General features: G+C 64.6%; 103 protein-coding genes, 1 tRNA gene and 2 pseudogenes (2 of these 106 running past the window's edge). 57 read left to right on the forward strand and 49 right to left on the reverse strand.

What is annotated here, in order from left to right:
- The 4 genes in view from AC1RDJ_RS01045 to AC1RDJ_RS01060 are tightly spaced (each overlapping or abutting the next) and all read right to left on the reverse strand, a layout consistent with a single transcriptional unit that may run on beyond the window.
- Positions 1-2,035: the 5' portion of a sodium:solute symporter family protein gene (locus AC1RDJ_RS01045; protein ID WP_071321832.1), read on the reverse strand. It extends 14 nt beyond the left edge of the window; only the first 2,035 of its 2,049 coding nucleotides appear in the window; its start codon is at positions 2,033-2,035; its stop codon lies off the left edge, out of view.
- A complete protein-coding gene (locus tag AC1RDJ_RS01050) occupies positions 2,032-2,346 on the reverse strand; it encodes a DUF4212 domain-containing protein (protein WP_071321833.1) in 315 nt (104 codons plus the stop codon). Before AC1RDJ_RS01050 ends, AC1RDJ_RS01045 begins: the two co-directional genes overlap by 4 nt.
- Positions 2,339-3,877, reverse strand: a complete 1,539-nt coding sequence (locus AC1RDJ_RS01055; protein WP_493026271.1) for a sensor histidine kinase — start codon at positions 3,875-3,877, stop codon at positions 2,339-2,341. The genes AC1RDJ_RS01050 and AC1RDJ_RS01055 overlap by 8 nt, the downstream gene beginning before the upstream one ends.
- On the reverse strand, positions 3,874-4,608 hold the full coding sequence (locus AC1RDJ_RS01060) for a response regulator (RefSeq protein WP_071321835.1): 735 nt from the start codon (positions 4,606-4,608) through the stop codon (positions 3,874-3,876). Before AC1RDJ_RS01060 ends, AC1RDJ_RS01055 begins: the two co-directional genes overlap by 4 nt.
- Before the next feature lie 202 nt (positions 4,609-4,810).
- Here AC1RDJ_RS01060 and recA point away from each other — a divergent pair, with 202 nt between their 5' ends.
- The 6 genes from recA to AC1RDJ_RS01090 all read left to right on the forward strand — a co-directional run bounded on the left by recA (position 4,811) and on the right by AC1RDJ_RS01090 (position 10,563).
- Positions 4,811-5,917 carry a recombinase RecA gene (recA, locus tag AC1RDJ_RS01065; RefSeq protein WP_071321836.1) on the forward strand — a complete coding sequence of 369 codons (1,107 nt, stop codon included), beginning with the start codon at positions 4,811-4,813 and terminating at the stop codon, positions 5,915-5,917.
- A gap of 254 nt (positions 5,918-6,171) precedes the next feature.
- A complete protein-coding gene (gene recX / locus AC1RDJ_RS01070) occupies positions 6,172-6,627 on the forward strand; it encodes a recombination regulator RecX (protein WP_071321837.1) in 456 nt (151 codons plus the stop codon).
- A 404-nt stretch (positions 6,628-7,031) separates the two neighbouring features.
- Positions 7,032-7,742 (forward strand): DUF2889 domain-containing protein, encoded by a 711-nt coding sequence (locus AC1RDJ_RS01075; protein ID WP_335589257.1) that lies wholly within the window; start codon positions 7,032-7,034, stop codon positions 7,740-7,742.
- Positions 7,743-7,820: 78 nt separating this feature from the next.
- Positions 7,821-8,990 (forward strand): ADP-forming succinate--CoA ligase subunit beta, encoded by a 1,170-nt coding sequence (gene sucC, locus AC1RDJ_RS01080; RefSeq protein WP_071321838.1) that lies wholly within the window; start codon positions 7,821-7,823, stop codon positions 8,988-8,990.
- Positions 8,991-9,003: 13 nt separating this feature from the next.
- Positions 9,004-9,885 carry a succinate--CoA ligase subunit alpha gene (gene sucD / locus AC1RDJ_RS01085; RefSeq protein ID WP_034746085.1) on the forward strand — a complete coding sequence of 294 codons (882 nt, stop codon included), beginning with the start codon at positions 9,004-9,006 and terminating at the stop codon, positions 9,883-9,885.
- 213 nt (positions 9,886-10,098) lie between these two features.
- Positions 10,099-10,563, forward strand: a complete 465-nt coding sequence (locus tag AC1RDJ_RS01090; protein ID WP_083411585.1) for a pilin — start codon at positions 10,099-10,101, stop codon at positions 10,561-10,563.
- Between the two features lie 21 nt (positions 10,564-10,584).
- On the opposite strand, the gene AC1RDJ_RS01095 is transcribed toward AC1RDJ_RS01090, so the two are convergent.
- Positions 10,585-11,307, reverse strand: coding sequence for a flagellar brake protein (locus tag AC1RDJ_RS01095; RefSeq protein WP_071321840.1), 723 nt, complete (start codon positions 11,305-11,307; stop codon positions 10,585-10,587).
- Between the two features lie 162 nt (positions 11,308-11,469).
- On the opposite strand from AC1RDJ_RS01095, the gene AC1RDJ_RS01100 reads away from it, so the two are divergent.
- The gene (locus AC1RDJ_RS01100) at positions 11,470-11,847 is read left to right on the forward strand and encodes a DUF6713 family protein (protein ID WP_071321841.1); all 378 of its coding nucleotides are present in this window, start codon (positions 11,470-11,472) and stop codon (positions 11,845-11,847) included.
- A 17-nt stretch (positions 11,848-11,864) separates the two neighbouring features.
- On the opposite strand, the gene moaC is transcribed toward AC1RDJ_RS01100, so the two are convergent.
- Positions 11,865-12,371, reverse strand: coding sequence for a cyclic pyranopterin monophosphate synthase MoaC (moaC, locus tag AC1RDJ_RS01105; protein WP_493026272.1), 507 nt, complete (start codon positions 12,369-12,371; stop codon positions 11,865-11,867).
- Positions 12,372-12,562: 191 nt separating this feature from the next.
- On the opposite strand from moaC, the gene AC1RDJ_RS01110 reads away from it, so the two are divergent.
- Positions 12,563-14,149 carry a M48 family metallopeptidase gene (locus AC1RDJ_RS01110; RefSeq protein WP_493026555.1) on the forward strand — a complete coding sequence of 529 codons (1,587 nt, stop codon included), beginning with the start codon at positions 12,563-12,565 and terminating at the stop codon, positions 14,147-14,149.
- Between the two features lie 3 nt (positions 14,150-14,152).
- Here the strand turns inward: AC1RDJ_RS01110 and AC1RDJ_RS01115 are convergent, their stop codons facing one another.
- The 4 genes from AC1RDJ_RS01115 to AC1RDJ_RS01130 form a co-directional block, all read right to left on the reverse strand.
- Complete coding sequence (locus AC1RDJ_RS01115) at positions 14,153-14,743, reverse strand: DUF2946 family protein (protein ID WP_493026273.1); 591 nt, start codon at positions 14,741-14,743, stop codon at positions 14,153-14,155.
- A complete protein-coding gene (locus AC1RDJ_RS01120) occupies positions 14,736-15,749 on the reverse strand; it encodes a YheT family hydrolase (protein WP_493026274.1) in 1,014 nt (337 codons plus the stop codon). The genes AC1RDJ_RS01115 and AC1RDJ_RS01120 overlap by 8 nt, the downstream gene beginning before the upstream one ends.
- Positions 15,750-15,759: 10 nt before the next feature.
- A complete protein-coding gene (locus AC1RDJ_RS01125) occupies positions 15,760-16,185 on the reverse strand; it encodes a YybH family protein (protein WP_071321845.1) in 426 nt (141 codons plus the stop codon).
- A gap of 70 nt (positions 16,186-16,255) precedes the next feature.
- Positions 16,256-16,450, reverse strand: a complete 195-nt coding sequence (locus tag AC1RDJ_RS01130; RefSeq protein ID WP_071326184.1) for a zinc-finger domain-containing protein — start codon at positions 16,448-16,450, stop codon at positions 16,256-16,258.
- A gap of 258 nt (positions 16,451-16,708) precedes the next feature.
- Here AC1RDJ_RS01130 and AC1RDJ_RS01135 point away from each other — a divergent pair, with 258 nt between their 5' ends.
- The 11 genes from AC1RDJ_RS01135 (at position 16,709) to AC1RDJ_RS01185 (ending at position 27,967) form a co-directional block, all read left to right on the forward strand.
- A complete protein-coding gene (locus AC1RDJ_RS01135) occupies positions 16,709-17,443 on the forward strand; it encodes an AzlC family ABC transporter permease (RefSeq protein ID WP_493026275.1) in 735 nt (244 codons plus the stop codon).
- Positions 17,436-17,786, forward strand: a complete 351-nt coding sequence (locus AC1RDJ_RS01140; protein ID WP_071321847.1) for an AzlD domain-containing protein — start codon at positions 17,436-17,438, stop codon at positions 17,784-17,786. Before AC1RDJ_RS01135 ends, AC1RDJ_RS01140 begins: the two co-directional genes overlap by 8 nt.
- Before the next feature lie 77 nt (positions 17,787-17,863).
- Positions 17,864-19,075 carry a phosphoglycerate kinase gene (locus AC1RDJ_RS01145; RefSeq protein WP_493026276.1) on the forward strand — a complete coding sequence of 404 codons (1,212 nt, stop codon included), beginning with the start codon at positions 17,864-17,866 and terminating at the stop codon, positions 19,073-19,075.
- Positions 19,076-19,188: 113 nt separating this feature from the next.
- A complete protein-coding gene (pyk, locus tag AC1RDJ_RS01150) occupies positions 19,189-20,643 on the forward strand; it encodes a pyruvate kinase (RefSeq protein ID WP_071321849.1) in 1,455 nt (484 codons plus the stop codon).
- Between the two features lie 72 nt (positions 20,644-20,715).
- Entirely contained in the window at positions 20,716-21,780 is a 1,065-nt protein-coding gene (gene fba, locus AC1RDJ_RS01155) for a class II fructose-bisphosphate aldolase (protein ID WP_010401625.1), read from the forward strand.
- Positions 21,781-21,898: 118 nt separating this feature from the next.
- Positions 21,899-22,792, forward strand: a complete 894-nt coding sequence (locus AC1RDJ_RS01160) for a phosphoribosylaminoimidazolesuccinocarboxamide synthase (RefSeq protein WP_493026277.1) — start codon at positions 21,899-21,901, stop codon at positions 22,790-22,792.
- 1 nt (position 22,793) lies between these two features.
- On the forward strand, positions 22,794-23,294 hold the full coding sequence (purE, locus tag AC1RDJ_RS01165) for a 5-(carboxyamino)imidazole ribonucleotide mutase (protein ID WP_289884651.1): 501 nt from the start codon (positions 22,794-22,796) through the stop codon (positions 23,292-23,294).
- Between the two features lie 15 nt (positions 23,295-23,309).
- Positions 23,310-24,518, forward strand: coding sequence for a 5-(carboxyamino)imidazole ribonucleotide synthase (locus AC1RDJ_RS01170; RefSeq protein WP_493026278.1), 1,209 nt, complete (start codon positions 23,310-23,312; stop codon positions 24,516-24,518).
- Complete coding sequence (locus tag AC1RDJ_RS01175; RefSeq protein ID WP_493026279.1) at positions 24,515-25,549, forward strand: L-threonylcarbamoyladenylate synthase; 1,035 nt, start codon at positions 24,515-24,517, stop codon at positions 25,547-25,549. The genes AC1RDJ_RS01170 and AC1RDJ_RS01175 overlap by 4 nt, the downstream gene beginning before the upstream one ends.
- Positions 25,550-25,789: 240 nt before the next feature.
- A complete protein-coding gene (locus tag AC1RDJ_RS01180) occupies positions 25,790-27,181 on the forward strand; it encodes an SGNH/GDSL hydrolase family protein (protein WP_071321853.1) in 1,392 nt (463 codons plus the stop codon).
- Positions 27,182-27,280: 99 nt separating this feature from the next.
- On the forward strand, positions 27,281-27,967 hold the full coding sequence (locus tag AC1RDJ_RS01185; RefSeq protein ID WP_071321854.1) for an OmpW/AlkL family protein: 687 nt from the start codon (positions 27,281-27,283) through the stop codon (positions 27,965-27,967).
- A gap of 39 nt (positions 27,968-28,006) precedes the next feature.
- Here the strand turns inward: AC1RDJ_RS01185 and AC1RDJ_RS01190 are convergent, their stop codons facing one another.
- Positions 28,007-28,513: a flavin reductase family protein gene (locus AC1RDJ_RS01190; protein ID WP_071321855.1), complete on the reverse strand. Its 507-nt coding sequence runs from the start codon at positions 28,511-28,513 to the stop codon at positions 28,007-28,009.
- A gap of 211 nt (positions 28,514-28,724) precedes the next feature.
- Between AC1RDJ_RS01190 and msrA the strand changes: the two genes are divergently transcribed.
- Complete coding sequence (msrA, locus tag AC1RDJ_RS01195) at positions 28,725-29,258, forward strand: peptide-methionine (S)-S-oxide reductase MsrA (protein WP_071321856.1); 534 nt, start codon at positions 28,725-28,727, stop codon at positions 29,256-29,258.
- A gap of 40 nt (positions 29,259-29,298) precedes the next feature.
- Here the strand turns inward: msrA and AC1RDJ_RS01200 are convergent, their stop codons facing one another.
- Both AC1RDJ_RS01200 and pdxH read right to left on the reverse strand, forming a co-directional pair.
- Complete coding sequence (locus AC1RDJ_RS01200) at positions 29,299-30,540, reverse strand: SAM-dependent methyltransferase (RefSeq protein ID WP_071326186.1); 1,242 nt, start codon at positions 30,538-30,540, stop codon at positions 29,299-29,301.
- A 111-nt stretch (positions 30,541-30,651) separates the two neighbouring features.
- The gene (gene pdxH / locus AC1RDJ_RS01205) at positions 30,652-31,866 is read right to left on the reverse strand and encodes a pyridoxamine 5'-phosphate oxidase (protein WP_493026280.1); all 1,215 of its coding nucleotides are present in this window, start codon (positions 31,864-31,866) and stop codon (positions 30,652-30,654) included.
- Positions 31,867-31,978: 112 nt separating this feature from the next.
- On the opposite strand from pdxH, the gene tcdA reads away from it, so the two are divergent.
- Entirely contained in the window at positions 31,979-32,821 is an 843-nt protein-coding gene (tcdA, locus tag AC1RDJ_RS01210; RefSeq protein ID WP_071321858.1) for a tRNA cyclic N6-threonylcarbamoyladenosine(37) synthase TcdA, read from the forward strand.
- Here tcdA and thpR read toward each other — a convergent pair.
- Positions 32,818-33,336 carry an RNA 2',3'-cyclic phosphodiesterase gene (gene thpR / locus AC1RDJ_RS01215; RefSeq protein WP_493026281.1) on the reverse strand — a complete coding sequence of 173 codons (519 nt, stop codon included), beginning with the start codon at positions 33,334-33,336 and terminating at the stop codon, positions 32,818-32,820. The genes tcdA and thpR overlap by 4 nt on opposite strands.
- Before the next feature lie 94 nt (positions 33,337-33,430).
- Between thpR and AC1RDJ_RS01220 the strand changes: the two genes are divergently transcribed.
- Together AC1RDJ_RS01220 and cysK are read left to right on the forward strand one after the other, a co-directional pair.
- Positions 33,431-33,895, forward strand: a complete 465-nt coding sequence (locus AC1RDJ_RS01220; protein ID WP_071321860.1) for an FKBP-type peptidyl-prolyl cis-trans isomerase — start codon at positions 33,431-33,433, stop codon at positions 33,893-33,895.
- 84 nt (positions 33,896-33,979) lie between these two features.
- Positions 33,980-34,912, forward strand: coding sequence for a cysteine synthase A (gene cysK, locus AC1RDJ_RS01225; RefSeq protein ID WP_071321861.1), 933 nt, complete (start codon positions 33,980-33,982; stop codon positions 34,910-34,912).
- Here the strand turns inward: cysK and AC1RDJ_RS01230 are convergent.
- Complete coding sequence (locus AC1RDJ_RS01230; protein WP_493026282.1) at positions 34,873-36,189, reverse strand: SGNH/GDSL hydrolase family protein; 1,317 nt, start codon at positions 36,187-36,189, stop codon at positions 34,873-34,875. The two genes, cysK and AC1RDJ_RS01230, sit on opposite strands and share 40 nt — an antisense overlap.
- 97 nt (positions 36,190-36,286) lie before the next feature.
- On the opposite strand from AC1RDJ_RS01230, the gene AC1RDJ_RS01235 reads away from it, so the two are divergent.
- Positions 36,287-37,198 (forward strand): LysR family transcriptional regulator, encoded by a 912-nt coding sequence (locus AC1RDJ_RS01235; protein WP_493026283.1) that lies wholly within the window; start codon positions 36,287-36,289, stop codon positions 37,196-37,198.
- Between the two features lie 116 nt (positions 37,199-37,314).
- Positions 37,315-37,716, forward strand: coding sequence for a ribosomal maturation YjgA family protein (locus AC1RDJ_RS01240; protein WP_071321864.1), 402 nt, complete (start codon positions 37,315-37,317; stop codon positions 37,714-37,716).
- 6 nt (positions 37,717-37,722) lie between these two features.
- Here the strand turns inward: AC1RDJ_RS01240 and AC1RDJ_RS01245 are convergent, their stop codons facing one another.
- The 3 genes from AC1RDJ_RS01245 to AC1RDJ_RS01255 form a co-directional block, all read right to left on the reverse strand.
- Entirely contained in the window at positions 37,723-40,536 is a 2,814-nt protein-coding gene (locus AC1RDJ_RS01245; RefSeq protein WP_493026284.1) for a M16 family metallopeptidase, read from the reverse strand.
- 86 nt (positions 40,537-40,622) lie between these two features.
- Positions 40,623-40,979, reverse strand: a complete 357-nt coding sequence (locus tag AC1RDJ_RS01250) for a conjugal transfer transcriptional regulator TraM (protein WP_071321866.1) — start codon at positions 40,977-40,979, stop codon at positions 40,623-40,625.
- Complete coding sequence (locus AC1RDJ_RS01255; RefSeq protein WP_071321867.1) at positions 40,979-41,707, reverse strand: P-loop NTPase family protein; 729 nt, start codon at positions 41,705-41,707, stop codon at positions 40,979-40,981. Before AC1RDJ_RS01255 ends, AC1RDJ_RS01250 begins: the two co-directional genes overlap by 1 nt.
- 212 nt (positions 41,708-41,919) lie before the next feature.
- Here AC1RDJ_RS01255 and AC1RDJ_RS01260 point away from each other — a divergent pair, with 212 nt between their 5' ends.
- A complete protein-coding gene (locus AC1RDJ_RS01260; protein WP_289884670.1) occupies positions 41,920-43,689 on the forward strand; it encodes a GGDEF domain-containing protein in 1,770 nt (589 codons plus the stop codon).
- A 22-nt stretch (positions 43,690-43,711) separates the two neighbouring features.
- On the opposite strand, the gene AC1RDJ_RS01265 is transcribed toward AC1RDJ_RS01260, so the two are convergent.
- Positions 43,712-44,194, reverse strand: a complete 483-nt coding sequence (locus AC1RDJ_RS01265) for a CinA family protein (RefSeq protein ID WP_493026285.1) — start codon at positions 44,192-44,194, stop codon at positions 43,712-43,714.
- Positions 44,195-44,506: 312 nt separating this feature from the next.
- Between AC1RDJ_RS01265 and AC1RDJ_RS01270 the strand changes: the two genes are divergently transcribed.
- Genes AC1RDJ_RS01270 through AC1RDJ_RS01280 form a run of 3 tightly spaced genes read left to right on the forward strand, consistent with a single transcriptional unit; the run spans position 44,507 to position 49,676 of the window.
- On the forward strand, positions 44,507-45,070 hold the full coding sequence (locus AC1RDJ_RS01270; protein ID WP_198043856.1) for a TOL_0243 family YfiR-like periplasmic protein: 564 nt from the start codon (positions 44,507-44,509) through the stop codon (positions 45,068-45,070).
- Positions 45,071-45,072: 2 nt separating this feature from the next.
- Positions 45,073-47,103 carry a sensor histidine kinase, YfiR-like protein-associated gene (locus AC1RDJ_RS01275; protein WP_071321870.1) on the forward strand — a complete coding sequence of 677 codons (2,031 nt, stop codon included), beginning with the start codon at positions 45,073-45,075 and terminating at the stop codon, positions 47,101-47,103.
- On the forward strand, positions 47,100-49,676 hold the full coding sequence (locus AC1RDJ_RS01280) for an EAL domain-containing protein (RefSeq protein WP_071321871.1): 2,577 nt from the start codon (positions 47,100-47,102) through the stop codon (positions 49,674-49,676). The genes AC1RDJ_RS01275 and AC1RDJ_RS01280 overlap by 4 nt, the downstream gene beginning before the upstream one ends.
- Positions 49,677-49,682: 6 nt before the next feature.
- On the opposite strand, the gene thiL is transcribed toward AC1RDJ_RS01280, so the two are convergent.
- On the reverse strand, positions 49,683-50,663 hold the full coding sequence (thiL, locus tag AC1RDJ_RS01285) for a thiamine-phosphate kinase (RefSeq protein WP_493026286.1): 981 nt from the start codon (positions 50,661-50,663) through the stop codon (positions 49,683-49,685).
- Between the two features lie 113 nt (positions 50,664-50,776).
- On the opposite strand from thiL, the gene AC1RDJ_RS01290 reads away from it, so the two are divergent.
- The gene (locus tag AC1RDJ_RS01290) at positions 50,777-51,346 is read left to right on the forward strand and encodes a hypothetical protein (RefSeq protein ID WP_156894659.1); all 570 of its coding nucleotides are present in this window, start codon (positions 50,777-50,779) and stop codon (positions 51,344-51,346) included.
- Here the strand turns inward: AC1RDJ_RS01290 and AC1RDJ_RS01295 are convergent.
- On the reverse strand, positions 51,343-51,864 hold the full coding sequence (locus tag AC1RDJ_RS01295) for a MarR family winged helix-turn-helix transcriptional regulator (protein ID WP_071326188.1): 522 nt from the start codon (positions 51,862-51,864) through the stop codon (positions 51,343-51,345). The genes AC1RDJ_RS01290 and AC1RDJ_RS01295 overlap by 4 nt on opposite strands.
- A gap of 123 nt (positions 51,865-51,987) precedes the next feature.
- On the opposite strand from AC1RDJ_RS01295, the gene AC1RDJ_RS01300 reads away from it, so the two are divergent.
- The 3 genes from AC1RDJ_RS01300 (at position 51,988) to AC1RDJ_RS01310 (ending at position 56,091) form a co-directional block, all read left to right on the forward strand.
- The gene (locus tag AC1RDJ_RS01300) at positions 51,988-53,181 is read left to right on the forward strand and encodes an MFS transporter (protein ID WP_071321874.1); all 1,194 of its coding nucleotides are present in this window, start codon (positions 51,988-51,990) and stop codon (positions 53,179-53,181) included.
- Positions 53,182-53,216: 35 nt separating this feature from the next.
- Positions 53,217-53,579, forward strand: coding sequence for a hypothetical protein (locus AC1RDJ_RS01305; RefSeq protein ID WP_198043857.1), 363 nt, complete (start codon positions 53,217-53,219; stop codon positions 53,577-53,579).
- 193 nt (positions 53,580-53,772) lie between these two features.
- Positions 53,773-56,091, forward strand: a complete 2,319-nt coding sequence (locus tag AC1RDJ_RS01310) for an NADP-dependent malic enzyme (protein ID WP_071321875.1) — start codon at positions 53,773-53,775, stop codon at positions 56,089-56,091.
- Between the two features lie 342 nt (positions 56,092-56,433).
- On the opposite strand, the gene AC1RDJ_RS01315 is transcribed toward AC1RDJ_RS01310, so the two are convergent.
- Complete coding sequence (locus AC1RDJ_RS01315; protein ID WP_071321876.1) at positions 56,434-57,453, reverse strand: HD-GYP domain-containing protein; 1,020 nt, start codon at positions 57,451-57,453, stop codon at positions 56,434-56,436.
- The gene (locus AC1RDJ_RS01320; RefSeq protein ID WP_493026287.1) at positions 57,450-60,803 is read right to left on the reverse strand and encodes an MHYT domain-containing protein; all 3,354 of its coding nucleotides are present in this window, start codon (positions 60,801-60,803) and stop codon (positions 57,450-57,452) included. The genes AC1RDJ_RS01315 and AC1RDJ_RS01320 overlap by 4 nt, the downstream gene beginning before the upstream one ends.
- Before the next feature lie 321 nt (positions 60,804-61,124).
- Between AC1RDJ_RS01320 and AC1RDJ_RS01325 the strand changes: the two genes are divergently transcribed.
- The gene (locus AC1RDJ_RS01325) at positions 61,125-61,925 is read left to right on the forward strand and encodes a class I SAM-dependent methyltransferase (protein WP_493026288.1); all 801 of its coding nucleotides are present in this window, start codon (positions 61,125-61,127) and stop codon (positions 61,923-61,925) included.
- Between the two features lie 3 nt (positions 61,926-61,928).
- Here AC1RDJ_RS01325 and AC1RDJ_RS01330 read toward each other — a convergent pair whose 3' ends face one another.
- The 3 genes from AC1RDJ_RS01330 to AC1RDJ_RS01340 form a co-directional block, all read right to left on the reverse strand.
- Positions 61,929-62,429, reverse strand: a complete 501-nt coding sequence (locus AC1RDJ_RS01330) for a hypothetical protein (RefSeq protein ID WP_071321878.1) — start codon at positions 62,427-62,429, stop codon at positions 61,929-61,931.
- 64 nt (positions 62,430-62,493) lie between these two features.
- Positions 62,494-63,240, reverse strand: a complete 747-nt coding sequence (locus AC1RDJ_RS01335; RefSeq protein ID WP_493026289.1) for a M56 family metallopeptidase — start codon at positions 63,238-63,240, stop codon at positions 62,494-62,496.
- Between the two features lie 6 nt (positions 63,241-63,246).
- On the reverse strand, positions 63,247-63,663 hold the full coding sequence (locus AC1RDJ_RS01340) for a GNAT family N-acetyltransferase (RefSeq protein ID WP_493026290.1): 417 nt from the start codon (positions 63,661-63,663) through the stop codon (positions 63,247-63,249).
- Positions 63,664-63,808: 145 nt separating this feature from the next.
- Between AC1RDJ_RS01340 and AC1RDJ_RS01345 the strand changes: the two genes are divergently transcribed.
- From AC1RDJ_RS01345 to AC1RDJ_RS01355, 3 genes are all read left to right on the forward strand, one after another.
- Positions 63,809-64,201 carry an Imm10 family immunity protein gene (locus tag AC1RDJ_RS01345; protein ID WP_071321881.1) on the forward strand — a complete coding sequence of 131 codons (393 nt, stop codon included), beginning with the start codon at positions 63,809-63,811 and terminating at the stop codon, positions 64,199-64,201.
- Positions 64,202-64,270: 69 nt separating this feature from the next.
- On the forward strand, positions 64,271-64,852 hold the full coding sequence (locus AC1RDJ_RS01350) for an NnrU family protein (RefSeq protein WP_493026291.1): 582 nt from the start codon (positions 64,271-64,273) through the stop codon (positions 64,850-64,852).
- A gap of 14 nt (positions 64,853-64,866) precedes the next feature.
- Positions 64,867-65,454 (forward strand): GNAT family N-acetyltransferase, encoded by a 588-nt coding sequence (locus tag AC1RDJ_RS01355; protein ID WP_493026292.1) that lies wholly within the window; start codon positions 64,867-64,869, stop codon positions 65,452-65,454.
- A gap of 150 nt (positions 65,455-65,604) precedes the next feature.
- Here AC1RDJ_RS01355 and AC1RDJ_RS01360 read toward each other — a convergent pair.
- Positions 65,605-65,691 (reverse strand) — tRNA-Leu (locus AC1RDJ_RS01360).
- Between the two features lie 147 nt (positions 65,692-65,838).
- Here AC1RDJ_RS01360 and AC1RDJ_RS01365 point away from each other — a divergent pair.
- Complete coding sequence (locus AC1RDJ_RS01365; RefSeq protein WP_493026293.1) at positions 65,839-67,809, forward strand: APC family permease; 1,971 nt, start codon at positions 65,839-65,841, stop codon at positions 67,807-67,809.
- A gap of 67 nt (positions 67,810-67,876) precedes the next feature.
- Here the strand turns inward: AC1RDJ_RS01365 and AC1RDJ_RS01370 are convergent, their stop codons facing one another.
- The gene (locus AC1RDJ_RS01370; protein ID WP_071321885.1) at positions 67,877-69,193 is read right to left on the reverse strand and encodes an enoyl ACP reductase FabMG family protein; all 1,317 of its coding nucleotides are present in this window, start codon (positions 69,191-69,193) and stop codon (positions 67,877-67,879) included.
- Positions 69,194-69,468: 275 nt separating this feature from the next.
- Positions 69,469-71,829 carry a DNA polymerase II gene (locus tag AC1RDJ_RS01375; RefSeq protein WP_493026294.1) on the reverse strand — a complete coding sequence of 787 codons (2,361 nt, stop codon included), beginning with the start codon at positions 71,827-71,829 and terminating at the stop codon, positions 69,469-69,471.
- Between the two features lie 154 nt (positions 71,830-71,983).
- Here AC1RDJ_RS01375 and AC1RDJ_RS01380 point away from each other — a divergent pair, with 154 nt between their 5' ends.
- Entirely contained in the window at positions 71,984-73,663 is a 1,680-nt protein-coding gene (locus AC1RDJ_RS01380; protein ID WP_289884702.1) for an AMP-binding protein, read from the forward strand.
- A 99-nt stretch (positions 73,664-73,762) separates the two neighbouring features.
- On the opposite strand, the pseudogene AC1RDJ_RS01385 reads toward AC1RDJ_RS01380, so the two are convergent.
- The 9 genes and pseudogenes from AC1RDJ_RS01385 to hutC form a co-directional block, all read right to left on the reverse strand.
- A pseudogene (locus AC1RDJ_RS01385) lies at positions 73,763-73,876 on the reverse strand (PEP-CTERM sorting domain-containing protein); the annotation flags it as partial.
- A gap of 45 nt (positions 73,877-73,921) precedes the next feature.
- Positions 73,922-74,746: pseudogene (locus AC1RDJ_RS01390) on the reverse strand (choice-of-anchor A family protein); the annotation flags it as partial.
- Between the two features lie 217 nt (positions 74,747-74,963).
- The gene (locus tag AC1RDJ_RS01395; RefSeq protein ID WP_493026295.1) at positions 74,964-76,688 is read right to left on the reverse strand and encodes an ArnT family glycosyltransferase; all 1,725 of its coding nucleotides are present in this window, start codon (positions 76,686-76,688) and stop codon (positions 74,964-74,966) included.
- Positions 76,689-76,867: 179 nt separating this feature from the next.
- On the reverse strand, positions 76,868-77,137 hold the full coding sequence (locus tag AC1RDJ_RS01400; RefSeq protein WP_010401544.1) for a type B 50S ribosomal protein L31: 270 nt from the start codon (positions 77,135-77,137) through the stop codon (positions 76,868-76,870).
- Between the two features lie 282 nt (positions 77,138-77,419).
- Positions 77,420-78,682 carry a transcription termination factor Rho gene (gene rho / locus AC1RDJ_RS01405; RefSeq protein ID WP_010401543.1) on the reverse strand — a complete coding sequence of 421 codons (1,263 nt, stop codon included), beginning with the start codon at positions 78,680-78,682 and terminating at the stop codon, positions 77,420-77,422.
- A gap of 155 nt (positions 78,683-78,837) precedes the next feature.
- Positions 78,838-79,164: a thioredoxin TrxA gene (trxA, locus tag AC1RDJ_RS01410; RefSeq protein WP_071321891.1), complete on the reverse strand. Its 327-nt coding sequence runs from the start codon at positions 79,162-79,164 to the stop codon at positions 78,838-78,840.
- Between the two features lie 291 nt (positions 79,165-79,455).
- Positions 79,456-79,917, reverse strand: coding sequence for a response regulator (locus tag AC1RDJ_RS01415; RefSeq protein ID WP_071321892.1), 462 nt, complete (start codon positions 79,915-79,917; stop codon positions 79,456-79,458).
- A 72-nt stretch (positions 79,918-79,989) separates the two neighbouring features.
- Positions 79,990-83,334 carry a PAS domain-containing hybrid sensor histidine kinase/response regulator gene (locus tag AC1RDJ_RS01420; protein ID WP_232251028.1) on the reverse strand — a complete coding sequence of 1,115 codons (3,345 nt, stop codon included), beginning with the start codon at positions 83,332-83,334 and terminating at the stop codon, positions 79,990-79,992.
- 316 nt (positions 83,335-83,650) lie between these two features.
- Positions 83,651-84,370, reverse strand: coding sequence for a histidine utilization transcriptional repressor HutC (gene hutC, locus AC1RDJ_RS01425; protein ID WP_493026296.1), 720 nt, complete (start codon positions 84,368-84,370; stop codon positions 83,651-83,653).
- A 181-nt stretch (positions 84,371-84,551) separates the two neighbouring features.
- Here hutC and ada point away from each other — a divergent pair, with 181 nt between their 5' ends.
- The 12 genes from ada (at position 84,552) to AC1RDJ_RS01485 (ending at position 99,488) form a co-directional block, all read left to right on the forward strand.
- On the forward strand, positions 84,552-85,607 hold the full coding sequence (gene ada / locus AC1RDJ_RS01430) for a bifunctional DNA-binding transcriptional regulator/O6-methylguanine-DNA methyltransferase Ada (protein ID WP_071321894.1): 1,056 nt from the start codon (positions 84,552-84,554) through the stop codon (positions 85,605-85,607).
- On the forward strand, positions 85,604-86,293 hold the full coding sequence (locus AC1RDJ_RS01435; RefSeq protein ID WP_493026297.1) for a 2OG-Fe(II) oxygenase: 690 nt from the start codon (positions 85,604-85,606) through the stop codon (positions 86,291-86,293). Before ada ends, AC1RDJ_RS01435 begins: the two co-directional genes overlap by 4 nt.
- A gap of 74 nt (positions 86,294-86,367) precedes the next feature.
- Positions 86,368-88,026, forward strand: a complete 1,659-nt coding sequence (locus AC1RDJ_RS01440) for a mechanosensitive ion channel family protein (protein WP_071321896.1) — start codon at positions 86,368-86,370, stop codon at positions 88,024-88,026.
- Positions 88,027-88,172: 146 nt separating this feature from the next.
- Positions 88,173-88,799 (forward strand): GNAT family N-acetyltransferase, encoded by a 627-nt coding sequence (locus AC1RDJ_RS01445; protein WP_493026298.1) that lies wholly within the window; start codon positions 88,173-88,175, stop codon positions 88,797-88,799.
- Between the two features lie 66 nt (positions 88,800-88,865).
- Positions 88,866-90,539: an amidohydrolase gene (locus tag AC1RDJ_RS01450; protein WP_493026299.1), complete on the forward strand. Its 1,674-nt coding sequence runs from the start codon at positions 88,866-88,868 to the stop codon at positions 90,537-90,539.
- Positions 90,540-90,645: 106 nt separating this feature from the next.
- Positions 90,646-92,349: a urocanate hydratase gene (gene hutU, locus AC1RDJ_RS01455; protein WP_289884719.1), complete on the forward strand. Its 1,704-nt coding sequence runs from the start codon at positions 90,646-90,648 to the stop codon at positions 92,347-92,349.
- Between the two features lie 19 nt (positions 92,350-92,368).
- On the forward strand, positions 92,369-93,928 hold the full coding sequence (gene hutH, locus AC1RDJ_RS01460) for a histidine ammonia-lyase (protein ID WP_071321900.1): 1,560 nt from the start codon (positions 92,369-92,371) through the stop codon (positions 93,926-93,928).
- Positions 93,929-93,984: 56 nt separating this feature from the next.
- Positions 93,985-94,773: an N-formylglutamate deformylase gene (gene hutG / locus AC1RDJ_RS01465; protein ID WP_493026300.1), complete on the forward strand. Its 789-nt coding sequence runs from the start codon at positions 93,985-93,987 to the stop codon at positions 94,771-94,773.
- Complete coding sequence (locus AC1RDJ_RS01470; RefSeq protein WP_493026301.1) at positions 94,758-96,146, forward strand: formimidoylglutamate deiminase; 1,389 nt, start codon at positions 94,758-94,760, stop codon at positions 96,144-96,146. Before hutG ends, AC1RDJ_RS01470 begins: the two co-directional genes overlap by 16 nt.
- On the forward strand, positions 96,146-96,721 hold the full coding sequence (locus tag AC1RDJ_RS01475; protein WP_071321903.1) for a HutD/Ves family protein: 576 nt from the start codon (positions 96,146-96,148) through the stop codon (positions 96,719-96,721). Before AC1RDJ_RS01470 ends, AC1RDJ_RS01475 begins: the two co-directional genes overlap by 1 nt.
- Positions 96,722-96,735: 14 nt before the next feature.
- Complete coding sequence (hutI, locus tag AC1RDJ_RS01480; RefSeq protein ID WP_493026302.1) at positions 96,736-97,962, forward strand: imidazolonepropionase; 1,227 nt, start codon at positions 96,736-96,738, stop codon at positions 97,960-97,962.
- 44 nt (positions 97,963-98,006) lie between these two features.
- Positions 98,007-99,488, forward strand: a complete 1,482-nt coding sequence (locus tag AC1RDJ_RS01485) for a glycine betaine ABC transporter substrate-binding protein (protein WP_493026556.1) — start codon at positions 98,007-98,009, stop codon at positions 99,486-99,488.
- Positions 99,489-99,499: 11 nt separating this feature from the next.
- Here the strand turns inward: AC1RDJ_RS01485 and AC1RDJ_RS01490 are convergent, their stop codons facing one another.
- From AC1RDJ_RS01490 to AC1RDJ_RS01505, 4 genes are all read right to left on the reverse strand, one after another.
- Positions 99,500-99,679, reverse strand: a complete 180-nt coding sequence (locus AC1RDJ_RS01490) for a hypothetical protein (protein ID WP_034746290.1) — start codon at positions 99,677-99,679, stop codon at positions 99,500-99,502.
- Between the two features lie 64 nt (positions 99,680-99,743).
- Positions 99,744-100,019: a hypothetical protein gene (locus tag AC1RDJ_RS01495; protein ID WP_493026303.1), complete on the reverse strand. Its 276-nt coding sequence runs from the start codon at positions 100,017-100,019 to the stop codon at positions 99,744-99,746.
- A 236-nt stretch (positions 100,020-100,255) separates the two neighbouring features.
- Complete coding sequence (locus tag AC1RDJ_RS01500; RefSeq protein ID WP_071321905.1) at positions 100,256-100,765, reverse strand: GNAT family N-acetyltransferase; 510 nt, start codon at positions 100,763-100,765, stop codon at positions 100,256-100,258.
- A complete protein-coding gene (locus AC1RDJ_RS01505) occupies positions 100,762-101,706 on the reverse strand; it encodes a DMT family transporter (protein ID WP_289884726.1) in 945 nt (314 codons plus the stop codon). The genes AC1RDJ_RS01500 and AC1RDJ_RS01505 overlap by 4 nt, the downstream gene beginning before the upstream one ends.
- 181 nt (positions 101,707-101,887) lie before the next feature.
- On the opposite strand from AC1RDJ_RS01505, the gene AC1RDJ_RS01510 reads away from it, so the two are divergent.
- On the forward strand, positions 101,888-102,019 hold the full coding sequence (locus AC1RDJ_RS01510; protein ID WP_257786873.1) for a hypothetical protein: 132 nt from the start codon (positions 101,888-101,890) through the stop codon (positions 102,017-102,019).
- A gap of 21 nt (positions 102,020-102,040) precedes the next feature.
- Here AC1RDJ_RS01510 and AC1RDJ_RS01515 read toward each other — a convergent pair whose 3' ends face one another.
- Entirely contained in the window at positions 102,041-102,490 is a 450-nt protein-coding gene (locus AC1RDJ_RS01515) for an outer membrane lipoprotein (protein WP_071321907.1), read from the reverse strand.
- A 154-nt stretch (positions 102,491-102,644) separates the two neighbouring features.
- Positions 102,645-103,073 (reverse strand): Mpo1 family 2-hydroxy fatty acid dioxygenase, encoded by a 429-nt coding sequence (locus tag AC1RDJ_RS01520; protein ID WP_493026304.1) that lies wholly within the window; start codon positions 103,071-103,073, stop codon positions 102,645-102,647.
- Between the two features lie 150 nt (positions 103,074-103,223).
- On the opposite strand from AC1RDJ_RS01520, the gene AC1RDJ_RS01525 reads away from it, so the two are divergent.
- Together AC1RDJ_RS01525 and AC1RDJ_RS01530 are read left to right on the forward strand one after the other, a co-directional pair.
- Positions 103,224-104,102, forward strand: a complete 879-nt coding sequence (locus AC1RDJ_RS01525) for a hypothetical protein (protein WP_493026305.1) — start codon at positions 103,224-103,226, stop codon at positions 104,100-104,102.
- Positions 104,103-104,135: 33 nt separating this feature from the next.
- Positions 104,136-104,669, forward strand: a complete 534-nt coding sequence (locus AC1RDJ_RS01530) for a DNA-deoxyinosine glycosylase (RefSeq protein ID WP_493026306.1) — start codon at positions 104,136-104,138, stop codon at positions 104,667-104,669.
- A 14-nt stretch (positions 104,670-104,683) separates the two neighbouring features.
- Here the strand turns inward: AC1RDJ_RS01530 and AC1RDJ_RS01535 are convergent, their stop codons facing one another.
- The 3 genes from AC1RDJ_RS01535 to AC1RDJ_RS01545 form a co-directional block, all read right to left on the reverse strand.
- Entirely contained in the window at positions 104,684-105,340 is a 657-nt protein-coding gene (locus AC1RDJ_RS01535) for a DUF2306 domain-containing protein (protein ID WP_493026307.1), read from the reverse strand.
- A gap of 104 nt (positions 105,341-105,444) precedes the next feature.
- Complete coding sequence (locus AC1RDJ_RS01540; protein WP_071326193.1) at positions 105,445-106,653, reverse strand: hypothetical protein; 1,209 nt, start codon at positions 106,651-106,653, stop codon at positions 105,445-105,447.
- Positions 106,654-106,763: 110 nt separating this feature from the next.
- Positions 106,764-107,630: an HDOD domain-containing protein gene (locus AC1RDJ_RS01545; RefSeq protein ID WP_071326194.1), complete on the reverse strand. Its 867-nt coding sequence runs from the start codon at positions 107,628-107,630 to the stop codon at positions 106,764-106,766.
- 274 nt (positions 107,631-107,904) lie between these two features.
- Here AC1RDJ_RS01545 and AC1RDJ_RS01550 point away from each other — a divergent pair, with 274 nt between their 5' ends.
- Positions 107,905-108,483, forward strand: coding sequence for a DNA-3-methyladenine glycosylase (locus AC1RDJ_RS01550; RefSeq protein WP_493026308.1), 579 nt, complete (start codon positions 107,905-107,907; stop codon positions 108,481-108,483).
- A gap of 15 nt (positions 108,484-108,498) precedes the next feature.
- On the opposite strand, the gene AC1RDJ_RS01555 is transcribed toward AC1RDJ_RS01550, so the two are convergent.
- Both AC1RDJ_RS01555 and AC1RDJ_RS01560 read right to left on the reverse strand, forming a co-directional pair.
- Positions 108,499-110,202: a methyl-accepting chemotaxis protein gene (locus tag AC1RDJ_RS01555; protein WP_493026309.1), complete on the reverse strand. Its 1,704-nt coding sequence runs from the start codon at positions 110,200-110,202 to the stop codon at positions 108,499-108,501.
- Between the two features lie 75 nt (positions 110,203-110,277).
- The gene (locus AC1RDJ_RS01560; protein WP_071321914.1) at positions 110,278-110,736 is read right to left on the reverse strand and encodes a cache domain-containing protein; all 459 of its coding nucleotides are present in this window, start codon (positions 110,734-110,736) and stop codon (positions 110,278-110,280) included.
- Positions 110,737-111,017: 281 nt separating this feature from the next.
- Between AC1RDJ_RS01560 and AC1RDJ_RS01565 the strand changes: the two genes are divergently transcribed.
- Positions 111,018-112,394 carry a KamA family radical SAM protein gene (locus AC1RDJ_RS01565; protein ID WP_083411591.1) on the forward strand — a complete coding sequence of 459 codons (1,377 nt, stop codon included), beginning with the start codon at positions 111,018-111,020 and terminating at the stop codon, positions 112,392-112,394.
- A gap of 2 nt (positions 112,395-112,396) precedes the next feature.
- Positions 112,397-112,602, forward strand: partial view of an MFS transporter gene (locus AC1RDJ_RS01570; protein WP_493026310.1) — the 5' end (the start) only. Its footprint extends 1,129 nt past the window's final position; 206 of the gene's 1,335 nt are visible here — the first part of the coding sequence; its start codon is at positions 112,397-112,399; the stop codon falls past the right edge of the window.

Here is a 112,602-nt window from a genome sequence, read left to right on the forward strand (position 1 = left end):
GGATATGCTCGACCAGTCCCGTGCTGCGGCGTCCCGGCGCCGGCGTCAGCCAGCTGACGAGGATGGCGGCGGCCAGGCCGGCCGGCACGCCGAAGATGCCGGCGGAAATCGGCGCGATATGCAGCCATTGCCCGGCTGCACTGCCGCCCAGCATGGCGCTCGTGTGCAGCATGTAATACAGGCACACGCCGAAGCCTGCCAGCATGCCGGCCAGCGCGCCCTGGTAAGTGGTGCGTTTCCAGAACACGCCCAGCACGAGGGGCGGGAACAGGGTCGAGGCGGCCAGCGAGAAGGCCACGCCCACCAGCGACAGGATGTCGGCCGGTTTTTGCGAGGCCGCGTAGGCGGCGATGAAGGCCACGGCCAGCAGCAGCAGTTTCGAGATCGTCACGCGCTTCTGCGTCGATGCGGTGGGATCGACCACCTTGTAATAGATGTCGTGCGACAGGGCGTTGGAGATGGCCAGCAGCAAGCCGTCCGCCGTCGACAGGGCGGCGGCCAGGCCGCCCGCCGCCACCAGGCCGGATATCACGTAGGGCAGGCCGGCGATCTCGGGCGTGGCCAGCACCAGCACGTCGGCGTCGATGGAAATTTCCGCCAGTTGCACGATGCCGTCGCGGTTGACGTCGACGATGCTGATCAGGGGGCTGAGCTTGTCCACGTTGGCCCAGTACGATACCCATGTGGGCAGGTTCGCGTATTGCGTGCCCACTAGCGCCGAGTAAATGTCGTACTTGACCAGCACGGCCAGCGCAGGAATCGTGAGATAGATCAACAAGATGAAGAACAGGGTCCAGAACACGGAGACGCGCGTTTCGTGCACGGAGGGCGTGGTGTACGATCGCATCAGGATATGGGGCAGGGCGGCCGTGCCCAGCATCATGCAAAACACGAGGGCGAGGAAATTGTTGCGCTTGATGTCGGATTGCGCGCGGTCCGGCGCGGGAAACGGCAGCGCGTGCGGCGTGATCGGCTCGGCGCGCTTCTGGTTGTGCGCTTGCGCCGTTTGCCACAGCGCGCGCGCTTCATCGGGACTTTTCGGATAGGCGATCAGGCTGCGTTCCGCGTTGCGGATATCGAACAGTGAGGCATTGCGCTGGCGCAAATTGTCGAGCTGGCGCTGGGCGGCCAGGTGGCCTTGTTCCCAGGAACCGGGCAAGCCGTCGATGCGCGCCTGGTAGCTGATGGCGCGCTGGCGGAAGATGGCGCGCACCTCGTTTTCCTTCGGATCGGCCTCCAGCACGTGCTCGCGCGCGCTCAGTTGTGGCAGCACCTTGCCATACGCGATCTGCGGCACGGGATTGTCCGCATGCTTGACGGACAGCCACATGGCGGGGATCAGGAAGGCGACGAGGATGATGATGTATTGCGCCACCTGCGTCCAGGTGATGGCGCGCATGCCGCCGAGAAAGGAGCACACGAGGATGCTGGCCAGGCCCAGAAAGATGCCGACGGAAAAATCCACGCCCGTGAAGCGCGAGGCGATCAGGCCGACGGCGTAGATTTGCGCCACCACATACGTAAACGACACGATGATGGTGGCGGCCACGGCCACCACGCGCACGGCGGCGCCACGCCCGTCCGCGCCGCTGCCGTAGCGGGCAGCGAGGAAATCGGGGATCGTGTACTGGCCGAACTTGCGCAGGTAGGGCGCGATCAGCAGCGCTACCAGGCAATAGCCGCCCGTCCAGCCCATGATGAAGGCCAGGCCATCGAAGCCGTTCAGGTACAGGCCGCCCGCCAGGCTGATGAAGCTGGCGGCCGAGATCCAGTCGGCGGCCGTCGCCATGCCGTTGAACATGGCCGGCACCCTGCGCCCCGCCACATAGTATTCCGTGACGTTCGAGGTGCGGCTGATGACGCCGATGGTGGCATACAGGCTGATGGTGGCGAACATGAACAGGTAGCCGATCCAGACGCGCGGCATGCCTTCCTGCTCCAGCACCGTCAGGGCCAGCAGGAAGGCGGCGAAGCCGCCGGCAAACAGCAGGTAGTAGCGGCACAGCCGGCCAAAGAAGGTGCGCTGGCCGCTCATGCTTGCTCGCTGGCATGGAAGGCCCGGTCCAGGCGGCGCATGCGCCAGGCATACACGGCGATGATGGCCAGGTACACGAGCGAGGCGCCCTGGGCCGCCATATAGAAGGGCAGCGGCCAGCCGAACAGATTCAGATGCAGCAGTTCGCGCGCATAAAACACGGTCAGAAAGCCTGTCAGCAGCCAGATGAGCAGCAAGACGGCCGTCAGGCGCCGCGTCCTGAGCCAGTGCGCATCGAGGCGCTGCTGCAACTCGGGACTGGGCGCGCGCGACGGCCGCGCCGGCGCGGCAGGGGGAACCGGCTTATCCATATGTGATGTCATCCTCTTCGGGCGCGTCCGGCAGCAGCAGGGCTATGCATAGGCGCAACAGCGTGCCCGGCAGCTTGGGCGACTGCGCACGCGGATTATTGAAAATGTCGACTTCGGCGCCGTGCTGCTGGGCGATTTCGCGCACGATGGCCAGGCCCAGGCCACTGCCGTCGGCATTGCTGCCGAGAATGCGATAAAAGCGTTCGAACACGTGCGCCCGCTCGGCTGGCGGAATGCCGGGGCCCGTATCCTCCACTTCCAGGATGGCCAGCTCGAGGGTGCTGCGCACGCGCACCGTGACGCTGCCGCCGGCAGGCGTGTAGCGCAGGGCGTTGTCGATCAGGTTGCTCAGCAGTTCGCGCAGCATGATGGCATTGCCGGAAATTATGATCGGGTACGCTGCCTGCTCGAAGCCCAGGTCGATATGCTGGGCAAACGAGGCTTGCACCCAGTCCTGCACCACGCCGCGCGCCAGTTCGCTCAGTTCGATCGGTTCAAAGGCCGTGCCCGCCTGCGGCTGGTTTTCCGCGCGCGCCAGGGCCAGCAGCTGGTTCACCAGCCGCGTGGCCGCCTCCGAACTCTTGGCCAGCTGCAACAGCGAGCGGTGGATCTCGTCGTGGTCGGTCTGGCGCAAGGCCAGTTCGGATTGCATGCGCATGCCGGCCAGCGGTGTCTTCATCTGGTGCGCCGCGTCGGCGATGAAGCGCTTCTGCATGTCGATCGACAGCGACAGACGCGCCAGCATGTCGTTGAGCGAACCGACCAGTGGCGTGATTTCCTCGGGCACCTGGCCCGATTCGATCGGCGATAAATCGTCCGGCGGCCGCGCGCGTATGCGTTCCTGCAACTGCGCCAGCGGCGACAGGCCGCGCGCCAGGGCAAACCAGACCAGGGCCAGGATCACGGGCAGGATGATGAACTGCGGCAAGATCACGCCCTTGATGATTTCGTTTGCCAGCTGCGCGCGCTTTTCCAGGGTTTCGCCCACTTGCACCAGGGCGCGGCGCGGCTCGTCGTCGGTGCTGGCCGGCATGTCGAGATAGGTAAAGGCCACGCGCACGGGCGTGCCATGGATGGTGTCATTGCGAAACAGCACGGTGCCGCTGCGGTATTTGTCGGGGTCCTGCGGCGGCGGCAAGTCGCGGTCGCCGTCGAGGTATTCGCCGCGCTCGCCCAGCACCAGGTAATACAGGGTGTCGACATCGTCGCCGCGCAGGAAGTCGCGGCCCGTGTTGCTGGCGTTCTTGTCCGGCTGGCGGCGCAGCATGGCGCCATCGGCCTGCTTGACCTGCTGCGTCAGCACGGTGACGCTGTCTTCCAGCGCATGGTCGAACGGTTGATTCGCGATGCTCTTGGCCACCAGGTAGGTGATGGCGATGCTCATCGGCCACAGCAGCAGCAAGGGCGCCAGCATCCAGTCGAGAATTTCGCCGAACAGCGAATGCTCGATGGTGTCATCCTGTTCCGTGGTGGGCGGCTCGAACCAGTCGTCGTCCGCCGCCTCGTCCGCGGGCGCCTCGCGCGCCTTCACTTGGTGGCGGGACCGCTGGCAGGGGCGGCCGCCTCGCCCGCTTCGGCTTGCAGGCGCGCCGCTTCCGAATATTTTTCCAGGCAATAGCCGAGGCCGCGCACGGTGGCGATGCGCACGCCGCCCACTTCGATCTTCTTGCGCAGCCGGTGCACATACACTTCGATGGCGTTGTTCGACACCTCTTCTCCCCATTCGCACAGGTGGTCGACCAGCTGCTCTTTGGAAACGAGACGGCCCGTACGGCCCAGCAGGATTTCCAGCAAGCCCAGTTCGCGCGCCGACAGGTCGAGCATCTGGTCGTTGATGTAGGCGCTGCGTCCCACCTGGTCATAGCTGAGCGGACCGTGCTTGATGATGGTGGCGCCGCCGCCCGCGCCGCGCCGGGTCAGGGCGCGCACTCTTGCCTCCAGTTCCGACAGGGCGAACGGCTTGGCCATATAATCGTCGGCGCCCAGGTCGAGGCCATTCACACGTTGCTCGATGGAATCGGCGGCCGTCAGGATCAGCACGGGCAGCAGCGAAGCGCGCGCGCGCAGGCGGCGCAGCACTTCCAGTCCCGACATCTTCGGCAAGCCGAGGTCGAGGATCAGCAAGTCGAATTCCTGGGTGGACAGGGCCGTATCGGCTTCCTGTCCGTTCTTCACGTAATCGATGGCATAGCCGGACTGGCGCAGCGAACGGGTCAGCCCGTCAGCCAGCACGCTGTCATCTTCGGCAAGTAAAATACGCATGGTCAGGCTTCCTCGGCTTGCGACGGTAGAAGCTTGTATTGTGTTTCATTTTCCGCAAGGTGGCGAGTTTTTGTGAAAAACAAGGCTTGTATTGATCTGTTTCAAAACAAATCCACGTTCCGCTTGCATTGATCACTGTTTTTTTATACAGTAGTGTCTGTAACGAATTTAACCCACGCGCTCACCCAGGCTGAAAGAACATATGGACGATAAAAAAGCTGTAGTACCCGCATCGGAAAAAGCCAAGGCGCTCGCCGCCGCACTGGCGCAGATCGAGAAGCAGTTTGGCAAAGGTTCGGTCATGCGCATGGATGCCAGCGCACCGATCGAAGAAGTGCAAGTCGTGTCGACCGGTTCGCTCGGGCTGGATATCGCGCTGGGCGTCGGTGGCTTGCCGCGCGGCCGCGTGGTGGAAATCTACGGTCCGGAATCGTCGGGTAAAACCACCTTGACCCTGCAAACCATTGCAGAAATGCAAAAATTGGGCGGCACCTGCGCCTTTATCGATGCCGAGCACGCGCTCGACGTCGGCTATGCGCAAAAACTGGGTGTAAACCTGCATGAATTGCTGATCTCGCAACCGGATACGGGCGAGCAGGCGCTGGAAATCTGCGACGCCCTCGTGCGTTCGGGCAGCGTCGACCTGGTGGTCATCGACTCCGTGGCCGCACTGACGCCACGCGCCGAGATCGAAGGCGACATGGGCGATTCCCTGCCGGGCCTGCAAGCGCGTCTGATGTCGCAAGCGCTGCGTAAATTGACCGGTTCCATCAACCGCACGAACACCCTGGTCATCTTCATCAACCAGATCCGCATGAAGATCGGCGTGATGTTCGGCAGCCCGGAAACGACCACCGGCGGCAATGCGCTGAAATTCTACGCTTCCGTGCGCCTGGACATCCGCCGTACCGGCTCGATCAAGTCCGGCGATGAAGTGATCGGCAACGAAACCAAGGTCAAGGTCGTCAAGAACAAGATCGCGCCGCCATTCAAGGAAGCGCACTTCGACATCCTGTACGGCGCCGGCACCTCGCGCGAAGGCGAAATCCTCGACCTGGGTTCGGATGCCAAGATCGTGGAAAAATCCGGTTCGTGGTACAGCTATAACGGCGAACGCATCGGCCAGGGCAAGGACAACGCCCGCGCCTTCCTGCAAGAGCGTCCGGCACTGGCACGCGAGATCGAAAACAAGGTCCGCGCATCGCTGGGCGTACGTGAACTGCCGCCGCTGGCCGCTGAAAAGCCGGAAAAAGCGGATAAAGCCGCCGACAAGGCGGCCAAGGCTGCGGAAGCGAAAGCGGCCGAGTAAACAGGCAACTCAGCAGGCAATTTAGCCGGCAACTCAGCAGGAAAATTGGCCTGCAGGCCAGTTGCCGCGGCAGGGTCCGCTTTCGGGCTGGTCCTGCCGCAGCAGGATGGCGGCCCCTTGCGCCGCAAGCTTGCCGGGCAAAAGATCTACAATGAATGCCGCCTCGCGCCCGTGCGCCAGGCGGCATTTGTATTTTGGCGGTATGTTTGACGCTATATCTGTGGTGTTGATGTGATGGACGATAGGGTGGAATGATGGCAGCGGTACAGTTGAGCCTGAAGGGCAGGGCGCTACGCTTCCTGTCGATGCGTGAACACAGCCGCATGGAATTGCGGCGCAAGCTGCAGCGCCATGCGCAGGAAGGCGACGATGTGGAAGCCTTGCTCGACAGCCTGGAGCAGGCCAACTGGCTGTCGCAGGAACGTTTTTCCGAGTCGCTGATCCATCGCCGCTCGGCGCGCTTTGGCAACAGCCGCATCATGGCCGAGCTGCAAAGCCATGGCATCGGCGGCGAGGCGCTGCAAGAGCTCAAGGCCGGGCTGGCCGAAGGCGAGGTGGCGCGTGCCTGCGAGGTGTGGCGCCGCAAGTTTGGTGTAGTGGCGCAGGATGCCGAGCAGCGCAGCAAGCAGATGCGCTTCCTGATGCAGCGCGGTTTTTCCCAGCGCGCCGTGCAGGTGGCCTTGAAAGGCCTGGAGCCCGAGGACGACTAGCCGAACCGACGTGGTTCGCACGGCGCGCGCATCGCACCTTGCGGCGTCGCCCCCCGCTCCGGTCCGCCGCTCGCATGCTGACCGGCGGGCCGGTCTCCGCTGTGTTCCATCTGCAACAGTCACGGTCCTGTCTGTGCCGGCGCTGGCGGGCCGGTGCCGCCGCGTATCATTATCTTCCTGCCAATGCCGTTTGCCTTGCCCATCCGCTGGTCGGATGGCGGCGTATTGTTGCACTGCGCATCGTTCGTCGGGCCAGCCCAGCCGCCTGCCGGGGCGACGGGCCTGTTTGGCGCGGCGCATGGCGAGATCGGGCCATATCTATCATCACCATACGTGATAACAGCGTCAATTTCCATGTGAATTCTTTATGCTTTGAAATGTTTTTATCAAAGCAATGAAAAATTATGTTGCGGCGCAACCGGCGTCCAGTGTGCTACACTTTTAGGGTTTTTGCGGCGCCGCAGGTGCGGTTGCTGTTCGTAGAAGCTGCGAACGGCGTGCTTTATGCACATGGCTGCTTACTAAATTATGGCCGCGCAAGCGGCATCGGTCTTATGCCCCTGTCAACTCCCGTATCCCGGCGCGCCCTACGGCACTCCCGCGTTATCGACGTCCAAGCGTATCTGCGCGACGACGGCCTGTGGGATATTGACGCCCGTATCACCGATATCAAAAGCTATGACGCGACCCTGGCCTCCGGCCCCCGTCCCGCCGGCGCCCCCCTGCATGACCTCCATTTACGCATTACCGTCGATCGCGAACTGACCATTGTCGAGGCCGAAGCTGCCTCCGATGCCGTGCCGTATCCCGGTTTTTGCGATACCATCGGCCCCGCCTACAGGGCGCTGATCGGTCTGAATCTATTGAAGAATTTCCGCCGCGACTTGAAACAGCGCCTGGCGGGAATCGCCGGCTGTACCCATTTGACCGAACTGGCGCAAGTCTTGCCGACTGCAACGGTTCAGGCATTTGCCGGCGATGTCTGGTCGACCCGTGACGGTGCGAATGCTGACTTGTCGCATGAAAAGCCGTTTCAACTCGACAAATGCCACGCCCTGCGCACCGATGGCGGGGCAGTTGCACAGTATTACCCGCGCTGGGTAGCCAAGGCGTGACCCCGGCGCTCTGTTTTTCCTGTTTTTTTTGCACCACTAACCGTATTTTTACAAATCAGTATCAGAAGGGAAGCCAGCATGAAAATCCATGAGTATCAAGCCAAAGAAATCCTCCGGCAGCACGGAGTGACGGTACCACGCGGTATTCCGTGCATGTCCGTCGACGAAGCCGTCAAGGCTGCGGAAACCCTGGGCGGTCCGGTATGGGTCGTCAAGGCGCAGATCCACGCAGGTGGCCGCGGCAAGGGCGGCGGCGTGAAAGTGGCAAAATCGATCGAACAGGTCAAGGAATACGCCGACCAGATCATGGGCATGCAGCTGATCACGCACCAGACCAGCGCCGAAGGCCAGAAAGTCAACCGCCTGCTGGTGGAAGAAGGCGCCGACATCAAACAGGAACTGTACGTTTCGCTGGTCACCGACCGCGTCACCCAGAAAATCGTCCTGATGGCTTCGTCCGAAGGCGGCATGGACATCGAAGAAGTGGCCGAGAGCCACCCTGAGAAGATCCACCACGTCACCATCGATCCGGGCGTAGGCCTGACCGATGCCCAGGCAGACGACATCGCCGCCAAGATCGGCGTGCCTGCCGGTTCCATCGCCGACGCCCGCGTCAACCTGCAAGGCCTGTACAAAGCGTACTGGGAAACCGATTGCTCGCTGGCCGAAATCAACCCGCTGATCGTCACCGGCAGCGGCAAAGTCATCGCCCTGGACGCCAAGTTCAACTTTGACCCGAACGCCCTGTTCCGTCATCCGGAAATCGTCGCCCTGCGCGATCTGGACGAAGAAGATCCAGCTGAAATCGAAGCGTCGAAATTCGACCTGGCCTACATCTCGCTCGACGGCAACATCGGTTGCCTGGTGAACGGCGCCGGCCTGGCCATGGCCACCATGGACACCATCAAGCTGTTCGGCGGCGAGCCAGCCAACTTCCTGGACGTCGGCGGCGGCGCCACGGCAGAAAAAGTGACCGAAGCGTTCAAGATCATGCTGAAAAACCCAGGCCTGAAAGCTATCCTGGTGAACATTTTCGGCGGCATCATGCGTTGCGACGTGATCGCCGAAGGCGTCATCGCCGCGGTGAAAGCCGTTTCGCTGAACGTACCGCTGGTCGTGCGCATGAAGGGCACCAACGAAGACCTGGGCAAGAAGATGCTGGCCGATTCCGGTCTGCCTATCATCGCAGCCGACACCATGGAAGATGCAGCCAAGAGCGTCGTTGCCGCTGCTGCCGGTCAAGCTTAATTAAGGAATCAACATGTCCATTCTGATCAATAAAGATACCAAAGTCGTTACCCAAGGGATCACCGGCAAGACCGGCCAGTTCCACACCCGCGGTTGCCGCGACTACGCGAACGGCAAAGCTGCCTTCGTGGCAGGCGTGAACCCGAAGAAAGCCGGCGAAGACTTCGAAGGCATTCCTATTTTCGCTAACGTCACCGAAGCGAAAAAAGAAACTGGCGCCAACGTTTCCGTGATCTACGTACCGCCAGCAGGCGCGGCAGCGGCGATCTGGGAAGCTGTCGAAGCTGAAATGGATCTGGCCATTTGCATCACCGAAGGCATTCCTGTCCGTGACATGATGGCCCTGAAAGACCGCATGGCTAAAGCCAACAGCAAAACCTTGCTGCTGGGCCCTAACTGCCCAGGCTTGATCACGCCAGACGAAATCAAGATCGGCATCATGCCAGGCCACATCCACAAGAAGGGCCGTATCGGCGTGGTGTCGCGTTCGGGCACCCTGACCTATGAAGCAGTGGGTCAGCTGACCGCACTGGGCCTGGGCCAATCGTCGGCAGTCGGCATCGGCGGCGACCCGATCAACGGTCTGAAGCACATCGACATCATGAAGATGTTCAATGACGATCCAGATACCGACGCGGTCATCATGATCGGCGAAATCGGCGGTCCGGATGAAGCCAACGCGGCTTATTGGATCAAAGACAACATGAAAAAACCGGTCGTTGGCTTCATCGCTGGCGTGACCGCTCCTCCAGGCAAGCGCATGGGCCACGCCGGCGCGCTGATCTCGGGCGGTGCCGATACGGCACAAGCCAAGCTGGAAATCATGGAAGCTTGCGGCATCACCGTGACCAAGAACCCGTCGGAAATGGCGCGTCTGCTGAAAGCCATGCTGTAATTCCAGCCTGGTCGCCGCAGTACAAAAAAGGAGCTTCGGCTCCTTTTTTTTGTCTGTGCGCTACGGCGGATCGTGGCGCCGGGGGACGAAAAGCGCCCGATGGCGCCCAAATGCGTCGTTTTTCTTGCTTTCCTATCCCCTCCGCCCCATGCGCGCCGCTGGCATGGCGCTTGCACCGTGCAGGACATGAGCATCTGCACAAGGGAGGAAACGATGCGCGCGCAAAGCGGATTTACCCTGATAGAACTGATGATCGTCGTGGCCATCGCCGGCATCCTGGCGGCCGTGGCCATTCCCCAGTATGGCGACTACACGATGCGGGCCAAGGTCAGCAACGTGCTGGCCGCTGCCGCTCCGTTGAAGACGGCCGTGGCCCTGTGCGTGCAGGAAAATGGCGGCGCGGCAGCCATCTGCAGCACGCCCGCCGCCAACGTGCCCGGCGTCATCCCGCTATTCACGCCGACGCGCGAAGTGGCCAGCGCCAAGGTCACGACGGGCGATATCGAGCTGACCCTGGCTGGCGATCTGGGCAATGGCGTGGGTGGCAAGATCGTGAAAATGACCTTGACGCCGGGCAGCAGCAGCCTGACGTGGATGAACAGCACCACGGTGACGAATGGGGCGGCGATCGAGGCCATCCTGAAGAACAATCCGCCGCCACCGGCGGCAACGCTGTGAGCGCCGACTGCCTGGCCGCCATCAGACGATTTTTTGCCGGTCCGCGATCAGCGCTTCGTAGGTGAGGTTTTGCAGCAGCGTGTAATGGGTCGGTTCCAGGTCGATGAATTGCACGCCATACGTATAGATTTCGGGCGCGTCGGCCGCCTGGCCATGCGACGGCTTGCCGACGCTGACGTTCTGGATGCGGGCGCGCGTGTTGACGCGCATCTGGTGCTTGTTCGGCTGCACCAGCAGGGTAAAGCTCAGGGCCACGCCGTCGTCGTCGGGCGTGAGCATGCTGGGCGCCTCGATCAGCGCCCCGGAAACGCTGAGGTTGACGATGAACACGGGCACGGCCGCCACATCACGGTAGCTGAGCTGCGCGGGTATCTCCACCTTGACGCGCATCGCCGTGCGCAGGCTCGTGCCCTGTATGGTGTCGGGAAAGCTCAGGTGGACATAATTGAGGGGGCGGCCAAAGATGCGCAGCACGCTGCAGGAAAACGAACACACGGTAACGCCGGAAAACACGCGGATGGTCAGCTTGTCGCCCTCGTTGAGCATGATGGCGGCGCCGTTTTCCTGCGGAATCTTGACGATCAGATACTCATCCTTCACATAGCCGATCACGGTCGAGAAATGCTGGATGGGCTTGATGGTGCGGTGCGTGATGAACTGGATGCGCCCGCCCACCTGCAGATTCATGGCTTCGAATTCGAAGTCCTGGAGCTTGCTTTCCGCGGCGGGCTTGTTGCTTGTCATGCGCTACTCGTCTCAATGTGGTCGAATAGCAGTATGCATGATTTCTTAATGAAAAAGCATTTACATCAATAAAATCGGCATTGGCAACAAAAAATGCCGGGTGCCGTACCGCTACGCGCCGCAAGCTTTACAATTGCGTCAATATTGACGAATGTAAATCTTATGGCGCGCAGCTATTTCTGGACGATGTTGTTGCTGATCCTGCATCAGGTTGATGCGGCGTATTGGCGTGAATGGGAAATGTTTCATGTGCCGGGCGGCATACAGGGTTTCCTGGTATTCAACCTGGCGGCGATTGCTCTGGTGCTGGCCGGTTACCGCCACGTGTTGCTGGGCACCATGCAGGCACGGCGCTATGCGGCGGTGTGCGCCGCGCTGGGCGTGGGCACATTCCTGATCCACGCCGGCTTTGCGCTGGCGGGGCTGGAGCAATTCCACCTGCCGCTGTCGATCGCCATCCTCGTGCTGTGCCTGGGCAGCGCCGTGTGGCTGCTGTGCGACTTGCGCCGCCTCAAGGCGGCGCCGCCAGTGCCCGCCTGAAGCGGTGGCGCTGCGCCCTAGACCTTGGCGTGCCAGTCGCCCGACTTGCCGCCATGCTTTTCCAGCACGCGCACATTGGTCATGACCATGCCGCGGTCGACGGCCTTGCACATGTCGTAAATCGTCAGCAAGCCGATCTGCACGGAGGTCAGCGCTTCCATTTCCACGCCCGTCTTGCCCGTCGTGTCGACCTGGGCGCGGCAGTGCACGCTGTTGGCGGCGGCGTCGATGTCAAAGTCGACCGTCACGCGCGTGAGCGCCAGCGGGTGGCACAGGGGAATCAGGTCGCTGGTGCGCTTGGCGCCCATGATGGCGGCGATGCGGGCGATGCCCAGCACGTCGCCCTTCTTGGCGTTGCCGGAGATGATCAATGCCAGCGTCGCCGGCTGCATGCGGATGGTGCCGGCCGCCACGGCGCTGCGGCGCGTGTCTTCCTTGCTGCCCACGTCGACCATATGGGCCTGGCCCGTGGCGTCGAAATGGGTCAGTTCCCCGGCGGGGGCTTGCTTGTCTGCTGTTGTCATGGCGTCAAAAGTGGGTCAGGAAATGGGGGCGCGGCATGCCGTAAGGGAAAGCCGTGCCACAAGCATATCGCATGCCTGTCGCGCGGAAACGGCGTCGCGAACAAGGTATGATATCACCCGTGAATTCAAAAACTACCCTCCAGTCCGTACTTGAAAACGCCGGCGCGGCATTGCGGCGCCAGCCATGGCGCATGTCCGTGCTGGCCGCGTTATGGCTGGCTGCGCCCTGTGCGCTGGCGCAAACCTATACCTCGGCGCCAGCCGCCAGCACGGCTGCCAAGCCGGCCAGCGGCTGGACGCCGTCGGCCGTGCCGCCCGCGCCGAACCTGCCGAACCTGGGCGATACCTCGCGCGAAGACCTGTCGCCGGCGATGGAGCGCAAGATTGGCGAGGAAATCATGCGCGGCGTTCGCGGCGACCGCGATTACCTCGACGACGCCCCGCTGCTGGAATACCTGAACACCTTCGGCAACGCCCTCGTGGCGGCGCGGCCCAGCGTGCGCGGCGAAACGAATTACGATTATTTCTTCTTTGCCGTGCGCGATCCGCAATTGAACGCGTTCGCCTTGCCCGGCGGTTTCATCGGCGTGCACTCGGCCCTGCTGCTGGCCGCGCAAACGGAAGCGGAACTGGCGTCCGTGCTGTCGCACGAGATCGGCCACGTGGCGCAGCGCCATATCGCGCGCATGCTGGGGCAGCAGCGCCAGGATGCCCTGATGCCGCTGGCGGCCATGCTGCTGGCGGCGCTGGCGTCGCGCGCGGGCGGCGACGTGGCCATGGGCGTGTTTGCCGCCGGCCAGGGCCTGGCCATCCAGCGCCAGCTCAATTTCGGCCGCGACGCCGAACGCGAGGCGGACCGCATCGGTTTCCAGATCATGGGCGAGGCCGGTTTCGACACCACCGGCATGGTGGCCTTCTTCGGCCGCATGCAGGCGGCCAGCCGCTCGTACAGCGACCTGATGCCCGCCTACCTGCAGACGCATCCCCTGACCACCGAGCGCATCGCCGACATCCAGGCGCGCATCCGCGAGCAGCCGTACAAGCAGCGTCCGGACAGCCTGAATTTCCACCTGGCGCGCGCCCGTGCCCGCGTGCTGCAGGATGAAAGCGTGCAAGGCCTGTTGAATGCCAGGGCCGTCTTCAAGACGCAGCTGGAGCAGCAAAGCCGCTTCCAGGTAACGGCCGCCCACTATGGCTTGTCTTATGTGGCCGTCAAGCAAGGTAATCCGGTCGAGGCGCAGAAGGAGCTCGACGCGGCCAATGCGGCCCTGCACCAGCCGGTCGGGCCGAATGTGTTTACCTCGGGCGGCACGCAGGGTCCCAATTCGCTGCTGGCGGCGATGGGGCTGGAAGTGCTGCTGATGCCGGCGCAGAAGAAGGAGGTGGCGCAACAGGCTCTGAAGGCGGCGGACGCGGCGCGCCAGCAGTTTCCCCTCTCGCGCGGCATCGCGCGCCAGTATGCGGAAGCGCTGATGGCCGCCGGCAAGCTGGAACAGGCGACCCTGTACCTGCGCGACCAGGTGCAGCTCTACAAGGAAGAGCCGGAACTGTACGATTTGCTGGCGAAAGTGTATGCGGACCAGGGCAAGATGACCTTGCAGCACATGGCGCTGGCCGAATCCTATGTGCTGCAGGGCGCCACCATGGCCGCGCTGGACCAGCTGACGATTGCCCGCAAGTCCACCGACGCGACCTTTTATGACCAGGCCGTGATCGATGCGCGCGAGCGGGAATTGCAGGAAAAGCGCCGCGAACAGCTGAAGGAGCAGAAGGGCTAGCCCCTATGCGGCTTGCGGCGCGCGCTGGAAGCCGAAGCTCTGCGGCACGGCGGCATGGCCCAGCGGCTGCACGGCAATCTCCTTGCCGTCATGTAACAAGGTCAGCTTGCCTTGTCCCCCTTCCAGCCAGGCCAGCAGGGCGTCGTCGCCGAGCGCCTGGCCATCGAGGCGCAGCGCGGGCAGCACCTGCGCCATGTCGCGGTCATCCACCTGCGCCACGATGGCGCCATGGCGCAGGATCAGGGCGCCGTTGTCGCACAGCCAGGCTGCATCGATGGCCGCCAGCGGCGCGCCCGTCTGCAAGACAAAACCATGTTGCGGATCGCTGCGGGCGATGTAGGGCGTCGCTTCCAGGTTCAGGTAGACGCGCTGCGGACCGTTCTGGAAAAACCAGCAGCCGCGCTCGTCATGGTCGTAATTGCGGTTGATAAACCCCAGCAGCGCCGCGTGGGCGATCTTGTCGCCCGGTAGTTGCTGTTGCTGCGCATGCTGGTCGCGCATGCGCCAGTTGCCGCGCGCGTCCAGCCCCAGCCAGCCGTAGCAGTGGGGCACGTTCGGCCATTTGGCCAGGGCCTGCTTGACGAGATCATCCATGTAAGGCGTTTTCTGTTGAAGTGCGCAAGCCGTCAGCGTGACAGTTTTGCGGCGAAGACGGCGCCCCGCTGCCGCCTTCAAAAAAGGACAGCAGGCGCTGCGGCAGCCAGTCTATGCTGCCAGGCAATTTCCCGACGGCAAAGCCCACGTGGCCGCCATGGCGCGGATAGTCGAGCGTGACCTTGGGCGCGGCGCTGGCAGGCAGGAAGCGCCCGGGCAGGAAGGGGTCGTTCTGCGCGTTGAGCACGAGGGTCGGCACGGTGATGTCCTGCAAGACGTGTTTCGCGCTGGCGCGATGCCAGTAATCGTCGGCGTCGCGGTAGCCGTGCAGCGGCGCCGTGACGACATTGTCGAACGCGTGCAGGTCGCGCGCGGCCAGCATGGCGTCGCGTGGGAACAGGCCGGGAAACTGCTCGAGCTTGGCCAGGCATTTGGGTTTCAGGGTGTTCAGGAACATGCGCGTGTAGAGCCGGTTGAGACCCGCGGACAGGGCCTTGCCGCCCTGCGCCAGATCCAGCGGGGCGGACACGGCCGCGGCCGCGTCGACGAAGTCCGCCTGGTGCTGCGACTGGCCCAGCCAGCACAGCAGGGCGTTGCCGCCCAGCGAGACGCCGGCCGCGTAAAACTTGCCGCTGGCGCGCGGTCGCAGTGCGCGCAAGACCCAGTCCACTTCCTGCGCGTCGCCGGAATGGTAAAAACGCGGCGCCAGGTTCGCTTCGCCCGAGCAGCCGCGAAAATGCGGCACGGCGCCCGACCAGCCGCGCGCGGCCACTTCGGCCATCATGGCGCGCGCGTAATGGCTGCCGGAGGAGCCTTCCAGGCCATGGAACAGCACGACGAAGGGCTGGCCCGGCTGGCCATCGACCAGGTCGACGTCGACGAAATCGCCATCGGGCGCCTGCCAGCGTTCGCGGCGGAAGGGCACGGCAGGCTTGCTGATGCACAGGGCCGGATAAATCGTTTGCAAGTGGCCGCTGGGCAACCAGAATGGGGCGGTGTAAGTCATCGTTCAGAGATTAGTGCAGGATCTGCGCTCCCGCATGGTCCGCCGGTGCGCCGCCCGGCGCGATGGAGGCATGGTGCAGCACGATGCGCCAGCCGCGCGGCGTTTTCACATAGACATTGGTGGCCAGCAGGTGCGCCGGCCCGCCTTCCTCGGCGGTGACGCCTTCGATGACCGTGTGTACCGAGCTCATCAGATTGTGCGTTTCATGCAGCTGGGCCGGCACGATGTGCAGGCCGCCGCCGGCCAGGATGGCTTCCCAGGAAGCGCGGATGGCCGCATGGCCGATCAGGCGTGCGCCGCCCGGGTGGATGCAGACGATTTCTTCGTCGTCGGCCCATAGCGCCATCAGCGCTTCGAGGTCGGCGCGGTGCAAGGCATCGTAGAACGCCGCTTCGATTTCCGCGGCGCTGCCATTGAGTTCCTTCAGACGTTTCATGACGACTCCGGACTGATCGGTGCAGCTGTGCAAATGAAAACGGCGCGCTGGTGGCGCGCCGCTGGGCAGTTTAATGATGGCCGGCGCTGGCGCCTTCCTTCAGCGTGTAGGCGGTGCCGCAGTACGGGCACTTGGCGATGCCGCTCTTGTTGAATTCCAGGAACACGCGCGGATGCGACGACCACAGCGGCATGGCCGGGTTAGGGCAGTGGGCTGGCAGGTCTTTACTGTCGAGTTCGACCGCTGGCTGGGTGGTATTTGTCATCTTGTCATGCTCCGTGAGGCTGTATGGATGGAAGTCGGCTGCTGCCAAAAGCACGATTTTAACGGATTCAGGCAGACAGCAAAAATCATGGCTAAAATGGCGGCTCGACCCTCTTCGGCTGCGGCGCGGTTTTTTGCGGAAATATGGCGCCTGCAGCGCCACCATGACTGGATTTGCCTTGCCGGTATCGCCGTTGTCGCCCTTGTCGCTACGCACCATTGTTGTGCAGTTACCACACTCAGCCTGCCGGAGCGCCGCGTGAACGCGATCGCGGCCGCCCGCGATGACGCTCTGCTGAAAGACGCCTGGCATGCCGGCCTGAAACTGGGCGCGCCCAGCCTGCTGGGCATCGCGGCCTGGGGCATGGTGGTGGGCGTGGCCATGGTGAAGAGCGGCCTGACGGTGGCGCAGGCGGGCGCCATGACCCTGTTCGTCTTTGCCGGTTCGGCCCAGCTCGCGTCCTTGCCCCTGCTGGCCGCGCAGGCGCCCGTGTGGGTGATCTTTGCCACGGCCCTCGTCGTCAATTTGCGTTTTGTTATCTTTTCCGTGCTGCTGGCGCCCCATTTCGCCCATCTGCCGTGGCGCCAGCGTTTTGCGCTCGGCTATGTTTCCGGCGATATCACGGTGGGGCTGTTCCTGCAGCGCTACCGCGACGAGGCGCCGGCCCCGGCCAAGCTGCCCTTCCTCAAGGGCCTGATCTATCCCAACTGGCTGGCCTGGCAGATCGGTTCCTTCATCGGCATCGTGCTGGGTGCCGTTGTGCCGGCCGAATGGGGGCTGGGCTTTGCAGGGACGCTGGCGATCCTGTGCGTCACCGTGCCGCTGATCCAGAACCGCGCCGCCCTGTGCGGCGTGCTGGTGGCGGGCACGGTGGCCGTGCTTGCCTTCAGCCTGCCGTATAAGCTGGGCTTGCTGGTGGCCGTGCTGGTGGGCATGGTCAGCGCCATGGCCGTGGAAGAATTGACGGAAAAGTGGACAAAACGCCATGTTTGACAATATCGACTGGGGCAGCTTTGACGTGTGGCTGGCCATCGCCGTGCTGACGGTGGCCACGGCCGCCACGCGCAGCACCTTCTGGCTGGTCGGCCACCACATCACCATCCCGCGCCGCGTGGGCGAGATGCTGCGCTATGCGCCGGCCTGCGCGCTGGCGGCCATCATCGCGCCCGACATGCTGATGGAGGGGCAGCAGGTGCATCTGGAATTGTCCAATTTGAAACTCTTGTCGGGTATTGCCGCCACGATCTTTTTTGTGATTCGGCGCAATATGTTGCAAACCATCGTGTTTGGCATGCTGGTTTTCACGGGCTTGCGACTGTTGCACGTTTTTCAGTAAAGCAGGACAAATCGGCGATTTGGTCTGGTCATTGCGGTAAAATAGCGCACTTCCTTCCACTCGTCATCTGGATCGCCATGTCAGCTGTTCTCAACTTCATCCGTCTGCAAGATTTGATCGACCAAAATGCACTGCAAGGCAAGCGCGTGTTTATCCGCGCCGACCTGAACGTCCCGCAAGATGACAGTGGCAAGATCACCGAAGATACGCGCATCCGCGCCTCGGTGCCGGCCATCCGCGCCGCGCTGGACGCTGGCGCCGCCGTGATGGTGACGTCGCACCTGGGCCGTCCGACGGAAGGCGAGTTCAAGCCGGCCGACAGCCTGGCGCCCGTGGCCGCCCGCCTGTCCGAGTTGCTGGGCCAAGAAGTTGCATTGAAGCAAAATTGGATCGATGGCGCCGGCCTGGAGTCCTTGGCTGCCGGGCAAGTGGGCTTGCTGGAAAACGTGCGCGTGAACAAGGGCGAAAAGAAAAACAGCGATGAGCTGGCGCAAAAAATGGCCAAGCTGTGCGATATCTACGTCAATGACGCGTTCGGCACGGCCCACCGCGCGGAAGCGTCCACGCACGGCATCGCCAAGTTCGCGCCTGTCGCCTGCGCCGGCCCGCTGCTGGCGGCCGAACTCGATGCGCTGGGGAAAGCGTTGCACGCGCCGGCCCGGCCCTTGCTGGCGATTGTTGCTGGTTCGAAAGTATCGAGCAAGCTGACCATCCTGAAAGCCCTGTCCGACAAGGTCGATAACCTGATCGTCGGCGGCGGCATCGCCAACACCTTCATGAAGGCCGTTGGCTTGAATGTCGGCAAGTCGCTGGTGGAAGCGGAACTCGTCGAGGAAGCCCGTGCCATCATCGACATCATGGCCAAGCGCGGCGCGCAAGTGCCGATTCCCGTCGATGTCGTGTGCGCCAAGGAGTTCTCGCCAACGGCCGCCGCCACCGTCAAGGACGTGGCCGATGTGGCCGACGACGACATGATCCTCGATATCGGCCCGAAAACGGCTGCCCTGCTGGCGCAGCAGATCGCCGCTGCCGGCACCATCGTGTGGAACGGCCCCGTCGGCGTGTTCGAATTCGACCAGTTCGGCAACGGCACCAAGACCCTGGCGCTGGCCATTGCCGAATCGAAAGCATTCTCGATCGCCGGCGGTGGCGACACCTTGGCGGCGATTGCCAAATACGACATTACCGATCAAATCAGCTATATCTCGACGGGCGGCGGCGCCTTCCTGGAATTCCTGGAAGGTAAGACTTTGCCCGCCGTGGAAATTCTGATGCAGCGCGCTGCGTAAGGCGCAGCAGTTAGCCGTTCAGTACCAAGCGCAGCCTGACCGCTGCGCTTTTACCTTGCCGGATGTAACATCAAACCGGCCTTGATCACCTTCGCTCGCGCACAAGGAATCCTATGCCACGTGGTACAAAAATCGTAGCAACAATCGGCCCCGCCTCTACCGACTTCGACATCCTGGTGAAGATGATACGGGCGGGCGTCGACGTGGTGCGTTTGAATTTTTCCCACGGCAAGGCGCAGGACCATATCGACCGCGCGGCGCTGGTGCGGCTGGCGGCGGCCGAGTGCGGCCGCGAAGTGGCCATCATGGCCGACATGCAAGGGCCGAAGATTCGTGTCGGCAAGTTTGAAAACACGCGCATCGCGCTCGAGCCGGGTGAGCGCTTCATCCTCGACGCCAAGTGGGGCGAGAATGGCGAGCTGGGCAACCAGGAACGCGTGGGCCTCGATTACAAGGCCCTGCCGCGCGACCTGCACAAGGGCGACGTGCTGCTGCTGAACGACGGCCTCATCGTGCTGATCGTCGAGCGCATCCACGGCAGCGAAATCCACACCACCGTCAAGATTGGCGGCGAGCTGTCGAACAACAAGGGCATCAACCGCCAGGGCGGCGGCTTGTCCGCGCCGGCCCTGACGGCGAAGGATATGGAAGATATCAAGACGGCCATGAGTTTCCAGGCCGACTATCTGGCCATTTCCTTCCCGAAATGCGCGACCGATATGGAAATGGCGCGCCAGCTGGCCAATATCGCGGGCGAACCGTACCACCACAAGCCGATGATGATCGCCAAGATCGAGCGCGCGGAAGCCATTCCTGCGCTGCAGGAAATCCTCGACGCGTCCGACGGCATCATGGTGGCGCGCGGCGACCTGGCGGTCGAGGTGGGCAACGCGGCCGTGCCGGCCCTGCAAAAGCGCATGATCAAGATGGCGCGCGCCTCGAACAAGCTGGCGATCACGGCCACGCAGATGATGGAATCGATGATCGTCAACGCCGTGCCGACGCGCGCCGAAGTGTCGGACGTGGCCAATGCCGTGCTCGACGGCACGGATGCCGTGATGACGTCGGCCGAGACGGCCTCGGGCAAGTACCCGATCGAGACGGTGGAAATGATGGCCGCCATCTGCATCGAGGCGGAACAGTCCGAATACAACAAGCTCGATGCCGATTTCCTCAACGTCACGTTTACCCGCATCGACCAGTCGATCGCGTATGGCGCCCTGTTTACGGCCCACCATTTGCGCGTGAAAGCCATCGTGGCCCTGACGGAATCCGGTTCCACGGCCTTGTGGATGAGCCGCCACAGCATCGACACGCCGATCTACGCGCTCACGCCCAGCGTCACGACTTTGCGCAAAGCGGCGCTGTACCGCAATGTACGGGCGTATCATCTGATGCAGAACGCCCCCAGCGCGCAGGTGCTGAAGCAGGCGGAAGAGCTGTTGGTGGCGCAGGGCATCGTGCGCAAGGGCGACATGATCGTCGTGACCTGGGGCGAGCCCATGGGGCAGGTGGGCGGTACCAACGCGCTTAAAATCGTCAAGGTCGGCGAGTTTGACCTGACGTAAGCATTCAGGCGCCGGCGCGGTGATCGACCGCGAAGCGCCGCAACGGTTTCTATTGTTATCTGGAGTATTACCATGTCTCTCGTATCCATGCGTCAACTGCTGGACCATGCCGCCGAAAACGGCTATGGCATTCCTGCTTTCAACGTCAATAACCTGGAGCAAGTGCAAGCCATCATGGCCGCCGCCGATGCCCTGAACTCGCCGGTGATCATGCAGGCGTCCGCCGGCGCCCGCAAATACGCGGGCGAAGCCTTCCTGCGCCACCTGATCGACGCGGCCGTCGAAGCGTACCCGCACATTCCCGTCGTCATGCACCAGGATCACGGCCAGTCGCCGGCCGTCTGCATGGCCGCCATCCGCTCGGGCTTCACGTCCGTGATGATGGACGGTTCGCTGGAAGCGGACGGCAAGTCGGTGGCTTCCTACGAATACAACGTGGAAGTGTCGCGCGAAGTAGTGAAGTTCTCGCACGCCATCGGCGTGACGGTGGAAGCGGAACTGGGCGTGCTCGGTTCGCTGGAAACCATGAAGGGTGACAAGGAAGACGGCCACGGCGCCGACGGCACCATGACCCGCGAGCAACTGCTGACGGACGTGGCGCAAGCTGCCGACTTCGTGCAGCGTACCCAGTGCGACGCCCTGGCCATCGCCATCGGCACCTCGCACGGCGCCTACAAGTTTACGCGCAAGCCGACGGGCGACATCCTGGCCATCGACCGCATCAAGGAAATCCACGCGCGCATCCCGAACACCCACCTGGTGATGCACGGCTCGTCGTCGGTGCCGCAGGAATTGCTGGCCATCATCCGCGAATTCGGCGGTGACATGAAGGAAACCTACGGCGTGCCGGTGGAAGAAATCCAGGAAGGCATCCGTCACGGCGTGCGCAAGATCAACATCGACACCGACATCCGCCTGGCGATGACGGCCGCGATCCGCAAATACCTGTTTGAAAATCCATCGAAATTCGACCCGCGCGACTTCCTGAAGCCGGCCCGCACCGCTGCCGAGCAGATCGTGCGCGCCCGCATGCAGGCGTTCGGCTGCGAAGGCCAGGCGTCGAAAATCAAGGTCATCACGATGGAAAAAATGGCCGAGCGCTACAAGGCCGGCGAGCTGTCGCAAATTGTGAAGTAAAATTCTGTCTGGAACGGGCAGCAGGCATACGCAGATAGCGTATCCTGGTGCCCGATTTTCTCGACCGGCGGGCGTCCCCTGCCTGCCGGTTTCGTTTCATCACATCATTCCCTCCGCTATGAACAGCCTCTATCAGACTTCCATCCAATCCCTGCCACTGCTGGGCCACGGCAAGGTCCGCGACAACTATGCCGTCGGCGACGACAAGATCCTGATCGTCACCACCGACCGCCTGTCGGCCTTCGATGTCGTCATGAACGAACCGATTCCCGGCAAGGGCAAGGTCCTCAACCAGATGAGCGACTTCTGGTTCGAGAAACTGGGCCGCATCGTGCCGAATCACTTGACCGGCGTGGCGCCGGAGTCCGTGGTGGCGCCCGAGGAAGTGGAGCAGGTGCGGGGCCGCGCCGTCGTCGCCAAGCGTTTGAAGCCCATCATGGTCGAGGCGGTCGTGCGCGGCTACATCATCGGTTCGGGCTGGAAGGATTACCAGGATACGGGCAGCATCTGCGGCATCGAATTGCCAGCCGGCCTGCAACAGGCGCAAAAGCTGCCGGAACCGATCTTCACGCCGGCCGCCAAGGCCGAGCTGGGCGAGCATGATGAAAACATCAGCTTTGCGGACATGGAACAGCGCATCGGCGCGGAACTGGCCGCCAAGATGCGCGACGTGGCCATTGCCCTGTACAAGGCCGCCGCCGACTACGCCGCCACGCGCGGCATCATCATCGCCGACACCAAGTTCGAATTCGGCCTGGACGACAATGGCGTCATGCATCTGATGGATGAAGTGCTGACGGCCGATTCGTCGCGCTTCTGGCCGGCGGATTCGTACCAGCCTGGCATCTCGCCACCGTCGTTCGACAAGCAATTCGTGCGCGACTACCTGGAAACATTGACGTGGGGCAAAACCGCACCGGCGCCTGCGCTGCCGGCCGACGTCATCGAAAAAACCCAGGCCAAGTATTTCGAAGCCATCGAACGCCTGACGGGCGAGAAGCTGAAGGCCTGAGATGACTGAGCAGAATAAGCCGCTGGTCGGCGTCATCATGGGCTCGTCCTCGGATTGGGACGTGATGCAGAATGCAGTTTCCATCCTGAAACAGTTTGGCGTGCCATTCGAGGCGCAAGTCATTTCCGCGCACCGCATGCCCGACGAAATGTTTGCCTACGCGAAAAGCGCGCGCGCGCGCGGCTTGCGCGCCATCATCGCCGGCGCCGGCGGCGCGGCCCACCTGCCTGGCATGGTGGCCGCGATGACCATCGTGCCGGTGCTGGGCGTGCCCGTGCCGTCGAAATACCTGCGCGGCGAAGATTCCATGCTGTCGATCCTGCAAATGCCCAAGGGCGTGCCGGTGTCGACCTTCGCCATCGGCGAAGCGGGCGCGGCGAATGCGGCGCTGACGGCGGTGGCGATGCTTGCCGCCACCGACGACGCCCTGGCCGACCAGCTCGAGGCGTTCCGCGTCACGCAAACGGCCGCCGCCAAGGCCATGGTATTGCCGCTAGACTAATGTGCTTGAAAAATAATGAATAGTAAATTGACTTCCCCATTGTTGCCCTCCGCCAATCCACCGGCGTGGCTGGGCGTGATGGGCGGCGGCCAGCTCGGCCGCATGTTTGCCCAGGCCGCCCAGAGCATGGGCTATCAGGTTGCAGTTCTTGAACCTGTGCTGGAGCCGGCCGCCAGCTGCCCTGCGGGGCAGGTGGCGCAGCGCCTGATCAACGCCGGCTACGACGACCTTGACGGCCTCGACGCCTTGGCCGCCCAGTGCCTGGCCGTCACCACGGAATTCGAAAACGTGCCGGCCGACAGCCTGTCGCGCCTGGCCGGCCACGTGTTCGTGGCGCCCAATGCGCATGGCGTGTCGGTAGCGCAAGACCGCATCGCCGAAAAGCGTTTCTTTGTCGACTGCGCGCAGACATCGGGCGTGCTGCCGGCGCCGCACATGGTCATCGCCACGCAGCTTGACATCGACGGCATAGTCGACGACTTGCTGCCGGGCATACTGAAAACCGTGCGCATGGGCTATGACGGCAAGGGCCAGTACCGCGTGCGCACGCGCGACGAGGTGCGTGCCGCTTTCGAGGAAATGGGCCAGGTGACTTGCCTGTTGGAAAAAATGTTGCCGCTGGCCTACGAAGTGTCGGTGCTGACGGCGCGCGGCGCGGATGGCCAGTCGGTCGTGTATCCGATCGCCGAAAACGTGCACCGCGACGGCGTGCTGTTTACCACCACCGTGCCGGGCCCGAACGTGTCCGCCGACAGCGCCGCCAGGGCGCAGCGGGCGGCGCAAGCCATGGTCGCCGAGCTCGGCTATGTTGGCGTGCTGTGCATCGAATTTTTTGTCTTGACCGACGGCAGCCTGGTGGTCAATGAAATGGCGCCGCGTCCGCATAACAGCGGCCACTACACGATGGATGCCTGCGTCACCAGCCAGTTCGCGCAACAGGTGCGGGCCATGGCGCGCTTGCCGCTGGGCGACGTGCGCCAGCATTCGCCGGCCGTGATGCTCAACATCCTCGGCGATGCCTGGTTTGCCGACGGCAGCGATGTCGCCTGCGAGCCGGCCTGGGAGCGCATCCTGGCCCTGCCGGGCGCCTGCCTGCACCTGTACGGCAAGGACGATCCGCGCCGTGGACGCAAGATGGGCCATCTGACCCTGGTGGCTGCCAGCCTGCCGGAAGCGCAGCAGCGCCTGCGCGACGCTTGCCTGATCCTGGGAATCGCGCCGTGAGCGTGCCCGAACAGAATCTGGACCAGGCCGCCATCGCGGCGGCGGCCGCCGTGCTGGAAGCGGGCGGTCTCGTCGCGTTCCCGACAGAAACCGTGTACGGCCTGGGCGCCGACGCGGAAAATCCGGCCGCCGTGGCGCGCATCTATGAAGCCAAGGGCCGGCCTTCCGACCACCCGGTGATCGTGCACGTGGCGCCGGACGCCGATCTGGCGCACTGGTCCGATGATATCCCGCAAGAAGCGCAGCAACTGGTGGCCGCCTTCTGGCCCGGTCCGCTGACCCTGATCCTCAAGCGCGCCGCGCACATTCCCGACGCCGTCTCCGGCGGCCAGGATACGGTGGGCTTGCGCTGTCCGTCGCACCCGGTGGCTATCGCATTGCTAGGCACGTTCAAGGGCGGCAAGGGGGGCCTGGCGGCGCCGTCGGCGAACAAGTTCGGCAATGTCAGCCCGACCACGGCACAGCACGTGCGCGACGAATTCGATGCGGAACTGGACAGCGGCTTGCTGGGCGCGGTGCTCGATGGCGGGCAGAGCGACGTCGGCATCGAGTCGACCATCGTCGACCTGTCGCGCCTGGCCACGCATGGCCCCGTGTTGTTGCGTCCTGGCCATATCAGCAGCGAGCAGATCGCCGCCGTCATTGGCCGCGCGCCGGCCATGGCCGATGCGGCCGCGCCGCGCGCATCGGGCACGCTGGAATCGCATTACGCGCCACACACGCCTGTTGCGATGCAGCACAGCGATGAACTGGGCGAGACGCTGAACCGCTTGCTCAACGACGAGCGCCGCGTAGCCCTGATCCATTATTCGGACATGCCGCCGGCCAGCGCCAGCGTGCGCCTGGAAGCGGACCCGCACAGCTATGCGCATGCGCTGTACGCCTCGCTGCGCACGATGGACCAGGTCGGTGCCGAGCTGATCCTGGTGGAAGCGCCGCCGACCGGCCCCGAGTGGCTGGGCATCAATGACCGTTTGCGGCGTGCCGCGTTCGGCTCAAGTGGTATCTTGCAGCAATTTCTATCAGCCTGACAAAAGCCCCGCAAGGGGCTTTTTCTTGATGCAGCGCAATAGAGATGCTTGCCACGAAACATCTTAAATCCTCCATAATCCAGACATCCGTTCCACTGCGGCCGGGTGTCGCGCTGTTGTTATTTCGTTGATTTTTAAAACATATTTTCTATACAAGCCTGAGGAACGATGGCATATTAGTTGGGTAGCGAATAGCACGCCCGTTCGTTTAGAAACCAGAAAAAAGACCGAGGAGACAAAATGCATCAAACCAAATTCGCGCTGGCCGTGCTGGCAGCGGCTGTCCTGGCAGGTTGCGGCGGCGCCAGTGGCGGTGATCAAGCCTTGAAAGTCAAATATACGGCGCAGGTGTCATTCGGCGACAGCCTGTCCGACGTGGGGTCGTACGCCGTCGGCACCGTGGCCAAGCTCGGTGGCGGCAAGTTCACCATCAATGGCGACAATACCAAGATCAATCCTGAACTGACGGGCAAGAACTGGACCGAGCACCTGGCCGCCCAATTTGGCCTGGCCGCGCCATGCGCCGCCGAAACGGGACTGGAAGGCGATGCCGCGCAAGGCCTGGCTGTCGCCCGCGTCAAGCATGCGGGCTGCTTTGGCTACGCCATGGGCGGCTCGCGCGTGACCAATCCGGTCGGCCCGAACAACAAGCTGACGGGCAGCGCGCTGGGCGCGCTGACGGTGCCGGTGGTGACGCAGATCGCCAATCACCTGGCCGTTTCCGGCGGCAAGTTCAGCGGCACGGAAGCCGTCTTCGTAATGGCTGGCGGCAATGACGTGCTGTACCAGCTCGGTGCACTGCAGGCCGGCGCGACGGCGGCTGGCACGAAGGCTGGCGCGGATGCGGGCGCCAAGGCATTCGCCACCAATCTGACCCTGGCCCTGGCCGCCGGCGCCACCAACCCCGCCACGGCGGCGGCGTCGATCGGTGCTGCCGTCCAGACCGCCAGCACGGCGCCGGGCGCCACGCCGACAACGATCGTGGCCGCTGCCGTGCAGGCTGCTGTGATTGCCGGCAATACGGCGGTAGCTGCGCCAGCCGTCTATGGCCCGCTGGTCGCCAAGGCGCAAGCCGATGCGACGGTGACGGGCAATGCCGCCGGCGCCAAGGCCGGTGCCGACTACGCTGCGGCCCAAGGCCCGGCGCTGGTTGCTTCCATGGCGCTGGCAGGCAAGGAGCTGGTGGCGCTGGTCAAGGACCAGGTCATCGCCAAGGGCGCCAACTATGTGGTGGTCAACAATCTGCCGGACGTGGCCGGCACGCCATCGGGCTTGAGCAAGGATGCCAATACCAAGGCACTCATCAACGCCATGGTCAGCGCCTATAACAGCGAACTGAGCACTGGCTTGAATGGCAATGCGAAAGTCTTGCTGGTCGACGTGTTTGCCGTCAGCCATGACCAGGGCGTCAATCCCGGCCCGTATGGCTTGACCAACGTCAGCGAGACGGCGTGCGACCTGACGCCGGCGAAGAACGTACTGGGCAGCTCGCTGGTATGCAATGGCACGAACCTGAAATCGGGTGACGTCAGCCACTATGCGTATGCCGACGATGTGCATCCTACGCCGTTCAACAACCTGTTGCTGGCCCGCTTCGTGGCCAAGGAAATGGTCGTGCGCGGTTGGCTGTAAGGGAAGGCCGCGCCGGCCATGCCTTCGGGGCAGGGCCGGCGCCGGCAGCGACAAGACTCGATAGCGGAACACTCCGCACATAATGAATCAGGAGACAAGATGAAGAATCGTTTGAATACCGCTGTACGCGTGCTGGCCGCCGCTGCCGCGATGGTCGTGGCGACGGGCGCTTCGGCGCAAAGCGCAGGCACCTGGATGGCCAAGGTTGGCCTCAACAAGATCACGCCGCATGTGGACAGTGGCGACGTGTCAGCGCCAGCCTTGCCGGGCACCAAGGCCGACGTCAAGTCGGATACCAAGCCCATCCTGACGTTTGCCTACATGATCACAGACAATATTTCCGCTGAAATGATCCTCGGCGTGCCATACAAGCATGAACTGGTCGGTGACGGCGCCATCAAGGGCACGGGCAAGCTGGGGACGGCGGAAGCCTTGCCGCCAACGGCGTTCGTCCAGTACCGTTTCTTCCAGCCCAATGCGATGATCCGCCCTTACGTGGGCGCGGGCCTGACGTATGCCTATTTTCAGAAGGAAAAAGGTTCGGGACAGCTGACGGCCTTGCTGGATCCGGGTGGCAAGCCAGTCACCTACCGCATGGATAACAAGCTGGCCGGCAGCCTGGTGGTCGGCAGCACGCTGGCCCTTAACGAGCGCTGGTTTGCCGACGTGGCCGTGGTCAAGACCTTCCTGAAAACCAAGGCGAAATTCTCGACGGGGCAGACGCAGGACATCAAGCTCGACCCGCTCGCCGTGAGCGTCAGCATCGGGTATAACTTTACCCTGTAATGCAAAAAATCCGCTTCGGCGGATTTTTTTTTGTCCCGCTCAGGCTGGCGGCGTATTGAACTTTCCATTGTGGAAGATCAAGGGCGCCTGCGCGGCAAACGCGCATTGTTCCACTTCGCCCACGAAAATGACGTGGTCGCCTTCCGGATAGCGGCTGCGGTTGTGGCACTCGAACCAGGCCGACGCCCCTTTCAGGATGGGCTGGCCCGTGCGCGACAGTTCGTACTCGACGTCGTCGAACGGGTTTGGCGTGCGGCGTGAAAAGCGCTGCGCCAGTTCCGCCTGGTCGGCGCCCAGCACATTGATGACGTAATGCGAATTGCCGCTGAAGATGGGCATGCTGTTCGCCACGGAACCGAGGCTCCACAGCACCAGCGGCGGTGACAGCGAGACGGAATTGAAGGAGCTGGCCGTCAATCCACGGAAGCTGCCATCGGCCAGGCGCGTGGTGATCACCGTCACGCCCGTCGCAAACTGCGAAAGTGCTTGGCGGAAATGGGTCGTATCGAATTCTTGCGCTGGCGCGCGGGGAGAGCGTGTGTTCATGGGAAACCTGTCTATTTGCTGACATTATGCCAAAAATCGGCCATGCCAGCGCAATCCTGGCCGGCATGCCCCTATGTGCGGTGGGCCACGCGCCGTTTCAAGCGGCGCTGCAAGCCATGGCGCTTTGCGTTACAGTGGTGGAAGAGACAAGTATTTCCTGTCTTTCAAGGGCCGGCACCGGTCCGGGATCGCATCGACGGGGGAGAGCATCATGGATGGACAGACGGAAGTCGCGGTACTCGGCGGCGGCTGCTTTTGGTGCCTGGCCGCCGTGTACCTGGAAGCGCGCGGCGTGACGCGCGTCGAGTCCGGCTACACGGGCGGCAGCGTGCCGGCGCCCACGTACGAGCAGATTTGCACGGGCCAGACGGGACACGCGGAGGTGGTGCGGCTGGAATTCGATCCGGCCATCATCAGCTACCATGACTTGCTGGAAATATTCTTTACGCTGCACGACCCCACCACCCTGAATCGCCAGGGCAATGATGTCGGGACGCAATATCGCTCCGTCATCTATTACCAGTCGGCCGGGCAGGAAAAGGTGGCGCGCAAGGTCATCGCCGAGATGGCCGGCGTGTGGGATGCGCCCATCGTCACGGAACTGGCGCCCGCACAGGCGTATTACCCGGCCGAGGATTATCACCAGAATTACTTCGAGCAACATCCCCTGCAGGGGTATTGCGCTTTCGTGGTGGCGCCCAAGGTGGCGAAATTTCGCGCCATGTATGCGAACCGCCTGAAGTGAGGCGTGCGCGGGACGCCGGCCCGGGCAGCCGGCTGGCTGCTCAGCCCGCCAGCACGGGCGCTGGCGCCGGCAGGTGCGCCGCCTCATACATGTAATTGCGCGACCACGGCAGGGTCGAGGAACGCCGGCCCGCCTTCACGCAGACGATCTGGTACAGGCTGATCAGGTCTTGCTCGAAGGCATATGCGCAGCCGGCCAGGTAGACGTGCCAGATGCGGAAGCGCCGCTCGCCCGCCAGGGGACGGATCTGCTCGGCGTGGGCTTCGAAATTTTCCGTCCACAGGGCGCAGGTGCGCGCATAGTGGCGGCGCAGGTTTTCCACGTCCAGCACTTCCAGCCCCCCCTGCTGCATGGTCTTGAGCACATTGCCGATGTGCGCCAGTTCGCCGTGCGGAAACACATATTTCTCGATGAATTCGCCGCCGCCGTACGGCGTTTCGCCATTGTCCGGGTCGGTCGAGGTGATGCCGTGGTTCATCGCCATGCCGTCGGGCGCCAGCAGTTTGTTGATGATGGAAAAATAGTCGGGCAAGTGTTTCAGGCCCACGTGCTCGAACATGCCCACGCTGGTGATGCGGTCGAACTGGCCCGTCACATCGCGGTAGTCTTGCAGGCGGATCTCGACCAGGTGCGCCAGGCCGGCCGCCGCCACGCGCTCGCGCGCCAGCGCATACTGGTTTTCCGACAGGGTCACGCCGACGCAACGGGCGCCGTATTGCTGTGCTGCACGGATGACCAGCGCTCCCCAGCCGCAGCCGATGTCGAGCAGGGTCTGGCCCGGCTGCAGCTGGATTTTCTTCAGGATATGGTCGATCTTCTTCACCTGCGCCTGGGCCAGGGTTTCATCGCCGTTTTCAAAGTAGGCGCAGGAATACACGAGGGCGGGGTCGAGAAACTGTTCGTAGAACGCATTCGACACGTCGTAGTGATAGCGGATGGCCTCGGCATCCTTGCTCTTGTCATGCGTAAAGCTGCGCACGATGCGGGCCAGCTTGCCTTCGGGCTTGAGCGTGTTGCGCGCCAGCGCGTTGCAGATGGCGATCATGTCCATGGCCGTGCCCTTGACCTCGATATTGCCTTCCACATAGGCCGAACCGAGGTTGGCCAGCGATGGATTGAGCAGATAGCGGGCCGAGGCGGCTGTCGGCAGGCGGATGGTGACTCTGGGCGCTTCGCTCGACAGGTCGACATGCTGGCCGTTCCACAGTTCTATGCGCAGGGGCAAGGCGGTCTTGCTGCGGATACCGGCAATCCAGGACTTGAGTTGGTTTTGTACAAACAAAATGGCCTCCAATGAAGCGGCCGCTGGCGGCCGCAAATTGAGCAACAATGTTATTTAACCTCTATCCCTCATAGCCTACACCTATATTGTCGAGCTTGCTTTGCGGCGCGCTCAGGGTTGTAATCGTTGCAAGCTCCATTGCCCGTCGGCGCCGCGCGTAAACACGATGCGGTCGTGGAAGCGCGAGCGGCGGCCTTGCCAGAACTCGATGCGTTCCGGCTGCAAGCGGTAGCCGCCCCAGTGGGCCGGACGTGGCGGCTGCGCCTCGCCGATGGCGGCGGCCACGGCTTCGTAATTCGCTTCCAGCGCGGCGCGGTCGGCGATCGGTGCGCTCTGTTGCGAGGCGATGGCCGACAAGCGGCTTTGCAGTGGGCGCACATTGAAATACTCGTCGCTTTCGGCGGCCGAGGTTTTCACCACCGTGCCTTCGATGCGCACCTGGCGCTCCAGCTCGCGCCAGAAGAACAGCAGGGCCGCATGCGGGTTGTGCTCGAGCTGCTGGCCCTTGTCGCTGGCGTAATTCGTGTACCAGGTAAAGCCGCGCTCGTCGAACTGCTTGATCAGCACGATGCGCGAACTGGGCTTGCCGTCAGCATTGACGGTGGCCAAGTCCATGGCGTTCGGCTCGATCACCTGGGCCTGGACAGCTTCGTCAAACCATTTCCGGAATTGCGCGATGGGGTCGGCCAGCACGTCCGTCTCGCTCAGGCTGGACTGGACATAATCGGTGCGCATGGCGGTCAGGGCGGCGCTTGGCCCGGGCCGTGCCGGCGCCGCCGCTGCGGGGGCATCGGGCGCGATGCCGCGGCGGCGCTGCATGGCCGTGCCCAGCTGTTCCATCTGCTGCGCGCTGAACAGGCGCTTGGCCATGGGCGCCAGCTGGCCCTCTTCCTTGCTCATGTGCGCCTGGTAGGCGGCCGCGTAATCGTGCACGCCGGCGGCGGACAGCTGCGTGCCCGTGCCGGCCGCGATGGCGTCGAGCGCCGGGCGCAAGGTCAGCCAGGCCTGGTCCATGCGCTGGTGGTCGGCCAGGATGTCCGGCACCAGGGTGGCCAGCAGCGCGGCGTCGTCGCCCGTGGCGGTCGCTTGCAGCATCGGCATCAGGTCTTGCTCTTCATCGTCATGGTGCAGATGGGCGGCTTTATTGAAGTATTGCAACACGGCCCTGGCCGCCTGCTGCGCCTCCGCCGTATTGCCATGCTGTGCCAGGTGGCCCGGCAGGTTTTGCAGGGTGCTCAGTTGCTTGCGGATCTTGTCGTGGCAATGCTTGAGTACGGCGATGGGCTGGTCAAAGCCGGGAACGGAGTCGAACAGGGGAGAGGTCATGGCGAGTTCTCGTGGTGGCGGTGTGGGGGCGCGGCGACAATCGGGCCTTGTCGCTGTGTCAATTCGGCTATTTTAGAATATCCGCCAGCGCAGTGTCCGTTAAAATGGCGGCATGCATACCTCCACCAATGAACTAATTTCCATGGACTTGACCGAGATCGATTTCGAGCGCCGTTTCGGCGGCATCGCCCGCCTGTATGGCGCCCCCGCACTGGCGCGCTTTCGCGCCGCCCATGTGTGTGTGATCGGCGTGGGCGGCGTCGGTTCCTGGATCGTCGAAGCGCTGGCGCGCAGCGCCATCGGCCGCCTGACCCTGATCGACCTCGACAATGTTGCCGAATCGAACATCAACCGCCAGATCCAGGCCATGAGCGACACCATCGGCAAGGCCAAGATCACGGCCCTGGCCGAGCGCATCGAGTTGATCAACCCGTGTTGCCAGGTCACGCAGATCGAGGATTTCATTGCGCCCGATAACCTCGAGCAATTGCTGGGCGGGCGCGACTTCGATTACCTGATCGACGCCATCGACAATGCCAAGGCGAAGGCGGCCGTGATCGCGTATTGCCGCGCGCGCAACATTCCCATGCTGACCATCGGCAGCGCCGGCGGTCAGACGGACCCGACCCTGATCGCCGTGCGCGACCTGTCGAAAACGGAACAGGAGCCGCTGCTCAAGCGCGTGCGCAAGCTGTTGCGCACCGAATATGGTTTCCCCCGTGGCGTGAAAAACAAGTTCAATGTCGACGCCGTGTTTTCCATGGAACCGTTGACGACGCCCGAAAGTGCGGAAGCGTGCGCCATCGACGGCACGGCCGCCGGCGTGACGGGCCTGAACTGCGCCGGCTTCGGTTCCAGCGTGGTGGTGACGGCCAGCTTCGGCATGGTGGCGGCCGCCCATGCGCTGAAAACCTTGCGCCAGGACACACTGGCCGCCGTGCCAGAGGCCGCTTAACTTAATTCCCGGCGTCCCACGATGCGGTAGTCGCCGCTGCTTTTCAGCGATTCCACCAGCACCAGTTCGCTTGCCTGCCAGGCGATGGGTGCCAGCGCGTATGCGGCCGGCGGCGGCGCCTGGCGCGCCAGGGTCACGTGCGGCGTAAAGCGGTCGTGCTCGAAGCGGGGCGCCAGTCCCTGTTCCGCCAGGCTGTGCATGCAGGCCGCGCGCAGGGCCAGCAAGGCAGGCGACGGCTGCGCCAGGGCGGCCCAGGCGAGGGCCAGGCGGGGAAAGTGGCTGACGTGATCGAATCCCAGCGGCATGGGGCGCGCCGGCAATTGCGCCAGGATGGTTTGCAGGGCCGGCAGCTCGCCGGCGGGGCGCTGTCCCAGGAAGGCCAGGGTCAGGTGCAATTTGTCGGCACGCACGGGCTTGCCTCCCAGCGGCGCCTGCCAGGCGGCCAGCGCCGCGCGCGTGGCGGCATCGGGCCACAGCGCGTAAAACAGGCGGGGAAACTGTGAATCGGGCGACAAGTTTTTCATATCGTTGCGGCGGTTTGCTATCATTGGCGTTCCCTGTCCGCAGCTGGTGCAGGGATCTCACCGAAACTCAATGAAAGAATACATCATGACGCGTAGCTCCGTTTTGTTTGCCCTGATCTGCTCCGTCGCCGCGTCGCTGGCGCAGGCACAGGCGCCAGCACCTGTTCCCGCCTCCGCCGTATCGCTGAGCCCCGGCCCTGCCGCCGACAAGCTGATCATCATCGACAACAAAGTCGGCACGGGCAAGGAAGCGATTGCCGGCAATACCGTATCCGTGCACTACACGGGCTGGCTGTACCGTCCGCTGGCGAAAGATTCGCGCGGCAAGAAATTCGACAGCTCCGTGGGCCGTGGCCCGTTTGACTTCCCGCTGGGCAAGGGCATGGTCATCAAGGGCTGGGACCAGGGCGTGGCCGGCATGAAAGTGGGCGGCAAGCGCACCCTGGTCATTCCTGGCGAACTGGCCTATGGCCCGCGCGGCGCCGGCAATGGCGAGATCCCGCCGAACTCGGCACTGATCTTCGACGTGGAATTGCTGGACGTTAAGTAATTGTTCACTTTGGCGGCGGCGCATGCTCGCGCCGCCGCCAAAAGCGGTAGACTGGGGTTTCTTGAAATAGCGGAGATTCCTTCCATGAACATCGCCAACGACGTCACTGAACTGATCGGCAACACCCCCCTGGTGCGCATCAACCGCATCGCCGCCGGCTGCCATGCCAGCATCCTGGCCAAACTCGAATTCTACAATCCCGCCCACAGCGTCAAGGACCGCATCGGCCTGTCCATGATCGTGGCGGCGGAAGCAGCGGGCAAGATCCATGCCGATACCGTCATCGTCGAGCCCACCAGCGGCAACACGGGCATCGCGCTGGCCATGGTCTGCGCCGCGCGCGGCTACCGCTGCACCCTCGTCATGCCCGACACCATGAGCCGCGAGCGGCGCATCCTGCTGCGCGCCTACGGTGCCGAGCTGGTGCTCACGCCCGGCAGCGAAGGCATGCTGGGCGCCATCCGCAAGGCCGAAGAGCTGGTGGCGGCCGACCCCCGCTATCTGATGTTGCAACAATTCAATAATCCGGCCAATCCCGCCATTCACCGCGCCACGACGGCCGAGGAAATCTGGCGCGACACGGATGGCCAGGTGGACATCGTCGTGGCCGGCGTGGGCACGGGCGGCACCATCACCGGCATCGGCGAAGTGCTGAAGGAGCGCAAGCCTGGCCTGCACGTGATCGCCGTGGAACCGGAAGCGTCGCCGATGCTGTCGAAAGGCACGAAAGGCCCGCACCCGATCCAGGGCATCGGCGCCGGTTTCGTGCCGCAGATCCTGAACACGGCCATCTACGATGAAATCATTTGCGTGAAAAACGACGATGCGTTCGCCACGGCGCGCCTGGCCGCCAGCGACGAAGGCTTGCTCGTCGGTATCTCGTCGGGCGCCGCCCTGTGGGCCGCGCTGCAAGTGGCGCGCCGTCCGGAAAATGCGGGCAAGACCATCGTCACCATCATCCCCTCGTTCGGCGAGCGCTACCTGAGCACGGCCCTGTACGCGGGATTGGGCGACTGATCTTTAAACAGCAGCGGCAGGGCTATTCCTTCCGCCAGCGTCCGGTTGCCCGCGTCGCCCGGGTGCAGGTGGTCGCCCGAGTCGTAGGCGGGCAGCAGGCGCTGCGGGTGGGCCGGATCGCGCAGCCATGCGTCGAAGTCCAGTACGGCATCGAAACTGCCGCTGTCGCGTATCCAGGCGTTCAGTTGCTGGCGCAGCGCGTCTTTTTCCGGCTGGTAATAATCGCTGAGCGGCGTGCCGGGCAGGGCGCCCTCGAACGGTGTCAGGGTGGCGCCGATCACGCGCACGCCGCGGCTGCGCGCCTGCGCCAGCAGCTGGGCATAGCCGGCCGTTAATGCTTCCAGCGTGGGACGCCGCTCCTGCCGCGCGAACGCCGTGCCGGGCCAGCTGATGTCATTGATGCCGATCAGGACGATGACCGTGCGCACGCCCGGCTGCGCCAGCACGTCGCGCTCGACTCGGGCCAGCGCATTCTCGCCCATGCCGTCGGACAACAATCTCCCACCGGAAATACCCGCATTGAGCACGGCCACGCCCTGCGGCGCCAGGCGTTCGGCCAGCACGTCGGGCCAGCGCGCATCGCCGCCCAGGCTGGCGCTGGCGCCATCGGTGATCGAATCGCCGAGGATGGCCACGGCTTGCGCGCCTGGCGCCGCTTCCACCTCGATGGCACTGAGCAGCAGGCGCGCCGTCGTGCTTTGCCCGCCGGCCTGGGCGATGTCGATGTGGGCCGCGCGCGTCTGGTCATGCGGCGCGAGCCACGCCGTCTCGCGGCCATCCCAGTGAAAGGTCGACATGGGGCTGGTCTGCGGCAGGTGGATGCTCACCGTCAGCCGCGCCAGGTCCGGCACGGCCAGATCGACGGGATCGCTGACGAGGGGGGCGCCGGGCGCGATGGTGGCTGCAGACCGGCCGGCAAAGGTGAGCGTGCGCAGGCTGTCCGGACGGATGGCCGGGCCGCTGGCCGCCAGCGCCAGCGTGGCCGCGCCGATGCGCAGCGGCGCCTTGCCATACGCATTCGACAGCACGAGGCGCACGCGCCGGCCGCCCACGCTCACGCGCGCCACCTGGCGCACGGTGTGGCCGTGCAGCACGGCGGGCACGTTGCTGGGGAAGAGGAAGTCCGGTCCCCACACGGCTTGCGGACTGGCCGTCCAGCTGGCCAGCCAGCCGGCGTCGGGACGGGGACCGGCGTGGGCGTCGGCCGCGTGGGCGGCGACGGTGTTCAGGGCCAGGGCCAGCAGGGCGGTGGCGGGGAGGGCATGCAATGGTTTCATGGTGTCGTGCTCCATCAAGGGGATGCGCCATGATGCCGCTCCCGCCATTTATGCACTAGACTGTGTTAACGAAGAACATTTATGAGCTGAATTCACAATGGGCAGAAGCGACGTCAATCGCTCCGGCGAGCTGGAAGTATTTGTGCGGGTCATCGAACTGGGCGGCTTTTCGGCCGCCGCGCGCGCCTGCGGCATGACGCCGTCGGCCGTCAGCAAGCTGGTGTCGCGGCTGGAGCAGCGCCTCGGCGCCCGCCTGCTGAACCGTTCCACGCGCCAGCTGCAGCTGACGGCCGAAGGCTGCGGCCTGTATGAGCGGGGCGTGCGCGTGCTGGCGGCCCTCGACGAGGCCGAGCGCTGCGCCGGCATCCAGAGCACGCCGCGCGGCAAGGTGCGCGTCAACGCGAATGTGCCGTTCGGCCAGCATTTCCTGCTGCCGCTGGCGCCTTTGTTCCTCGAACGCTATCCGCAACTGACGCTCGACATCGTGCTCACCGATGCCGTCGTCGATATCCTCGAACAGCGCACGGACGTGGCCGTGCGGGCCGGCCCCCTGAAAAGCTCGAACTTGATGGCGCGCAAGCTGGGCCAGACGCGCATGCGGATCGTGGCGGCACCAGCGTACCTGGCGCGGCGCGGCACGCCGCGGGCACCGGCCGACCTGGCGGCGCACAACTTGCTGGACGCCAACTATGCGCGGGCGAAGTCCGGCTGGCCGCTGCGCCAGGCCGGCGGCGACATCGTCGTGCCCGCCACCGGCAATGCGCAGGCCAGCGATGGCGAAGCCTTGCGGCAACTGGCGCTGGCGGGACTGGGGCTGGCGCGCCTGGCCGCCTTCCAGGTGCGCGACGATATCGCGGCCGGCCGTTTGCAGGCCGTGCTGGAAGAGTTCAATCCGGGCGACAGCGAGGAAGTGCATGCCGTGTATGTGGGGCAGGGCGGCCACCTGCCGCTGCGCGTGCGTGCCTTGCTCGATTTCCTGGCGGAGCAGGTGCGGCTGGATGGAGCGTGACCAGGCTGAACTTGCCCTGACGAAATAGACGCCAGGCGGGCAGGGCAGGCGCAGTACAATACCGGACACAACGGGGCCGCAATGGTTCGGCCCGTATTGTGTCTTTGAATGGAAATATGTTCCTGGTAAAACCTGAACGCCGCCGCCTGCTGCAGGTGGGCGCAACCGTGGCTGTCATCGCGCTGGGCCTGGCCTCGCGCGCCTTTCCCCAATTCGTTCCTGAGGCCCTGGGCAAGTACCCGGGCGACGCCTTGTGGGCCATGATGGTGGTCTTCGCGCTGGGCGCCTTCGCCACGCGGATGCGCACGTGGCAGCTGGCGCTGGTATCGCTGCTGATCTGCTTTGCCGTCGAATGCGGCCAGCTGTACCAGGCGCCGTGGATCAGCGACATCCGCGCCCATCCGCTGGGGCACCTGGTGCTCGGTTCCCACTTCGGCTGGGTCGACCTGGTCGCCTACACGGCGGGCGTGGCGCTGGCGGCGCTGGTGGACAAGGCTGTCCTGTTCCGGCGCCGCTAAGCCCGCTTACTTGACGTTGCCCTCCGCGTCGCGCACTTCCACGGGCGCCAGTTTCAGCTTGGACAATTGCGGCGCGATCTTCGCCTTGTCGCCCACGCCGATGACGATCAGCTTTTCCGGCTGCAGGTATTTCTGCGCCACCTGCTGCACCTGCTTGTCCGTCACGCTGGCAAAGCGCTGCGGCAAGGTCGCGTAATAGTCGATGCCCAGGTCGTAGATGTAGGTGTTGGCCATGCTGGCGCTGATGCTGGCATTCGTCTCGAACTGGCCCGGCAGCGACAGCACCTGCGAATTGCGCGCATTCGACAATTCCTTGGCCGTCAGCGGCCTGGCGATCATGGCGCGGATTTCCTTGACGGTTTCCGACACGGCCGGACCCGTCACGTCGGTGCGCACGCCGGCGGCGATCGAGAACGGTCCCGGCTGGCGGCGGTACTGGAATTGCGAACGCACGCCATACGTATAGCCCTTCTCTTCGCGCAGGTTATTGCTTAGCCGGCTCGTAAACAAGCCGCCCAGCGCCGCGTTCATCACTTGCAGCGGCGCATAATCGGGCGTCGCGCGGGCCACGGCGATGGTCGACAGGCGCACGGCCGTTTGCGGCGCGCCCGGCTTGTCGACGAGGATCAGCCTGGCCTTCGCCGTTTGCGGCGCCGCCGCCACGGACGGTGCCACCGTGCCCGCCTTCCAGCTGCCGAACTTGGCTTCGGCCAGCGCCTTCAATTCCGCTTCGCCGATGTCGCCCGAGACGATCAGGGCCGCATTGTTGGGCAGGTAATGCTGCTGCCAGTAGCCTTGCAGGTCGGCGCGGCTGGCCGCCTTCAGCGCCGCTTCCGTGCCCAGCTGGATGTAGCCGTATGGATGTTTCGGGCCGTACAGGGCCGCCGCCTCCACGCGGGCCGCGACGGCGCCCGCGTTTTCGCGCTGCTGCGCCAGTTCGCCGATGCGGCTGGCGCGCTGGCGTTCCACTTCCACCTGCGGGAATTGCGGGTGCTGCACCACGTCGGCCAGCACGTCGAGCGCTTGCGGGAACGTGGCTTTCAGGGAAGTCAGCTGGGCGAACGAGGCGTCGGCGCCGGAACCGGTGCCGAGGAAAGCGCCCAGCTGCGCCACGTCATCGGCGATTTGCGGCGCGCTGCGCGTGGCCGTGCCTTCCTGCAGCATTTGCGCCGTAAAGCTCGACAAGCCCGGCTGCGCCAGCGGATTGGCGCCCGAACCGCTTTTCACCACCAGCTGGCTCGATACCAGCGGCACGGCCGGATTGTAGTTGTGGATCACGGTCAGGCCGTTTGCCAGGGTGAAGGACTTGGCTTGCGGCAGCACAATCTTGGGCGCGGGGCCGGCAGCCGGCACCTTGTTGCGCCACGGCTCGTCCGCATTGATGGCCGTGCCTGGCGCAGGCTTGACCTTGCCCGGCGCCGGCGTCGGCACTTCCGCGCCCAGGTCCGGCGTGCCCGGCACGCCATACACGACCACGCGGGCCTGGTTCTTCAGGTAGGTGTCGACGGCGCGTTGCACGTCGGCCACCGTCACCTTGCGGTAGCGTTCGATATCCTTGCCCAGGTAGCCGGGGTCGCCCAGGTACTGGTTGTACTGGTTCATCAGGTTGGCATTGCCGCCGACCTTTTCCACCTGGCTCAGCATGCCCGTCTCGATGCTGTTGCGGGCCCGCTCCAGTTCCTTCTCGGTGGGACCGCTGGCGCGCAATTGTTCCAGTTCGGCATTCAGCGCCTGCTCGATTTCCTCGGGCTGGTGGCCGGGGCGCGCCGTCACGTCCACGCTGAAGATCGAGGTGAGGGCGTTCGAACTCTGGCTGGCGCCCACGTCCTGCGCGATCTGCTTGTCGTACACGAGCGATTTGTACAGGCGGCTGGACTTGCCGCCGGCGAGGATTTGCGCGGCCATCGTCAGTTCCGCGTCATCCTTGGCGTAGGCGGACGGCGTCAGCCAGGCCATGAAGACGCGCGGCAGCTCGACCCGGTCCTGCACCACCAGGCGGCGCTCCTGCGTGATGGGCGGCGTCACGACAGCGGGTTTCGGCACGGCCGGGCCGCTCTTGAAACTGCCGAAGTACTTGTTGACCAGTTCCTTGGTCTTCGCCTTGTCGATATCGCCCACGATCACCAGGCTGGCGTTGTTGGGGCCATAGTAGTTGGTGAAGAATTCCTTGATGTCGGCCAGCTTGGCGTTCTGGATATCCGCGTGCGAGCCGATGACGCTGGCGTAATACGGATGGTTCTTGGGGAACAGCTGGTGGTACAGCGCTTCCTGCACGATGCCGTACGGCGCGTTTTCCACGCTCTGGCGGCGTTCGTTGCGCACCACGTCCTGCTGGTTCGTCAGGGCCGTCTGGTCGAGCACGTCCAGCAGGTAGCCCATGCGGTCGGAATGGGCCCACAGGGCCAGTTCCAGCTGGTTCGACGGCACCGTGTCGAAATAATTGGTGCGGTCGAAATCCGTGCTGCCGTTCGAATCGGTGGCGCCCGCCCCTTCCAGCAACTGGTCGGCCATGCCGCGCGGCACGTGCTTGGTGGCGGCAAACATCATGTGTTCGAACAAGTGCGCAAAGCCCGTCAAGCCCGGCGCTTCATTCGCCGGACCCACGTGGTACCAGATATTGACGGCCGTGACGGGCAATTTATGGTCTTCCACGAGAATCACGTCTAGGCCGTTCGGCAAGGTGTATTTTTCGTAGGCGATATGCGGCACGGCCGTCGCGCCCGTGGTGGCGGCCGCATCGGCGGCGTGGGCGAGGCCCAGGGGAGCGCCGTACAGCGACAGCATCAGGGCGGGAATGGCCAGCAGTTTGATCGGTTTCATGCGTGCTTCCAGAAGAGGGTGGGAAGGATGCTGCGATAGCCTGGCGGCTGGCGCCGTGGCTGCCGCAGGTGTTGTCGATGATACATTTATTTAAACAGCAGCGCCGCCCCGCCCAGCACCAGCAGGGCGCAGGTGACGGAGACGATGGCGGCGGCGGCCAGCAGGCGCCATTCGCGCGGCGTGAAGCCGGCCGGCCCGGCCGGCGCTGGCACTTCCGGCACAGGCCGGGACAGGGCCGCCGCCGGTTCTGCCGGCAAGCCGCCCGTGGCGCGCGCCTGCGCCGCCAGCGCCTGCGTGGCCGCGTCCAGCAGGGCCAGCTGGCGTTCGACGGTGTCCGCCAGCACCGCTTCGTTCAGCGCCACGAGGGCGAATATCGGGTCGTCGACGTCGATCCTGATGCCCGTCTTGTCGAATACGTGCGTGCGCAGTTTATGCTGGTCCACTACCATTGCACCTTGTCGAGTTGTTCGAAAATGTCGCGGTAGACGACCTTGATGCGCTGCTTTTCCATGATGTTGAACTTGTCGTTCTGCAGCACTTCCTGCATCGTCAGGCGCGCCGTGTTCATCTTCTTGACGTCGGCGCCGAAGGTGTCGGGATTGCGCTGGCTCAAGGTGATGCTGCCTTTGACACGCGCGCGGTTGTCGGCGTACGACTGCGATTCGACAAACTGCTTGCCCGATGCCGATTGCAGCAGGCCGAAGTGTTCGTTTTGCCACAGCACCAGCGGCACCTTCGTCGATTGCGCCGTGGCGACAAAGCCCGTCGCCGTGTCGTGCAGGGTGTCGCCGCCGCCGACGATGGTGTGGATGTACACCTTGCGGCCCGACTCTTCCAGCAGCGAGAAGCAATCGTTTTCCAGCAGATAGCCCATCAGCGGCGAAAAGGTGTTGGCGCCATTGTCGACCACGCAGTTGCCATCCTCTTCCAGGATATCGATCATCAGCGCGTCGAAGCGCTTCGGGTCGATATTGCGCGCGTCCGTCATCACGGGCACGTGCTTGACGTTCATCGCCTTGTAGCGCGAAAAGGTGGCGTTTTCCTGGTCGGTGTCATAGCAGCGCAGGGGCGTGCCGTCCTTGCCGCCTATCCATTGCGCCAGCAGGGTCGAGACCAGGGTCTTGCCGATGCCACCCTTGCCCTGCAGGATGAAATGTACCGTGTTTTGCATTGCGACTACTCCAAGTTGTTGCGTCAGTGACTACCAAAGATCCGTGACAGCGGCGATTGCTCCCGGCCAGACTGCAACTGGCATTTTTACCACAATCCTTTGCAAATATGCCATGGGGAAGAGCGAATCTGGTTATGATGTTAATCAGGATACCATTGATGCAGAGCAAGTTTTGCGTGAAAAATTCACCCCAGCGTGTGTACGAGGATGCAGTGCCGATATCCAGTCTCGATAAAGCCGACATTGACCGCCTCAATCAGCAGGCCCTGTCCTGCCTTGTCGGCAACCGGCGCCAGGCGCGGCGGCTGGCGCACATGGCGCTGGCGGCGGCGCAGCGCCAGCAGTATGCGCGCGGCAGCGCCTACGCGGAACTGAATCACTGCTGGCTGGCGTATTACGCGGGCGAGGCCGAACCGTCGTGCGAGCGCCTGTGCGACTATTTCCAGCAGACGTGCGACCTGGAAGGGGGCATGGAAGTGGCCGCCCTGCGGGGCGCGTATGCGAGCCGGCGCGGCGACTTTGCCGATGCCGAGCAGCATTTCCTGCGGGCGCGTGGCCAGGCGGCGCAGATTCCCGATTCGCTGCATAAATTCATGCTGTACGCGCGCCTCGGCGTCGATGCCCTGAACCGTGGCGACACGCAGGACGGGCCGCGCAACTTCCTGCTGGCGCTCGACATCGCCGAGCGCTTCGGCAGCCCCGCGCACCGCGTCAACAGCCTGTCGAACCTGGCCTCGTCGCAGCACGATCTGGGCAACGACGAAGACGCCATCCCCCTGCTGGTCGAGGCGCTCGACATCATCGGCACGCAAAAGCTCAAGTACCAGCAAACCATCGTCTCGGCCAACCTGGCCATGTGTTTGCTGGCCACGGGCAAGCCGGCCGAGGCGCTGGCGCTGGTCGAACCGTTTTATGAGTGGCCGGAAGAGGACCTGGCCATCCGCGCCTTCCTGTTCTGCATCGCCGCCCATGCCGCCATCCTGCTGCAGCAGCCGGCCAGCGCGCTGCAACTGCTGCTGCGGGCGGAAGAATATGCGCGGCGGGGGCAGGACCTGGAAGAGCAGATGCACGCCTGGCTCGTGCGCGGCAAGCTCGACCTGCATGCGGGCCAGACGGCGCAGGCGCTGGCGTCGCTGACGCAGGCGCACAGCCTGCTGAGCTGGACGCGCAATCCGTTTCACCAGCAACAGATCTTGCGCGGTTTGTCCGATATCAATGCCCAGCTGGGCGAATGGCAAGCCGCATATGGTTTCCTGCAGCAATACCAGGCCGCCTTCGAGGCCAGCAGCAAATCGGCGCGCGCCTCGCGCATCTTGATGCGCAACCTGGAAAAGGAAATGCGCAACCTGAAGGCCGAGCGCGACAAGGCGCTCGAACTGCAGGCCGCGCGCGAGACGGAAAACGTCAAGCTCGAGCACCTGAACCGCGAGCTGGCGCACCAGATCATGCATGTCAACTCGCTGCAGGACAGCCTGAAGGAGCAGGCCATGCGCGACCACCTGACGGGCCTGTACAACCGCCGCCATTTCGAAACCTGCCTGAACGCCATCCTGCACGAAGCCGATGCGGACGCGCCCGTGGCCATCGCCATCATCGATCTGGACTTTTTCAAGCGCGTCAACGATACGTACGGGCACAACTTTGGCGACGAGGTGCTGATCCAGTTCGCGCGCCTGGTGGAGAGCCAGCTGCGCGGCAGCGACATGCTGTGCCGCTATGGCGGCGAGGAATTCTGCCTGCTGTTGCGCGAAGCCGACAGCGCGATCGCGGCGCACAAGATCGACGATATCGCCGCGCGCTACCGCCAGCTGCTGATCCGCCAGGCGCCGCACAGCTTGACGGGCTGCACCTTTTCGGCCGGCATCGCCGAGTATCCGCGCCATGGCGCGGGCCGCCACGAATTGCTGATGCGCGCCGACAGCGCCCTGTACGCGGCGAAACAGGCGGGCCGCGACCGCGCCTGCATCGCCGGCACGGATTGAACCCGAGCCATACGCCAGAAGGTCAAGCGAGGAAGCGCAGCAGTCCCTGCAGGGCATGGATGACGGCCTGCTCGCGCACGGCCTGGCGGTCGCCCGCGAAGACCAGGCGCTCGGTATGCACGCGGCCATCCCGCGCCCAGCCGAAACAGACGGTGCCCACGGGCTTGCCGGGCACGCCGCCCGTGGGGCCGGCGATGCCGGTGGTCGACACGGCCACCTGGGCCGGGCTGTGGGCCAGGCTGCCTTGCGCCATGGCGGCGGCCACGGCTACGCTGACGGCGCCGTGCTCGGCGATCAGGGCGGCCGGCACGCCCAGCATGCCGGTCTTGGCCGCGTTCGAATAGGTGACGAAGCCGCGCTCGAACCAGGCGCTCGAGCCCCCGATGTCGGTGACGGCTTGCGCCACGCCGCCGCCCGTGCACGATTCGGCCGTGGCCAGCAGCCAGCGTCTGGCATGCAGGGCCTGGCCTACCGCGGTGGAGAGAGAGATGAGATCGTTGTCCATGAGTGTTTCCTGCATGCATGAAGAGGGGTGCTGCGCTGGCCGCCGTTTTGCGCGGCCAGCGTCATGGCATGACTGTAGCATGGCGCGCGGTAGAAGAAACTTTCCCCGCTACCAGCGAAAATGCGTACACTCTTTTATACATTTGCTACCAATACGGGCCGGCAGGCAGTCTGCTGCTGTACCACATCGGTTCGCATCGCCCCACTGGGACGCGGCCTGGCGCCGCGCCTTCGAATGCATTATCTTTACTCGGTTGTCATGGCACTTCTGAACTGGACCTGGCGGCAGCATGCTGGCCCCCTGCGTAGCCCCTTGCGTGGCGCTCGCCGCAGCACCATCCGCTGGGGCTGGCTATTGCTGTTGCTGGGCGTGTTGTGCGCCGGCGTGCGGGCCCAGGTGCCGGGCGAGCTGGAGCGCCAGGTGAAGGCCGCCTACCTGTACAAGTTTGCCGGCTTTGTCGAGTGGCCGGAAGGCAGCTTCGCGCGGCCCGATGCGCCGCTGGTGATCGGCGTGGCCGGCGCCGACGGGCTGGCCGAGCAGCTGGAACAGAGCGTGGCCGGACATAGCGTCAACGGGCGCACCGTGCAGGTGAAAAAAGTGCGCCGCGGCGAAGCGCTGGCCGGGCTGCACGTGCTGTACCTGGGAGCGCTGGAGAAGGCGGTGCTGCAGGAAATGCTGGCGGCCAGTCGCGGCCTGGCGCTGCTGACGGTGTCCGATTCGGATGAGGTCTATGCGATGGGCAGCATGATCAATTTTGTGATGGCCGACGACAAGGTGCGCTTCGACGTGGCCCTGAAGCCCGTGGCGCAGGCGCATATCCGCATCAGCGCGCGCATGCTGCTGGCGGCCTACCGCGTGCAGACGGGGGGCGCCTGACCATGATACGGCTGCGCTCCATACGCCACAAGCTGATGTCGGTGGTCTTGCTGACCACCCTGGTGGCGCTCGTCATCTCGCTGGGCACCATCGTCGTCTACGACTTGCGCGCCTATCACCGCAACCTGGTGGCCGATATCAGTACCCAGGCCCAGCTGCTGGGACACATGAGTTCGGCCGCGCTGGCCTTCGACGATGAACGGCTGGCGCTGGAAAACCTCAATTTGATGCGCATCCGCCCGCGCGTGACGGCCGGCGCCCTGTACAAGGCCGACGGCAGCCTGTTTGCCAGCTACCGCGCGAATCAGAAAACGGGGCCGCTGCCGGCCCATGTCGGCGGCGAGGGCGTCAGCATCCAGGGCAAGTCGGTGGAATTGTTCAAGCCCATCGTCGACAATGGCGAATTGCTGGGTACGGTCTACCTGCGCGCCGATTATGAATTGGCGGGCCGCACGGTCGATTACCTGGCCATCGCCCTGAGCGTGACGGTGCTGGCGCTGCTGGTGGCCTTGCTGCTGCTGCGCCGCCTCGACCACGTGATCACGCAGCCCATCCTCGATATCGCCGACGTGGCGCGCGAAGTGATCGAGACGGGCGACTATTCGCGCCGCGCGCGCAAGCTCAGCGCCGACGAGGTGGCGCAGCTGGTCGATTCCTTCAACAAGATGCTGGCCGAGATCGAGCACCGCACACGCGCGCTGGAGCGCTCGAACGGCGAGCTGGCGCGCGAGGGCGAGCAGCGCGCCCAGGCGCAGCAGGAAGTCATGCGCCTGAACCAGGAACTGGAAGTGCGCGTGCACGAGCGCACGGTGCAGCTGGAAATGACGAATGGCGAGCTGGCCATGGCGATGGAGGAGGCGCGCAGCGCCAACTATGCCAAGTCGGCCTTTTTGTCGTCGATGAGCCATGAATTGCGCACCCCCCTGAATGCCATCCTCGGCTTCGCGCAAATCCTCAGCTCCGACCGCCTGCCGTCGACCCTGGCGCAAAAGAAGGAATTTGCCGGCCATATCCTGAAGTCGGGCCGGCATCTGTTGACATTGATCAATGAAATCCTCGACCTGGCGAAGGTCGAATCGGGCACGGTCAGCCTGTCGCTGGAACCGGTGGCCCTGCACGCCATCTTGCAGGAATGCCGCGACATGATCGCGCCGCTGGCCAGCCAGCGCGGCATCGGCATGACCTTCCCCGACGCCTGCCCGCTAAACGTGCTGGCCGACCGCACGCGTTTGAAGCAGATCTTATTGAATCTGCTGTCGAACGCGCTCAAGTACAACCGCGCGCAGGGCGCAGTGCGCATCGAGTGCACGCCGCAGCCGGGCGGGCTGGCGCGCATCAGCGTGCGCGACACGGGCGTGGGACTCGACAGCGAGCAAGTGGCGCTGCTGTTCCAGCCGTTCAACCGCCTGGGCCAGGAAGGCGGCACGGAAGAGGGCAGCGGCATCGGCCTGGTGGTCACCAAGCGCCTCGTGGAATTGATGGACGGCAGCATCGGCGTGAGCAGCGAACCCGGTGTCGGCAGCACCTTCTGGATCGAGCTGCGCGCCGTCGAGAGCTTGCCCAGCCCCGCGCCGGCCGGCTTGCCGCTGCCGGACCTGGCCGGCGCGCTGCTCGACAACAGCGCTCCCGTCACCCTGCTGTACGTGGAAGACAACCCGGCCAACCTGACCCTGGTCGAGGAAATCGTCCGCTATTGCCCGCAATTGCGGCTGCTGACGGCGCCCGATGGACGGCAGGGCGTGGAAATGGCGCGCACGCATTTGCCGCAACTGATCTTGATGGATATCAACCTGCCCAACGTGAGCGGCACGGAAGCGCTGAAACTGCTGCGGGCCGACCCGCGCACGGCGCACATCCCCGTCATCGCGCTGACGGCCAACGCCATGCCGGGCGACGTCGAACGCAATATGGCGCTGGGCTTCTACCGCTACCTGACCAAGCCGATCAACCTCGAGGAATTCACCGAGGCCATCAACAGCACCCTGGCCTATGTGGCGCAGCAGCGCCAGCAGAAGGGAACGGGGGCGCCATGATCAGCCAGGCCGATATCTATGGCGCGAAAATCCTCATCGTCGATGACCAGGAAGTCAACCTGCGCCTGCTCGAGCACCTGCTGCAAAGCGGCGGCTACACGGCACTGTCGAGCACGCTTGATGCGCGCGCCGTGGCCAGCCTGCACCAGCGCCACCAGTATGACTTGATCATTCTCGACCTGGTGATGCCGGGCATGAGCGGCTATGCCGTGATGGATGCGCTGCGCCCGCTGGAACTGGAAGGCTACCTGCCCGTGCTGGTGATCGCCGCCGATCCGGATGCCAAGCTGGCCGCGCTGGAGGCGGGCGCGCGCGACTTCATCAGCAAGCCCTTCGACGCGCTCGAAGTGCTCACGCGCATCCGCAACATGCTCGAAGTGCGGCTGCTGCACCGCGCCGCGCGCCACTACAACGCGCTGCTCGAGCGCACGGTGGGCCAGCGCACGGCGGAACTGCAGCGCTTTCGCGGCGCCATGGACGCCACCACGGACGCCATCTTCCTCGTCGACGTGCTGGGCATGACCCTCGTCGACGCCAACGATGGCGCCTGCCGGCTGCTCGGCTACACGCGCGCCGAGCTGCTGTCGCTGTCACCGGGCGCCCTGCTGCCGTCGCCGCCGCCGGCGCCGCTGGCCGCGCTGCACGGCGGCTCGGCCCACCTGGCCACGGACGTGACCGAGTGCGAACTGGTACGGCGCGACCTGAGCCTGGTGCCCGTGGAGCTGGGCTGGCACTGGTATGCGCAGGCACCCGTGGCCGGCGCGCCCGCCACGGGCGGCCTGCTGCTGATCGCCGTGGCGCGCGACATCAGCGAGCGGCGCCAGGCCCAGGAACGCCTGAAGCACCTGGCCCATTACGACGGCTTGACGGGATTGCCGAACCGCAGCCTGTTCTACCAGACGCTGGCCCAGGCCGTCGAACTGGCGCAGGAAAAAAGCTGGCGCATCGTCGTGCTGTTCATCGCGCTCGACCGTTTCAAAAGCATCAACGATACCCTGGGCGCGGCGCTGGGCGACGAATTGCTGCGCCAGTTCAGCAACCGCCTGGTCGAATGCGTGCGCCTGCGCGACACGGTGGGACGCCTGGGCAACGACGAATTCGCGCTGATCCTGACCATGAGCCGCAACCAGCAGGAGGCGGTGGCGGTGGCCAACCAGGTGCGCGAAGCGCTGCGCGCGCCGTTCGACCTGCATGGCCACGCGGCGACCCTGACGGCCAGCATCGGCATCGCCATGTATCCGGACGACGCCACCGACCCGGAAACGCTCATTAAATACGCGAATACGGCCATGGGCGGCGCCAAACAGGCGGGGCGCGACGGCTACCGCTTCTTCACGGCCGGCATGAACGTGCAGGTGCTGGCGCGCCTGGACCTGGAACTGGCGCTGCGCCACGCGCTCGAACATGAACAGTTCATCCTGTACTACCAGCCGAAGGTGGACTTGCGCACTGGGCGCATCAGCGGCGTCGAGGCGCTGCTGCGCTGGCGCCGCCCCGGCTACGGCCTGGTGGCGCCGGCCGAATTCGTGCCGGTGCTGGAAGACACGGGCCTGATCGTGCGCGTCGGCGCCTGGGTGATCCACGCCGCCTGCCGCCAGATCGCCGAGTGGCGCGACAGCGAAGTGGGGCCCGTGCACGTGGCCGTGAATGTCTCGAGCCGCCAGTTCGCCGAGGGCGACCTGGAAGGCGAAGTGACGCACGCGCTGGCGCAGCACGGCGTGGCGCCCGAACTGCTGGAGCTGGAGCTGACGGAAACGGCGCTGATGTCGAACGCCGAGCGCACCATCGTCGTGTTGGGGAAACTGAAGAAGATCGGCGTGAAGGTGGCCATCGACGACTTCGGCACCGGCTATTCGAGCCTGGCGTACCTGCAGCGCTTCCCCATCGACAAGCTGAAGATCGACATCGCCTTCGTGCGCAACATCACCAGCAACCCGAACGACGCGGCCATCGCGCTGGCCATCATCAGCATGGCGCACAGCCTGAAACTGAGCGTGGTGGCCGAGGGCGTGGAGTCGCGCCCGCAGCTCGAATACCTGCGGCGCAACCGTTGCGACGAGATCCAGGGTTTTTATTTCAGCCGCGCCCTGCCGGCGCTGGAACTGGGACAGATGATCGTCGCCGGCGCCGGCCTGCCGCCGGGCCACGACCCGGCCGCCCAGCCGGCGCAGACGCTGCTCATCGTCGACGACGACGTCAACGTGCTGTCGTCGCTGCACCGCCTGTTCCGCCCCGAGGGCTACCAGATTCTCACGGCCAGCACGCCGGCCGAGGGTTTCGAGATGCTGGCCCTGCACCGCGTGCACGTGATCGTCTGCGACCAGCGCATGCCCAGCATGAGCGGCACGGAGTTCCTCAGCAAGGTCAAGGAGCTGTACCCGGAAACCATCCGCATCATCCTGTCCGGCTACACGGGCCTGGAAGCCGTGCTCGACTCCATCAACCGGGGCGCCATCTACCGTTTTTATACGAAACCGTGGGACGACACCCAGCTGCGCGACAATATCCGCCTGGCCTTCCAGCATTACTGGATGGTGAACCAGCCGGGCCTGGCGCGCGTGGCGGTGCGCTAGCCGTCCTCAGTCGCTGAAGTGGTCGAAGGACGACAACTGCAGGTCGAGCGGCATGCCCGAGGCATCGACCAGGCGCAAGCCCGCTTCGGCGTCGATGCGGCCCACGCGCGTGGCTGGCGTGCCGCAGCCGAGCGCCAGCGCGGCGATGGCGTCGCGCGAGGCGGCCGGTGCCGTGAAGCACAGTTCATAGTCGTCGCCGCCGGCGGCCGTGTAGCGGCGGCGCAGGGCCGCCGCTTGGCGCGCCAGGATGGGGCCGGCCGGCAGGGCGTCGACGTCGAGCGTGGCGCCCACGCGCGACGCCTTCAATATGTGGCCCAGGTCGCCCACCAGGCCGTCCGAAATGTCGATGGCCGCATGCGCGAGGCCGGCTTCGGCCAGGCCGCAGCCGAGCGCCACGCGCGGCGTCGGCGTGTGCATGCGCGCGGCCGCCGTGGCCAGGTCGGCGGGCGCCAGCGGCTGCTCCATGCGGTAGCCGGCAAGCGCCAGGCGCGCGTCGCCGAGGGTGCCGCTGACCCAGATATCGTCGCCGGCCACGGCCGCGCTGCGGCGCAGGGCCTGGCCCGGCGCCAGTTCGCCGAACACGGTGATGCAGATATTCAGGGGACCCTTGGTGGTGTCGCCGCCGATCAATTCGCAATCAAACGCGTCGGCCAGCGCGAACAGGCCGTCGGCAAAGCCGGCCAGCCAGGCCCGTTCCGCCTGCGGCAGCGCCAGGGCCAGCGTGAACGCCACGGGACGCGCGCCCATGGCGGCCAGGTCCGACAGGTTCACGGCCAGGCTCTTATGCCCGAGCATGCGGGCGTCGGCGCCGGCAAAGAAATGCCGGTCCTCGACCAGCATGTCCGACGAGATGGCGATCTGCTTGCCGGCACCGGGCGTCAGCAGCGCGCAATCGTCGCCGATGCCCAGGGTGGCGCGGCCGGGGCGCTGGCGCACGAAATACTGTTTGATCAGGTCGAATTCGGAAAGCGCGTCGTGTGGGGCCATGGCGTAGTGGGCAAGTTGAGTGGAGGTGTGGCCCGGCTATTATAGGCTGGCCTACAATACAGGCCCTTGCCACTGCCGATCATGCCCCTATGCCCTTCCACGATATCCACGCCGTGATGCAATCCTATCTTGACGATGGCTGGCTGCGCGAGCCGCAGGCCGTCGGCCTGGCCACGTTCACGGCGCCGGAACTGCTGGCGCGCGGGTTTTACGAGCTGTGCGATGGCGGCCAGCTGTGCCTGTATGAGGATGAGCGCTGGTTCCGCTGCGCCAGCCGGGCCGTGCAAGCATCGTTCAAGGTGTATCTGCAAGGCGGCCGCTTGCACGCGAATGGACTGGAACTCGGTTATCAGGTGCGCCTGGCCAGCGTGCTGCGCGCGGCGCGGCGGCCCTTGCCGCCGTATCGCCTGCTGCTGGAGGCAGGGGCGCGCAGCGGTGCGCTGCTGTTCGACTGCGGCCTGGTGCTGCAGTTCGCGGCCAACCTGCGCGGCGCGCAGCGCCATTATTTCCTGACCCTTGTCGAAGGGCAGTTGCCCGATCCCGGTGCGGGCGAGCTCGACCTGCGCGCCGCCAGCGAGGGCCACGTCCAGGCCCTGTATGGACACTGTGCGCCGGAAGAATTGCAGCGCCAGGCACGGCGCGGCCATGCGGCGCTGCGCGAGCTGGCGCAGCTGCTTTCCTAACCTTTCTTCGCCTGGGCCATGCCCTGCAGCAGCTTGGCCAGCAACTGGTCGAGCTGGCGCTGCTCGTCCTCGCCGAGGGACGCCAGCATGGCACGCTCGTTGTCCACGTGCAGCAGCACCAGTCGTTCAATCAATGCCAATCCCCTCGGCGTCAAGGCCACCAGCACGCCGCGCCGGTCGCTCGGGTGCTTCTGCCGTTCGATCAGGCCCGCCGCTTCCAGGCGGTCGATGCGGTTGGTCATGCCGCCCGAGGACAGCATGGCCGCCTCGTACAGGGCCGTCGGCGTCAGCGCATGCGGCGCGCCCGAGCGGCGCAGGGTGGCCAGCACGTCGAACTCACCGGGCTGCAAGCCGTGTTCGGCGAACAGTGGGTTGAGCCAGTCGCGCGCCATCAGCTGCGCCACCGTGCCCAGCTGGCCCACCAGCTGCATGGCGCGCGTATCCATCTGCGGCAGTTCGCGCCGCCATTGTTCGGCGGCGAACTGGGCGCGCCGGTGTTCTTGCGGGGTATCAGTCATGGCGGTATCCATTTATCTTGGCATCGAGATAGATTTCTATCTTTATGTTAAGATACTTTTCATCGAGTTATATTCAATGACGCATTAAACCATGTGCCTCCCTGCGAGGCAAGGACTATCCCCATGCCATCCGAACGCCCCGTATCCTCTCCCTCGTCCGCCGTGCTGGTGGCCGCCATCATCCTGCTGGGCCTGAACCTGCGCCCCATCCTGGCCGCCATCGGCCCCCTGCTGGACAGCATCCAGGCCAGCACGGGCCTCGGCAATGCCGATGCCGGCCTGCTGACCACCGTGCCCGTGTTCGCCATGGGCGTGTGCGCGCTGGCGGGCGCGCAGCTGCAGCGCCGCCTGGGCGTGGCGCGCGGCATCACGCTCGGCATCGCCATCATCGCCATCGCCTGCGCGCTGCGCTGGCCCCTGCACGGCAGCGGTGGCTTGCTGGCCACGGCGGCGCTGGGCGGCCTGGGCATCGCGCTGGTGCAAGCCTTGCTGCCCGCCTTCATCAAGCGCCACTTTCCCGCGCGGGCCGGGCAGTTGATGGGTTTCTATACGACCGGCATCATGGGCGGCGCGGCCATTGCCGCCGCGTCCGCCTCGCCGCTGGCGCAGTCGCTGGGCTGGCCCGTGTTGCTGGCCCTGTGGGCCTTGCCCGCCGCCGCCGCCGCGCTGCTGTGGCGCCGCGCCTCGGCTTCGCGCGTGGACGTGGCCAGCGGCGCCGGCGCCGGCCTGCCCGTGGGCAGCCCCCGCGCCTGGCTGCTGATGGTGTTCTTCGGCATCGGCACGGGCGCCTATACGCTGGTGCTGGCCTGGCTGCCGCCGTTCTACACGGAACTGGGCTGGAGCGCAGCTGACAGCGGCCTGCTGCTGGGCGCCCTGACCCTGGTGGAAGTGCTGGCGGGGCTGGCCGTCTCCAGCGTCATCAACCGCTTCCCCGACCGCCGATTGCTGCTGCTGTGCGTCTTGCTGGCCGTGCTGGGCGGCCTGGCTTGCCTGATCCTGGCGCCACGGCAACTGGCGCTGCCCGCCGTGATCCTGCTGGGCTGCGGCATCGGCGCCCTGTTCCCGCTGTCGCTGATCGTCAGCATGGACCATGTGGCGGACCCGGCCGGCGCCGGCGCCCTGCTGGGCTTCGTGCAGGGCGGCGGCTACATCATCGCCAGCAGCATGCCCTTCATTGCCGGCCTGATCCGCCAGCATTCGTCCAGCCTGGCCCAGGCGTGGATGGTGATGGCGGCTGGCGTCGTGCTGCTGCTGCTGATTGCGGTGCGCTTCGCGCCGGGCGCGCGGCTGGCGTCGCCGGCACGGAAAATCGCGTAGGCTGTCGGCTTTCCTTGCCAGAAAGCATCGCCGCCATGACCGCACCCGCCACCACGCCGCCAGTCTTGTTGCCCGCCAACCGCCGCATCGTGCTGTCCGGCGAGGATGCGCTGCGCATCCTGCGCGAGATCGAATTCCTGCTGCAGTCGCTGCACCACATCGGCCGCCATTACTATCCGGATGGCGACGATGACGGCGCCGATGCACAGCGCCGCGCGCGCTACTGCGCGGAGACCACCCGTTTCATCGACGGGCAGCAAGCCACGACCCGCCTGGCGCTGATGCGCAGCATCCTGTCCGCGCCGTTCGACACCACCCTGGGCGCCGATGACATGGACGATATCGAGCGCGCCGTCGAAGCGCTGCCGCTGTGGCGCGCGCCTGGCGCGCCATCATAAAAACTAATTGAAATCTAAAATTTGATAGTTTTTCCTGTTCAGGACGTTTGTGCTGCCGGACGGCCTTACAATGCGAGGTTATGCGTTTTCGTGATATCAGACTGTGGCTAGCGGAAAATACCTAGCTAATTGAAAGTATCGGTCTGATAAAATCGGAAGCACCCCGATCGACCAAACAGGAAGGCAGCACAGCATGGATTCGTCATCTGATAAAAAAGAAGAATTGCGTCAACAATTGCGCTTGGCCGCACTCGAGTACCACGAGTGCCCGCGCCCCGGCAAAATCAGCGTGACGCCCACCAAACAACTGACCAACCAGCGCGACCTGGCGCTGGCCTATTCGCCAGGCGTGGCCGCTCCCTGCGAAGAAATCGTGATCGATCCGGCCAATGCCTATAAATACACGGCGCGCGGCAACCTGGTGGCCGTCATCACCAACGGCACGGCCGTGCTGGGCCTGGGTAACATCGGCCCGCTGGCCGCCAAGCCGGTGATGGAAGGCAAGGGAGTGCTGTTCAAGAAGTTCGCCGGCATCGACGTCTTCGACATCGAAATCAACGAGATGGACCCGGACAAGCTGGTCGACATCATCGCCTCGCTGGAACCGACCTTCGGCGGCGTGAACCTGGAAGACATCAAGGCGCCCGAGTGCTTCTACATCGAGCGCCAGCTGCGCGACCGCATGAAGATTCCCGTCTTCCATGACGACCAGCACGGCACCGCCATCATCGTCGGCGCAGCCATCCTGAACGGCCTGAAAGCCGTCGGCAAGAAAATCGAGGACTGCAAACTGGTGGTGTCGGGCGCGGGCGCGGCAGCGCTGGCCTGCCTGGACCTGATCGTCGACCTGGGCTTCCCGCTGAAAAACATCTACGTCACTGACCTGGCCGGCGTCGTCTACAAGGGCCGCACGGAACTGATGGACCCGGACAAGGAACGCTTCGCGCAAGACACGCCGCTGCGCACCCTGGGCGAGATCATCCCGGACGCCGACATTTTCCTCGGCGTTTCCGCCGGCGGCGTGCTGAAACAGGACATGGTGCGCAAGATGGCGCCGAATCCTTTGATCCTGGCGCTGGCCAACCCGAATCCGGAAATCCTGCCGGAAGAAGTCAAGGCCGTGCGCAGCGACGCCATCATCGCCACCGGCCGTTCGGATTACCCGAACCAGGTCAACAACGTGCTGTGCTTCCCGTACATCTTCCGCGGCGCCCTCGATTGCGGCGCCACCACCATCACGCGCGAAATGGAAATCGCCGTGGTGCACGCGATCGCCGACCTGGCGCATGCCGAGCAGTCGGACATCGTGGCCACCACGTACGGCATCAGCAATCTGTCGTTCGGCCCTGAATACCTGATCCCGATGCCGTTCGATCCGCGCCTGCTGATCAAGATCGCGCCAGCGGTGGCCAAGGCGGCCGAGGATTCGGGCGTCGCCACGCGTCCGATCAAGGACTTGCAGGCGTACGCGGACAGCCTGCAGCAATTCGTCTACCGCAGCGGCACCTTCATGAAGCCGCTGTTCCTGATGGCCAAGTCCACGCCGGCCGACCTGAAGCGCATCGTCTACGCCGAAGGCGAAGAAGAGCGCGTGCTGCGCGCCGTGCAAGTGGTGGTCGATGAAAAACTGGCGCGTCCCATCCTCGTCGGCCGTCCGCCCGTGCTCGAAGCGCGCATCCAGAAGTTCGGCCTGCGCCTGAAGCAGGGCGTCGATTTCGACGTCATCAACCCCGACTTCGACGAGCGCTATCGCGATTACTGGAATACGTACTACGACATGACGAGCCGCAAGGGCGTCACCGAGGAATACGCGAAACTGGAAATGCGCCGCCGCCACACCCTGATCGGTTCGATGATGATCCACAAGGGCGACGCCGACGGCATGATCTGCGGCACCTTCGGCACCACGCAGCTGCACCTGAAATACATCGACCAGGTGCTGGGCAAGCGCGCCGGCAGCAATGTCTACGCCGCCATGAACGTCTTGATCATGCCGGAACGCCAGCTGGTGATGGTCGACACGCACGTCAACGAAAACCCGGACGCCGAGCAATTGGCCGAGATCACCATCATGGCCGCCGAAGAGATGACCCGTTTCGGCCTGTCGCCGCGCGCGGCCCTGCTGTCGCACTCGAACTTCGGTTCCAGCGACAGTGCCTCGGCGCAAAAGATGCGCGCCGCGCTGGCCATCATCAAGGAGCGCGCGCCGGAGCTGGAAATCGACGGCGAAATGCACGGCGATACGGCCCTGGACAGCAAGCTGCGTCAAAAAATCATGCCGCATTCGGCACTGAAGAACGACGCCAACCTGCTGGTCATGCCGAACATCGAATCGGCCAACATCGCCTATAACCTGGTGAAGACGGCCGCCGGCAACGGCATCGCCGTGGGCCCGATCCTGCTCGGCTGCGCCAAGCCCGTGCACATCCTGACGCCATCGGCCACCGTGCGCCGCATCGTCAACATGACGGCACTGTGCGTGGTCGATGCGGTAGCGCAGCGTAAAGTATAAGGCTGGGCTGTCGCCTGAAAGCCGCGCCATCCGCAAGGGTGGCGCGGCTTTTTTACGTCAGTGCGCCAGCGGCACGGGCAAGTCCGGCATGGGCGCCATCGGCGGCGCGGTTGTCGTGCCGGGCTTGATGTGGGTCAAAAAAAGCACAGGCCCAGACCATGCACAAGCGCGTTGGCAGGAAATGCCGGTCTATTTGATGTGCATCAAATTGCATTGTCGCTTGCCAGCCATAATGGAAGCGAACTCCTGGCCCTTCCAGTGGTCTGCATCGGCGTCGACACCATCGTGTTCGACACATCCTTGTGTGACGCAACAACACCGGACGTGGCGGGAGTTCACTCCTCACGCCTGCGCGTGCTTGTCCTCTTTCTCCGCCCAGCGCAGGCGGATGGCGTCGATGGCGGGCAACTGCCCGACGAACAGGTCGACCAGGTGCGCATCGAAATGGCTGCCCTGCTGTTGCTGCAGGTAGGCGACGGCGTCCGTGACGGGCCAGGCGCGCTTGTACGGGCGGGCCGAGGTCAGCGCGTCGAAGACGTCGGCCACGGCGACGATGCGTCCCGCCAGCGGAATGTCCTCTCCCGCCAAACCGCGCGGATAGCCGCTGCCATCCCATTTTTCATGGTGACTGAGGGCAATCTCGTGCGCCAGCGCCAGCATGCCGCCGGGCGCGTGCTGGCCGATGATGTCGGCGCCGATGCCCGCGTGCGTCTGCATGATGGCCCATTCGTCCGCGTCGAGCTTGCCCGGCTTTTGCAGGATGCGGTCCGGGATGCCGATCTTGCCGACGTCGTGCATGGGCGCCGCGTGCAGCAGGTCGTCCGCCTGCGCCTCGTCCATGCCGGCGGCCACGCCCAGCAGGCGCGCGTAATGGCTCATGCGGATCACGTGCAGGCCCGTTTCATTGTCCTTGTATTCGGCGGCCAGGCCCAGGCGCTGGACGATCTGCAGCCGCGTTTCCTTCAGCTCGTCGATGCGCACCAGCGACAGGTGGGTGCGCACGCGGGCGCGCACGATGGCGGGGCTGAGCGGCTTGGTGATGTAGTCGACGGCGCCGGCCTCGAAACCGCTGAGTTCGTCGCGCATGTCGTTGAGGGCCGTGACAAAGATGACGGGGATGGCGCGGGTCAGGGCTTCGGCTTTCAGGCGGCGGCAGGCGTCGTGGCCGCTCATGCCGGGCATCATCACGTCGAGCAGGATCAGGGCCGGGCGTTCCTGCCGCGCCAGTTCCAGCGCGCGCGCGCCATCCTTGGCGAACAGCAGCGCGTAGTCGTCCTGCAAGATCTGGCGCAGCAATTGCAGGTTGGCCGCTTCGTCGTCGACGACCAGCAGCAGGGGCTTGTGCGGGCGTGGCACATTCATGGGGACTCCCGTTCGAACGATTGCAGCACGTCGTGCAACAGCGACTGTGCCAGGGAAAAGTCAAAGTCGTCGATGGCGTGCACGAGCGGCGCCAGCCTGGCCGCTTGCGCGCCCATGGCTTGCTGCAGGCGGGCTTGCGCCGCGTCATCGAGTTCGCCGCGCCGCAGGGCTTGCAGCAGCGTGCCGGCCGCTTGCCGCACGGCGGGAATATCGCTGGCGTGCAGCGCCTCGGCCTTGGCGGCGGGCGGCGCCAGTCTGGCGATGGCGGCCAGGGCCGCCGGCCATTGCGTCAGCAGGGCGCCCACGGTTTCATCCCGCTGCTGCGCCGGGGCGGGGCCGGGCGTGGCGCACAGCTGTTCCAGCGTCGCCAGGCTCGCCGCCAGCTGCTCCAGCCCCAGATTGGCCGCCACGCCCCGCAGTTTGTGGCTGAGGGCCAGGATCGGGGCTGGCTCGCCGGCCTCGATGGCGGCCAGCAGCGCCGGCGGCAGGCGCGGATGCTCGCTGGCGAAACGGAGCAGGGCGCCGCGGTAGGCGCTCTCGTTGCCGGCCCAGCGCTGCAGGGCGCCCGCATGGTGCAGCACGCGCCGGCCCGCCGGCGCGGCCGGGCCGGCGCCAGCGTCGGCCGGGTCCGCGTCCAGGCCCAGCACGCGGGCGATTTCATGCGACAGGGCTTGCCATTCGACGGGCTTGGTGGCGAAACCGTCCATGCCGGCCGCCAGCGCCGCCTTGCGGTGCGCGGCCAGCACGCTGGCCGTCATGGCGATCACGGGCACGCGCGCGCGGCCGTCGCGCAGGGCGGCGGCGCGGATCGCCTGCGTGGCGGCCAGGCCATCCATGCGCGGCATTTGCAAGTCCAGCAGCAGCACGTCGAAATCGTGCTGCTGCGTCATCTGCAGGGCCAGTTCGCCATCGCTGGCCGTTTCCACCGTATGGCCGCGCTTGCGCAACAGCAAGCACAGCAGTTCCAGGTTTTGCGGCACGTCGTCGGCGGCCAGCACGCGCAGCGGCGGCAGGTGCACGCTGCGCCGTTCGCTGGCGGGCAGCGCCTGCTGGCGCGCCGGTGCCAGCGGCAGCATCACGTGAAATACACTGCCGTGCGGCAAGGCGGCATCGGCCCAGATGCTGCCCTGCATCAGGGTCACCAGCTGCTTGCTGATGGTGGTGCCCAGGCCCGTGCCGCCATAGCGCCGCGTGGTCGAGGCGTCCGCCTGCACGAACGGTTCAAAGATGGCGTCGCGGCGCTCGGCGGCGATGCCGATGCCGCTGTCCTGCACCAGCAGGTGCAGCTGGCCATTGTCGCGGCGGGCGGCCAGGCTGACGGCGCCGCTGGCCGTGAACTTGATGGCGTTGTCGAGCAGGTTGCCCAGCACTTGCCGCATGCGCAATTCATCGCCATGCAGCAGGGCCGGCAGTTGCGGGTCGTACTGCACCTCCATGCGCAAGCCCTTGGCGCGCGCATGGATGCCGTACGTGGAAGCGAGTTCGTCGACCAGGGCCAGCAGGCTGTAGTCGCGCAGTTCCAGCGCCACCGCGCCCTTGTCCAGCTTGGCCGTGTCGAGCACTTCATTGAGCAGGCGCAACAGCGAGCGCCCGGACTGGCGCACCGTGTCCAGGTGGCGCCGCTGTTCCGGCGTCAGCGGCGAGTCCAGCAGCACGTCCGTGAAGCCGAGGATGGAATTCATCGGCGTGCGGATCTCATGGCTCATGTTGGCGACAAAGCTGGCCCGCGTGGCGGCCGCCAGCTCCGCTTTTTCCTTGGCCATGCGCAAGTCTTCCTCCATTTGCCGGCGCTCGCTGATGTCGAGGATGACGCCGTCGACCCAGCGCGCGGCCGCTACCGGATCGTGTACGACGGTGCCGCGTTCCCACAGCCAGCGCAGGCGGCCATCCGCGTGCTGCAGCCGGTATTCGAGCAGGTAGGGTTCGCCGCTGGCGACGCTGCGGTTGAAGACGTCGACCACGTAGGCGCGGTCTTCGACGGCGATCAGGCCCGTGATGGTGCGGCGCGGCGTGGCGCCGAGGAAGTCGGCCGGCGCATAGCCGGTGATGGCTTCCACGCCGTCGCTGATGAACAGCATGGGCTGGTTTTCTGCCGTGGTGCAGCGGAACGCGATGCCGGGCAGGTTGCCGACCAGCGAGCGCAACTGCTGTTCGCTTTCGCGCAGGGCGGCCAGCATGGCGCGCCGTTCGCTGATGTCCGTAATGAACAGCACATACAGGTCCTGGTCGGCCAGGCGCGCGCTGGCCATCGAGCGCTGCACGGCCACCGGGGCGCCATCCTTGCGCAGGTACACGATTTCCTCGCTGGCGTGGACGGCCTCGCCTTCGCCCGTGCGCAGGTAGTGCAGCAAGCCGTGCCGCTCGGACTCGCGCACATCGCTGACCAGCACGCTGACGTGGCGGCCGAGAATATCGGCCTGGCGCCAGCCGAGGATGCGCTCGGCGGCGCCGTTGAAGTCGACGATGTTGCCCGCCCTGTCGATGGTGATGACGCCGTCGACGGTGCTCGTCAGCAGGGAACGCGTCCAGTTTTCGCTCTGGTTCAGGTGGCGGAACAGTTCGCGGTAGCGCAGCACGCCGACGGCCGAGGCGACGAAGATGGTCAGGGCGACGGTGAGCAGGGTCACGCAGACCACCAGCATGGGACGGTTCGCATCGGCATCGTTGCCAGGAGGAATAGTGCCGACGAAGCGGGCCGCATACATGCCCATGTAATGCATGCCGGAAATTGCGCTACCCATGACGCAGGCGCTGATCAGGTTGCGCTGCGACGGCCCCAGGGCCGCGCTCCAGCCGCGCAGGCCGAAGCGTATCCACAGGGCCAGCGTGGCCAGCACGACGGCAACGAGCAAGGACAGCGCGAACAGCAGCGGCTCGTAGCGCAGCGACAGGCCGACGCGCATGGCGTGCATGCCCGTGTAGTGCATGGCGCCGATGCCCAGGCCCACCAGCAGCCCGCTGCGCAGCAGCAGCGGCGCCGAGACGGCGCGCCGGCTGATGGTGGACAGGGCCACGAACGAGGCCGCCACGCTGGGCACGATCGACAGCAGGGTCAAACCCGGGGCATAGTCGACGCTGCTGCACAGGTCGAAGGCCAGCATGCCGACGAAATGCATGGCCCACACGCCGCAGCCGAGGGCCAGGCTGCCGGCCAGCAGGCACAGCAGATGCAGCTGGCGGCTGATGCTGGCCTGCGCGCGGCTGTAGACCGTCATCTGGAAGGCCATCCACGACGTGAAAATGGCGATCACGACGGACAGGAGCACGAGGCCCGGCTCATACAGGCCGAAGTGCAGCAGGGCCGGATCGGCGGGAAGGCGGAACAGCTGTTGGACGCTGGCAGGTATCATCGTAGGCAGACTGGTAGAGCGTCGTGGCGCTGGAATCAAGGTACGGCAAGGTTCGGGGCCGGTCGCCGCGACAGGTGGTCGGGTGGCCGATGCGGATTACCTTACCAGATTTCCGGAAACAAATATCTTAATTGTAATTATTTTGTCTGTCGTGCAATGCATCCGACGGCAGGAAAGTGGCGTACCCGCCTTGCCGTGCCCATGGAATTGCCGTGTCGGGAGGAAAGTTGCAACTGGGAATTGTGTGGTTTTTCTGCAAAGTGCGACAGGCGTGCCGCCGTCATGCTACATTCGCGCCCTGTTTTTTCTGAAAGGATGACGATGCCCTCAAGCAGCAACTTCTTGCAGCATAATCAGCAAGCCTGGGATGCCCAGGCTGCACAGAACAGCCCGTGGTCGCAGCCCGTCGACAGCACCACCATCGCCGCCGCGCGCGCCGGGCAGTGGCAAGTCCACCTGACGCCCGGCCCCCTGCCGGCCGGCTGGCTGGGCGACGTGCGGGGTCAGCGCATCCTGTGCCTGGCCGGCGCCGGCGGGCAGCAGGCGCCCGTGCTGGCCGCCGCCGGGGCGCACGTGACCGTCTTCGACCTGTCTGACCAGCAACTGGCGAAAGACCGCATGGTGGCCGAGCGCGACGGCTTGCAGCTGGCCACCGTGCAGGGCGACATGCGCGACCTGGCCTGCTTTGCCGATGCCGGTTTCGATGTCATCGTCCATCCCGTGTCGAACCAGTATGTGCCCGACATCGCCCCCGTGTGGCGCGAATGCGCGCGCGTGCTGGCCGATGGCGGCGTGCTCTTGAGCAGCTTTTTCAATCCGGCCGTGTTCATCGGCGACCGCGACCCGCAATGGGCGCGGCAGGGCTTGATACGCCCGCGTTTCGTGCTGCCGTATTCGGACGTGGAGGATATGGCGCCGGACGCGCTGGCGGCGCGCATGGAGAGGGGCGAGGCGCTGCTCTTCGGCCATGGCCTGGACAGCCAGATCGGCGGCCAGCTGGCGGCGGGCTTCGTGCTGGCGGGCTACCACGAGGAAATGCATCCCCACCCGCGCTTTGAAATTGAAAAGTACCTGCCCAGCTTTATCGCCACGCGCGCCGTCAGGCTGGCGCGCGCGGCATAGGCGTTAATTGTAGGGCTGCAGATCGAGCCAGACGGCGTATGACAAACGCTTGCCATTCCACAGTCCGCCGCCGCGGATGACGGCGTCGCACGAGGTCAGCTGGCCCACCAGGTCCTGGCGGCCCAGGTTGCGGCGCAGGCGCAGCGCGTCGTTGTGCGACAGGTAGCCGACCAGCTGGCCATCGATGAAGACGGCGATGGCCTTGTCCTGGAACGGGTTGGCGTCGTCGCAGACGAGCAGGGCCAGGCATTTTTCTTCCGCGTTGCCGGGGCCGTGCTCGCCGGCCAGCTTGGCGATGGCGGGCTGGTACATCGATTCGTTTTCCACTTCCGAGGCAAAGCGGCCGCCATCGCTCCAGTGGTGCGCCGGTGCGCCCGCAGGTATCGCCGGCACGTACTGGCGCACCGAGACGAGTGGCTTGTGCAGCGGTTTGACGGGCGTGCGGCCGCTGAAGACGTAGTACAGCAGGGCGATGACGATCACGATGGCAAGCAGGTAAAGCATGGTATCTCTCTGATTTCTGATGGGGAAGCCGGGGGCGCGGGCGTACTGCGCGCCGCTGCCGCTACTATAGCAAGTTCGCCGCCTGCTTCCGGGTAAATCTGGCCATCAGGTGGCGGCGCCGGCGCAGTGCGCGCGGGTCGTTCAGCACGATGGGCGAGGCGCCCGTCAAGCCCGAATAATACTGGCCGTGCCGGCGCAGGACGGCGGCATAGTCGCGCGGCGCGTGGCCCTGCGCCAGCATGCGCGCGTCGCAATCGACTTCGATGGCAAAGCGCAGCCGGTGCAACTGCCACCACAGGGGCAGGTTCCACGGCATGAGGATAATCAGGGCGTAGGCCAGGGCCAGCCACTGCGGGTCGCGCGCGGCCAGCCGGCATTGCTCATGCGCCAGCAGCAGCGCCTGTTGCTGCTGCGGAATCAGCGACAGCCAGACGGGCATCACGATACGCGGCCGCAGCAGGCCCGCCACGCAGGGACCGATGCCGCCGCTGAGGAAGACGGGCGCGCCCAGCAAGCTGGTTTTTTGCCAGCGCCGCTGGTGCGACAGCAGCCAGATGCTGCGCAGCGCCAACATCAGCAGCATGCCGCCCGATAACATGAACCAGCCCAGTTTCAGCTGCGACTGTGCCGGCGGCAGGGCCGCCAGCACGCCGGGCAGCCATGGCAGCGGCAGCAGCACCGACGCGGCTATCGCCGCCAGCCACGGCCAGCGCGTCTGGCGCCCGCGCCGTTGCAGCGCGCGCTCGGCCCGCCAGGCGCCCGCCGACAGCAGCAGTGCCAGCGCGAGTGTGCACAGCAGCCAGACCGGCATCGGCGCCTAGCGCTTCAGCGCCATGCCGACGGAGGCGGGTGCCGTGTGCTTGAAGCCGAACTGCGCGTACAGGTCTTGCGCCTGGCCATCGGCGATCAGGCTGACATACGCGCTTTCCGGCACGTCGCTGTCGATGAACTGGCGGATTTCGCGCATGATCAGCTTGCCCAGGCCCTTGCCCTGGTGGGCCGGCAGCACGGCGATATCGACCACCTGGAAGAAGCAGCCGCCATCGCCGATGACGCGCCCCATGCCGACCACCTCGTCCCCATGCAGCACTTGCACGGCAAACAGGGAATTGGGCAAGCCCCTGGCTGCGGCGGCCGCGGTCTTCGCGCTCAGGCCGGCGGAAACGCGCAGGTGCTGGTAGGTGGCGGCCGAGGGAATGGCCAGGCGGGTGGTGTAGGGCGATGCTGCGCTCAAGGCGGTCTCCTGTGGAATTAGTGGTAACGGCAATTATAGGCGGCGATCGCCGCCAGGGGCGGCACGCTTTATTTGTCGCGGGTATTCTGTCCGCGCCGCTTTTGCGCTATGGTGGCGCCATCCACCCATTTGTTGAAAGCACGCCATGTCCGCAGGATTTACCGCCACCGAGTTGTCCGTCGTCAATGAAGACGACGCCCTGATCACCACCCTGGCCGCGCCGGCCGGCAAGGGCGAGCCCGTCTACCTGATGCTGCAGCGCGCCGATGACTACGACGAGCAGGACGTGGCGCTGGGCATGGACGAGCCGTATATCGAGTACTGCGGCCAGGAGTTCGCGTGGTATGGCCACATGCACGCCGTGATCCTGCATCCGAACCGCCTGTCCGTGCAGATGGATGCGGAAGCGGCCATGCAGATGGACGACGACGGCCAGATCGACGTGCGTTTCAACTTGACGCCCGAGCGCTACGCCCAGCTGCAACAGGCGCTGCGCACCACGTTCGAAGGTTGCGATTACTATCGCGAAGAACGTTGATCTGCGTGGACGGCGCCGGTCGCGGTGTCGTCTAGGATCGCTAGAAGGTAGGGACTGGGGGAGAAGACGATGACTGTGCTGATACTCGGTTTGCTGTTGTTCCTGGGCTTGCACTCGGTGCGCATCGTTGCCGACGGCTGGCGCGGCGCCCAGCTGGCCCGCCTGGGCGAGCGGCGCTGGAAGGGCGTCTATTCGCTGCTGGCCCTGCTGGGCCTGGGCCTGATCGTCTGGGGCTACGCCCTGGCGCGCCAGCAGCCGCTGGCGCTATGGACGCCGCCGATGCGCTTGCGCCACGTCAGCGGCCTGCTGATGCTGTTTTCGCTGATACTGCTGGCGGCGGCGAACGTGCCGCGCAACCGCATCAAGACGCTCGTGCACCACCCCATGCTGCTGGGCACGCAACTGTGGGCCGTCGCCCATCTGCTGGCCAATGGCACCTTGGCCGATGTGCTGCTGTTCGGCGCTTTCCTCGTCTGGTCGTCGGTCGACCTGTATTCCGCCGTGCAGCGCGACCGCGCGGCCGGCGCCGCATACGAGGGCGGCACGCTGAAAGGCACCCTGGTCGCCATCGGCGCCGGTGTCGCGCTGTGGCTGCTGCTGGCATTCTGGCTGCACGGCGTGCTGTTTGGCGTGCGGCCGTTTGGCTATTGAGGAAGAGGAAAAAAATGGATCCAGCGATGGAAATCGCCTTGCGCGGCCAGCTGGTCGAGCTGCTGCCGCTGCAGCCCGGACACGGGCCACAGCTGCTGCAGGCGGCCGCCGATGGCGAGTTATGGAACATGACCGTCACCGTGGTGCCTGGCCCCGACAGCATGGCGCGCTACATCGCCACGGCCATCGAAGGCCGGCGTGCCGGCACGGTCATGCCCTTCGTCATCGTGCAGCGCGCCACGGGGGCCATCGTCGGCAGCACGCGCTTCTGGAAGATCGACCGCGCCAACCGCAAGATGGAAATCGGCCACACCTGGCTGGCTGCCTCGGCGCAGCGCTCGGGCGTGAACACGGAAGCGAAATTGCTGCTGCTGACGCACGCCTTCGATGCCATGCACGCCGTGCGCGTGCAATTGACCACCGACGAACTGAACGAGAAATCGCGCGCCGCCATCCTGCGCCTGGGCGCCGTGCAGGAAGGCATCGTGCGCCACGAACGCATCATGCCCGACGGCCGCAAGCGCAATTCCGTGCGTTTCAGCATCATCGATACGGAGTGGGCGGGCGTGAAGGCGGGGCTGGAGCACCGGCTGGGGCGCTGACAAGTTCAGGGTATTGCCGGATATGGCAAGTACAAGCGGGGAGACGGTTCTGGCGTGGTGCCGAACGCTTATCGACAGTGTTTTGCGGAGCACGCATTAAATTGCGGAACAAAACAAAACGGCCCTCAATCGTGAGAGCCGCATGTTCTGTGGTGCCGGGAGCCGGAATCGAACCGGCACGCTGTTTCCAGCGCGGGATTTTGAGTCCCGTGCGTCTACCTATTCCGCCATCCCGGCAACGCGAGACGCATTATCACTGATTTGTCACAATCCGGCAAGTTTTTTGCTTGGCGTGTGTTTTGCATAAGCTTCCGCAATGCTTGTTTGCGGGTATGATCGGCGGTATTCCAAGCCCGATGCCGGCGCCGCAGGCCGGCCTGACGCATGAGACACAAGAAGATACGCGAAATTATCCTCGGCAAGCCGCTCGACCCGATGAAGGTCGAGACGCGCCATTCGATGGCGCTGGTGGCGTTCCTGGCGTGGGTGGGACTGGGCGCCGACGGCCTGTCCTCGTCGGCGTATGGCCCCGAGGAAACCTTCCGCGCGCTGGGCGAGCATGCGCACCTGGGCCTGTACCTGGCGCTGGCCACGGCGGCCACCGTCTTCATCATCGCGCTGGCCTACAACCAGGTGATCGAGCTGTTTCCCACGGGCGGGGGCGGCTACCGCGTGGCCACCAAGCTGGTGGGGCCGTACATGGGCCTCATTTCCGGCTGCGCGCTGATCCTCGACTACGTGCTGACGATCGCCATCTCGATCGCCTCGGGCGTCGATGCGCTGGCCTCGTTCCTGCCGCTGGGCTTCCAGCCCTACAAATTGTGGGCCGAGATGTTTTTCATCGGCTTGCTGATCATCATGAACTTGCGCGGGCTCAAGGAAGCGATCCAGATCCTGCTGCCCATCTTCATCGGCTTCGTCATCACGCACCTGGTGCTGATCGTCTACGGCGTCATCGCGCACGCTTCGCACTTGCCCGAATTGCTGCCCGTGACCATGGCCGAGACGAAGGCGCTGGCCGGCAGCATCGGCTGGGCCGGCGTGGCCGGCATGCTGCTGCTCGCCTATTCGCAGGGCGGCGGCACCTACACGGGCCTGGAAGCCGTCTCGAACAACGTCAACCTGCTGGCCGAACCGCGCGTGCGCACCGGCAAGATCACCATGCTCTACATGGCGCTGTCGCTGGCCTTCACGGCGGGCGGCATCATCCTGCTGTACCTGCTGTGGAACGCCACGCCCACGCCGGGCGAGACCCTGAACGCGTCGACCTTCAAGACCATCATCGCCAGCATGGGCCTGGGCGGCGAGATGCTCAACCAGGCGCTGCTGGTGATCGTGCTGGCCTTCGAGGCGGGTCTGCTGTTCGTCGCCGCCAACACGGGTTTCCTGGGCGGACCGTCCGTGCTGTCGAACATGGCGGCCGATTCCTGGGTGCCGCACAAGTTCCGCTACTTGTCGACGCGCCTCGTCACGCAGAACGGCATCGTCGTGATGGGAGTGGCGGCGCTGGCCATCCTGTTCTGGACGGGCGGCAGCGTGACCCTGCTGGTGGTGCTGTATTCGATCTCCGTCTTCCTGACCTTCGCCATTTCCCTGTTCGGCCTGTGCCTGTACTGGCTGCGCAACCGCGTGCCGGGCACGCACTGGCTGCGCCGCCTGCTGCTGTCGCTGGTCGGCTTCATCATCTGCGCCGGCATCCTGGTGATCTTGCTGTACGAGCGCTTCATGCAGGGCGGTTGGGCCACGGTGCTGATCATCGCCGCCATCGCGGCCCTGTGCATCGCCATCCGCCGCCATTACCGGCGCACCAAGCAGGCGATTTTGCAAGTGGACGAAGTCTTCGCGCACCAGCCGTTCGGCGCGAACACGGACCCCATCGTGCCGCTCGAGCCGGAGCCGGAAGCGCAGACGGCCGTGTTCATCGTCGGCACCTCGCGCGGCGGCGGCCTGCACGCGCTGCTGTGGGTGCAGCGCATGTTCCCTGGTCATTTCAAGAATTTCTTGTTCGTCAATGCGCGCACCGTCGATTCGCACGCGTATGGCGGCGAGGGGGCGATGGCGCAGATGCGCCAGGAAGCGGCCGACACGCTGGAATTCTTCGTCGACTTTTGCCACAGCCACGGCATGGCATCCTCGTCCTACCTGGGCTTCGGCACGGACGCCGTCGATGAAATCACGAAACTGTGCGAAGCCATCAACGAGGAATTTCCCAATTCCATCTTTTTCACCAGCAAGCTGATTTTCACCACCGATAACTGGACCACGCGGGTGTTGCACAACCAGGCTTCGCTGGCCGTGCAGCGCAGGCTGCACCTGGAAGGCTTGCAGATGGTGATACTGCCGATGAAAGTATAAACGCCGCCCCAGGCGCAAGTGCGAGGCACAGGCGCGGGACGGCGTTGTCGGTGCGGCAGGACTAGATTCAGTTATGTACCGAGTTCAGCTGGCGCGCGATGATGTCGTGGTTGAGCCAGATGACGGGCGCTTGCGGTTCCGACATGGCGTGGAACATCAGCGGGCCCGTGCCTTCCAGCACCAGCGAGCTCAGGTGGTCAGTGATCAGTTCCTTGCGGTCCTTGTGCAGCTTGGTGATGTCGTCCGAGGTGCCGATCATGACTTCGGCCAGCTCCGGCGTGTTGTCCATCGGCCAGGCGGCGAAGTTGCGGAACTGCACGCTGGTGGCGTCGCCATTGTAGGCGGCGATACGGTCGAGCAAGTCTTGCAGCGAGACGCCGTCTTCCAGCAAGCCCTGGCAGATTTTCCACTGTTCTTCGGCCCAGGCCGCGCCGCCTTCTTTTTTCAGCGCGTCGAGCAGGGGGAACAGCGACAGCTCCACGCCGACGAAGATGTCGGACGAGTTGGTGCGGATTTCCGGGCAGTTGAAGACGGTGGCCTTGATGCCTTTTTCCCACGCGGCCTTGGCCACGTTTTCCAGGCGCATCTTGGCCAGGCCTTGCGTGTAGTTGCTATACGTTTGCCACTGGTACTTGCCGTCGATCAAGATCTCGGTGCCGTGGTAGCCGTAGGCGCTGTAGCGCACCTGGCCGCCCGTTTGCTCGATGCGGGCGCGGATGGCGGCGCTGCCGTCGATCAGGTGCTGCAGGGTGTTGGCCGTGACTTCGTCGAAGTTCATCAGGATCAGCTTGCCCAGGTCGCTGTCGAGCAGGGCGCGCGAGGACATGAAGCGCTCGCCGCGGCCCTTGTAGATGCGGTTGGCGATGGCCAGGAAGACTTTGACCTTCGGAATGCCGCCGGCCATGGTGTGGGCGAAATACACATTGCTGCCGTCAGGAATCAGGCTGTCCAGCTCGGCCATGGCTTTCGCCACGGATGCGCTGAAGCGGGCGATGCCGGCTTCGCGGCAGCGTTCGATCTGTGCCCAGTCCAGCTTGTCTTCTTGCCAGCTTTTCAGCGTCATGTCGGCCAGCAGGGCCGTCGGCGTCGGTTCGCCGGCTGGCGCGTCGAGGTCGAAACCGGCCATCAGCGGCACGTTGATGATGCGGCCGCCCAGGTTGGCTTCGGCTTCCGCCAGTTCTTCCGCGTTCAGCGGACGCAGCGCCATGTTTTCATCGCGGCGGCCGACCGTCATGCCGACGATATTCATGCCCGCCTTGCGCGCTTCGTCCAGCAAGCCATTTACATAGCCGCGGCCGAACAGCTCGCCGAACAGCACAAAGGTGTCGCCCTTGCGGAAGATATTTTTTTGCGGGATGTCTCTTAAGGACGTGATCTCGGTCATGGTGTCAATTCATTCAAAAATTAGCAGGGCAGGTGGCTGATGCTGCTGCCCGCTGGTTCAACATAGTTGTAAATTATGCGCCATTTCAGTGGGGAAAATCATGTTGCGAACGATTCTCGTCTGGAACGGCATCTTCTTCTGCGGTGGAGCTCTTATTCTTTCGCCATGGCGTATTTTACGCTGCCGCCGCGCGCAATGCCCGCGGACAGGGCCAGACTACGTCCGGCAGGCGCCGATATTACCTCAGCTTGGCAGTGCTGGTCAGCAAAATTGATCTAAAACAAATCCTGCTGGCCCGACACCAGGCGCGAAAAGTCGTCGCCGAGGAAGGGCAGGATCGCATCGGCCACCGGCTGCAGCTGGCGCGTCAGGTAGTGGTGGTAGTCGATGGGCGAGCGCTGCGTTTCCAGCGGTTCCGGCCCTGCCACCGTGATCACATAGCTGATCCAGCCGCCATTCTGGTATTGCAGCGGCCGGCCCTGCGCCAGGTTGTAGGCGTCGGCCGTGCGCGCCGCGCGCACGTGGGGCGGCACGTTGCGCTGGTAATCGTCGAGCGGGCGGCGCAGCCGCTTGCGGTAGACCAATAAAGCGTCGAATTCGCCGCGCACGGTGCGCGCCACGTAGTCGCGCACATAGTCCTGGTAGGCGGCGCGCTGGAAGATGCGCAGGTACAAGGCTTGCTGGAATTGCTGCGCCAGCGGCGTCCAGTCGCTGCGCACCGTTTCCAGTCCCTTGTAGACCATCTGCTCGCTGCCGTCCGGCTTGCCCACCAGGCCCGCGTAGCGTTTCTTGCTGCCCTCTTCCGAGCCGCGGATAGTGGGCATCAGGAAGCGCCGGTAATGCGTCTCGAACTCGAGTTCCAGCGCATTTTCCAGGCCGAATTCCTCGCGCAGATACTGGTCCCACCAGGCGTTAACATGCGTCACCAGGGCGCGGCCGATCTTGCCCGCCTCTTCATCCGTATGCGCGGTTTTCAGCCACACGAAGGTGGAATCCGTGTCGCCATAGATGACCTGGTAGCCTTGCTGCGTGATCAGCTCGCGCGTGCGGTGCATGATGTCGTGGCCGCGCAGGGTGATCGACGACGCCAGGCGCGGGTCGAAGAAGCGGCAGCCGCTCGATCCGAGCACGCCGTAAAACGCGTTCATGATGATTTTCAGCGCTTGCGACAGCGGCGCGTTGCGCTCGCGCTTGGCCACTTCGCGGCCCTGCCACACCTGTTCCACGATGGCGGGCAGGCAGTGCTTGACGCGCGAAAACTGCGCGCCCCGGTAGCCGGGCACGGTTTCCGCCTCATCGCCGCGCGTGCCCACGACCAGGCCCACGGGGTCGATCAAAAAGGTGCGGATGATGGACGGGTACAGGCTTTTGTAGTCGAGCACCAGCACGGAATCGTACAGGCCCGACTGCGAATCCATGACGAAGCCGCCCGGGCTGTTGTCGCCGGAGACGTCGCCCAGGTTGGGCGCCACATAGCCTTGGCGGTGCATCAGCGGCAGGTACAGGTGTTCGAAGGCGGCCACGGAGCCGCCGCTGCGGTCGGCCGCCAGCCCCGTCACGCTGGCCCGCTCCAGCAAGAAGGTCAGCAGTTCGGTTTTCGCAAAGATGCGCGTGACCAGCTCGCAATCCTTGAGGTTGTAGCGGGCCAGCGCCGGCTTGTCTTCGCGGAAACGCCGGTCGATCTCGGCCATGCGCTGGTAGGGATTGTCGATGGACTTGCCTTCGCCCAGGAGCGTCTGCGCCACGTTTTCCAGGCTGAACGAGGAAAAATTCCACGTCGCCGATTTTAACGCTTCGATGCCGTCGATGATCAGCCGGCCCGCGGCGGCGGCAAAGTAATGCTCCTGCTTGCCGCCATGTTCGCGCCATTCCATGACGGCGCCCTCGCGTCCCAGCTTCAGGGGTATGTTGTAGCGCTCGGCATGTTCCCTGAGCACGCGCAAGTCGAACTGCACCAGGTTCCAGCCGATGATGGCGTCCGGGTCGTGTCGTTCCATCCACGTGTTCAGGCGCTCAAGGATCTGTGCGCGGCTGTCGCAGTATTCGAGGTCGAAGTCGGGCACCTGAGCGTCGCCGTTTTTCGGCCCCAGCATGTAGACCTGGCGCTGGCCGCAGCCTTCCAGGGCCAGCGAATACAGTTCGCCATGGGCCGTCGTCTCGATGTCGAGCGACACCAGCTTCAGGGCGGGACGGTAGCCGGGCGCCGGTTTCAGCTGCACTTCCTGCAGCGGGTCGCCGCTGAACGACACGGGCGCCGTGATGAAGCGTTCCATCAGGTAGCGCTCGGAAGGGCGGATGTCGGCTTCGTAGACGTCGACGCCATGCGCGCGCAGCTGTTTTTCCAGCTTCAGCAAGTGGCGGTACTGCTTGCAGTACAGGCCCAGCACGGGACGGTGATGGAAGTCGGACAGGGACAGGGGCCGCAGCTCCACATGGCGTTCGCCGCGCAGCAGCAATTCCGCTTGCGCGCGCTGTTCCATGGGGATAAAGGCGACGGCCGTCTGCACGGGCAGGCGCACGTGGCGGGGCCCGGCATCCGTTGCCAGCCACAGATCGACCTCCGTGCCGGCGCGCGTGTCGCGCCAGTGGCGGGTGAGGATAAAGCCCTGTTCGGGAGGGGGTGCTGTGCTGTCCATGCCTGTCGTGTGTGTAGCGTGCCCCCGGTAGTGGGGCACCGGCCTGCACATTACAGCAAGCCGGCACAGGACGGGTGCGTATGCGGCTATAATTTTTGCTATCGATGTCTATCACCATAACAAGAGCGCGTCGCGCCACCAGCCTGGAGACGGTATGCAAGCAATGAGTTATGTACACGGCGCCCACGAGACGCCGTTGATCGGGGAAACCATCGGCGCCTACCTGGACGGCATCGCGGCCCGCTACGGCCAGCACGACGCCCTCATCGTGGCGCACCAGAACGTGCGCTGGACGTACGCCGAATTCCAGCAGCGCGTGCACCGGCTGGCCGCCGGCTTGCTGAAGCTGGGCTTGCAGCCGGGCGAGCGCATCGGCATCTGGTCGCAAAACTGCGCGGAATGGGTGCTGACCCAGTTCGCCACGGCAAAGGCCGGTTTGATCATGGTCAATATCAATCCCGCCTACCGGCGTTCGGAACTCGAATACGTGCTCGACAAGGTGCAGTGCAGCGCGCTGATCCTGTCGCCCAGCTTCAAGTCCAGCGACTACCTTGCCATCGTGCAGGACGTGGTGCCGGAAATCGCCCGTACGCGTGCCGGCGCCCTGCAGTCGCCGCGCCTGCCGCAATTGCGCCACGTCATCCGCCTGGGCGCGGCCGCCACGCCAGGCATGCATAACTTCGACGCCTTGATGGACGGCATCACCGAGGCCGACCTGGCGCACCTGGAAGACATCAGCGCCACCTTGCAGTTTGACGACGCCGTCAACATTCAGTTCACTTCCGGCACCACGGGCGCGCCGAAGGGCGCCACCTTGACGCACCACAACATCCTGAATAACGGCTTTTTCATCGGCGAAGCCATGCGCCTGACGCAACAGGACCGCTTGTGCATCCCCGTGCCCCTGTACCATTGCTTCGGCATGGTGCTGGGCAACCTGGCCTGCGTCACGCACGGCGCGGCCATGGTGTACCCGGGCGAAGGCTTCGACCCGAAGGCCGTGCTCGAAACGGTGCAGGCCGAGCGCTGCACGGGGCTGCATGGCGTGCCGACCATGTTCATCGCCATCCTCGACCATCCCGATTTCAAGCAATACGATCTGTCGAACTTGCGCACCGGCATCATGGCCGGCTCGCCATGCCCGATGGAAGTCATGACGAGGGTCATCGAGCTGATGCACATGGCGGAAATCACCATCGCGTATGGCATGACGGAAACGTCGCCCGTCAGCTTCCAGACGTCCATCGACGACCCGCGCGAGATGCGCGTCTCGTCCATCGGCCGCGTGCATCCGCACCTGGAAGTGAAGATCATCGACGCGGAAGGGCGCATCGTGCCGCGCGGCGAGAAAGGGGAGTTGCTGACGCGCGGCTATTCCGTCATGCAGGGCTACTGGGGCGACGCGGAAAAGACGGCCGAAGCCATCGACACGGCGCGCTGGATGCACACGGGCGACCTGGCCGTGATCGATGAGAACGGCTTTTGCAGCATCGTCGGCCGCTCGAAGGACATGGTGATACGCGGCGGCGAAAACATCTATCCGCGCGAAGTCGAGGAATTCCTGTACCGCCACCCGAGCGTGCTCGACGTGCAATGCGTGGGCGTGCCCGATGCCAAGTATGGCGAGGAGCTGTGCGCCTGCATCATCCTGCGTCCCGGCACGCAGGCCACGAGCGAGGATATCCGCGCCTTCTGCGATGGACAGATCGCGTACTACAAGATTCCCCGCTACGTGCGCTTCGTCGAGGAATTCCCCATGACGGTGACGGGCAAGATCCAGAAATACTTGCTGCGAAAACAGGTGGCGACGGATCTGGGCCTCGGTACGGACTAAGCGCGGCGGCCGTAGGCGCGGTTACTTTCCTGTCGCACATAAAAAAACACCGGGACGCTCGCGCGGCCCGGTGTTTTTTTTAGTGATGCAGTGTAAAGCTTAGGCCATCGCGGCCTGCGGTGCGCGCGCTGGCGTGCGGCGGCGCATGAAGGCGAGCAAGCCCAGGCCGGCCAGCAGCATGGCGTAGGTGCCTGGTTCCGGCACGGGCGACACGTTCACGGTGTTGAAGCCGGAGCCGTTCATCGACACATGGCCATTGCCGGCGATGACCGAATTGGCGATCAGCGTGCCGTTCAGGCTGCCCGAACCCGAAAACGTGCTTTTCGGTGCCAGGATGCTGCCCGTCACGCCGGCATTGGTCAGGCTGGTGCTGGTGGCGTTGGCGAAGTTATACAGCGTGCGGTCGGCATAGTTGCTGAAGTTGTCGAAGCCGCCGCTCATGATGATTTCGCTGGCCGTGCCGTTGATGATGATGCTGGCCGTGCTTTTCAGCGACGACAGGTCCAGCGTCAGGTTGTGCAGGTTCGTTGCATCGATATTGAAGATGTTCACGTCGGCGTTGATGTCGCCCACCAGCTTGAAGCCGCCGTATTGCGAGATCACGGTGCCGGTCGATTGCAGCTTGGCCACGTCGCCCGACAGGGTCGTCAGTTGTTGCTTGGCAGCAGCGAAGTCCAGCGTGGACGCGTTGCCCTTGCTGATGTTGCCGGTTGGGAACCATTGTGGCGCCGTCAACGTGGCGTTGGGATTGCTCACGCCATACACGGCCGAACCGTTGATGGTGCCCCAACCCGTGTTCAGGTTGCCGCCGGCGACGATGGTCGTCGCGCTGCTGGTGGCGTTCTTGTTCGTGCCGACAGAGTAGTTGTTCAGGTAAATGTTGCCACCGGCGGCCAGGCTGCCGCCAACGCTGGTAAAGCCGCTCGTTGCGCTATTGCCGATATTGCCAAAGATGAAGGCCGAGTAGCCGTTCGCGACGCCGAGGTCAACGACGGTCGCCTGGGCCGATGCGCTGAACGCCATGGCGAACAGGGCGGCGCTGATGAGCGGGAGGGAGCGAGCTGCAAAGGACATCGATTTCATGTGGACTTTCAAAGTATAGATTGGACGGATAGGCGGGAAAGCAAGGACACCGCCATCACGCTGGCCATCATTATAATCTAAAAAACAATTTTAGTTCAATTTATGTAATTAACTATATTTTAAAGCAACACTTTTCCCGCTTCCGTCATTTGCTTGCAGGGCATAAAAAAACCGGGCCAGGCCCGGTTTTTTTTCGTTGCGGCATGCCGCATCTGGCCTACTTGATGCGTTGATACAGACGGAAGCGCTCCACATTGTCGGTCGGGCGGCGTCCTTCCCACAGCTTGATCCAGTCGGCGCCGTGGTGTTCGGGCAGCCTTTCCTGGTTATCGGGCACTTTGATGCTGTCTTGCAACAGGAACAGGTCGCACTGCTGCTTTTCCACGCCGGCAAACGGCAAATGGCCGTAGTAGGCGAACGTGGCGCGTTGCGCTGCGCCGACATTGCTGTTGATGCAGGTGCTGCCTGGTGGCACGTTGACGGAAATCTGGTGCGCCACGCTGATGTAGCTCTTGCTGTAGTTCAGTTCGGGCAAGAACAGGGTCATGATGAGGACCCAGATCAGGATCAGGCCGCCGGACGACAGCACGACGGCGCGCCACAGCACGGCCGGTTGGCGCGAGATGCGCCAGTGCACGAGCGCCACCCAGCCTGCGCTGACGCAGGCGGCGACAAAGAAGGCCACCAGTTCCAGTTCGGGCTTGAATCCAGGCAGCAGTTTCAGTGCGTTGTAGGCCAGGCGCGGCGGCCAGCCCGTCAGGGTGGCGAACCAGAACAGCCACAGCACGAAGGCGCAGATGGTCAGCACCATCACGGAGAACCAGTCGATGGCGTTGATGGCACCCCGCTTCATGGTCAGCAGGCCGAACGCGGCCATCACGGCCAGCGGCGGCAGCAGGGGCAGCAACTGGCTCGGGTCCGGATCGGGATGGCACAGGCCGAGGATGGCCAGCATGGCGACAAAGGTCAGCGGCACGACGATGTGCAGCACGTGGTGCTGGCGGCGCCAGGCATACACGGCCCAGGCGGCGAATGGCCAGGCGGGCCAGAAGAACCAGATGCCGACGCGCAAGAAATATTGCACGCTTTTCAGGCTCGGGGCGCTGAACTGGCGGCAATTCCACTCCATCCACGCTTGCAGCGGCGACTGGCCATAGGGCTGCAGCAGTTCGCCCGGCAGCAGCCACACCAGCGTCAGCGCCACGGCAACGAGCATGGCCAGCGCCAGATGGCGCACGCTGCGCAGCAGCGGCAGGCGCAGGAACACGGTGCACAGCAGCATGGCGATGGTCAGCGCCGCCGGCGTGATCCAGCCGCGCGTCAGGGTCAGGCCACCCAGCGCCAGGCCCAGCAGGGCCGCATTGCGCACGGACGGGCCTTCCACGTAGCGCACGGCGCGGTACAGCAGGTAAGCCATCAGGGAAACATACAGCGCCTCGGCCGTGATGTCGTGGCTGTGCTGCAGCAAGCCCAGGCAGCCCAGGTAGATGAGGACGGCCGCATCGGCCAGGGTGCGGCCGAAATCGTCCGGCTCGGGCTGGCCGCCGAAGGCCAGGCGCAGCGGCTGGGCGTCGCCGCGGCGGCCCAGGTTGAAGGCGGTGTACCAGACGGACAGGGTGCTGACGACGAAGATGCCGATGGTGGACATGCGCGCGCCGAACACGTCGCCGTCGATCCAGCCAAACAGCTTGATGAAGATGGCGCCGAGCCAGAAGGCCAGCGGCCCTTCATCGGGCAGCGACAGGCCGGCGACGTTGGGCCACAGCCAGTCGTTCAGGCCGCCATGCGCCATGGTCCACATGATGCCGAAACTGGCGGCGTCATCGTTCTTCCACGGTTCGCGGCCGATCAGGCCGGGCAGGATGTAGAGCAGGCCAAGCGCAAACAAGGCCCATCGTGGCAGCGCGAGTGTGGCAGCGGCGGGAAGGCGGACTGGCTTCATCGATGGTGGTATCAGTAAAAATGGTAAGACGCGAGAAATGGCGTCGGGTCAGCGGCAGTGGCAGTATAAAGTAAAGCGGGAAGGAAAGCCGGTAAAGCGGCCAAAGGCAAAAAAGGCAGCCGAGGCTGCCTTTTCTCTGGTAGCCGAAGCTGCCCTTTTTTGCCGCCGAGCGGCAAAAATTAGCCTGCTGCGACTGCGGTTTTCGAACCAACGGTACCGAACTTCTGACGGAACTTCTCGACGCGACCAGCGGTATCGACGATTTTGTGCTTGCCCGTGAAGAATGGGTGCGATTCAGCCGAAACCTCGATCTTCACCAGTGGGTATTCTTTACCGTCGTGGGTGATTTTTTCGCGGGTTTGGATGGTCGAGCGGGTAACGAATTTGAAATCGCACGACAGATCGTGGAAAACAACTTCGCGGTATTCTGGATGGGTATCGACTTTCATGGGATTCTCTCTAAGTAGGTAGCCAAACAGCACTTCGTCGGTCGTCTTGCTTCTTGACCCGATTGCCGATCACTTGCCAGGGTTTAAAATAATGCAACCGTCGATTATATAGCGCTTTCGGACGGCAGGCAATAAAAAGCCGCTCAATGAGCGGCTTGCACTACGATCCGGCACAGGGGGAGCGGGAAACCGTAGCGAGCAGGCCCGATATACGGCCGAGTAGCGCAGCTGTACGAAGGTACAGCGAGCAACACAGGCCGTAGAGCGGGACGCGCAGTAGGTTTACCCCCCCCGGCGCATCATGTCGAAGAATTCGGCGTTGTTCTTCGTCGCCTTCATCTTGTCCAGAATGAACTCCATCGCCTCGATCTCGTCCATCGAGTACAGCAACTTGCGCAGAATCCAGATTTTTTGCAGCTCGTTCGGCTTGATCAGCAGTTCTTCGCGACGGGTACCCGATTTGTTCAGGTTAATTGCCGGATAGACACGTTTTTCAGCCAGGCGGCGTTCCAGATGCACTTCCATGTTGCCGGTACCCTTGAATTCTTCAAAGATCACGTCATCCATGCGCGAACCCGTTTCGATCAGCGCCGTGGCGATGATGGTCAGCGAGCCGCCTTCTTCGATATTGCGCGCGGCGCCGAAGAAGCGTTTTGGACGTTGCAGCGCGTTGGCGTCGACACCGCCGGTCAGCACCTTGCCCGAGGCAGGGATGACGGTATTGTAGGCGCGGGCCAGGCGGGTGATCGAATCGAGCAGGATCACCACGTCTTTTTTCATTTCGACCAGGCGCTTGGCTTTTTCCAGCACCATTTCAGCCACTTGCACGTGGCGCGTGGCCGGTTCGTCGAAGGTCGAGGCGACGACTTCGCCGCGTACCGAACGTTGCATTTCGGTCACTTCTTCCGGACGTTCGTCGATCAGCAGCACGATCAGCGTGATATCGGGGTGGTTGGCCGTGATCGCATGCGCGATATGCTGCAGGATCACGGACTTGCCGGATTTCGGCGACGCCACCAGCAAGCCGCGCTGGCCTTTGCCGATCGGGGCGATCAGGTCGATGATGCGGCCGGTGATGTTTTCCTGGCCATTCATTTCACGTTCCAGGCGCAGCGGCTCGTTCGGGTGCAGCGGCGTCAGGTTTTCAAACAGGATGCGGTGTTTCGAGGCTTCCGGCGATTCGCCGTTGACCTTGTCTACTTTGACCAGTGCGAAATAGCGTTCGCCATCTTTCGGGGTCCGTACCTCGCCCTCGATCGAATCGCCGGTGTGCAGATTGAAGCGGCGGATTTGCGAAGGGGAGATGTAAATGTCGTCGGTGGACGCCATGTAGCTGGCGTCAGGCGAGCGCAGGAAGCCGAAGCCGTCAGGCAGCACTTCCAGGGCGCCATCGCCAAAAATCTGTTCGCCGGACTTGGCGCGTTTTTTCAGGATAGCGAACATCAGCTCCTGTTTGCGCAAGCGGGCTGCGTTGTCAATGTCAAGACCGATCGCCATCTCAAGCAGGGCGGATACGTGTAGGGCCTTTAGTTCGGATAAATGCATATGTGTTGAGTGTCCCGAGACGGGATGTAAAGGTAGGGGAGGGGACTGCGTGGCTTGATTAATTATTGGGGAAGGTTTTGCACGAATGGTACGAAAGCCGCTTCCCGGACGATCCAATCAGGCGGCGCTGCGGGCGCAGCGCTGCCTATCATACATTAAATGTTGCTGTCGACGAAAGCGGTCAACTGGCCTTTGGCCATGGCGCCGACTTTTTGTGCCGCTGCCACGCCATCCTTGAACAGGATCAGGGTCGGGATGCCACGGATGCCGAACTTGGCAGGCACTGCCTGGTTGGCGTCAACGTCCATCTTGGCGATCAGGATGCGGCCCGCGTATTCCTTGGCGACTTCTTCCAGGATCGGAGCGATGGCCTTGCAGGGACCGCACCACTCTGCCCAGAAGTCCACCAGGACTGGCAATTCGGATTTCAGGACGTCTGCTTCAAAAGATGCATCGCTAATGTGTTTGATATTTTCGCTCATATTTTCCTCAAATGAGGGTGGGATCAATAATGCCTGGAATTAACCATACGCTGGTTCGCCATCCATGCTTCCTGGAATGCAACTAGAAGATGGGGACAATGGGCACGAATTCAATGTTCTTGGAAGGTGCGACCAGAGGTATGCAGGCGGGGATGGCTGAAATAATAACCCATTTTTTCAAAGCGTGGCGATTATTGCAGAAAAACTTGAGGCAGATCGTCCCCGAATGCCGTGGCCGGTCCGCAAAGCCGCATGCCTGCTGGCTTGCGGCATGCGTGCCGGCAGGCAGGACTAGGCTTGCATGCCGGCCAGGCGGGCCGTTTTCTGCAGTTGCAAGTTCACCATCAGCTGCAATTCCGCGCTTTCCATCGGTTTGCGGAAGGTGCCTAATATATGCAGGCCATTCGCCACGGCCAGGCGCTCCGCCGCCAGGCGCACGGCCGAATGCAGGCCAGACAGCAGGACGACGCCGCCGCGGAAGCCGTTGTCGGCCGCCATGCGCAGAAATTCGATGCCGTCGATGTCGGGCATGGACAGGTCGCAGATCAGCAAGTCCGGCTGGTGCTGCTGCAGGGTGGTCAGGGCCAGCTCGCTGTGCGATTCGCAGCGGATATCGAACTCGCCCAGCTGCTCGAGCATGTCGCTGAGCACGTCGAGCATGAAGACGTCGTCGTCGAGCAGCAGCACGCGCAGCGGCGCCGCCTCGCTTGCCTGAGCCTGGGCCTCGATGTGTTGTTTGGATGCGTTGTTCATGTGCTGTCTTTCTGTGTGTAGGCTGCATCGTGGTCGATGCCGGTACCCGGCTGCAATGGACGTTGGCGGTGGCTAGTCGTCATTGGCAAAGCTGGTGTTGTTCATGATTTGTTCGGTAATTTGTTCCAGCAGGGGCCACAGGCGCGTGACGATGCGCCGCGCCCGTTCGGCTTCCTCGGCCGGTTCGCCCGGCGGCAGGGTTTCCAGGCTGTGGCACAGTTCGGCCAGGCCCAGCGCGCCCACCGTGCGGGCCGAGGATTTGATGCGGTGCCCCAGTTCGCGCACCTGGTGCACGTCGCCGCGCGCCAGGGCGGCGTCGATGTCGCCAAAGCCATCCTGCGTCGTTTGCAGGAACTTGAAGGCAAACTTGCGCACTTTTTCCGGGTTGTAACCCAGCAACTTGGCCAGGATGGACAGGTCGATCACTTGCGGATCGCCGGCCAGCGTGGTTTTGAAGGCGGGCGCGGCGCGGCTGCGGGCGGGCGGGGGCGGGGTCTCGCGCGCCGGCAGCCAGCTGGCGATGGTCTGGTACATCATGGCCGGCTGGATGGGTTTGGAAATGAAATCGTCCATGCCGGCGTCCAGGCAGCGCACGCGGTCTTCGCTGGTGGCCGTGGCCGTCATGGCCAGCACGCGCAGGTGCGCCAGCTGCGGATCGGCGCGGATGTGGCGCGTCGCCTGCAAGCCGTCCATCAGCGGCATCTGCACGTCCATCAGCACGCAGTCGAACTGCGTCTGGCGCAGCAGGTCGAGCGCCTCCTCGCCATTGTTGGCCAGGCAGACGGAGGCGCCCGCTTCTTCCAGCAGTTCCAGCGCTACTTGCTGGTTGAAGGTGTTGTCTTCCACCAGCAGGATGCGCGCATGCTTGAGTGTGCGCATCACCAGGGCCGCATCGGCGCTGGCGCGCATGGCGGCCGCCGTCTGCACCATGCTGTCGAGCATGGCCGGCGCCGCCTGGTCGGAAATGCCCAGGTTGGCCGTGAACCAGAAGGTGCTGCCGGCGCCGGGACGGCTGTCGACGCCGACGTCGCCGCCCATCAGCTGTGCCAGCTGCTTGCAGATGGCCAGGCCCAGGCCCGTGCCGCCATACTCGCGCGTGGTGGACGTGTCGGCCTGCTGGAATGACTGGAACAGCTTGCTCATTTCATCCTGCGACAGGCCGATGCCGTGGTCGCATACTTCAAAGCGCACCAGGCAGTGCTTGGCGTCGCCGATGACCTTGTGGACCTTGACCGTGATGCTGCCCTGTTCGCTGAACTTGATGGCATTGTTCGCGTAGTTGATCAGTACTTGCCCCAGGCGCAAGGGGTCGCCCACCAGCACGGCCGGCAGTTGCGGGTCGATTTCAAACACCAGTTCCAGGTTCTTGCCGGCCGCGCGCGGCGCCACCACCGTCATCAGCGTCTGCACCACGTGGTCAAAGCTGAAGTTGACGCGTTCGATTTCCAGCTTGCCCGCCTCGATCTTCGAAATGTCGAGGATGTCGTCGATGATGCCCAGCAAGTGTTCTCCGGCAAAGCGGATCTTTTCCAGGTAATCGCGCTGGCGCGGTTCCAGTTCCGTCTTCAGCGCCAGGTAGGCCATGCCGATCACGCCATTCATCGGCGTGCGGATTTCATGGCTCATGTTGGCCAGGAACTGTCCTTTCGCCAGGCTCGCCTCTTCCGCCACCTGCTTGGCCTGATCGAGCTGCTCCGTGCGCTGCGCCACCCGTTCTTCCAGATGTTCATTGAGCTCGCGCAAGGCGCTCTCGCTGCGCTTGTGATACGTGATGTCCGTCAGGCTGGCCACCACCATGCTGACCTTGCCGTATTCGTCGCGGATCGCTTCCGTGTTCACGGACAGCCATGACAGGCTGCCGTCCGTTTGCTGCACGCCCATCAGCACGTCGCGCATGGCTTCGCCCGTCGACAGGGTGATGTGCACGGGGTGGCTGCGCTGGTCGAAGGCGGAACCATCTTCGCGGATGGCTTGCCACAGGCTGTTGCCGGCCGGACTGGCCGCCAGCATGCGCGCGGCGGCCGCATTGCTTTCCAGTATGTGGCCACGGCTGTCCTGCACCACCAGGCCATTCGTCACGGCGCCGAAGACGGACGCCATGCGCTGGCTGGAATTCGACAGGGCGATCGAGGCCTGGCGCCGTTCCGTGATGTCGGTGATCATGGCCAGGGTGCCGCCCGGCTCGCCATTGTCGGACTGGATGCTGGTGCTCGACAGCAGGCCCCACAGGCTGGACAGGTCCTTGCGGAAGAAGCGGAAGTCGACCTGGTCCGGCTGGCTGGCCAGGCTGCCGTGGCTGGCCAGGCGGCGCTGCATCAGCAATTGGCTGTCGCGGTCCATGAAGTCGAGCATGGGGCGGCCCAGCATTTCCTGCACCGTGTAACCGAGCATATGCGCCATCTTCGGGTTGACGAAGGTGGTCTTGCCATCCCCGTCCGTCATCCAGATGCCTTCGGCCGCCGTCTGCACGATCAGGCGATAGCGCTCCGAACTGGCGTGCAGCGCTTCCTCGGCGCGTTGCCGCTGCGTCATGTCGCGCAGCGAGACGATGGAAAATACCTGGCCGGCCATGCGCAGCGGCGACAGGCTGACCTTGGCCGGGAAATGCGTGCCGTCGCGGCGGCGCGCCATCATCACCCTGCCTGGCAGGCTGTGCCGTGCTTGCGGGTCGCTGGCCGAGTGGCTGGCCGTGCTTTCCGGTACCAGCTGCTCCAGCGACATGCCGATCAGTTCGGCCAGCGGGTAGCCGAAGCAGCGCGCGCCGATCTGGTTGGCGTAGTGCACCTTGCCGTCGATATCGGCCACCAGCATCGCTTCGGGTGCCGCTTCGAGCATGCAGCGCATGCGCGATTCCTCGTCCGCCTTGCGCTCGCTGATGTCGCAGACGATGCCGCTGGCCTGGGTGGCGGCGCCATCGGAGGCGCGCGTCAGGACGGCGCCGCGCGCCAGCAGCCAGCGCCAGTGGCCATCGCTGTGGCGCAGGCGAAATTCGCAGCTGAAGCTGCCAGGCGCCTGGCCGTCTATATGCTGGTGAAATATCTGGCTCAGGCGTGCGCGGTCATCGCGGTGCACTTCGGCAAGCCAATCGGCCAGCGTGTGCGCGAGCCTGGCGTTCTTGTCGCCGAGCAAATCCTGGTACTGGGGAGCGAACAGCAGCTGGTCGGACTGGCGCCGCCACGTCCAGCCGGTCATGGCCGCGCCGCGCAAGGCTTGCGTGGCATGCGGCCCGGCCATGCGGTCGGGCGGCAGCCGCAGGTGATGCACCTGTTGCCGCCAGCGCCAGGCTTGCCAGCAAGCCAGTCCCGCCAGGGCCGTGGCGCTGGCCGCGGCAAACGGCCACAGCAGCACAGGCGCGGCGACGGACGCGGCCGCCTGCGCCAAGGCGGGCAGGGTCAGGGGGATGCCCGCAGCCAGCATCGTACGAGCGAGCCTGCGCAGCGCAAGGCGCCGACGGCGTGGTGCGCTGAAACTCGTGTGGCTGCAAGACGACAAATGCATCCCTTTCTGGGGCGTGATTGGACAGGGCTGGCACGACAGGACGCGCACGCAAATACGCGCCTGTGGCGCTTTCTGGCGGCAACTATAGCATCGAATATTTACTCGGAGTATTTAAGTTCTGAAACGGCAAAAACGGGGATTTTTTTGCCCCGAAATGGCCGATTTATTCGCGATTTGGTGAGAATTCGTGAGAAAGTTTGCGTGAAATCATGCTACTGAATCACAAGGCGTGGCTTCAGGCGAAGCTGCCGGCGAACTGATAGCGGTGGCCCGGATGCCACATGGTGGCGATCGAGGCGATCTTGCCGCCCGAGCGCGTCTGGCGGCGCAGCACCAGGCATGCCTGTTTCGTGTCGATGGCCAGCATTTCGGCGATGTCGCGCGGCGCCGACAGCGCCTCGATGCTGTAGGTGGCGCCCTGCAGGGGCGCTGCCGCCATCAGGTACTCGTTCGGCGTGATGCTGGCAAAGTCCTGCGTCATGTAGTCGGGCGCGCAGTCGGGATTGACCCAGCGGTCTTCCACCTGGATCGGCACGCCGTTTTCAAAGTGCACGATCAGCGAATGAAACAGCAGGTGTTCCGGCACCATGCCGAATTGCTTGGCCAGCAAATCCGACGCCTTGGTGCGTTCCAGCAACTGCAAGCTGCTGCGGTGGATATGCCCGCGCGCGCGCACTTCATCGGCGATGCTCTTGATTTCCAACAAGGTCGCCTGGTATTTTTGCTGCGCCACATAAGTGCCCGATCCCTGGCGCCGCGTCAGCACCTGCTCGCTGGTCAGTTCGCGCACGGCGCGGTTGACGGTCATGCGCGAAACGCCGAATTGCTTCACCAGCGCTTGCTCGGAAGGAATGACGTCACCTTCCTTCCAGCGCCCGGCGGCGATGCCGGCCAGCAGAAAATCCTTGATGCGCTGGAAAATGGGCGTATTTTCTTGTGTAATGTGATCGTCCAATGCGGTTTCTCCGAAGCGCGGGCTGGGCGCGCCTCCGGGCGGAGGCGCGATGAACGATTTTAGCACCGAGCAAGGCAGGCGCCGCCAGCCTTTTTTTGAATTCAAAAGCAAGCGCCGGAGTGTGGCGTCCGGCGGCGCTGGCTATGCTGGCTACTTACTATCTATTTGCAGGGAGTCCGCCATGGAACACGCTTATCTGACCGACGACGAACGCTGGGACGGCGTGCAGCGGCGCGCGCCTGACGCCGACGGCGTCTTTTATTATTCGGTGCGCACGACGGGCGTGTATTGCCGGCCCTCTTGCGCGGCGCGCCCCGCCTTGCGCCGCAACGTGGCTTTCCACGCCAGCTGTGCCGCGGCGGAAGCGGCCGGCTTTCGCCCCTGCCTGCGCTGCAAGCCCGACCAGCCGCCGCTGGCCCAGCGCCAGGCGGCCGTCGTGGCCGACATCTGCCGCCTGATCGACGCCAGCGACGACTTGCCCGACCTGGACAGCCTTGCCAGGGCCGCCGGCATGAGCCGCTTTCATTTTCACCGCGTCTTCAAGGCGCACACGGGCATCACGCCGAAAGCGTATGCGGCGGCGCGGCGCGGCGAGCGGCTCAAGGCCGGCTTGCAGGGCGCCGCGAACGTCACGGACACTTTATATGCGGCCGGCTTCAATTCCAGCGGGCGCTTCTATGCCGCCACGCCGGGCTTGCTGGGCATGACGCCGGGCGCCTTCCGCGACGGCGGCAGCGGCGCCGTGATCCGCTTTGCCATCGGCGCCTGCTCGCTGGGGGCCATCCTCGTGGCCAGCACGGACAAGGGCATTTGCGCCATCCTCATCGACGACGACCCGGAAGTGCTGCTGCGCGACTTGCAGGACCGCTTTCCCCGCGCCGAGCTGCGCGGCGCCGAGCCCGAGTACGAGCAGACGGTGGCGCGCGTCGTCGGCCTGGTCGAGGCGCCGGGCCTGGGCCTGGACTTGCCGCTCGACGTGCGCGGCACCGTCTTCCAGCAGCGCGTGTGGCAAGCCTTGCGCGAGATTCCCGCCGGCAGCACCGTCAGCTATGCCGAACTGGCCCGCCGCATCGGCGCGCCGAACGGGGCGCGCGCCGTGGCGGGCGCCTGCGCCGCGAATGCGCTGGCCATCGCCATCCCCTGCCACCGCGTGGTGCGCAACGATGGCGCCCTGTCCGGTTACCGCTGGGGCGTGGAGCGCAAGCAGGCGCTGCTGGAACGCGAGGGCGAACGGTGAGGGCGCTCGAATGGCAGTGCATCGAGGATGAGCTGAATCAATATGGCTACGCCGTCGTGCCTGGCTTGCTGAGCGGGGACGATTGCGCCGCGCTGGCGGCGCTATATGACGACGCGTCGCGCTTTCGCAGCCGCGTGGTGATGCAGCGCCATGGGTTTGGACAGGGCGAGTACCAGTATTTCGCCTATCCGCTGCCGGATGCGGTGGCCGCCCTGCGCATGGGCTTGTATCCGCGCCTGGCGCCGATTGCCAACCGCTGGCAGGCCAGCCTGGGCCTGGAGGCGCGCTTTCCATTGGCGCATGCGGATTTCCTCGCGCGCTGCCATGCGGCGGGGCAGGCGCGGCCCACGCCCTTGCTGCTGCGCTATCGCGAAGGCGATTACAACTGCCTGCACCAGGACCTGTATGGCGAACACGTATTCCCGCTGCAGCTGGCCGTGCTGCTGTCGCGCCCGCACGAGGATTTCACGGGCGGCGAGTTCGTGCTGACGGAGCAGCGCCCGCGCATGCAGTCGCGCGCCGAGGTGGTGCCGCTGGCGCAGGGCGACGCCGTGCTCTTTCCCGTGGCGCAGCGCCCCGTGAGCGGCACGCGCGGCAATTATCGCGTCAACATGCGGCACGGCGTGTCGCGCCTGCGTTCGGGCTCGCGCCATACCCTGGGCATCATTTTCCACGATGCGGGCTGAAGCGGATGCGTGGCGCTTGAGTTTCCGGGATTACATGGCATGATGGCTGTTCCCTGTCACTTACCGACCCTGCCATGTCCGCGTTTTTCCGCCTGCTGTGCCTATTGACGATCTTCCTCTTGCCTGCGGCCCATGCGCAGGAGGCTGCGCCATCCCTCGTCGCGGAGGCCGCCTCTGTCATGGCGCCAGCGCCTGCCGTGGCGGTCAGGACGGCGCCGCTGATGTTTGCCAACCGCAAGGTATTCGTCTTCCGCGCTGCGCTGGCCGGCTATCCGCCGGAAGAGCGGGCCACGGGCGCGCAGCGCCGCCTCGACGGCGTGCTGGCGAAGAACGGCCCCTTGAAGACGAGCACGCGCATGATTCCCGAAGGCACGCAGGTGCTGCTCGACGGCGTGCAGCTGTTTGTCGTCGTGCCTGGCGACGTCAACCAGCTGGCCGGCGACACGACGGAAAGTGTGGCGAAAACGGCGGCCGAGGAGTTGAGCAAGGCCGTGCTCGATTACCAGGAGCAGAACAGCTGGCGCTACCTGGCCATCGCCGCCGCCGTGTGCGCGGCCGCCACCCTCGTATTCTGGCTGGTGTGGATGGGCCTGACGCGCCTGTACCGCTGGGCCAAGCGCCGCAGCGGCATCCTGCTGGCCTCGCGCCTGCGCGACGTGCGCCTGAAAAACGTGCGCGTGCTCGATGCCGAGCATTACATCGCCTTTGCCTACCAGCTGCTCAGCGCCGTGCTGTGGGGCTTGCGCCTGATGGCCACGTACCTGTGGGCCGCCTTCGTGCTGGGCCGCCTGCCCTACACGCGCTCGTGGGGCGAAAGCCTGAGCGGCTACCTGTTCGACGTGGCGGCCGACGTCTTCCATGCCATCATCGGCGCCCTGCCGGGGCTGGTGCTGGTGTGCGTGATCTTCGCCATCGCGCGCCTGATCGCCGCCACGGCCGCTTCGCTGTTCAAGCGCGTGGAAAGCGGGGAACTGCAGATCGGCTGGCTCGACAAGGACACGGCCCTGCCCACGCGCCGCATCGCCAGCGTGGTGATCTGGCTGTTCGCGCTGGCCATGGCCTACCCCTACCTGCCCGGTTCGCACACGGCCGCCTTCCAGGGCCTGTCCGTGCTGGTGGGCCTGATGGTCTCGATCGGCGCGTCGAGCATCGTCGGGCAGGGGGCCAGCGGCCTGATCCTGATGTACACGCGGGCCTTGCGCAAGGGCGAATATGTGCGCGTGGGCGACAGCGAAGGCACGGTGGTAGACGTCGGCATGTTCGAGACGCGCTTGCGCACGGGCCTGGGCGAGGAAGTGGCCTTGCCGAACGCGTGGGTGATGTCGCAGACGACGAAGAACTATTCGCGCGCCCAGCCCGGCGGCGGCTTCGTGCTCGACTCCACCGTCACCATCGGCTACGCCACGCCATGGCGCCAGGTGCACGCCATGCTGGAGCTGGCCGCCTCGCGCACGACAGAGCTGTCCGCCACGCCGAAACCGTATGTGATGCAGCTGGCCCTGCAAGATTATTATGTGCAATATCGCCTGGTGGCCTACGCCAGCGCGGAAGTCCCGCGCCAGCGGGCCGAAGTGCTGAACCAGCTGCACCAGAACATCATCGACGTCTTCAACGAATTCGACGTGCAGATCACCTCGCCGCACTACATCGATGACCCGAAAGAGTCGCATGTGGTGCCGCCGGAGCAGTGGTTCAGGGCGCCGGCGCAAAAGCCGCAGGACGGGGCGAAGTAAGGTCACGCGACGCGGTGCCTGATCATGGGGCAGTCCACCTGACAGCCTCGGCGCAGGCCCGTGGCGTCTTGCACGTATTGGCCGGTCGCAAGGGATCGGTGCTTGCGTTAAGATGCCGGGCGTTACAACGAAGAGAAAGCGTATTCATGTCCGAGCCATCCCGCACCGAAGTTTCCAATACCGCCCGCAGCCTGGCCGCCGCCCTGATCGGCGACCCGTTTTACCGCGCCGTCACGGTGGCGTGCGGCGAGGACGAGGCGGCGCGGCGGGACATGCTGGCGGCCTACTTCGCGCTGGCGCTGCTTGAAGGCGAACAGGCGGGCCGGGTCGACCTGGCTGATGCGGCCGGCCATGGCGCCGCCATCTGGACGACGGATGCGCCGGCGGCCGTGCGCCAGGCCGCGTATGCGCAGCGCGAGCAAGGCTTGCGCGCGCTGCTGGGAGAGCAGGGCTTCGCCCATTTCACGGCCATCGTGGCAAACATGGAACACGCGCTGGCGCCGCATGGCTTGCACGATGCGTGGTATTTGTCGATCGCCGGCATTCATCCGGACGCGCAAGGCCGCGGGCTGGGCGCCTCCGTGCTGGCGCCTGGCCTGGCGGCCGTCGATGCAGCGGGCGCCGCCTGTTTCCTGGAGACCTACAACGAACGCAGCCTGCCATTCTATGGCCGCCTCGGTTTCGACGTGGCGGCACGCCATGCGGAAGCCGTCACGGGGCGCGATTACTGGCTGATGCTGCGGCCCGCGGCAGGAAACCCGCACGCTGCCTGATTGACCATTTTGCCAATTTCTATACACTCGTCTTTTTGTGAATGACTCAAAGACCTGGAGATGGACATGCCGAACCCGCACTTGCGCCGCACCCTGACCGTACTCGCCTGCCTGGGCGCCCTGGGCCAGGCCCACGCCGACACGGTGATCGACAATGCCAATGGCTACACGCTCGACGCAAACGGCAAGGTGATCCGTTTCACGGCGCTGGCGTTTGACGACGCGGGCAAGCTGCTTGCCGTCGGCAGCGCGGCCGATGTGAAACGCAAGGCGGCCAAGGGCGCCACGCATGTCGACGTGCAGGGCAAGACGGTGCTGCCGGGCCTGATCGACGCGCACGGCCACGTCTTCGGCCTGGGCACGATCGCCAGCGGCGTGATGCTGTACGGTTCCCCGTCGCTGCCGGCCGCCGTGCAGGCCGTGGGCGACTTCGCGCGCGCGCATCCGGAGCGCGGCTGGGTCGTCGGCAATGGCTGGAACCAGGAAATCTGGAAGCTGGGGCGCTTTCCCACGGCAGCGGAACTCGATGCGGCGGAAAGCGCGCGCCCCGTGTGGCTGCGCCGGGTCGACGGCCACGCGGGCTGGGCCAACAGCCGCGCGCTGGCGCTGGCCGGCATCACGCGCGATACGCCCGACCCGGCCGGCGGCAAGATCGAGCGCGACGCGGACGGGCATGCCACGGGTGTGCTGGTCGATAACGCCATGGACTTGATGGATGCCGTGCTGCCCAGGCCAGGCGACGTGGAAAACCGCGCCGCCCTCGATGGCGCGCTGGCGCAGCTGTCGCAGGTGGGCCTGACCAGCGTGCACGACGCGGGCATCGGCCGGATGCAGGACCGGCTGTTCCGCGACTATGCGGATCAGGGCAAGCTGACGGTGCGCGTGTACGGCATGATTGCCGACACGACGGACGACTTCGACGCGCTGGCGAAAAACGGTCCGCTGAACAGCTACGCGCGCGATATGTACGCCTTGCGCGCCGTCAAGCTGCTGTCCGACGGCGCCCTGGGCAGCCGCGGCGCGGCCCTGCTGGCGCCGTACAGCGACGATCCGTCTACCCGTGGCCTGCTGTTCTACCCGGATGCCGCCATGCGCGCGAAGATGGAAAAGGCCATGCGCGCCGGCTACCAGGTGAACGTGCACGCCATCGGCGACGCGGGCAACCATCAAATCCTCGACGGCTACCAGGCCCTGATCGGGCAATACCGCAGCGCGGGCCTGCGCCACCGCATGGAGCATGCGCAGGTGGTGCAATTGAGCGATATCCCCCGCTTCAAGAGCCTGGGCATCGTGCCGTCGATGCAGCCGACGCATGCCACCTCGGACCAGAACATGGCGGAGCAGCGCGTGGGGCACGAACGCATCAAGGGCGCGTATGCGTGGCGCACCTTCCTCCAGCAGGGGTCGCGCATCGCCTGCGGCTCGGACTTCCCCATCGAGTCGCCGAACCCGTTCGAGGGCATCCACGCGGCCGTCACGCGGCAGAACAGCGAAGGCTTTCCGGCCGGCGGCTGGTATCCGCAGCAGGCGATGACGGTGACGCAGGCGCTGCGCTGCTTCACGCTCGACGCGGCCTGGGCGGCGCACCAGGAGAAAGTCATCGGCACGCTGGAACGGGGCAAATGGGCCGACTTCATCGTCGTCGACCAGGACCTGTTCAAGGTGGCGCCTGGTGCCATCGGCAAGACGCAGGTGCTGCAGACGTGGGTGGCGGGCAAACGCGTATTCGAGAAAAAATAGGCGGTTTACGCTTGCAAAAATCTGTTGACTTGGTTGTATAGACAACCTATGCTGGGAGCACCAGAGCGGGTCACGCATGCCCGCTCGCCCCCTACGAGGAGACAGCATGAACAGCACAATGGACACCGATCCACGCTTTGATGCCAGCCGCACCGTCCGCGCCCCGCGCGGCACGGTGATGGCTTGCAAGAGTTGGCAGGCCGAGGCGGCCTACCGCATGTTGCAAAACAACCTGGACCCGGAAGTGGCGGAAAACCCGCAGCACCTGGTCGTCTACGGCGGCATCGGCCGCGCGGCCCGCAACTGGGCCTGCTTCGACCAGATCCTCGCCTCGCTGCGCGAGCTGGAAGATGACCAGACCCTGCTGATCCAGTCCGGCAAGCCGGTGGGCGTGTTCCAGACCCACGCGGACGCGCCGCGCGTGCTGATCGCGAACTCCAACCTGGTGCCGAAATGGGCCAACTGGGAGCACTTCAACGAACTCGATCGCCAGGGCCTGTTCATGTACGGCCAGATGACGGCCGGCAGCTGGATCTACATCGGCACGCAGGGCATCGTGCAAGGCACGTATGAAACCTTCGCCGAGGCGGGCCGCCAGCATTTCGGCGGCGACTGGGCCGGGCGCTGGATCCTGACGGCGGGCCTGGGCGGCATGGGCGGCGCGCAGCCGCTGGCCGCCACCATGGCGGGCGCCGTCTCGCTCAATATCGAATGCCAGCAAAGCAGCATCGACTTCCGCCTGCGTACGCGCTACCTGGACAAGCAGGCGGCCAGCCTGGATGAGGCCCTGGAACTGGTCAAGTACCACACCGAACGCAAGGAAGCCATTTCCATCGGCTTGCTGGGCAACGCGGCCGAAGTGCTGCCGGAGCTGGTGCGCCGCGCGAAGGAGGGTGGGCTGGTGCCCGACCTGGTGACGGACCAGACGTCCGCGCACGACCTGGTCAACGGCTACCTGCCGCGCGGCTGGAGCGTGTCGGACTGGAAGGCGGCGCAGCAGGACCCGCAGCGCCATGCGCGCCTGACGGTGGCCGCCGCCGATTCCTGCGCCGCCCATGTGCAGGCCATGCTCGATTTCCACGCCATGGGCGTGCACACTGTCGATTACGGCAACAACATCCGCCAGGTGGCGTTCGACCAGGGTGTGCAGAACGCCTTCGACTTCCCCGGCTTCGTGCCCGCGTACATCCGCCCGCAGTTCTGCGAGGGACGGGGGCCGTTCCGCTGGGTGGCCTTGTCGGGCGATCCGGAAGACATCTATAAAACGGATGCGAAGATCAAGGAGCTGTTCCCGCACCACAGGCAGGTGCACCACTGGCTGGACATGGCGCGCGAGCGCATCGCCTTCCAGGGCCTGCCGGCGCGTATCTGCTGGCTGGGACTGGGCGAGCGCCACATCGCGGGCCTGGCCTTCAACGAGATGGTGCGCACGGGCGAGCTGAAGGCGCCCATCGTCATCGGCCGCGACCACCTGGACACGGGTTCCGTGGCCAGCCCGAACCGCGAGACGGAAAGCATGAAGGACGGCACGGATGCCGTCTCCGACTGGCCGCTGCTCAACGCCATGCTCAATACGGCCGGCGGCGCCACCTGGGTCTCGCTGCACCATGGCGGCGGCGTGGGAATGGGGTATTCTCAGCATGCGGGCATGGTCATCGTGGCCGATGGCAGCGAAGCGGCGGCGAAACGCCTGGCGCGCGTGCTGGTCAACGACAGCGGCTCGGGCGTGATGCGCCACGCCGATGCCGGCTATGAAACGGCGGCCGCCTGCGCCAAGCGCAACGGCCTGATTCTTCCCATGATTCCCTGAGACCTTGATCCGAATGACTATGACACAGCATGCCAAAAGTTGGACCCTGAAGCCGGGCGCGATGACCCTGGCCGACCTGCGCGGCGTATGGGCCGCGCCCGCCAAACTGATCCTCGCCGCCGAGGCCTATCCCGTCATCGAGGCGTCGGCCGCGGCCGTGCAGGCCATCGTCGCCAAGGGCGATGCGGCCTACGGCATCAACACGGGCTTCGGCCTGCTCGCCAAGACGCGCATTCCCGATGAAAAGCTCGAGCAATTGCAGCGCAACCTGATCCTGTCGCACTCGGTCGGCACGGGCGAACTGCTGTCGGACGCCGTCGTGCGCCTGATCATGCTGATGAAGATCGGCAGCCTGGCGCGCGGCTTTTCCGGCGTGCGCCCGCTGATCGTCGACACCCTGATCGCCCTGTACAACGCGGGCATCATGCCGGCCATTCCCGCCAAGGGTTCCGTCGGCGCCTCGGGCGACCTGGCGCCGCTGTCGCACATGACGCTGGCCATGCTGGGCGTGGGCGACGTGCGCGTCAACGGCGAACTGATGCCGGCGCCGGACGCGCTGGCGCAGGCGGGCATCGCGCCCGTGGTGCTGGCGGCGAAGGAGGGCCTGGCGCTGATCAACGGCACGCAGGTGTCGAACGCGCTGGCGCTGCATGGCCTGTTCATGGCCGAGCGCCTGCTGGAAGCGGCGATGGTCACGGGCGCGCTGTCGCTCGACGCGGCCAAGGGCAGCGATGCGCCGTTCGACGCGCGCGTGCACGCCGTGCGCGGCCAGCCAGGCCAGATCCTGGCGGCGCAGATGTACCGCCAGCTGGTGGCGCACAGCGCGATTCGCGCCTCGCACCTGGAAGGCGACGAGCGCGTGCAGGATCCGTACAGCCTGCGCTGCCAGCCGCAAGTCATGGGCGCCTGCCTGGATCTGATCGGCAATGTCGGCCGCACCCTGCTGATCGAGGCCAATGCCGTCACCGACAACCCGCTGATCTTCCAGGATGGCCCCAACGGACAGGCGGAAATCGTCTCGGGCGGCAATTTCCATGCGGAGCCGGTGGCTTTTGCGGCCGACACGCTGGCGCTGGCGATCGCTGAAATCGGCGCGCTGGCCGAGCGCCGCATCGCGCTGCTGATCGATGCCACGCTGTCCGGCCTGCCGCCCTTCCTCGTGCGCGACCCGGGCGTCAATTCCGGCTTCATGATCGCCCACGTGACGGCCGCCGCGCTGGCGTCGGAAAACAAGTCGCTCGCGCATCCGGCCAGCGTCGACAGCCTGCCGACGTCGGCCAACCAGGAAGACCATGTGAGCATGGCCACGTTCGCCGGGCGCCGCCTGGACGACATGGCGCACAACACGGCCGTCATCGTCGGCATCGAGTTGCTGGCCGCAGCGCAGGGCATCGATTTCCACCGCCCGCTGAAAACCTCGCCGCACCTCGAGCACGTGCACCATCAGCTGCGCCAGAAAGTGCCATTCTTCGACGCCGACCGCTTCTTTGCGCCCGATATCGAGGCGGCCAAGCAGATGGTCTTGCGCGGTGAGCTGAGCACCACGTGCAAGAGCCTGTTCGCCCCGCTGTACGCCTAGACATGAACTGACGCCCGGCCGGCCATGCGGCGAGAGCCGGGCGCAAGGAGACAAGCATGGATTTCCGCTTCAACGAAGGCAGCATCCCGCTGCTGGTGTCGATGCCCCACGTGGGCACCGATATTCCCGACGATATCGCCGCGCGCATGACGCCGCAGGCGCTGATCAAGGCCGACACGGACTGGCATCTGCGCGAGCTGTATGGCTTTTTGCAAGAGATGGATGCATCCGTGCTATCGGCGCGCTGGTCGCGCTACACCATCGACTTGAACCGCCCGCAGGAAGACACCAATCTGTACCCGGGCCAGGACACGACGGGCTTGCTGCCCAACGATACCTTCCACCGCGAGCCGCTGTACCTGCCGGGCCGCGAACCCGACGCACAGGACGTGCAGCAGCGCTTGCAGCGCTACTGGGCGCCGTACCACCGGCAGCTGCGCGCGGAACTGGAGCGCCTGCTGCGCGTGCACGGCGCCGTGGTGCTGTGGGACGCCCATTCCATCGCCTCGCGCGTGCCGCGCTTTTTCGAGGGCAAGCTGCCCGACCTGAATTTCGGCACGGCCGACGGCGCCAGCTGCGATGGCGGCCTGACGTCCGCCGTAGTGGATATCGCGCGCGCGCAGGAACAATTCACCGTGGCGCTGAACGGGCGCTTCAAGGGCGGGCATATCACGCGCCATTACGGCCAGCCGGAAAGCCGCGTGCATGCGATCCAGCTGGAGATGTGCCAGTGCCTGTACATGGACGAAGCGGCGCCGTTCGGCTACCGGCCCGACCTGGCCGCGCAGGTGCAGCCGCTGCTGCGCCAGATGATGGAAGCGGCCGTGGCATGGGTGGCGCGTTGAACGGCTGCCTGTTCGCGCGCCACGCGCTGCTGCCGCAGGGCTGGCGCCGCGACGTGCTGCTGGCATGGGATGCGGCCGGCGATTTGACGCACGTCACGGAAGACGCCGCGCTGCCGCCTGGCGCGGAAGTGGCGGAATACGTCTTGCCGGGCATGGTCAACCTGCATTCGCACGCCTTCCAGCGCGCGCTGGGCGGCATGACGGAAGTCGCCGGGGATGGCGCTGGCATGGCGCCGGACAGCTTCTGGACCTGGCGCGAGCTGATGTACCGCTTCGCGCGCCACATCACGCCGCAGCAGATGGAAACCATCGCCGCGCAGCTGTTCGCCGAATGCCTGCGCCATGGCTACACGGCCGTCTGCGAATTTCACTACCTGCAGCGCGATGCGGGCGGCGCCATGTATGCGCGTCCCGCCGAGACGGCCGAGCGCGTGCTGGCCGCGGCGCGCATCAGCGGCATCGGCATGAGCATGCTGCCGGTGCTGTACAGCCATGCGGGCTTCGGCGAACAAGCGTTGAAACCGGAGCAGGCGCGCTTCCGCACGGATGCGGACGATGTCCTGCGCATCATCGAAGCGCTGGCGCCGCTGCGCGGCGGGCAGGTGGAAGTGGGCTTTGCGCCGCATTCGCTGCGCGCGGCCAGCGTGGAACAGATCCGCGAAGTGGCGGCGGCGCTGCCTGCGGGCCGTCCCATCCACATCCACATCGCCGAGCAGCAGGGCGAAGTGCGCCAGAGCCTCGACTTCAGCGGCCGGCGCCCGGTGCAGTACCTGTACGAGCAGGTCGACGTCGACGCGCGCTGGTGCCTGGTGCACGCCACGCATGTGCAGCCCGACGAGGTGGCGCAGATGGCCGCCAGCGGCGCCGTGGCGGGCCTGTGCCCGACGACGGAGGCGAACCTGGGCGATGGCCTGTTCCCGCTGGCCGAATTCATCGCCGCCGGCGGGGCATTTGGCGTCGGCAGCGACAGCCACGTGTCGCAGTCGCCGGTGGAGGAATTGCGCTGGCTCGAATATGGCCAGCGTCTGCAGCGCCAGCAGCGCAATGTCGCCGCCACGCCGGATGAACGCCATGTGGGCGACTACCTGTGGCAGGCGGCCTTGCGCGGCGGCGCGCAGGCGGCCGGGCGCAAGCTGGGCGCGCTGGCGCCGGGCTGCCGCGCCGACCTGCTGGTGCTCGACGAGGCGCACGTCAACCTGGGCGGCGTGGCCATCGACGATGTGCTGGGCAGTTTTCTCTTTTGCGGCAACGACAACCTGGTGCGCGACGTGCTGTGCGGCGGCCGCTGGCAGGTGCGCGGCGGGCGCCACGTGGCGCAGGACGCCATCGCCACCGCCTACAAGCGCTCGCTGGCGCAACTGAGGGCGCTCTGATGGCCACCTTCATCCCGCACGAATGCCTGCGCGCCGCGCCGTGGAAAAATGGCGGCGGCAGCACGACGGAAATCGCCATTTCGCCAGCGGGCGCCGGTTTCGACGATTTCGACTGGCGCATCAGCCTGGCGACGATCACGGCCAGCGGGCCGTTTTCCAGCTTTCCCGGCATCGACCGCAGCCTGATGCTGGTCGATGGCGACAGCGTGCAGCTGATGCTCGATGGCGCGCGCAAGGTGACCTTGAGCGCGGCGCAGCCCATGCTGTGGTTTCCCGGCGAGGCGGCCGTCGATGCGCAAGTCAAGGGGCCGACCACGGATTTCAATGTGATGACGCGGCGCGACCGCTGTCGCCACCAGCTGGAAAAAATCACGGCGCCGGTCAATCTGGCGCGGCGCAGCGCGGCCACCTTGCTGTTCGTCGCCGGCGAGGGACCCGTGCTGGCGCGCGCCAGCGACCAGCAGTTCGCGCTGGCCCGCTACGACGCGCTGCTGCTGGACGCCGACGATGCGCAGGACTGGCGGCTCGACGCCTTGCAGCGCACGGCCGTGTTCCGCGTCGACCTGTTCATCTAACGAGGAAAACACCGATGCAAGACTGGGATCTGGTCATCCACAACGTCCACCTGGCCACCATGGAGCAGGGTTACGGCGAACTGCTCGACGCGGCCATCGCCGTCAAGGATGGCCGCATCGCCTGGTTCGGCCCCGGCGACGAACTGCCGGCCAGCGGCGCGCCCCTGTTCGACGGCCAGGGCTGCTGGCTGACGCCGGGCCTGATCGACTGCCATACGCACATCGTCCACGCGGGCAACCGCAGCGACGAATTCGAGGCGCGCCTGAACGGCGCCAGCTATGAAGACATCAGCCGCGCCGGCGGCGGCATCATGTCCACCGTGCGCGCCACGCGCGCGGCCAGCGACGAGGAATTGCTGCGGCAAAGCCTGCCCCGCGTGCTGGCGCTGCTGGCCGAGGGCGTGACCACGCTGGAGATCAAGTCCGGCTATGGCCTGGCTGCGGACAGCGAGGCGAAGATGCTGCGCGTGGCGCGCCGGATCGGGCAGACTCTGCCAGTCACCGTGCGTACCACGTTTCTTGGCGCGCACGCGCTGCCGCCCGAGTATGCGGGCCAGGCCGATGCGTATATCGACCTGCTGTGCAGGCAGATGCTGCCGGCGCTCGCCGGCGATGGCCTGGTCGACGCCGTCGACGCCTTTTGCGAGCGCATCGGCTTTACGCCGGCGCAAACCGAAACGGTGTTCGAGGCGGCGCGCGCCCTGAATCTACCCGTCAAACTGCATGCGGAGCAGCTGTCCGACCTGGGCGGCGCGGCCCTGGTGGCGCGCTACGGCGGCCTGTCGGCCGACCACCTGGAATTCTTGTCGGACGAGGGCATCGCCGCCATGGCGCGGCACGGCACGGTGGCCGTGCTGCTGCCCGGTGCGTATTACTTTTTGCGCGAGACGCAGCCACCGCCCGTCGCGGGGCTGCGCGCGGCCGGCGTGCCGATGGCCGTGTCCACCGATTGCAACCCGGGCACCTCGCCCATGACATCCCTGCTGCTGGCGATGAACATGGCCTGCACCCTGTGGCGCCTCACGCCGCAGGAAGCGCTGGCCGGCTGCACCATCCACGCGGCGCGCGCGCTGGGCCTGCAGCAGGAAACGGGCAGCCTGGTGGTCGGCAAGCGCGCCGATTTCGCCCTGTGGCGCATCGCGCGCCCGGCCGACTTGGCGTATGCGCTGGGCCTGAACCCGTGCGCCGGCGTGGTGCATGGCGGTGTCTGGCGCATGCCGGTGGTAAGCTTGGCGGATTGATCATTCGTCCGGAGCGCCGCGTGCGTTGCATCTACCTGCTGTTGATGTTTGTTTTCGGCGCCGCGGCGCCCGCGCACGCCATGGACGCCGGCACCCTGAAGGTGGGCTCGAAGCGCTTCACGGAATCGTACATCCTCGGCGAGATCGTCAGGCAGAGCGCCGCGCCGCACGTCGCGGCGCAGCACCGCCAGGGCCTGGGCAACACGGCCATCGTGCTGGCCGCGCTGCAGGCGGGCAGCATCGACGTGTATGCCGAATACATGGGCACCATCGCCAGCGAAATCCTCAAGCACGACAAACCGATCGACCTGGAACAGATGCGGCATGAACTGGCGCCGCTGGGCCTGGGCGTGGCCGTGCCGCTGGGATTCAATAATACCTACGCGTTGGCCGTGCGCGGCGATGAAAAATCCATCGCCAGCCTGGCGCAGCTGGCGCAGCAGCCTGGCCTCAAATTCGGCCTGTCGCATGAATTCATCGGTCGCGTCGATGGCTGGCCGGGCCTGGCCGCGCGCTATGGCTTGCCGCAGCGCCCGCGCGGCCTCGATCACGGCATCGCCTATGAAGCGCTGGCGCAGCGCCAGGTGGACGTGATCGACATCTATTCGACGGATGCGAAGATACGCCAGTACGGCTTGCGCGTGCTGGCCGACACGCAGCACTATTTCCCCCGCTACGACGCCATGCTGCTGTACCGGCTCGACGTGCCGGCGCGCTTTCCCGCCGCCTGGCAGGTGCTGCAAGCGCTGCAGGGGCGCATCAGCGAGAGCGACATGATCGCCATGAACGCGCAAGTGGAAATTGACGGCAAGAGCTTTGCCGGCGTGGCGCGGCAATGGCTGGCGTCGGGCAAGGCGGCAGGCAAGCCGGCTGCCGCCAGCGCCGCGGGCGTGCGCAGCGGGCTGCTGGCGAATATCATCGGCGACGACTTGTGGACCCTGACGCGCCAGCATGTGACCCTGGTCCTGCTGTCGGTGGCGCTGGCGTGCGTGATCGGCATTCCGCTGGGCGTGCTGGCGGCGTTTTCGGCGCCGCTGCGGCAAACGGTGCTGGCGCTCGTCGGCGTGCTGCAGACGGTGCCCTCGCTGGCGCTGCTGGCGATCTTGATCCCCGTGCTGGGCATGATCGGCACCGTGCCGGCGCTGGTGGCGCTATTCGTCTACGCGCTGCTGCCCATCGTGCGCAACACGTGCACGGGCATCCTGCAAGTGCCGCAAGGCTTGCGCATGGCGGCGCTGGCGCTGGGCTTGAGCAAGCGCGACCGCCTGCTGCACGTGGATTTGCCGCTGGCCTTGCCCGTCATGCTGGCAGGCATCAAAACGGCGGCCGTGATGAGCGTGGGCACGGCCACGATTGCCGCCTTCATCGGCGCGGGCGGCTACGGCGAACGCATCACCATCGGCCTGGCCCTGAATGACAACGACATGCTGCTGGCCGGTGCGATTCCCGCAGCCGTGCTTGCCCTGCTGACGCAGGGCTTGTTCGAGCTGGTGGAGCGCTGGGCCGTGGCTGGCCGGCAGCGCTGACGGCATCACGGTTACAGCGAGTGCAGTTTCGAGCGCACCGAGACGACCGCCTGGTGCAGGATGCGTTCGGCCTGGAAGTCGTTCTCGCGCTGTTCGGCGATGGCTTGCAGGTCGCGCGTGTAGCGTTCCAGGCGCGAGCGCAGGTAGGCGCGGTAGATTTTCATGACGAGTGGTTTGGCAGAAACATTCATGATGTGGCTCCCGGGTGCGTAATGATGCGTTCATTTTGTGTGAGCGGAATGCCGCCACTTTGCGTCACATCAAACGCCATGACCCCGTCAAATTGGCGCGTTTGACATTACGCAATGCCCCCAAGGCCGAAGATGCCACACTGAATCTTTCCTGCTTACCCCAGCCAATGTTGCGTAGCAGGTTATCCGCAGATTCGTCTCCCCCTGAAGTGCTTTCAAGGAGTGTCGCATGGTCATTTTTGCCGTGGTTGCTGGCTGCATCGCCTGCCTGACAGTGTACCAAATCTATAAAAAATCGCAGGGAGGAAGTGGGGTTGCGCCACAACATATCGGCTTGCATGGCACATTGATTGAACCACGGAAATAATCAGTGTCATCCGAGCGACATTTGGTTAAGAGATTTAAGTCAAATGTAAGGCCCGGTAAGCAAATGTAAAGGTCGGCGCCGCGACAAGCCGCAGCGATTATATTGATAACCGTTGATTGCATTCTCCCCCTCCCACTTGACAATGGGTTCACCCCGCGGTGCCGCTAGCCCGCGGGGATTTTTTTTGCAGCCTGCGCTTTCAATGCCAATCAGGCCGGTTTCGGCGTTCCTGCCGACAATTGCGTCAAGGCATCGCCAGCAACCCGGCAGATGCGCCAGTCCGGCATCACGTCGGCGCCCATGCCCTTGTAGAAATTGATCGCGTTTTCATTCCAGTCCAGCACCGACCATTCGAAGCGGCCGCAATCGCGTTCGACGGCCAGTTGCGCCAGCGCCACCAGCATCTGCTTGCCATAACCGTTGCCGCGCACCGACTGCTTGACGTACAGGTCTTCCAGGTACAAGCCCTTGCGGCACAGGAAGGTGGAAAAATTATGGAAGAACAGGGCGAAGGTCACCACTTCACCATCTTGCGTGCCGACCAGCGCTTCGCAGGCGGGATGCTGGCCGAACAGGCTGTCGCGCAGCATGGATTCCCTGGCGATCATCATGTGCTCGAGTTTTTCAAACACAGCCAGTTCGTGGATCATGCCGAAGATGGCGGCGACGTCGGCTTCCTGGGCGGGACGGATGGCGAGGGGGGACAGGGAGGAGCTCATGTTGCCTTTGCGGGTGGAGTGGTGGAAATGGCGGATGCCGTAGCGGTCTTGCGCGCGCCCGAGGTCAGGGCCCAGGCCACGCTGGACAGGCACAGGACCATGCCCGCCCATTCGATGGCGGCGGGCCGGTAGTGTTCGAACTGCACCGACAGCAGCACGGAAATGACGGGCGTGACGACGCCGATATACACGGTCTTTTGCGTGCCGATGCGGGCGATCAGCGTGAAATACGCGCTGAAGGCGATCACCGAGCCGAAGATGGCCAGGTAAAACAATCCCATCCAGTAACTGGGGCGCGCGGGCAACTGCCACGACTGGCCCGTGGCGACGGCCCAGACGGCGACCATCAAGGTGCCCCACAGCATGGTCCAGGCCATGGTCAGCATCACGTTGCCCGACTGTTCGCGCACCTTCATGACGAGGGCGTTGCCCACGGTGCTAGAGACGGTGGCCACCAGGGCCAGCATGAAGCCGAGCAGGAAATGGCCATTGCCGCCCCCCACGATGTCTTGCAGTGCGGCGCCGATCGACTGGTAAAACAGCAGCACGATGCCGGCAATGGCGACGAAGGCTGCGCAACACGTGCTCCAGGTGATGGGCGTGCCGAAAACGATGCGGTTGAGCAACGGCGTCCAGAACACCATCAGCGCGAACAGCACGCTGACGAGGGCCGAAACCAGGTATTGCTCGGAGCTGTAAGTGCAGACATAACTGAGGGCAAACGAAGCCAGGCCTTGCAGCAGCATCCATTTTTGCGCGCGCCAGGGCAGGCGCAGGGCGTCGCCGCGCACGGCGCACCACGCGAACAGGGCGGCCGAAGCGAGGCCGAAGCGGTAGACCACGGAGACGGCGGGGGCGACATCGCCCAGCTGCAAGGTAATGGCCCAGAAGGTGGAGCCCCAGATCAGGCAGGCAATGATGAACAGGAGAGGAGAGGACATCGCGCAAGTATACGGGCATCGCGCGGGGATGGCGAGTGCCGGTCGGGCTTGCTTTATGGATAGTGCGGTGCACGCCGGCATTGAGCCAGCGCAGTGCTTTTGGAAAACGTTGAATTTATGAAAATATTCACATTACTATCAAGTAAATATTTTCTCAATTGCATCGTTATGGAGAGACGCCATGCCAGCCTCACTGCAGATCAAAGTATGGAGCGTGCTCGCATATGTCATCGTGACCACCTTGATCGCCGTCTGGCTGCACGAGGGCATGGCGCCCTCATCCCTGCTGATCGCCGCCGGCGCATTCGGCTGAACGCATGCGCCGGCAGGGGGATTAATGCGTGACGCGGGTCTTGCGGCCATCGGACAGCAGGCGCACGCGCTCGCCCGGGCGGAACAGCTCGTCGGCGTCCTGCACGATGGCGCGCATGTCGCCATTGTCCAGGCGCACGGTAATTTCCAGGCCGGCCTTGTTCGAGGCATTCGCTTCGATGCTCTTGCCAGCCATGCCGCCGGCGACCGCGCCGAGGATGCTGGCCGCGATGGCGCCCTTGCCGCCCCCGACCGCCGAGCCGGCCACGCCGCCCAGCGCCGCGCCAGCCAGCACGCCCGTGCCCGTTTCGCCCTTGTCGATGGTTACCTGGCGCACGGATTCAACCGTGCCCATGCGGACCGATTGTTCGTTTTGCGCCTGGCGCGCATTGTAGACATTCGCCGAGTTCGGTTGTACGGCGCAGCCGGCCAGGGTGGCCAGCAATGCCACTGCAATAATTGGTGCTTTCATGTGAAACTCCTTGGACAAAGATGGTGAGCCGATTACGTCGACCGGCCATAAAAATGCTTATTACTTATCATAAGGATACTTTCTTAGGATAACTAGTTGTGAATGGTAATAATCTGTTACTCGGCACCGGTGTTGCGCCCCGATCCTGCGCCTCTCAATATGTGAGCCGCAGGCGCCGGTACAGGAAGCCCAGCACGAACAACGGACCGATCAGCAGGAAGCGCAGGTCGTCGAGGAACGACGGTTTCCTGCCTTCGATCTGGTGACCGATGAACTGGCCTATCCACGCCAGCACGAACACACCCAGCGACAGGGGCAGGATGGTCATGGGCGGCATGGCGAGCAGCAGGCCCAGCATGGCGGCCAGCATCAGCAGCATGCCTGCAGCAAACGGACGCGACAGTTTGTAATAGTAGTATAAGGCGAGAATGCTGCCGAGCAGCGCCACGCTGGCGTGCACGCTCCACAGCAGCCCCAGCAGGCTGAAAACGATCAGCGGCACACACACGATGTGCACCCATTCATTGACGTGGTTGCGGTGGCTGTCGCCATACCGGGCCAGCAGGGTGTCGATGGTGCGCATGGGCGTCTCTCTATGGTGGCGTTCTGGCTGGAAATTCTACACCGGAACACGGCTTGCCGAACGCGGCGGGAAAAGCGGAAGTTGTTAGATTGATAATTTCACGTTATTATTGCCATTTGGAAATATTTCCGTGCATTTCAAAAGGTAGTCGTGACATCACCAGCCAGCCATCCTGATTACCAGCGCTATTCGATGGCGTCCCTGCAGCAAGCGTTGGCCGGACCGGAAGGGACGGATGCGGCGCGGCGCCAGCGGATTGAAATGGAAATTGCCCAGCGCCAGAAGGATGACCTGGAGGCACAGCAGCGCCAGTGGGCGGCGCGGCCGCAGGACAAGCCGCTCGATCCCGCCGCTGCGGCACTGGCGGCAGCGGCTAGGCCCTACTTGCAGTCGGCAGGCTATGTGCTGCTGTTCACGTGGGTAGTGTTGACAGCCAGTGTTTGCTTGGAAATCGTCCTGGCCGATAGCCGGATTTATGTTGTCGGCGGTGTCGAGTTGCTGATCTTTGGCATCTTCTTGTTGCGTTGCAGCCTGCGCGCGGCAAGATGGCTGCGCTGGCTGGCGGTTTTCTGTGTGGTGCCGACCGTGCTGGCGCTCGATTTCCTGTTCCTGCAACCGTGGTCCCTGACGGTGGCCCAATTCAAGCTGGCGCCCGCGTATCGTCTCTGGTCGGTGCTGGAAGTCGTGCTGTCGTTGTGGGTCATCCGCTATCTGTATCGCCAGCTGGGCATGCCTGCCGTGGCGGCCGCTTGCGATGCTAAGGGGTACAAGCGGCGCGACCTGCGCATTCCGGCGCTGCTGGGATTGATTCTCGGCATCGTTGGCGTCGGCGTCAAGCTGGCTGCCTTGCATGGCGATACGGCCTTGCAGGCGCGCGCCATCGTGGCGCAGCGCCATGGACCCGGTTACGGCTACCATGTCAGTGGCGTGGGGCGGAGCGTCACGCCGCAGGGCACATTGCATACGGCGCTGGTGCAGGTGTGGGATGACAAGGGCATCACGCAGGTGCCCGTGCAGTGGCCACAGTAAAATAGGCAACCTCCACCGCACAGGACGCCACTTTTGAGCAGGAATCTACTCCCCGCAGCTGCCTCGCCGGACACGCGCAAGCGCTGTTTCGATCCCGTCGTCGACGCCGATACGCGCTTGCTGCTGCTGGGCAGCCTGCCCGGCGAAAAATCGCTGGCGCACGGCCAGTACTATGCGCATCCGCAAAACAAGTTCTGGATGCTGATGGGCGAGGTGCTGGGCGTGGACTTGACGAGCCTGCCCTATGAGGCGCGCCTGGCCGCCTTGCTGGCGCACGGCGTGGGCCTGTGGGACGTGGTGGCGCAGGCGCAGCGCACGGGCAGCCTGGACAGCAATATCCGTGAGCGCGACGACAATGACCTGCTGGCCCTGGCGGCCAGCCTGCCGCGGCTGCACACCATCGCCTTCAACGGCGGCACGGCCGCGAAGCTGGGCATCAAGGTGCTGGGCGAGCAGGCGCGGCGCTACCGCATCGTCAGCTTGCCGTCCAGCAGTCCGGCCTACACGCTCGCGTATGCGCAGAAATTGCAAGCTTGGCTGATGCTGCGCGGCATCGAGGCCACATAGGGCCACGCCGGCGCTCAGCGCGCGCCAGCCCGCGCTGCTTCCTGCCGGTACTGGCGCCGCCAGAACCAGGCGATGCATAGCAAACCCAGCAAGGATGGCGCCAGCTGCGTCCACGGCTGGCCCACGCGCAGCAGGTTGCCGGCGGCGGCCGACAGCATGGCGAACAGCGAGGCGAGCAGTTTGTAGATGTGTTCGTAGCGCCACAGGACGCCATGCCAGCGGCGGGGAAACAGCCAGCGCGCGCTGTCGTAGACGACGATGGTGGCCAGGCCGCCCAGCGACGACAGCACGACGATGGCTTGCTGCCCGGAAGCGTCCTGCCGCAGGCGCAGCAGGATCAGCAGGCCGGCCGCCAGCGCGGCGGCCGTCATCGCGCCATCGACGGCTTGCGGACCGGCATCGCGCGTGTAGATGGCGCGCCAGCCGCTCAGCAGCTGGTACAGCACCAGCACGGTCAGCACGGCAAACACGGGACGATAGCCAAACAGCACATTGCCGACGGCGGCCGTGGCGCAGACGAGCAAGGTCAGCGACGCAAACTGGCGGCCGTGGCGGCGGTGCGCGGGCGTGCCCTTGGCCATTGCCAGCAGGAACAGTCCCAGTCCGATGGCGGCGCTGCCGGCCAGCACGTGGAGGGCGATATTGATCAGTTGTGGCTGCAGTTGCGGCATGCGCATCTCCGGATGCGGGCCAGGCTGGCGCACGCTTGCGGAGATGGTATCTTGATAATTGCCGCTTGCCAAGACAGCAAACGGCGGCCGGGAGGCGGCAGGACTTAGGCCGGCGCGTACGCCTGCACTTCCAGCGGCTGGCCCTGGGCATCGAACTTCAGCGCCACGGACAAGCTGGTGACGCCGATGGTGGCCAGCGCGTCGCAGATATCGTCGACCTCGTCCTGCAGGTCGGCGGCCAGGTCCAGCGGCTTGTCCGCGCTGTGCAGCACGTCGCCGCCTGCCGTGTAGACATTCACGCGCAACAGCATCTCGCCATGCTCGTCGGCCGGACCGACGACGACCGAGACGTCGCCGGCGGCCACGCCGTTTTCCGCCAGCGCATGGTTGATGCCCGACATCATTTGCAGCATCGCATATTCGCTCATGCCTTGTTCCTTGCCGCCATGGAACAGATCCTGGTACAGGAAGCTCGCTTCCAGTCCTGCGCCGGCCGGCGCCAGGCAGCGCTTGACGAGCGCGCCCACTTCCGTCGTCCACTGCTGGTAGCGCGCCATGCGGGCGTCGAACCAGGCGTCGAGCGCCGCTTCATCCTTCGGCTCCACATAGAACGGGTCGTCCACGCGCTTCAGGGCAAAGCCCAGCAGGAAGCGCAGTTCGACGGCCGTATCCTGCGGGCCGAAGGCCGTTTCGCTCCAGCCGACGATGCTGCGCTCCAGGCCCGGCGTGGCCGCGATTTTCTTGTCCGTCATCGACGAATAGGCGTCGCGCACCATTTCGTGCAAATGGCTGTAGGTGATGCGGTCGATCTCGTCGAGGTCGTAGGCATGGCTCATCAGGACCACCTTGGCTTTCGGGCTTTCCAGTCCTGCTTGCTGAAAACTTTTCACCAGCGCTTCAAACGCTTCCTGGTCCTGGAAGCTGTCCGCTTCGCGCAGGCCGCCCGTGCTTTGCACGAGCAGGGGCACGACGAAGGCGTTGATTTCCATGGTCGGCGCATTGTCGCGGCGGATCAGCACGATGGAGGCGGCTTCCTCGATATGGCTGCGCAAGTACTGGTAGGCGCCCACGTCTTCGTACTTGGCCCGCTCGATGGCGTCGTACAGCACTTCATCTTTCTTCTGGTTCAAGGCCTTGCGGATGATGCGGCCGAACTCGACGGCTTGCTCGGCCAGCACCGTGCCCTGCGATTCGCTGTCTTCCTGTTCCGCCAGGTTCAGGGCCATCGTGCACAGCATGCGCGTGACGGACTCGTCCTTGTCTTCAGGCGTGTTGGCGGATTTACGGGGGACAGGGCGCTTATTTTTGGGCATGGCGATCAAATGGTTAGAGGACTACGGTCAGGCAAACGGAAGCGGGCGCCGCCGGCGATGCCGGCTGGCGCCCGGTGACATGATACAGGCGGCAGCGGCCGCCCGATACATCAATGGTCGGTATCGAACATCTCGTGCAGTTCGTCGAGCAGGTCGGCGGCTTCTTCCTGCGACAAGCCAAGATGCTGGCAAGCAAGTTCGCCGCCCTTGTCCCACTCGAGCGAGGTGCTGTTGCCATGGTAGCGCTGAATGCCCTTTTCGGCCAGCAGCGACAGGGCGACGAGCGAACGGATGGCGTCATCCGTGGACGGGTCGGCCAGCACCGCGTAATCGTGGTGGTGCAGGATGGCCCAGGACACATCGGATGACAGGCCCCAGTTACGTGCCAGCAAGCAACCGATGGCCGCATGGTTGGTCTGGTGGCGCGCATCTTCCACGCTGGTAAAGCAATTGTGCGCGTCATTCGCCGCCGCCGCATAGGTGTTGACGTAGTCGGGGAAGCGGTTCATCAGCAGGGGCACGCCGATATCGCAGAACAGGCCGAACGTGTGGGCGATGTCGGGCGGGGCGATGCGCAGCTTGCGCGAGGCAAACACCACGGCGCGCGCGCGCTTGGCCGACACGTCCCAGAAGTGGGTCAGTTCCACGCCTTCCGCTTCCAGCGCCTGGCGCGCCAGCAAGCCCGTCATCATGGCGCTGCACTGGTTGATGCCGAGGAAATTGATGCCTTGCTCGACGGACTTGGCCTTGCGCGCGGCGCCATAGAACGGCGAGTTGGCCAGTTTCAACAGGGCGCCCGACATGCCGACGTCGTCGGCGATGATGCGCGCGATGCGGCGCGGCGACGGATCGTCTTCGGCCAGTTCGCGCTGCAGGTCGACCAGCAGGCTGGGGCGCGGCGGGATACGGATGGAACGCATCAAGGCGTCAACCGGATCATCGTGCACTACCTGCTTTTGCGCTGCCGCTCTCATCATCATTGTCTTGCCCGGTGGTTATCTGGTGGCGCTGCCGCTGCCCGCTGCATGAGCGTCTGGCGCAGTGCCCGACGATTATCGCTGTTTATGCATGGCAATAGTTCATCTCTGCAATATTTTGTCGACAAAATCCCCATTTTTTCCTTGCCAGAGGCGGATGCGGGCCGTTTTGCGACGCCGCCGCGCCGCATTTGCATGATTAAAAAATCAAGATGGTTTTGTTTTCAAGGCTGGGCGATACGTGCGACGGCATGCGCGGCGCTACAATTGCTGTATGAAAAACATCCTTGCGGGTATCGATTTTGCGGACGACTCTTGCCATGTGGCGCGCCAGCTGATCGGCGTGACCGTGCTCGTCGATGGCGTGGGCGGGCGCATCGTGGAAACGGAAGCGTATGACCGGCTGGATCCGGCATCGCACACGTATGGCGGCTTGACGCAGCGTAATGCCGCCATGTTCGGTCCGCCCGCGCACGCCTATGTGTACCGCTCGTATGGCATCCACTGGTGCCTGAACTTTGTCTGCCGCGAGCCGGGCCATGGGGCGGGCGTGCTGATACGCGCGCTCGAACCCGTGGCGGGGCTCGATGCCATGCGCGCGCGGCGCGGCGTCGACGAGGCGCGGCTGCTGTGTTCGGGGCCGGGCAAGGTATGCCAGGCGCTGGGCGTCACGCATCTGCACAACCGGCTGGCGCTGGAGGCGCCGCCGTTCATGCTGCTGGCGCGCGAGGAGGATGCGCTGGTGCTGGCCGGCCCGCGCATCGGCATTTCCAAGGCGATGGACACGCCGTGGCGCTTTGCCCTGGCCGGTTCGCGCTACCTGAGCAAACCGATGCGCATGCCCGTGGACTAGGCTGGATGCCCGGATTCAGGCGCCGCGCCGGCGTGGCGGCCTGGGCCTGGCGCCGGCCGCACCGGCCCCGGACTTGCCGCGTAGCGGGCTGTGCAGTGCACGCCGTTCCTGGCCAGCCGTCCTGGCGGGGTCCTGGAAGGCGTCTTCGGCCGTGCCTTGTGTGGCCGGCGTGGCGGGATCGAGGGTAAACACGCTGACGGCCGCCGACAGCTTGACGGCCTGATCCTGCAGGCTGGCCGCCGCGGCCGCGGCTTGCTCGACCAGCGCCGCATTTTGCTGCGTGACATCATCCATTTGCGCGACGGCCTGGTTCACTTCCGTGATGCCCGAAGCCTGCTCGGCGCTGGCCTGTTTCACGCGCTGGATGATCTCGTTGACTTGCTGCACCGAGGCGACGATGGCGCTCATGCGCTCGCCCGCCTGCTGCACGGCGACGCTGCCGCCATCGATCGTGGTGACGGAGGTGGCGATCAGGGTCTTGATTTCCCTGGCGGCCTGCGCCGAGCGGTGCGCCAGCGTGCGCACCTCGGATGCGACGACGGCAAAGCCGCGGCCCTGTTCGCCCGCGCGCGCCGCTTCCACCGCCGCATTCAGGGCGAGGATGTTGGTCTGGAAGGAAATCCCATCGATCACGCCGATAATATCCACGATCTGGCGCGAATTGGCGCGGATGGTCGTCATCGTCGTCACTGCCTGCTGCATCGCCGTGCCCCCTTGCACGGCCAGGCTCGACGCTTGCGCCGCCAGGTCGCAAGCCAGCTGGGCGTTGTTGGCATTGTCGTTGACGGCTTCCGTCAGGGTTTCCATGGCGCTCGACGTTTCTTCCAGCGAACTGGCCTGCATTTCCGTGCGGGCCGACAGGTCCAGGTTGCCGGTGGCAATTTCGCGCGAGGCCGTATCGATCGATTGCACGGCGTCCATGATGGTGCGCAAGGTCTGGTTCAGGTTGGCGATGGTCTGGTCCAGCACGCGCGAGGTGTCGGCGATCTCGTCGTTGCCCGGCTTGGGGGCGCCGGCGATCAGCTTGCCGGCGGCCAGGTCTTGCACGGCGTCGGCGATGCCGCGTATCTCCACCAGCATGGCGCGCCGCACCAGCATGGTCACAACGATGGAAACGAGGATGGACAGCAGGACGGTCAGCAGCAGGCTCCAGCCCAGGCTGCGAAATTCCGCGCTGGCCGTCGCATGGGCCTGGCTGCTGAGCGTCGTTTCCAGCGCCGACAGCTGCGCCAGCTGGGCATTGAAGCGCACGAACTGGGTTTCCGCCTTGAGCATGGAGTTGGTGGCGATCGACTGGTCCATCTGCGCCATTTCCATGGTTTCCAGCACCGCCTTGCGGTAGCCGGCCAGCGCGGTGATGGCCGCATCGAGCAGTGTCAGTTCGGTGCCCGTGGACGTCGCGCGCAGCGTCGCCAGCTGGGTGCCGATGCTGGCGTGGCGCGCCTTGATCTGCTGTTCCAATGCATCAATGCGGGCCTTGGCGAAGCTGCCGTTGGTCCACGACAGCAACTGGTACATATTGCCATGCACATGCTTGGCCTCGCCGGCCACGTCGGAAGCGGCTTTCAGATGCGTGATGCGTACCTGCACCATGTTTTCCAGCGAGGCATTTTGCCGCACCATGCCATACCAGGCGCCGGCGGAGCTGAGTATCAGCAGCAGCAAGACCAGAGCGGGCGCCAGCAATAATTTTGGTCCGATGCGTAGTGTATTGAGCATGCTTGACTCCTGGCTGTTCCAACCGCAAGCGGCGCCGCGGCAGGCGAGCGCCCGCCGCGCACGGCAGCGGCTGTCTTACTTTTTGTAGATGCCCGCTTCCAGCACCACATCGTTGACGCGCAGGATATACGTGGTCTTCGGCTCGATCTTGCCGCTGGTGGGGTTCTTGTACTGGTAGTCGACCCAGCCCTTGCCTTGCTTTTGCGCCAGCTCGATGATTTCACGGCGATATTTCTTGCCATTCGCGTCGGGCACATCCGTCAAGTCCTTGCCCACGATGGAGGGGTTGATCGGGTGGGCCAGCACGATGCCCGTCTTGATGTCGCGCATGTCCACATACAGCGAGCCTTGCACGAAGTCGGGGTCTTTCGCCGTGATTTTCTTCATCATTTCTTCCTTGCCATGCGCCTTCATGAAGGCGGCTCCCCGTTCGGCCATGGCGATCGCATCTTTTTCCGTCGGTTCTACCGCGGCGCTGACGCTGGCGCCGGCAAATGCCAGGCACAGCAGACTACCCGTGAATAAGCGTTTCATGAAGACTCCTTGTGATATCGAGGGATGTGTTGCCAAGTCGTAATTTACGTCGCCATGGCCCACATTAAATTGCGATGGAACAAACTAAGGTGTTGCCGCATGGCAGTTGGTGGCTTATCGGCAAGCTTGTTGATTTTTGGCAATTTGGTTCCAGGTAGCAAGAATTATGATGACTTTCACAGCATGCCGGTGTCAGGCGGCAGGCGTGAAAACAGGTTGAATTGGCTGACGTAGGGCTGATTTCATGGAAGTTATCGCTATTTACTGGTAAGGAGCCGACCGTGGCCGCATTCATCACCGAACCGTTTTCACCCAAGTTCAAGCCCTATACGCGGCAATCCATCCAGCAAGCACGGCAGTGGTCCTGGTTGCCGGAAGAGCAGCGCGAAGCCGTGCAAGTGGTGTCGCATGTGTTGCCATTTCGCACCAATGAATATGTGCTCGATCAATTGATCGACTGGAACAATATTCCTGACGATCCCATCTACCGGCTCGTCTTCCCGCACCGCGACATGCTGCCGCCCGAGCAGTACGCGCATTTGCGCGACCTCGTGCTGGTGCAGCGGGACAAGGCGGCTATTGATGCCTATGTGCATGGTTTGCGGCTGGGCATGAATCCGCATCCGGCCGGGCAGATGACGCATAACGTGCCCCGGGTCAACGATGCACCCGTGCGTGGCTTGCAGCATAAATATGCGCAAACCGTGCTGTTTTTCCCCAGCGCGGGCCAGACGTGCCATGCGTATTGCACCTTCTGCTTCCGCTGGCCCCAGTTCGTCGGCATGGACGACATGAAATTCGATGCGCGCGAATCGCATGAGCTGGCTGCCTACCTGAAGCTGCATCCGGAAGTGACGGACGTGCTGATCACGGGCGGCGATCCGATGATCATGAATACGCGGCAACTGGCCGCCTACCTGGAGCCGCTGCTGGACCCGGCCCTGGAACATATCCAGAACATACGCATCGGCACCAAGGCGGTGGCGTATTGGCCGCAGCGCTTTGTGTCCGACCGCGATGCCGATGATTTGCTGCGGCTGTTCGAACGCATCGTCAAGGCCGGCAAGAACCTGGCCGTGATGGGCCATTACAGCCACGCCGTCGAGTTGCGCCAGGACATCGCGCAGCAAGCCGTGAAGCGCATCGTGTCCACGGGCGCCACCTTGCGCATGCAGGGGCCGCTGATCCGGCATATCAATGAAGACCCGAAAAGCTGGGCCGAACTGTGGCAGACGGGCACGCGCCTGGGCGCGGTTCCGTACTACATGTTTGTCGAGCGCGACACGGGCCCGCGCGGCTATTTCGAGTTGCCGCTAGCCAAGGCGCACGAGATTTTCCAGGCCGCCTACCAGATGGTATCGGGCCTGTCGCGCACGGTGCGGGGACCGTCCATGAGCGCGTTTCCCGGCAAGATCGTCATCGATGGCGTGGTCACCATCAATGGCGAGAAACTGTTTGCCCTGCAATTTTTGCAGGCACGTAATCCCGACTGGGTACGCCGGCCGTTTTATGCGAAGTTCGATGCGGAAGCGACGTGGATGGACCATTTGAAACCCGCGTTCGGCCAGGAAAAATTCTTCTTTGAAACAGATGCGAATGGTAACGATCCTGTGCCGCAGTTTCCGCACAAAATCATCCGCCTGGCGCAGGCCGCCTGAGCATGCATGGCGCGGGCACGCCATCGCGCTCCGGCGTGGCCGTGTTTTGCCTCGTGTTCCTGCCATTTGCTCTCGGTCATTACCTGTCTTGCCTGCTGCGCGGCGTCAATGCCGTGCTGATGACGGAACTGCTGGCTTCCGTCGCCCTGACGCCAGCACAGCTGGGCTTGCTGACCAGCGCCTTCTTCCTGGCGTTTGCGCTTGTGCA

Source organism: Janthinobacterium sp. GW822-FHT07H10 (genome assembly GCF_058798675.1).

What these genes read in the sequence shown, in the direction of transcription:
- AC1RDJ_RS01050 (WP_071321833.1), bottom strand. Translation starts at nt 2,346, where the DNA reads ATGGATAAGCCGGTTCCCCCTGCCGCGCCGGCGCGGCCGTCGCGCGCG.
- AC1RDJ_RS01060 (WP_071321835.1), bottom strand. Translation starts at nt 4,608, where the DNA reads ATGCGTATTTTACTTGCCGAAGATGACAGCGTGCTGGCTGACGGGCTG.
- recA (WP_071321836.1), top strand. Translation starts at nt 4,811, where the DNA reads ATGGACGATAAAAAAGCTGTAGTACCCGCATCGGAAAAAGCCAAGGCG.
- recX (WP_071321837.1), top strand. Translation starts at nt 6,172, where the DNA reads ATGGCAGCGGTACAGTTGAGCCTGAAGGGCAGGGCGCTACGCTTCCTG.
- AC1RDJ_RS01075 (WP_335589257.1), top strand. Translation starts at nt 7,032, where the DNA reads ATGTTGCGGCGCAACCGGCGTCCAGTGTGCTACACTTTTAGGGTTTTT.
- sucC (WP_071321838.1), top strand. Translation starts at nt 7,821, where the DNA reads ATGAAAATCCATGAGTATCAAGCCAAAGAAATCCTCCGGCAGCACGGA.
- sucD (WP_034746085.1), top strand. Translation starts at nt 9,004, where the DNA reads ATGTCCATTCTGATCAATAAAGATACCAAAGTCGTTACCCAAGGGATC.
- AC1RDJ_RS01090 (WP_083411585.1), top strand. Translation starts at nt 10,099, where the DNA reads ATGCGCGCGCAAAGCGGATTTACCCTGATAGAACTGATGATCGTCGTG.
- AC1RDJ_RS01095 (WP_071321840.1), bottom strand. Translation starts at nt 11,307, where the DNA reads ATGACAAGCAACAAGCCCGCCGCGGAAAGCAAGCTCCAGGACTTCGAA.
- AC1RDJ_RS01100 (WP_071321841.1), top strand. Translation starts at nt 11,470, where the DNA reads ATGGCGCGCAGCTATTTCTGGACGATGTTGTTGCTGATCCTGCATCAG.
- moaC (WP_493026272.1), bottom strand. Translation starts at nt 12,371, where the DNA reads ATGACAACAGCAGACAAGCAAGCCCCCGCCGGGGAACTGACCCATTTC.
- AC1RDJ_RS01110 (WP_493026555.1), top strand. Translation starts at nt 12,563, where the DNA reads ATGTCCGTGCTGGCCGCGTTATGGCTGGCTGCGCCCTGTGCGCTGGCG.
- AC1RDJ_RS01115 (WP_493026273.1), bottom strand. Translation starts at nt 14,743, where the DNA reads ATGGATGATCTCGTCAAGCAGGCCCTGGCCAAATGGCCGAACGTGCCC.
- AC1RDJ_RS01120 (WP_493026274.1), bottom strand. Translation starts at nt 15,749, where the DNA reads ATGACTTACACCGCCCCATTCTGGTTGCCCAGCGGCCACTTGCAAACG.
- AC1RDJ_RS01125 (WP_071321845.1), bottom strand. Translation starts at nt 16,185, where the DNA reads ATGAAACGTCTGAAGGAACTCAATGGCAGCGCCGCGGAAATCGAAGCG.
- AC1RDJ_RS01130 (WP_071326184.1), bottom strand. Translation starts at nt 16,450, where the DNA reads ATGACAAATACCACCCAGCCAGCGGTCGAACTCGACAGTAAAGACCTG.
- AC1RDJ_RS01140 (WP_071321847.1), top strand. Translation starts at nt 17,436, where the DNA reads ATGTTTGACAATATCGACTGGGGCAGCTTTGACGTGTGGCTGGCCATC.
- AC1RDJ_RS01145 (WP_493026276.1), top strand. Translation starts at nt 17,864, where the DNA reads ATGTCAGCTGTTCTCAACTTCATCCGTCTGCAAGATTTGATCGACCAA.
- pyk (WP_071321849.1), top strand. Translation starts at nt 19,189, where the DNA reads ATGCCACGTGGTACAAAAATCGTAGCAACAATCGGCCCCGCCTCTACC.
- fba (WP_010401625.1), top strand. Translation starts at nt 20,716, where the DNA reads ATGTCTCTCGTATCCATGCGTCAACTGCTGGACCATGCCGCCGAAAAC.
- AC1RDJ_RS01160 (WP_493026277.1), top strand. Translation starts at nt 21,899, where the DNA reads ATGAACAGCCTCTATCAGACTTCCATCCAATCCCTGCCACTGCTGGGC.
- purE (WP_289884651.1), top strand. Translation starts at nt 22,794, where the DNA reads ATGACTGAGCAGAATAAGCCGCTGGTCGGCGTCATCATGGGCTCGTCC.
- AC1RDJ_RS01170 (WP_493026278.1), top strand. Translation starts at nt 23,310, where the DNA reads ATGAATAGTAAATTGACTTCCCCATTGTTGCCCTCCGCCAATCCACCG.
- AC1RDJ_RS01180 (WP_071321853.1), top strand. Translation starts at nt 25,790, where the DNA reads ATGCATCAAACCAAATTCGCGCTGGCCGTGCTGGCAGCGGCTGTCCTG.
- AC1RDJ_RS01185 (WP_071321854.1), top strand. Translation starts at nt 27,281, where the DNA reads ATGAAGAATCGTTTGAATACCGCTGTACGCGTGCTGGCCGCCGCTGCC.
- AC1RDJ_RS01190 (WP_071321855.1), bottom strand. Translation starts at nt 28,513, where the DNA reads ATGAACACACGCTCTCCCCGCGCGCCAGCGCAAGAATTCGATACGACC.
- msrA (WP_071321856.1), top strand. Translation starts at nt 28,725, where the DNA reads ATGGATGGACAGACGGAAGTCGCGGTACTCGGCGGCGGCTGCTTTTGG.
- pdxH (WP_493026280.1), bottom strand. Translation starts at nt 31,866, where the DNA reads ATGACCTCTCCCCTGTTCGACTCCGTTCCCGGCTTTGACCAGCCCATC.
- tcdA (WP_071321858.1), top strand. Translation starts at nt 31,979, where the DNA reads ATGCATACCTCCACCAATGAACTAATTTCCATGGACTTGACCGAGATC.
- AC1RDJ_RS01220 (WP_071321860.1), top strand. Translation starts at nt 33,431, where the DNA reads ATGACGCGTAGCTCCGTTTTGTTTGCCCTGATCTGCTCCGTCGCCGCG.
- cysK (WP_071321861.1), top strand. Translation starts at nt 33,980, where the DNA reads ATGAACATCGCCAACGACGTCACTGAACTGATCGGCAACACCCCCCTG.
- AC1RDJ_RS01230 (WP_493026282.1), bottom strand. Translation starts at nt 36,189, where the DNA reads ATGAAACCATTGCATGCCCTCCCCGCCACCGCCCTGCTGGCCCTGGCC.
- AC1RDJ_RS01235 (WP_493026283.1), top strand. Translation starts at nt 36,287, where the DNA reads ATGGGCAGAAGCGACGTCAATCGCTCCGGCGAGCTGGAAGTATTTGTG.
- AC1RDJ_RS01240 (WP_071321864.1), top strand. Translation starts at nt 37,315, where the DNA reads ATGTTCCTGGTAAAACCTGAACGCCGCCGCCTGCTGCAGGTGGGCGCA.
- AC1RDJ_RS01245 (WP_493026284.1), bottom strand. Translation starts at nt 40,536, where the DNA reads ATGAAACCGATCAAACTGCTGGCCATTCCCGCCCTGATGCTGTCGCTG.
- AC1RDJ_RS01255 (WP_071321867.1), bottom strand. Translation starts at nt 41,707, where the DNA reads ATGCAAAACACGGTACATTTCATCCTGCAGGGCAAGGGTGGCATCGGC.
- AC1RDJ_RS01265 (WP_493026285.1), bottom strand. Translation starts at nt 44,194, where the DNA reads ATGGACAACGATCTCATCTCTCTCTCCACCGCGGTAGGCCAGGCCCTG.
- AC1RDJ_RS01275 (WP_071321870.1), top strand. Translation starts at nt 45,073, where the DNA reads ATGATACGGCTGCGCTCCATACGCCACAAGCTGATGTCGGTGGTCTTG.
- AC1RDJ_RS01280 (WP_071321871.1), top strand. Translation starts at nt 47,100, where the DNA reads ATGATCAGCCAGGCCGATATCTATGGCGCGAAAATCCTCATCGTCGAT.
- thiL (WP_493026286.1), bottom strand. Translation starts at nt 50,663, where the DNA reads ATGGCCCCACACGACGCGCTTTCCGAATTCGACCTGATCAAACAGTAT.
- AC1RDJ_RS01295 (WP_071326188.1), bottom strand. Translation starts at nt 51,864, where the DNA reads ATGACTGATACCCCGCAAGAACACCGGCGCGCCCAGTTCGCCGCCGAA.
- AC1RDJ_RS01300 (WP_071321874.1), top strand. Translation starts at nt 51,988, where the DNA reads ATGCCATCCGAACGCCCCGTATCCTCTCCCTCGTCCGCCGTGCTGGTG.
- AC1RDJ_RS01305 (WP_198043857.1), top strand. Translation starts at nt 53,217, where the DNA reads ATGACCGCACCCGCCACCACGCCGCCAGTCTTGTTGCCCGCCAACCGC.
- AC1RDJ_RS01310 (WP_071321875.1), top strand. Translation starts at nt 53,773, where the DNA reads ATGGATTCGTCATCTGATAAAAAAGAAGAATTGCGTCAACAATTGCGC.
- AC1RDJ_RS01315 (WP_071321876.1), bottom strand. Translation starts at nt 57,453, where the DNA reads ATGAATGTGCCACGCCCGCACAAGCCCCTGCTGCTGGTCGTCGACGAC.
- AC1RDJ_RS01320 (WP_493026287.1), bottom strand. Translation starts at nt 60,803, where the DNA reads ATGATACCTGCCAGCGTCCAACAGCTGTTCCGCCTTCCCGCCGATCCG.
- AC1RDJ_RS01325 (WP_493026288.1), top strand. Translation starts at nt 61,125, where the DNA reads ATGCCCTCAAGCAGCAACTTCTTGCAGCATAATCAGCAAGCCTGGGAT.
- AC1RDJ_RS01330 (WP_071321878.1), bottom strand. Translation starts at nt 62,429, where the DNA reads ATGCTTTACCTGCTTGCCATCGTGATCGTCATCGCCCTGCTGTACTAC.
- AC1RDJ_RS01335 (WP_493026289.1), bottom strand. Translation starts at nt 63,240, where the DNA reads ATGCCGGTCTGGCTGCTGTGCACACTCGCGCTGGCACTGCTGCTGTCG.
- AC1RDJ_RS01345 (WP_071321881.1), top strand. Translation starts at nt 63,809, where the DNA reads ATGTCCGCAGGATTTACCGCCACCGAGTTGTCCGTCGTCAATGAAGAC.
- AC1RDJ_RS01350 (WP_493026291.1), top strand. Translation starts at nt 64,271, where the DNA reads ATGACTGTGCTGATACTCGGTTTGCTGTTGTTCCTGGGCTTGCACTCG.
- AC1RDJ_RS01355 (WP_493026292.1), top strand. Translation starts at nt 64,867, where the DNA reads ATGGATCCAGCGATGGAAATCGCCTTGCGCGGCCAGCTGGTCGAGCTG.
- AC1RDJ_RS01365 (WP_493026293.1), top strand. Translation starts at nt 65,839, where the DNA reads ATGAGACACAAGAAGATACGCGAAATTATCCTCGGCAAGCCGCTCGAC.
- AC1RDJ_RS01370 (WP_071321885.1), bottom strand. Translation starts at nt 69,193, where the DNA reads ATGACCGAGATCACGTCCTTAAGAGACATCCCGCAAAAAAATATCTTC.
- AC1RDJ_RS01375 (WP_493026294.1), bottom strand. Translation starts at nt 71,829, where the DNA reads ATGGACAGCACAGCACCCCCTCCCGAACAGGGCTTTATCCTCACCCGC.
- AC1RDJ_RS01380 (WP_289884702.1), top strand. Translation starts at nt 71,984, where the DNA reads ATGCAAGCAATGAGTTATGTACACGGCGCCCACGAGACGCCGTTGATC.
- AC1RDJ_RS01395 (WP_493026295.1), bottom strand. Translation starts at nt 76,688, where the DNA reads ATGAAGCCAGTCCGCCTTCCCGCCGCTGCCACACTCGCGCTGCCACGA.
- AC1RDJ_RS01400 (WP_010401544.1), bottom strand. Translation starts at nt 77,137, where the DNA reads ATGAAAGTCGATACCCATCCAGAATACCGCGAAGTTGTTTTCCACGAT.
- rho (WP_010401543.1), bottom strand. Translation starts at nt 78,682, where the DNA reads ATGCATTTATCCGAACTAAAGGCCCTACACGTATCCGCCCTGCTTGAG.
- trxA (WP_071321891.1), bottom strand. Translation starts at nt 79,164, where the DNA reads ATGAGCGAAAATATCAAACACATTAGCGATGCATCTTTTGAAGCAGAC.
- AC1RDJ_RS01415 (WP_071321892.1), bottom strand. Translation starts at nt 79,917, where the DNA reads ATGAACAACGCATCCAAACAACACATCGAGGCCCAGGCTCAGGCAAGC.
- AC1RDJ_RS01420 (WP_232251028.1), bottom strand. Translation starts at nt 83,334, where the DNA reads ATGCTGGCTGCGGGCATCCCCCTGACCCTGCCCGCCTTGGCGCAGGCG.
- ada (WP_071321894.1), top strand. Translation starts at nt 84,552, where the DNA reads ATGGAACACGCTTATCTGACCGACGACGAACGCTGGGACGGCGTGCAG.
- AC1RDJ_RS01440 (WP_071321896.1), top strand. Translation starts at nt 86,368, where the DNA reads ATGTCCGCGTTTTTCCGCCTGCTGTGCCTATTGACGATCTTCCTCTTG.
- AC1RDJ_RS01445 (WP_493026298.1), top strand. Translation starts at nt 88,173, where the DNA reads ATGTCCGAGCCATCCCGCACCGAAGTTTCCAATACCGCCCGCAGCCTG.
- AC1RDJ_RS01450 (WP_493026299.1), top strand. Translation starts at nt 88,866, where the DNA reads ATGCCGAACCCGCACTTGCGCCGCACCCTGACCGTACTCGCCTGCCTG.
- hutU (WP_289884719.1), top strand. Translation starts at nt 90,646, where the DNA reads ATGAACAGCACAATGGACACCGATCCACGCTTTGATGCCAGCCGCACC.
- hutH (WP_071321900.1), top strand. Translation starts at nt 92,369, where the DNA reads ATGACACAGCATGCCAAAAGTTGGACCCTGAAGCCGGGCGCGATGACC.
- hutG (WP_493026300.1), top strand. Translation starts at nt 93,985, where the DNA reads ATGGATTTCCGCTTCAACGAAGGCAGCATCCCGCTGCTGGTGTCGATG.
- AC1RDJ_RS01470 (WP_493026301.1), top strand. Translation starts at nt 94,758, where the DNA reads ATGGGTGGCGCGTTGAACGGCTGCCTGTTCGCGCGCCACGCGCTGCTG.
- AC1RDJ_RS01475 (WP_071321903.1), top strand. Translation starts at nt 96,146, where the DNA reads ATGGCCACCTTCATCCCGCACGAATGCCTGCGCGCCGCGCCGTGGAAA.
- hutI (WP_493026302.1), top strand. Translation starts at nt 96,736, where the DNA reads ATGCAAGACTGGGATCTGGTCATCCACAACGTCCACCTGGCCACCATG.
- AC1RDJ_RS01485 (WP_493026556.1), top strand. Translation starts at nt 98,007, where the DNA reads ATGTTTGTTTTCGGCGCCGCGGCGCCCGCGCACGCCATGGACGCCGGC.
- AC1RDJ_RS01490 (WP_034746290.1), bottom strand. Translation starts at nt 99,679, where the DNA reads ATGAATGTTTCTGCCAAACCACTCGTCATGAAAATCTACCGCGCCTAC.
- AC1RDJ_RS01495 (WP_493026303.1), bottom strand. Translation starts at nt 100,019, where the DNA reads ATGCAAGCCGATATGTTGTGGCGCAACCCCACTTCCTCCCTGCGATTT.
- AC1RDJ_RS01500 (WP_071321905.1), bottom strand. Translation starts at nt 100,765, where the DNA reads ATGAGCTCCTCCCTGTCCCCCCTCGCCATCCGTCCCGCCCAGGAAGCC.
- AC1RDJ_RS01505 (WP_289884726.1), bottom strand. Translation starts at nt 101,706, where the DNA reads ATGTCCTCTCCTCTCCTGTTCATCATTGCCTGCCTGATCTGGGGCTCC.
- AC1RDJ_RS01510 (WP_257786873.1), top strand. Translation starts at nt 101,888, where the DNA reads ATGCCAGCCTCACTGCAGATCAAAGTATGGAGCGTGCTCGCATATGTC.
- AC1RDJ_RS01515 (WP_071321907.1), bottom strand. Translation starts at nt 102,490, where the DNA reads ATGAAAGCACCAATTATTGCAGTGGCATTGCTGGCCACCCTGGCCGGC.
- AC1RDJ_RS01520 (WP_493026304.1), bottom strand. Translation starts at nt 103,073, where the DNA reads ATGCGCACCATCGACACCCTGCTGGCCCGGTATGGCGACAGCCACCGC.
- AC1RDJ_RS01535 (WP_493026307.1), bottom strand. Translation starts at nt 105,340, where the DNA reads ATGCCGCAACTGCAGCCACAACTGATCAATATCGCCCTCCACGTGCTG.
- AC1RDJ_RS01540 (WP_071326193.1), bottom strand. Translation starts at nt 106,653, where the DNA reads ATGCCCAAAAATAAGCGCCCTGTCCCCCGTAAATCCGCCAACACGCCT.
- AC1RDJ_RS01545 (WP_071326194.1), bottom strand. Translation starts at nt 107,630, where the DNA reads ATGATGAGAGCGGCAGCGCAAAAGCAGGTAGTGCACGATGATCCGGTT.
- AC1RDJ_RS01550 (WP_493026308.1), top strand. Translation starts at nt 107,905, where the DNA reads ATGAAAAACATCCTTGCGGGTATCGATTTTGCGGACGACTCTTGCCAT.
- AC1RDJ_RS01555 (WP_493026309.1), bottom strand. Translation starts at nt 110,202, where the DNA reads ATGCTCAATACACTACGCATCGGACCAAAATTATTGCTGGCGCCCGCT.
- AC1RDJ_RS01560 (WP_071321914.1), bottom strand. Translation starts at nt 110,736, where the DNA reads ATGAAACGCTTATTCACGGGTAGTCTGCTGTGCCTGGCATTTGCCGGC.